This is a genomic window from Peribacillus sp. SIMBA_075 (genome assembly GCF_046534585.1).
This window is the reverse complement of the sequence record NZ_JAWRYN010000010.1, coordinates 1-115343: the sequence shown is the minus strand read 5'-3', so window position 1 is coordinate 115343 and position 115343 is coordinate 1. Positions and strand designations below refer to the sequence as shown.

At 40.1% G+C, this 115343-nt stretch carries 104 protein-coding genes, 7 pseudogenes and 2 riboswitches (1 of these 113 running past the window's edge); of the genes and pseudogenes, 83 read left to right on the top strand and 28 right to left on the bottom strand.

The annotated features are described in order from the left end of the window. From SB775_RS10610 to SB775_RS10560, 11 genes and pseudogenes are all read left to right on the top strand, one after another. Nucleotides 1-138, top strand: the 3' end of a protein-coding gene (locus SB775_RS10610) for an amidohydrolase family protein (protein ID WP_410861563.1). It extends 1377 nt beyond the left edge of the window; only the last 138 of its 1515 coding nucleotides appear in the window; the start codon falls outside the window, past its left edge; it ends in the stop codon at nt 136-138. Continuing rightward, the gene (locus tag SB775_RS10605; protein ID WP_410861562.1) at nt 135-1634 is read left to right on the top strand and encodes an amidohydrolase family protein; all 1500 of its coding nucleotides are present in this window, start codon (nt 135-137) and stop codon (nt 1632-1634) included. The genes SB775_RS10610 and SB775_RS10605 overlap by 4 nt, the downstream gene beginning before the upstream one ends. A gap of 100 nt (nt 1635-1734) precedes the next feature. Continuing rightward, nucleotides 1735-3300, top strand: coding sequence for a glutathione ABC transporter substrate-binding protein (locus SB775_RS10600; RefSeq protein WP_410861561.1), 1566 nt, complete (start codon nt 1735-1737; stop codon nt 3298-3300). 167 nt (nt 3301-3467) lie between these two features. Next, nucleotides 3468-4715, top strand: a complete 1248-nt coding sequence (locus SB775_RS10595) for an amidohydrolase family protein (protein WP_410861560.1) — start codon at nt 3468-3470, stop codon at nt 4713-4715. A 26-nt stretch (nt 4716-4741) separates the two neighbouring features. After that, a pseudogene (locus tag SB775_RS10590) lies at nt 4742-5991 on the top strand (amidohydrolase). Between the two features lie 28 nt (nt 5992-6019). Beyond that, nucleotides 6020-7267, top strand: a complete 1248-nt coding sequence (locus SB775_RS10585; protein ID WP_410861559.1) for an amidohydrolase — start codon at nt 6020-6022, stop codon at nt 7265-7267. A gap of 493 nt (nt 7268-7760) precedes the next feature. Further along, a complete protein-coding gene (locus SB775_RS10580; protein WP_089364229.1) occupies nt 7761-9056 on the top strand; it encodes a uracil/xanthine transporter in 1296 nt (431 codons plus the stop codon). Nucleotides 9057-9427: 371 nt separating this feature from the next. Beyond that, on the top strand, nt 9428-9679 hold the full coding sequence (locus SB775_RS10575) for a heterocycloanthracin/sonorensin family bacteriocin (RefSeq protein WP_410861558.1): 252 nt from the start codon (nt 9428-9430) through the stop codon (nt 9677-9679). A 156-nt stretch (nt 9680-9835) separates the two neighbouring features. Then, nucleotides 9836-11782, top strand: coding sequence for a putative thiazole-containing bacteriocin maturation protein (locus SB775_RS10570; RefSeq protein WP_410861557.1), 1947 nt, complete (start codon nt 9836-9838; stop codon nt 11780-11782). Continuing rightward, nucleotides 11779-13722 carry a TOMM precursor leader peptide-binding protein gene (locus tag SB775_RS10565; protein ID WP_410861556.1) on the top strand — a complete coding sequence of 648 codons (1944 nt, stop codon included), beginning with the start codon at nt 11779-11781 and terminating at the stop codon, nt 13720-13722. Before SB775_RS10570 ends, SB775_RS10565 begins: the two co-directional genes overlap by 4 nt. A gap of 23 nt (nt 13723-13745) precedes the next feature. Further along, entirely contained in the window at nt 13746-15317 is a 1572-nt protein-coding gene (locus SB775_RS10560) for a SagB family peptide dehydrogenase (RefSeq protein ID WP_410861555.1), read from the top strand. A gap of 153 nt (nt 15318-15470) precedes the next feature. Here the strand turns inward: SB775_RS10560 and SB775_RS10555 are convergent. Continuing rightward, nucleotides 15471-16333, bottom strand: a pseudogene (locus tag SB775_RS10555) (transposase); the annotation flags it as partial. Nucleotides 16334-16865: 532 nt separating this feature from the next. Between SB775_RS10555 and pdxR the strand changes: the two are divergent. The 4 genes from pdxR (at nt 16866) to SB775_RS10535 (ending at nt 20404) form a co-directional block, all read left to right on the top strand. Beyond that, nucleotides 16866-18296: a MocR-like pyridoxine biosynthesis transcription factor PdxR gene (gene pdxR / locus SB775_RS10550; protein ID WP_410861554.1), complete on the top strand. Its 1431-nt coding sequence runs from the start codon at nt 16866-16868 to the stop codon at nt 18294-18296. 224 nt (nt 18297-18520) lie between these two features. Further along, on the top strand, nt 18521-19036 hold the full coding sequence (locus SB775_RS10545) for a hypothetical protein (RefSeq protein WP_410861553.1): 516 nt from the start codon (nt 18521-18523) through the stop codon (nt 19034-19036). A 402-nt stretch (nt 19037-19438) separates the two neighbouring features. Further along, nucleotides 19439-19633 (top strand): hypothetical protein, encoded by a 195-nt coding sequence (locus tag SB775_RS10540; RefSeq protein WP_061464872.1) that lies wholly within the window; start codon nt 19439-19441, stop codon nt 19631-19633. 321 nt (nt 19634-19954) lie between these two features. Continuing rightward, nucleotides 19955-20404 (top strand): YfmQ family protein, encoded by a 450-nt coding sequence (locus tag SB775_RS10535; protein ID WP_410861552.1) that lies wholly within the window; start codon nt 19955-19957, stop codon nt 20402-20404. 274 nt (nt 20405-20678) lie between these two features. Here SB775_RS10535 and SB775_RS10530 read toward each other — a convergent pair whose 3' ends face one another. The 3 genes from SB775_RS10530 to SB775_RS10520 form a co-directional block, all read right to left on the bottom strand. After that, on the bottom strand, nt 20679-21557 hold the full coding sequence (locus SB775_RS10530) for a MurR/RpiR family transcriptional regulator (protein ID WP_286140850.1): 879 nt from the start codon (nt 21555-21557) through the stop codon (nt 20679-20681). Between the two features lie 105 nt (nt 21558-21662). Next, nucleotides 21663-22355 carry an N-acetylmannosamine-6-phosphate 2-epimerase gene (locus tag SB775_RS10525; RefSeq protein WP_089363034.1) on the bottom strand — a complete coding sequence of 231 codons (693 nt, stop codon included), beginning with the start codon at nt 22353-22355 and terminating at the stop codon, nt 21663-21665. 31 nt (nt 22356-22386) lie between these two features. Beyond that, nucleotides 22387-23922: a maltose/glucose-specific PTS transporter subunit IIC gene (locus SB775_RS10520; RefSeq protein WP_410861551.1), complete on the bottom strand. Its 1536-nt coding sequence runs from the start codon at nt 23920-23922 to the stop codon at nt 22387-22389. A gap of 619 nt (nt 23923-24541) precedes the next feature. Between SB775_RS10520 and SB775_RS10515 the strand changes: the two genes are divergently transcribed. Beyond that, the gene (locus SB775_RS10515) at nt 24542-25606 is read left to right on the top strand and encodes an ABC transporter ATP-binding protein (protein WP_410861550.1); all 1065 of its coding nucleotides are present in this window, start codon (nt 24542-24544) and stop codon (nt 25604-25606) included. Between the two features lie 970 nt (nt 25607-26576). Beyond that, nucleotides 26577-28481: an endonuclease MutS2 gene (locus SB775_RS10510; RefSeq protein ID WP_410861549.1), complete on the top strand. Its 1905-nt coding sequence runs from the start codon at nt 26577-26579 to the stop codon at nt 28479-28481. 111 nt (nt 28482-28592) lie between these two features. Here the strand turns inward: SB775_RS10510 and SB775_RS10505 are convergent, their stop codons facing one another. Both SB775_RS10505 and SB775_RS10500 read right to left on the bottom strand, forming a co-directional pair. Further along, nucleotides 28593-28736 carry a YrzO family protein gene (locus SB775_RS10505; protein WP_410861548.1) on the bottom strand — a complete coding sequence of 48 codons (144 nt, stop codon included), beginning with the start codon at nt 28734-28736 and terminating at the stop codon, nt 28593-28595. A 33-nt stretch (nt 28737-28769) separates the two neighbouring features. Next, nucleotides 28770-29735: a DMT family transporter gene (locus SB775_RS10500; protein WP_410861547.1), complete on the bottom strand. Its 966-nt coding sequence runs from the start codon at nt 29733-29735 to the stop codon at nt 28770-28772. 138 nt (nt 29736-29873) lie between these two features. On the opposite strand from SB775_RS10500, the gene SB775_RS10495 reads away from it, so the two are divergent. After that, nucleotides 29874-30764 carry a LysR family transcriptional regulator gene (locus SB775_RS10495; protein WP_089363029.1) on the top strand — a complete coding sequence of 297 codons (891 nt, stop codon included), beginning with the start codon at nt 29874-29876 and terminating at the stop codon, nt 30762-30764. A 213-nt stretch (nt 30765-30977) separates the two neighbouring features. Continuing rightward, nucleotides 30978-31133, top strand: coding sequence for a DUF1540 domain-containing protein (locus SB775_RS10490; protein WP_065310844.1), 156 nt, complete (start codon nt 30978-30980; stop codon nt 31131-31133). A gap of 685 nt (nt 31134-31818) precedes the next feature. On the opposite strand, the pseudogene SB775_RS10485 reads toward SB775_RS10490, so the two are convergent. Further along, a pseudogene (locus SB775_RS10485) lies at nt 31819-32010 on the bottom strand (O-methyltransferase); the annotation flags it as partial. A gap of 498 nt (nt 32011-32508) precedes the next feature. On the opposite strand from SB775_RS10485, the gene SB775_RS10480 reads away from it, so the two are divergent. Genes SB775_RS10480 through SB775_RS10470 form a run of 3 tightly spaced genes read left to right on the top strand, consistent with a single transcriptional unit; the run spans nt 32509 to nt 34454 of the window. Further along, nucleotides 32509-32934: a TetR/AcrR family transcriptional regulator gene (locus SB775_RS10480; RefSeq protein ID WP_410861546.1), complete on the top strand. Its 426-nt coding sequence runs from the start codon at nt 32509-32511 to the stop codon at nt 32932-32934. Nucleotides 32935-32951: 17 nt separating this feature from the next. Next, nucleotides 32952-33062, top strand: a complete 111-nt coding sequence (locus SB775_RS10475) for a hypothetical protein (protein ID WP_410861589.1) — start codon at nt 32952-32954, stop codon at nt 33060-33062. Between the two features lie 36 nt (nt 33063-33098). Continuing rightward, nucleotides 33099-34454, top strand: a complete 1356-nt coding sequence (locus SB775_RS10470; protein ID WP_410861588.1) for a DHA2 family efflux MFS transporter permease subunit — start codon at nt 33099-33101, stop codon at nt 34452-34454. Between the two features lie 43 nt (nt 34455-34497). Here SB775_RS10470 and SB775_RS10465 read toward each other — a convergent pair whose 3' ends face one another. Both SB775_RS10465 and SB775_RS10460 read right to left on the bottom strand, forming a co-directional pair. Beyond that, entirely contained in the window at nt 34498-34941 is a 444-nt protein-coding gene (locus tag SB775_RS10465) for a MarR family winged helix-turn-helix transcriptional regulator (protein WP_410861545.1), read from the bottom strand. A gap of 89 nt (nt 34942-35030) precedes the next feature. Further along, nucleotides 35031-36122, bottom strand: coding sequence for a low temperature requirement protein A (locus tag SB775_RS10460; RefSeq protein WP_410861544.1), 1092 nt, complete (start codon nt 36120-36122; stop codon nt 35031-35033). Between the two features lie 215 nt (nt 36123-36337). On the opposite strand from SB775_RS10460, the pseudogene SB775_RS10455 reads away from it, so the two are divergent. The 15 genes and pseudogenes from SB775_RS10455 to SB775_RS10385 all read left to right on the top strand — a co-directional run. Beyond that, nucleotides 36338-36803 (top strand): annotated as a pseudogene (locus SB775_RS10455) (isochorismatase family protein); the annotation flags it as partial. 329 nt (nt 36804-37132) lie between these two features. Beyond that, nucleotides 37133-39196, top strand: a complete 2064-nt coding sequence (locus tag SB775_RS10450) for a BglG family transcription antiterminator (protein ID WP_410861543.1) — start codon at nt 37133-37135, stop codon at nt 39194-39196. Continuing rightward, the gene (locus tag SB775_RS10445; protein ID WP_410861542.1) at nt 39193-39459 is read left to right on the top strand and encodes a PTS sugar transporter subunit IIB; all 267 of its coding nucleotides are present in this window, start codon (nt 39193-39195) and stop codon (nt 39457-39459) included. The genes SB775_RS10450 and SB775_RS10445 overlap by 4 nt, the downstream gene beginning before the upstream one ends. 16 nt (nt 39460-39475) lie before the next feature. Further along, nucleotides 39476-39742: a PTS sugar transporter subunit IIB gene (locus tag SB775_RS10440; protein WP_053347686.1), complete on the top strand. Its 267-nt coding sequence runs from the start codon at nt 39476-39478 to the stop codon at nt 39740-39742. Nucleotides 39743-39775: 33 nt separating this feature from the next. After that, complete coding sequence (gene ulaA, locus SB775_RS10435) at nt 39776-41044, top strand: PTS ascorbate transporter subunit IIC (RefSeq protein WP_284469731.1); 1269 nt, start codon at nt 39776-39778, stop codon at nt 41042-41044. Between the two features lie 120 nt (nt 41045-41164). Further along, nucleotides 41165-42010, top strand: a complete 846-nt coding sequence (locus tag SB775_RS10430) for an HAD family hydrolase (protein ID WP_317777525.1) — start codon at nt 41165-41167, stop codon at nt 42008-42010. A 407-nt stretch (nt 42011-42417) separates the two neighbouring features. Then, nucleotides 42418-43716 (top strand): helix-turn-helix domain-containing protein, encoded by a 1299-nt coding sequence (locus tag SB775_RS10425; protein ID WP_410861541.1) that lies wholly within the window; start codon nt 42418-42420, stop codon nt 43714-43716. A gap of 230 nt (nt 43717-43946) precedes the next feature. Then, the gene (locus tag SB775_RS10420) at nt 43947-45119 is read left to right on the top strand and encodes a M20 family metallopeptidase (protein ID WP_410861587.1); all 1173 of its coding nucleotides are present in this window, start codon (nt 43947-43949) and stop codon (nt 45117-45119) included. A 12-nt stretch (nt 45120-45131) separates the two neighbouring features. Next, on the top strand, nt 45132-45332 hold the full coding sequence (locus SB775_RS10415) for a DUF3311 domain-containing protein (RefSeq protein WP_061464834.1): 201 nt from the start codon (nt 45132-45134) through the stop codon (nt 45330-45332). Next, a complete protein-coding gene (locus SB775_RS10410) occupies nt 45329-46852 on the top strand; it encodes a sodium:solute symporter family protein (RefSeq protein ID WP_317777524.1) in 1524 nt (507 codons plus the stop codon). Before SB775_RS10415 ends, SB775_RS10410 begins: the two co-directional genes overlap by 4 nt. A 167-nt stretch (nt 46853-47019) precedes the next feature. Then, on the top strand, nt 47020-47424 hold the full coding sequence (locus tag SB775_RS10405) for a DUF1259 domain-containing protein (RefSeq protein ID WP_410861540.1): 405 nt from the start codon (nt 47020-47022) through the stop codon (nt 47422-47424). 333 nt (nt 47425-47757) lie between these two features. Next, on the top strand, nt 47758-48747 hold the full coding sequence (locus SB775_RS10400; protein WP_410861539.1) for a zinc-dependent alcohol dehydrogenase family protein: 990 nt from the start codon (nt 47758-47760) through the stop codon (nt 48745-48747). Nucleotides 48748-48981: 234 nt separating this feature from the next. Beyond that, nucleotides 48982-50292: an amidohydrolase family protein gene (locus tag SB775_RS10395; protein ID WP_125160500.1), complete on the top strand. Its 1311-nt coding sequence runs from the start codon at nt 48982-48984 to the stop codon at nt 50290-50292. A gap of 419 nt (nt 50293-50711) precedes the next feature. Further along, nucleotides 50712-50951 carry a hypothetical protein gene (locus SB775_RS10390; RefSeq protein ID WP_410861538.1) on the top strand — a complete coding sequence of 80 codons (240 nt, stop codon included), beginning with the start codon at nt 50712-50714 and terminating at the stop codon, nt 50949-50951. Then, nucleotides 50941-51309 (top strand): nuclear transport factor 2 family protein, encoded by a 369-nt coding sequence (locus SB775_RS10385; protein ID WP_410861537.1) that lies wholly within the window; start codon nt 50941-50943, stop codon nt 51307-51309. Before SB775_RS10390 ends, SB775_RS10385 begins: the two co-directional genes overlap by 11 nt. Before the next feature lie 177 nt (nt 51310-51486). Here the strand turns inward: SB775_RS10385 and SB775_RS10380 are convergent, their stop codons facing one another. After that, nucleotides 51487-52077 carry a hypothetical protein gene (locus SB775_RS10380; protein WP_410861536.1) on the bottom strand — a complete coding sequence of 197 codons (591 nt, stop codon included), beginning with the start codon at nt 52075-52077 and terminating at the stop codon, nt 51487-51489. Between the two features lie 53 nt (nt 52078-52130). Next, entirely contained in the window at nt 52131-52658 is a 528-nt protein-coding gene (locus tag SB775_RS10375) for a hypothetical protein (protein WP_410861535.1), read from the bottom strand. A 365-nt stretch (nt 52659-53023) separates the two neighbouring features. Next, nucleotides 53024-53135, top strand: a riboswitch (SAM riboswitch). A 318-nt stretch (nt 53136-53453) separates the two neighbouring features. On the opposite strand from SB775_RS10375, the gene SB775_RS10370 reads away from it, so the two are divergent. The 6 genes from SB775_RS10370 to SB775_RS10345 all read left to right on the top strand — a co-directional run bounded on the left by SB775_RS10370 (nt 53454) and on the right by SB775_RS10345 (nt 58090). Then, nucleotides 53454-54476, top strand: a complete 1023-nt coding sequence (locus tag SB775_RS10370) for a methionine ABC transporter ATP-binding protein (RefSeq protein ID WP_410861534.1) — start codon at nt 53454-53456, stop codon at nt 54474-54476. A 13-nt stretch (nt 54477-54489) separates the two neighbouring features. After that, nucleotides 54490-55140 carry a methionine ABC transporter permease gene (locus SB775_RS10365; protein WP_410861586.1) on the top strand — a complete coding sequence of 217 codons (651 nt, stop codon included), beginning with the start codon at nt 54490-54492 and terminating at the stop codon, nt 55138-55140. A 21-nt stretch (nt 55141-55161) separates the two neighbouring features. Beyond that, nucleotides 55162-56034 (top strand): MetQ/NlpA family ABC transporter substrate-binding protein, encoded by an 873-nt coding sequence (locus SB775_RS10360; RefSeq protein WP_410861533.1) that lies wholly within the window; start codon nt 55162-55164, stop codon nt 56032-56034. Nucleotides 56035-56122: 88 nt separating this feature from the next. Then, nucleotides 56123-57331: a M20 family metallopeptidase gene (locus SB775_RS10355; protein WP_410861532.1), complete on the top strand. Its 1209-nt coding sequence runs from the start codon at nt 56123-56125 to the stop codon at nt 57329-57331. A gap of 279 nt (nt 57332-57610) precedes the next feature. Continuing rightward, complete coding sequence (locus SB775_RS10350; protein ID WP_410861531.1) at nt 57611-57814, top strand: Fur-regulated basic protein FbpA; 204 nt, start codon at nt 57611-57613, stop codon at nt 57812-57814. An 81-nt stretch (nt 57815-57895) separates the two neighbouring features. Next, complete coding sequence (locus tag SB775_RS10345) at nt 57896-58090, top strand: hypothetical protein (protein WP_089363010.1); 195 nt, start codon at nt 57896-57898, stop codon at nt 58088-58090. A gap of 22 nt (nt 58091-58112) precedes the next feature. Here SB775_RS10345 and SB775_RS10340 read toward each other — a convergent pair whose 3' ends face one another. Next, nucleotides 58113-58706, bottom strand: coding sequence for a dienelactone hydrolase family protein (locus tag SB775_RS10340; protein WP_377387106.1), 594 nt, complete (start codon nt 58704-58706; stop codon nt 58113-58115). A gap of 513 nt (nt 58707-59219) precedes the next feature. Between SB775_RS10340 and SB775_RS10335 the strand changes: the two genes are divergently transcribed. The 3 genes from SB775_RS10335 (at nt 59220) to SB775_RS10325 (ending at nt 60858) form a co-directional block, all read left to right on the top strand. Continuing rightward, nucleotides 59220-59834, top strand: a complete 615-nt coding sequence (locus SB775_RS10335; RefSeq protein WP_410861530.1) for an undecaprenyl-diphosphatase — start codon at nt 59220-59222, stop codon at nt 59832-59834. A 140-nt stretch (nt 59835-59974) separates the two neighbouring features. Then, nucleotides 59975-60400 carry a 3-hydroxyacyl-ACP dehydratase FabZ gene (fabZ, locus tag SB775_RS10330; RefSeq protein ID WP_061464803.1) on the top strand — a complete coding sequence of 142 codons (426 nt, stop codon included), beginning with the start codon at nt 59975-59977 and terminating at the stop codon, nt 60398-60400. A gap of 155 nt (nt 60401-60555) precedes the next feature. Then, the gene (locus tag SB775_RS10325) at nt 60556-60858 is read left to right on the top strand and encodes an NUDIX domain-containing protein (RefSeq protein WP_410861529.1); all 303 of its coding nucleotides are present in this window, start codon (nt 60556-60558) and stop codon (nt 60856-60858) included. A 149-nt stretch (nt 60859-61007) separates the two neighbouring features. Here the strand turns inward: SB775_RS10325 and SB775_RS10320 are convergent, their stop codons facing one another. After that, on the bottom strand, nt 61008-61589 hold the full coding sequence (locus SB775_RS10320) for an LOG family protein (protein WP_410861528.1): 582 nt from the start codon (nt 61587-61589) through the stop codon (nt 61008-61010). A 97-nt stretch (nt 61590-61686) separates the two neighbouring features. Here SB775_RS10320 and SB775_RS10315 point away from each other — a divergent pair, with 97 nt between their 5' ends. The 3 genes from SB775_RS10315 (at nt 61687) to SB775_RS10305 (ending at nt 65823) form a co-directional block, all read left to right on the top strand. Next, nucleotides 61687-62007: a MazG nucleotide pyrophosphohydrolase domain-containing protein gene (locus tag SB775_RS10315; protein WP_410861585.1), complete on the top strand. Its 321-nt coding sequence runs from the start codon at nt 61687-61689 to the stop codon at nt 62005-62007. 285 nt (nt 62008-62292) lie between these two features. Then, nucleotides 62293-62628 carry a TetR family transcriptional regulator C-terminal domain-containing protein gene (locus SB775_RS10310; RefSeq protein ID WP_410861527.1) on the top strand — a complete coding sequence of 112 codons (336 nt, stop codon included), beginning with the start codon at nt 62293-62295 and terminating at the stop codon, nt 62626-62628. A gap of 24 nt (nt 62629-62652) precedes the next feature. Further along, nucleotides 62653-65823: a bifunctional cytochrome P450/NADPH--P450 reductase gene (locus tag SB775_RS10305; protein WP_410861526.1), complete on the top strand. Its 3171-nt coding sequence runs from the start codon at nt 62653-62655 to the stop codon at nt 65821-65823. Nucleotides 65824-66184: 361 nt separating this feature from the next. Here the strand turns inward: SB775_RS10305 and SB775_RS10300 are convergent, their stop codons facing one another. The 3 genes from SB775_RS10300 to SB775_RS10290 form a co-directional block, all read right to left on the bottom strand. After that, a complete protein-coding gene (locus SB775_RS10300; RefSeq protein ID WP_410861525.1) occupies nt 66185-66358 on the bottom strand; it encodes a hypothetical protein in 174 nt (57 codons plus the stop codon). A 37-nt stretch (nt 66359-66395) separates the two neighbouring features. Next, a complete protein-coding gene (locus SB775_RS10295) occupies nt 66396-66563 on the bottom strand; it encodes a hypothetical protein (protein ID WP_410861524.1) in 168 nt (55 codons plus the stop codon). 116 nt (nt 66564-66679) lie between these two features. Beyond that, entirely contained in the window at nt 66680-67054 is a 375-nt protein-coding gene (locus SB775_RS10290) for a hypothetical protein (RefSeq protein WP_410861523.1), read from the bottom strand. A 289-nt stretch (nt 67055-67343) separates the two neighbouring features. Here SB775_RS10290 and SB775_RS10285 point away from each other — a divergent pair, with 289 nt between their 5' ends. The 9 genes and pseudogenes from SB775_RS10285 (at nt 67344) to SB775_RS10245 (ending at nt 75586) form a co-directional block, all read left to right on the top strand. Then, a complete protein-coding gene (locus SB775_RS10285) occupies nt 67344-67799 on the top strand; it encodes an NUDIX hydrolase (RefSeq protein WP_410861522.1) in 456 nt (151 codons plus the stop codon). Nucleotides 67800-68017: 218 nt separating this feature from the next. After that, nucleotides 68018-68248, top strand: coding sequence for a DUF3953 domain-containing protein (locus SB775_RS10280; protein WP_410861521.1), 231 nt, complete (start codon nt 68018-68020; stop codon nt 68246-68248). A gap of 169 nt (nt 68249-68417) precedes the next feature. Beyond that, a pseudogene (locus SB775_RS10275) lies at nt 68418-68690 on the top strand (EamA family transporter); the annotation flags it as partial. Nucleotides 68691-68857: 167 nt separating this feature from the next. Further along, nucleotides 68858-69739 (top strand): PhzF family phenazine biosynthesis protein, encoded by an 882-nt coding sequence (locus tag SB775_RS10270; protein ID WP_410861520.1) that lies wholly within the window; start codon nt 68858-68860, stop codon nt 69737-69739. Between the two features lie 182 nt (nt 69740-69921). After that, complete coding sequence (locus SB775_RS10265) at nt 69922-70623, top strand: response regulator transcription factor (RefSeq protein ID WP_061464792.1); 702 nt, start codon at nt 69922-69924, stop codon at nt 70621-70623. Beyond that, nucleotides 70620-71987 (top strand): sensor histidine kinase, encoded by a 1368-nt coding sequence (locus tag SB775_RS10260; protein ID WP_410861519.1) that lies wholly within the window; start codon nt 70620-70622, stop codon nt 71985-71987. The genes SB775_RS10265 and SB775_RS10260 overlap by 4 nt, the downstream gene beginning before the upstream one ends. A gap of 127 nt (nt 71988-72114) precedes the next feature. Next, entirely contained in the window at nt 72115-72858 is a 744-nt protein-coding gene (locus SB775_RS10255) for a PepSY domain-containing protein (protein ID WP_410861518.1), read from the top strand. A gap of 360 nt (nt 72859-73218) precedes the next feature. Further along, nucleotides 73219-73797 (top strand): beta-class carbonic anhydrase, encoded by a 579-nt coding sequence (locus SB775_RS10250; RefSeq protein ID WP_089362999.1) that lies wholly within the window; start codon nt 73219-73221, stop codon nt 73795-73797. 31 nt (nt 73798-73828) lie between these two features. Continuing rightward, nucleotides 73829-75586, top strand: a complete 1758-nt coding sequence (locus tag SB775_RS10245) for a SulP family inorganic anion transporter (RefSeq protein ID WP_410861517.1) — start codon at nt 73829-73831, stop codon at nt 75584-75586. A 410-nt stretch (nt 75587-75996) separates the two neighbouring features. Here the strand turns inward: SB775_RS10245 and SB775_RS10240 are convergent, their stop codons facing one another. Beyond that, nucleotides 75997-76590, bottom strand: coding sequence for a DUF1796 family putative cysteine peptidase (locus SB775_RS10240; RefSeq protein ID WP_410861516.1), 594 nt, complete (start codon nt 76588-76590; stop codon nt 75997-75999). A gap of 228 nt (nt 76591-76818) precedes the next feature. Further along, nucleotides 76819-77610 carry a class D beta-lactamase gene (gene blaOXA, locus SB775_RS10235; protein ID WP_410861515.1) on the bottom strand — a complete coding sequence of 264 codons (792 nt, stop codon included), beginning with the start codon at nt 77608-77610 and terminating at the stop codon, nt 76819-76821. A gap of 225 nt (nt 77611-77835) precedes the next feature. Here blaOXA and SB775_RS10230 point away from each other — a divergent pair, with 225 nt between their 5' ends. From SB775_RS10230 to SB775_RS10215, 4 genes are all read left to right on the top strand, one after another. Then, nucleotides 77836-78483, top strand: a complete 648-nt coding sequence (locus tag SB775_RS10230; protein ID WP_410861514.1) for an alpha/beta hydrolase — start codon at nt 77836-77838, stop codon at nt 78481-78483. A 134-nt stretch (nt 78484-78617) separates the two neighbouring features. Continuing rightward, the gene (locus SB775_RS10225) at nt 78618-79043 is read left to right on the top strand and encodes an iron chaperone (protein WP_410861513.1); all 426 of its coding nucleotides are present in this window, start codon (nt 78618-78620) and stop codon (nt 79041-79043) included. Nucleotides 79044-79104: 61 nt separating this feature from the next. Next, entirely contained in the window at nt 79105-79596 is a 492-nt protein-coding gene (locus tag SB775_RS10220) for a PTS sugar transporter subunit IIA (protein WP_317778255.1), read from the top strand. Between the two features lie 251 nt (nt 79597-79847). Continuing rightward, nucleotides 79848-80264, top strand: coding sequence for a VOC family protein (locus SB775_RS10215; RefSeq protein WP_089362993.1), 417 nt, complete (start codon nt 79848-79850; stop codon nt 80262-80264). A gap of 347 nt (nt 80265-80611) precedes the next feature. Here the strand turns inward: SB775_RS10215 and SB775_RS10210 are convergent, their stop codons facing one another. After that, nucleotides 80612-81127 carry a GNAT family N-acetyltransferase gene (locus SB775_RS10210; protein ID WP_410861512.1) on the bottom strand — a complete coding sequence of 172 codons (516 nt, stop codon included), beginning with the start codon at nt 81125-81127 and terminating at the stop codon, nt 80612-80614. 39 nt (nt 81128-81166) lie between these two features. Continuing rightward, nucleotides 81167-81946 carry a VOC family protein gene (locus tag SB775_RS10205; RefSeq protein WP_410861511.1) on the bottom strand — a complete coding sequence of 260 codons (780 nt, stop codon included), beginning with the start codon at nt 81944-81946 and terminating at the stop codon, nt 81167-81169. Between the two features lie 188 nt (nt 81947-82134). Here SB775_RS10205 and SB775_RS10200 point away from each other — a divergent pair, with 188 nt between their 5' ends. From SB775_RS10200 to SB775_RS10190, 3 genes are all read left to right on the top strand, one after another. Further along, entirely contained in the window at nt 82135-82572 is a 438-nt protein-coding gene (locus SB775_RS10200) for an ATP-dependent metallopeptidase FtsH/Yme1/Tma family protein (RefSeq protein WP_410861510.1), read from the top strand. A gap of 219 nt (nt 82573-82791) precedes the next feature. Continuing rightward, nucleotides 82792-82870, top strand: a riboswitch (ZMP/ZTP riboswitch). A gap of 142 nt (nt 82871-83012) precedes the next feature. Beyond that, nucleotides 83013-84212 (top strand): phosphoglycerate dehydrogenase, encoded by a 1200-nt coding sequence (locus SB775_RS10195; protein ID WP_089362989.1) that lies wholly within the window; start codon nt 83013-83015, stop codon nt 84210-84212. Between the two features lie 293 nt (nt 84213-84505). Beyond that, nucleotides 84506-85408, top strand: a complete 903-nt coding sequence (locus SB775_RS10190; RefSeq protein WP_410861509.1) for a DUF4405 domain-containing protein — start codon at nt 84506-84508, stop codon at nt 85406-85408. A 457-nt stretch (nt 85409-85865) separates the two neighbouring features. Here SB775_RS10190 and SB775_RS10185 read toward each other — a convergent pair whose 3' ends face one another. Next, a complete protein-coding gene (locus SB775_RS10185; protein ID WP_061464763.1) occupies nt 85866-86336 on the bottom strand; it encodes a FixH family protein in 471 nt (156 codons plus the stop codon). 27 nt (nt 86337-86363) lie between these two features. Next, nucleotides 86364-87707: a PepSY-associated TM helix domain-containing protein gene (locus SB775_RS10180; RefSeq protein ID WP_410861508.1), complete on the bottom strand. Its 1344-nt coding sequence runs from the start codon at nt 87705-87707 to the stop codon at nt 86364-86366. Between the two features lie 378 nt (nt 87708-88085). Here SB775_RS10180 and SB775_RS10175 point away from each other — a divergent pair, with 378 nt between their 5' ends. The 9 genes from SB775_RS10175 to SB775_RS10135 all read left to right on the top strand — a co-directional run bounded on the left by SB775_RS10175 (nt 88086) and on the right by SB775_RS10135 (nt 97631). Beyond that, entirely contained in the window at nt 88086-89144 is a 1059-nt protein-coding gene (locus SB775_RS10175; protein ID WP_410861507.1) for a M4 family metallopeptidase, read from the top strand. A 32-nt stretch (nt 89145-89176) separates the two neighbouring features. Beyond that, nucleotides 89177-89494, top strand: a complete 318-nt coding sequence (locus SB775_RS10170) for a protealysin inhibitor emfourin (RefSeq protein WP_061464759.1) — start codon at nt 89177-89179, stop codon at nt 89492-89494. 343 nt (nt 89495-89837) lie between these two features. Continuing rightward, entirely contained in the window at nt 89838-90944 is a 1107-nt protein-coding gene (locus SB775_RS10165) for a DNA sulfur modification protein DndB (RefSeq protein ID WP_410861506.1), read from the top strand. Continuing rightward, nucleotides 90931-91962 carry a DNA sulfur modification protein DndB gene (locus SB775_RS10160; protein WP_410861505.1) on the top strand — a complete coding sequence of 344 codons (1032 nt, stop codon included), beginning with the start codon at nt 90931-90933 and terminating at the stop codon, nt 91960-91962. The genes SB775_RS10165 and SB775_RS10160 overlap by 14 nt, the downstream gene beginning before the upstream one ends. 154 nt (nt 91963-92116) lie before the next feature. Further along, on the top strand, nt 92117-92674 hold the full coding sequence (locus SB775_RS10155; protein WP_061464751.1) for a competence protein ComK: 558 nt from the start codon (nt 92117-92119) through the stop codon (nt 92672-92674). Nucleotides 92675-93067: 393 nt separating this feature from the next. Next, entirely contained in the window at nt 93068-94816 is a 1749-nt protein-coding gene (locus SB775_RS10150) for a LytS/YhcK type 5TM receptor domain-containing protein (protein WP_410861584.1), read from the top strand. A 4-nt stretch (nt 94817-94820) separates the two neighbouring features. Continuing rightward, nucleotides 94821-95552: a LytR/AlgR family response regulator transcription factor gene (locus tag SB775_RS10145; RefSeq protein WP_410861504.1), complete on the top strand. Its 732-nt coding sequence runs from the start codon at nt 94821-94823 to the stop codon at nt 95550-95552. Between the two features lie 150 nt (nt 95553-95702). After that, complete coding sequence (locus SB775_RS10140; RefSeq protein ID WP_061464749.1) at nt 95703-97154, top strand: carbon starvation CstA family protein; 1452 nt, start codon at nt 95703-95705, stop codon at nt 97152-97154. Between the two features lie 207 nt (nt 97155-97361). Beyond that, nucleotides 97362-97631 carry an excalibur calcium-binding domain-containing protein gene (locus SB775_RS10135; RefSeq protein WP_089362980.1) on the top strand — a complete coding sequence of 90 codons (270 nt, stop codon included), beginning with the start codon at nt 97362-97364 and terminating at the stop codon, nt 97629-97631. A gap of 482 nt (nt 97632-98113) precedes the next feature. Here the strand turns inward: SB775_RS10135 and SB775_RS10130 are convergent, their stop codons facing one another. The 3 genes and pseudogenes from SB775_RS10130 to SB775_RS10120 all read right to left on the bottom strand — a co-directional run. Next, nucleotides 98114-98929, bottom strand: a complete 816-nt coding sequence (locus tag SB775_RS10130; RefSeq protein ID WP_410861503.1) for a hypothetical protein — start codon at nt 98927-98929, stop codon at nt 98114-98116. 425 nt (nt 98930-99354) lie between these two features. Then, nucleotides 99355-100125 (bottom strand): DUF1835 domain-containing protein, encoded by a 771-nt coding sequence (locus tag SB775_RS10125; RefSeq protein WP_410861502.1) that lies wholly within the window; start codon nt 100123-100125, stop codon nt 99355-99357. A gap of 216 nt (nt 100126-100341) precedes the next feature. Next, nucleotides 100342-100455, bottom strand: a pseudogene (locus tag SB775_RS10120) (NAD(P)H-dependent oxidoreductase); the annotation flags it as partial. Nucleotide 100456: 1 nt separating this feature from the next. Here SB775_RS10120 and SB775_RS10115 point away from each other — a divergent pair. Then, nucleotides 100457-100654, top strand: a pseudogene (locus tag SB775_RS10115) (winged helix-turn-helix transcriptional regulator); the annotation flags it as partial. Between the two features lie 59 nt (nt 100655-100713). Here SB775_RS10115 and SB775_RS10110 read toward each other — a convergent pair. Next, nucleotides 100714-101025, bottom strand: coding sequence for a hypothetical protein (locus tag SB775_RS10110; RefSeq protein WP_410861501.1), 312 nt, complete (start codon nt 101023-101025; stop codon nt 100714-100716). Nucleotides 101026-101476: 451 nt separating this feature from the next. On the opposite strand from SB775_RS10110, the gene SB775_RS10105 reads away from it, so the two are divergent. From SB775_RS10105 to SB775_RS10090, 4 genes are all read left to right on the top strand, one after another. Further along, entirely contained in the window at nt 101477-102790 is a 1314-nt protein-coding gene (locus SB775_RS10105) for an Nramp family divalent metal transporter (protein ID WP_410861500.1), read from the top strand. Between the two features lie 95 nt (nt 102791-102885). Next, the gene (locus tag SB775_RS10100) at nt 102886-103863 is read left to right on the top strand and encodes a 2-hydroxyacid dehydrogenase (RefSeq protein ID WP_410861583.1); all 978 of its coding nucleotides are present in this window, start codon (nt 102886-102888) and stop codon (nt 103861-103863) included. 380 nt (nt 103864-104243) lie between these two features. Continuing rightward, a complete protein-coding gene (helD, locus tag SB775_RS10095) occupies nt 104244-106580 on the top strand; it encodes an RNA polymerase recycling motor HelD (RefSeq protein ID WP_410861499.1) in 2337 nt (778 codons plus the stop codon). A 77-nt stretch (nt 106581-106657) separates the two neighbouring features. Next, entirely contained in the window at nt 106658-106873 is a 216-nt protein-coding gene (locus tag SB775_RS10090) for a hypothetical protein (RefSeq protein ID WP_410861498.1), read from the top strand. Nucleotides 106874-107468: 595 nt separating this feature from the next. On the opposite strand, the gene SB775_RS10085 is transcribed toward SB775_RS10090, so the two are convergent. Further along, complete coding sequence (locus SB775_RS10085; RefSeq protein ID WP_410861497.1) at nt 107469-108740, bottom strand: cation:dicarboxylate symporter family transporter; 1272 nt, start codon at nt 108738-108740, stop codon at nt 107469-107471. A gap of 200 nt (nt 108741-108940) precedes the next feature. On the opposite strand from SB775_RS10085, the gene SB775_RS10080 reads away from it, so the two are divergent. Both SB775_RS10080 and SB775_RS10075 read left to right on the top strand, forming a co-directional pair. Further along, nucleotides 108941-110212: a sensor histidine kinase gene (locus SB775_RS10080; RefSeq protein ID WP_410861496.1), complete on the top strand. Its 1272-nt coding sequence runs from the start codon at nt 108941-108943 to the stop codon at nt 110210-110212. Continuing rightward, nucleotides 110209-111126: a response regulator gene (locus tag SB775_RS10075; RefSeq protein WP_410861495.1), complete on the top strand. Its 918-nt coding sequence runs from the start codon at nt 110209-110211 to the stop codon at nt 111124-111126. Before SB775_RS10080 ends, SB775_RS10075 begins: the two co-directional genes overlap by 4 nt. 105 nt (nt 111127-111231) lie before the next feature. On the opposite strand, the gene SB775_RS10070 is transcribed toward SB775_RS10075, so the two are convergent. Further along, complete coding sequence (locus SB775_RS10070) at nt 111232-111447, bottom strand: DUF3951 domain-containing protein (protein ID WP_410861494.1); 216 nt, start codon at nt 111445-111447, stop codon at nt 111232-111234. Nucleotides 111448-111653: 206 nt separating this feature from the next. Here SB775_RS10070 and sspL point away from each other — a divergent pair, with 206 nt between their 5' ends. Next, nucleotides 111654-111785, top strand: a complete 132-nt coding sequence (gene sspL, locus SB775_RS10065) for a small, acid-soluble spore protein L (protein ID WP_061464729.1) — start codon at nt 111654-111656, stop codon at nt 111783-111785. Between the two features lie 272 nt (nt 111786-112057). Further along, on the top strand, nt 112058-115228 hold the full coding sequence (locus tag SB775_RS10060) for an ATP-binding cassette domain-containing protein (RefSeq protein WP_410861493.1): 3171 nt from the start codon (nt 112058-112060) through the stop codon (nt 115226-115228). The last annotated feature ends 115 nt before the right edge of the window (nt 115229-115343 follow it).

Below are 115343 nucleotides of genomic sequence, written 5' to 3'. Positions count from 1 at the left end.
ACGATAAAGCGTGCCGGGCTCGAAAAGTATATGCAACCGACGAAATATTTCTGGGGACACGCCAGGGCATATGTAGATGAAAAGCGATATGACGAACGAGAAGACGCTGCCGGCCATGCGGAAAGGGGAATAAGATGAAAACCAAGCTTAAAGGAAGATATGTAATTGGGTATGATGGGTGCGATCATGTCATTTTGGAAAACGCAGAGATCGTTTATGAAAAAGACACGATACTGTATGTAGGGAAAAATTACAATGAAGAAGTGGACGAGGTAATGGATGCCGGTAACGCCATTATCAGTCCTGGGTTCATAGATTTAAATGCATTAGGGGACATTGACCATGATATTTTACATTTTGAAGCCAGTACCAACAGACAGAAAAACCTTCTCTGGTCAGAGAATCATATACAAAGCGGACATCCCGAATTAATGACCGAGGAAGAAGAATCCTTTAAATCTTTATATGCTTATTCACAACTCATTCTTTATGGTGTGACGACGGCCATGCCTATCACTTCCGTTTTTTATAAAAGCTGGGCCGAAACCTATGAAGAATTGGCAGCTGCGGCAAAACATGCAGCTGAATTGGGGTTAAGGATTTACCTGGGCCCGAGTTTCCAATCAGGAATGAGAGTCGTCCAGCCTAACGGAAATATAAAACTGCATTGGGATGAAAAAGCCGGTAAAGCGGGATTGCAAAAAGCGGTGGAGTTTGTAGAAAAATTCGATGGAGCCCATGGAGGTATGGTCAGAGGGATGCTCGCTCCAGAACGCATAGAGTCCCAAACGGCAGAGCAATTAAAACAGATCAAATATTACAGCGAAAAATTGGATGTCCCGATTAAGCTCCATGCCGCACAAGGAAGTTTTGAATTCAACACCATCTGGGAGGCCCATCATGTTACACCGATCAGATATTTGTACGACCTTGGTTTTCTCGGTCCAAGAACAGGGATCCCGCATGCCCACTTTGTTTCAGGATACAGTGGAGCGAAATATGGACAGGGTGATGACTTGGCGCTACTAAGAGAAACGAATACAACGGTGATTCATTGCCCCCTGATTATCGGGAGGCATGGGGAAGCGTTAGAATCATTCGCTAAATATAAAAGGGCTGGGATCAATATAGCCCTTGGAACGGACACCTTCCCTCCGGATATGTTCCAGAACGTAAGGATAGGGAGCATGCTCTCACGGATGGTGGAAGGAGAAACGGATGGCTCTGTCTATGCCGATTTCTTTCGGTCAGCCACACTTGATGCGGCTGCTTTTCTTGGCAGGAACGATCTTGGCCGCATTGCAGCAGGGGCAAAAGCTGATATCATTGCGATTGATTTGGACAGATATCATATGGGCGTTATCGATGATCCCATTCGGACCATGTTCGTGAGTGGGTCTGGGAGGGACGTTAAATTATCCATCATAAATGGAAAAGTAGTCATGAAGGATCAAAAAATCCCCAATCTTGATTTAAAAGAAATCAAATATAAGGGGCAAAAGTATTTTGATAAGATGAGAAGGGGATATCTGGAAAGAGATTATCAGAAGCTTCCCGAGAAAGAATTGTTTAAGCCATCATTTAAGATCGTGGAATCGATAAGCGATGCAAAAGCCATTTGTGAAAACAAGTAAAGAAAATGAAAAACATAGTAAAGATTTTCAAAATAAATAGTCAGAATATTTCCTATAATTAGATAAGTGTTCAAAAAATGAAATTTGGAGGTCGAAGTCCATGGGATTGAAGCGTGGGGCAGGAAAGCTTTTCCTAGTCATGTTCATGGTTATCATCATTACTGGCTGTTCTTCTAACAATGACGTAAGCACAACGGAAAATGAGCAAAACATTGCATCAAAAGAAGGGGGTACACTGGTCATTGCCCGTTTATCCGACGCTGAGAATTTGGATCAGCAGTTCATGTCCACGATTAATGCCGCGAGTGTCACCCACCATAAAATCTATGAAGGTCTTGTCCAGCGAGATGAGAATAGTGAGATACAGCCTATGCTGGCCGAAAAATGGAAGCAAATAAATGACACGACCTGGGAGTTCAAGCTTAGGCATGATGTAACGTTTCATGATGGCACTCCATTTAATTCAGCTGCAGTAAAAAAGACGTTTGATCGACTATTGGATCCGTTGGTCGCTTCTCCTAGAGCGGTAGTATTCGATATGGTAAAAGAAGTGAAACCGGTTGATGAATATACCGTGCAATTCATTCTGAAGGAACCTTTTTCCCCGCTGCTTTCCATCTTGGCGAATCACGAAGGCGGAATCATCAGTCCAAAAACGATTGAAAAGTACGGAAAAAAAATTATCCAAGAACCGAATGGAACAGGTCCTTTCGTTTTTGATTCATGGTCACCAGGCCAAGAAATTACCTTGATGAAAAACAAAAATTATTGGGGAGACAAGCCAAAGGTGGACAAAGTTATCTTCAAGGTCGTCCCTGAAGATTCCACGAGGATATCGATGATAGAAACGGGAGAAGCACATATTGCAGAACCTCTTCCTGTAGCTGTCATGGACCAGGTAGAATCCTCAGCGGCTATGGATGTTTACCGCAATGAAGGGTATGGTACCGAATATATAGGATTTAATGTAAATAAAGAACCGTTTAATGATGTCCGTGTTCGTAAAGCCATAGCCCATGCCATTGAAATGGATTCCATTATTAAGGGTGTCTTTAATAATGTAGGTGTAAAGGCAAATTCCTTAATGGGATCTAAGGTATTCGGGTACGACGCTGATCTGAAAACCTATGATTACAATCTTAAAGAAGCAAAGAAATTGATGGCTGAAGCTGGTTATTCTAAAGGTCTTGATGCAACCATTCTAACAATGGATAGTAAAGAAAGAGTTAATTTGGCGGAAGTACTTCAATCACAGTTAAAAGGTATCGGAATCCATTTGAAGGTTCAGGTCATGGAGTACGGTTCGTTCGTTGAACAAGTAAATAAAGGGCAATCGGAAATGTTCATCATCAGTTGGAGAAACGCGACAGGGGATGCCGATTATAATCAATATAATCTATTTCATACGGAATCACAGGGAGCGGCTGGAAATACCTTCTTTTACAGCAATCCAAAGGTTGATAATTTAATAGATGCCGCCCGTAAAGAAAAAGACGACGAGAAACGCAAAGATCTATACGCAGAAGCACAAGAGATTGAGATGAGTGATACCCCATATATTCCTGTAAGGGTCATTGAAAATGTTGCCGCAGTCTCGAAAGGTGTAAAAGGGTTTTCAATCAGTCCTTCAGGCTATCTGGAAATAAATGAAGTAACGATAAAGTGATGGGGAGATAAGAAGAAAGGGTTCATCCATTAGGGTGAGCCCTTTTTTCTTTGGCACAATAAGTAAAAATAACATAAAAAAGAGTAAAAATTCTGAAATTATTAGATGACCTTTAGAATTATAATGAAAGGGACGCATGTTCAATCTGGAATGGAAGGGTGAGTTTAATGTCAGAATCGTATTGGTTGACGAATGTACGCTTGGAAAATGGTTTTACTTATGATGAAAATGAAACGATTACCGGTACTGAAACGGGAAATTACCACATTAAGATTGAAAATGGAATAATATCATCCATTTTATTAGCGAAGGAATCGATAACAGATCAGGACCCACAGCATGATGTTCACGGTCTCCTGATGGTCCCTTCATTTAAAGAAATGCATATTCACATTGATAAAACGTACTATGGCGGACCTTGGAAGGCTTGCATGCCTGCCATTAATGGCGTGAAAACCCGGATAGAGGAAGAGCAGGTCTTACTGCCTGAGTTATTGCCTACCGCTAAAGTAAGAGCAGAAAAAATGCTGGATTTATTATTGGACTTCGGATCTACCCATATACGCACCCATTGTAACATTGACCCCGTGATAGGCCTGAAAAATTTAGAGGCCACCATTCAAGCGTTAGAAGGGTATAAGGATAAATTGACGTATGAAATCGTCGCATTCCCACAGCATGGACTATTACGTTCCAATTCCGCAGGATTACTACGGGAGGCCATGAAGTATGGGGCGAATCTTGTAGGAGGCGTGGATCCCGCCACAATTGATGAAAATATAGAGCGGTCCCTTGAAACGATCATGGATATCGCGGTTGAATCTAATTCCGATATCGATGTCCATTTACATGATCCGGATCAGCTTGGACTCTTTACGATGCAACGTCTCGCTTCCATGACGGAAGACGCAGGCTGGCAAGGAAGGGTAACGGTTAGCCACGCCAGCGGTTTGGCAGATCTTTCAGTTCCAGAAGCAACGAGTATAGCCGAAAGGTTTTCGGAAACAGGAATATCTATTACATCCACAGTGCCTATCTTCAGGACGATCCCCATCCCCCTGCTCCATGAAAAAGGGGTGAAAGTCGAACTGGGTAATGACAGCATCACTGACCATTGGACACCCTTTGGCATTGGGGACAATCTGGAAAAGGTCGGCCGCCTTGCAGAGAGGTTTCGCATGATTGACGAACGCTCATTAGCTAAAAGCCTGCAATTCATAACGGGAGGAACTACCCCATTAAACCAAGACGGGATCAAGGCATGGCCTAATGTCGGGGATGTGGCGAATATCGTTTTGCTTGAAGCAAGCTGTTCAGCGGAAGCGGTGGCCCGAAGATCAAAGCGTGCCGCTGTCATCTTCAGGGGCAATGTTGTTAGCGGATCTATTTCATCTTTCGAGACGACAGGTGTTTAATCTTCCATTAAAGAGAGTGAAATTTGATGAATAAAGCATACTGGCTTACAAACGTTACACTTGATAGTGGATTTGTTTTTGAGAATGAAAGAATTGTTCGAACAAAGACAGCTCCATACAACATGTATATAAAAGATGGGATCATAGAGGAATTGCAATTGGCTTCAAGTATGCCTTTGAAAACGGATATGCCCGTTCAAGACGCGAAAAAGCTGCTTGCACTTCCTCCTTTTAAAGAGATGCATAACCATCTGGACAAGACCTATTTAGGACTGCCCTGGAAATCATGCACTCCGGTTCCGAATTTAATGGAACGCTTAAAACTAGAAGCGGAAGAGCTTGCTGAACTTGCTGAAACTGGGCGACTCCGGGCTGAACGGATGCTTGAACTATTGTTAAGCGGCGGTGCGACGCATATAAGGACGCATGTTAACATTGACCCATACATCGGTATGAAAAATTTGGGAGAAATTCAAAAGGCGCTAAGTAGTTTCAAAGGAAAAATGACATATGAGATCGTGGCTTTCCCCCAGCATGGACTGCTAAGGACGAATTCAAAAGGGTTAATGAGACAAGCGATGAAAGAAGGGGCGGCTTTGGTGGGAGGCTTGGATCCTGGTGGAGTGGATAATAATATTGAAGCTTCCCTATATGAAATGGTGGATCTAGCCGTTGAGTTTGATGAAGATATTGATATCCATATACATGATCCAGGTCATCTTGGATTTTATACGATCAAGAAACTGGCTTCTTTAATCGAGGAAGCTGGATGGAAAAATAGGGCGGCTGTCAGTCATGCCTTTGCACTTGGGGATGTCCCTATTGAAGAATCACATGAACTGGCCAGTATTTTATCAAACCTAGGAATAGCCATCATGTCTACTGTTCCGATAAACCGGGTAATTCCCCCCATTGATTTACTTCATGAAAAGGGTGTCCATGTTGCTCTAGGATGTGATGGTTTTTATGACTCCTGGTCTCCATTCGGTACAGGAGATATGCTGGAAAAGGCAGGAAGATTGGCTGAGAGGTACAACTGGAAGGACGAGTATGGATTGTCTCAATCGCTCCAATTCATTACGGGCGGGGTCAAGACACTGGACCCTGAAGGAAATCGTGTATGGCCGAATGTGGGAAATACGCAAGTATGGTATTTGTGGATGCATCAAGTGCTGCCGAGGCAGTTGCCAGGAGATCGACGCGCGCAGCAGTCATGGTCAATGGAAATCTTGTTTACGGTGGACTCGACTGTGAATCCGCCTTGAAGGCGAATTGAATGTCTATTTCAAGAAGGGATGAAGGGCATGAATACAATCTATTTGTTAAAGAATGTTCGTTTGGAATGTGGTTACCGGAAAGAGAATGAAAGAGTTACAGGAACGATAACCGGGCTATTTCATCTGTTGGTGAAGGATGGAAAAATCACGAAGATTATCAAGGATGGGGAAGCCATACCTACTGATTCACCAGTGGAAGATGCAAAAGGATTGCTGGCATTACCCTCCTTCATTGAAAAGCATGTCCATCTTGATAAAACACTGATGGGGGATGCTTGGAGAGCATGCACTCCTTCTTCGAGTGTCATTGAACGCTTTGAAAATGAGAAAAAGGTTTTGCCTTCGATTGCAACTAGCACATGTAAACGTGCAGAGTCTTTACTGGAAATACTTTTAGCTTCTGGCTCCACACATGTACGGACTCATGTTGATATCTACCCGGAAGTGAGATTGCAAAACTTAGAGCAAGTACAACAGGCGCTTGCCGGCTATTCTAGTAGACTCAGTTCAGAAATCGTCGCATTTGCCCAGCACGGATTGTTGCGGTCGGGTTCTGCCAAGCTTGTCAGGGAGGCATTGCGAAACGGAGCAGGAATCGTCGGGGCAGTCGATCCAGCATCAGTCGATAACAATATTGAAGCTTCGCTTGTACAATTAATGGATCTAGCAGTGGAAGCGGACGCTGATGTCGACTTGCATTTACATGATCCCGGGCACCTGGGCACGTTCACCATGAAACGTTTGGCAGCTCTGACCAAGCAAGCAGGCTGGGAAGGCAGGGTAGCATTAAGCCATGCGTTCGGTATAGGGGACGTATCCAAGGAAGAAGCCTATGAGCTGGCTGACATTCTTAGGGATGCGGGGATTTCCATCGTCACCAGCGTCCCCATTAACAGACAGATGCCCCCTGTCGATTTATTACATGAAACAGGGGTTGAAGTATCAGTAGGTAATGATAATATCTTTGATGTATGGTCACCTCTAGGGAATGGCGACATCTTAGAGAGAGCCGGCAGGCTGGCGGAACGCTTCAAATGGATTGATGAAGTCTCCCTATCTCGAACACTTGGGTATATAACGGGCGGAAAAACTCCATTAGATGAAAATGGTAACCGAATATGGCCGAAAGCTGGGGATGCTGCAAGCTTAGTATTGATTGATGCGAGCTGTTCTGCAGAAGCAGTTGCGAGGCGTTCTGAACGTAAAGCGGTCATTTACAAGGGGAATTTAGTTTCCGGTTCAATGTATAAACAAAAGCAGTCAATAGAGTTGTAAGGCTAACCTAAGGATCTCTGGATACTTCCGGATTTCCTTTTTATTTGGGTTTTGAAAGTCTAGCAAAACAGGCTGGCTGCCGTGTCTGCTCCCGTGTACTTTTTACTTACTGGCGTTATTTGTTGAGGAAGTAATTATTTTGCTATCATTTGTTAAGGATCTCCCTCCCATGTCATTATCGTTATTGCCCAATATACTAAATGGAGAATTCGATTCAAAAAAGGACTGGTTAACAATGCTCCTTTTATAAAGGGTTTGGCTTCCGCTTGTCCGTAATCGAGTCCAGCCAACAAATTAGCAGGGAGCTGCAGCGTTTGTTATATTAATGGTAAGCTCTGATATTTTGTGTGGAATCTGGACCTTTATTCCGGCATGATGGACGGCAGTCATTAACATGGGTGTTGTCCTTTCGCCTTTTTTCAAGGGAAAGGCAATCGAACCATGCATTCACCATGATCTTTAAAAAGTATCATGTTCAAAGGAGATGGAATCTATGAAAAGTTGGAGATCTTCTGTGACTCTATTTTCTTCTTTTCAATGGTTGTTTTTTATTTTTGCAAATACGGTAGTAGTACCAATATCGATTGGCGCAGCTTTTGATCTTCCCCCAAATGTTACGGAAATGACCATGAGAAGCTCGCTCATTTTCACTGGGATCGCTTGCGTGATTCAGGGGTGGAAGGGACATAAGTATCCAATTATGGAAGGGCACTCCGGACTACTGTGGGGAGTGATGTTGAATTTAGGGTTATCTGCACCATCCATAGGGCTCGGTTATGCTGAAATAGGAGGGGGAATAGCGACTGGTCTCATTGCAGCTGGTGTAGTGACCATCATTATTTCTGCCTTCAACCTGATTTCTTATGTCCAGAAGATTTTCACTCCCATGGTCATGACCGTTTACTTATTCCTTCTGACGTTCCAGCTCATTTTTGTCTTTTTTAAGGGGATGCTCGGGATCACGGAGGATGGGGGAATTAACATCCCGGTCAGTATCCTGTCATTGGGGATTGTCTTTTTAGTAAGTATATTAAAGATAAAAGGACCAAGGACCATTAGCAATTTCTCCATTTTGATCGGGATAATAGTGGGGTGGATTTTTTACTCGCTGCTATTTCCAGAGGCTGGGGGAGAAATGGGGCCGGCGAGTGCCTCTTTTTCATTTTTCCCATTAGGTGTTCCAAACCTGGAATTCGGGATAATAGCGATTTCTTTTTTTGCAGGATTACTGAATTTGTGTAATACGTTCGCTTCCATTCAAGCTGCATCCGAGTTAATGGGGGATGAAGCTGACCACAAGCAGTATCGAAATTCTTTATTCATGACTGGCGGTTTTACCATTTTCGCTCCTGTGCTTGGCCTTGTTCCGTATACACCTTTTACTTCATCCATTGGATTTTTGCAAAGTACTCAAATCTATGAGCGGAGGCCGTTCTTATTTGGAGGCATGCTGTTGACCATAATCGGACTCATTCCTCCTTTTATCTCTTTCCTGGCCACCATGCCCATAACAGTCGGGAATGCTGTATTGTTCGTCGCTTACCTTCAACTGTTTGGCACGGCTTTCAACAGCGTCAAGGGTCAGCATTTTACTTCAGACACGATATTCAGGCTTGCCGTACCAGTATTGGTCGGAGTGAGTTTGATGAATATCTTGCCTAATGCATTTTCGGGCGTTCCCACGCTTTTACAGCCCTTTTTGACCAATGGGCTCATAATGGGTGTATTGATATCTATCGTGCTGGAGAAATCAGTAAACTGGAAGCGTTATGAACAACTGCAGAATTAAGGTGACTTTCCATTTAAGCATATCATGACGACCGATCGATATGGCTATACATAAATGATCCTCCATTGAAATAAGGAAGAGGAAAAGGCAAGTGACTTGTAAGAACCTTAATTTAAAGAGGTGTGCATGAAAGCCGGAAGGATGTAACCTTCTGGTTTTCTGTTTTTTCATTTGTCTTTTAATGGTGATCAGGCATTCGTCGTGAATGGGTATTTGGTGAAAATAGGCTTTTTCTTCAGTAGCAATACCCACTCCCCTTACATATTTTGTTGAAGGGAGTACTTGATGTGGTGTGGGTTCTTAGATTATCTTGATCCTATTTCCTTTTCTGTAATAAGTATTCCCTCAATGAATATATGGAGGTTATATAAATGTATGAGTTTCAAAATCAACTTCAAATGTTGAATGTAGACGATTTTCAGGTAAGCCAGCCAATTCCTTGGGATCAAGGCCAGCAAGGGTATTCTGACGATTCCCGACTCATTGGTTTCGGTTTTGGTTGTTTTGGTTGCCTTGGTTGCTTTATTGGGGGCTGTGGGTTCGGTCGTTGTGGAGGTTGTGGAGGTTGTGGAGGCTGTGGTCGTTGCGGAGGTTGCGGTCGCTGCGGTCGTTGCTTCCGTTAAGAGTCTAGGTTTTAAAAAGAGGAGGAGATGTCCCTGCATTGATGCTGCAGGGACTTTTCTTTGAGGTATTAGACATAAGAGACAAATTGTCATACATAGGATTAAAGTGAAGTGCTGAAGCAGAGCCAAGAAAAGCTTCGGGTTAGGAGGACCGGAATGGAAAATATGACCCCTTCTATGCGTCTGAAAGTGAAAAGGGACACGTTTTTTCTCCCTGAACCAAACAGAGGTGTGTACTTCAGGAATAACATAAGTTCGTTCCGTATGGAGGGCAGTTCAATTGTTCAGTGGGTTGAAAAGCTATTACCGATGTTCAATGGGCACCATACATTAAGTGAATTAACGAATGGATTGCCTGACCCATATCGGAATCGTGTGATGGAAATTGCCGAGGTTTTGTACGCGAATGGGTTTGCTAGGGATGTGAGTCAGGATATTCCTCATCAATTAAGGGATCAGGTTGTTGATAGGTATGCTTCCCAAATCGAGTTCCTGGACAGTTGCGGCGATTCCGGGGCTCACCGTTTTCAAACTTATCGAAAGGGAAAGGCGTTGGCTATAGGATCTGGCCCATTGTTCCTTTCATTGGTGTCCTCGCTGGTCGAATCCGGATTGCCCACATTCCATATCCTCATTACGGACACGGTACCGACCAATAGACGAAGATTGAAGGAAATCGTTGAACATGCGCGTGAAAGGGACGAAGAGGTAGCCATAGAGGAGGTCGTGCTTGAGAAGGGAGCGGGGAATGAATGGCAGGAGATCACGCGGCCTTTTGACTCGATATTATATGTGTCACAGGAGGGTGATATAGGGGAATTAAGAGAACTTCATTCGGTGTGCAGGCAAGGGAAAAAGGTTCTGTTCCCTGCATTGGTCATCAATCAAGTAGGCATGGCTGGTCCGCTTGTCCATCCTGATTCCAAGGGGTGTTGGGAGTCAGCGTGGCATCGTTTACATCAAACTGTGCTGGAAAAGAATCAGGCGTCTGCTTCTTTTTCCTCCACAGCCGGAGCGATGTTAGCCAATATAATGGTATTCGAGTGGTTTAAAGAGGCTACAGGTGTTACTACAGCAGAACAAGCCAATCAATTCTATCTGTTGGATATGGAAACATTGGAGGGAAAATGGCATCCATTTCTTCCACATCCGGGGGTGACGGGAAAAGGAGCCGCTAAATGGATTGAAGATTTTGATCAGCGGCTCGAACAGAAATCGGGCAGGGGTGAGCCTGGGAAAGTGTTTATGCATTTCAGCCGGTTGACATCGGCGGAATCCGGAATCTTTCATAGTTGGGAGGAGGGAGATTTAAAACAGCTGCCGTTGGCTCAATGCCGCGTTCAGGTTGTTGATCCGTTGTCGTCCGGCCCGGCCGAACTTCTGCCAGATATTATCCGTTCAGATCTGACGCATGAGGAAGCGAGGAGGGAAACCGGCCTGGCGGGGGTTGAAGCATATGTATCCCGAACACTCAGCCAGCTCGTACCGACTCTATCTCCGCTTAAAGGATCAGGCGAAATAAAGGAATCCATCGGTGTCGGAGCAGGGGAAACATTTGCTGAATGTGCTTGCCGCGGGTTGCAAAGCAGTTTGGATACAGAGTTTGGAAATAAGGAGTTCAACCAGGAGAATCTTGTGGCAGTCCAGTTGGCAGAGGTGGATGATGAACGCTGCCGGTATTATTTACAAGCGTTGACCCGGCTGCAAGGAGAGCCGATCATCGCGTTGGGTGAGGATGTGTCCGGTTTCCCTGTAGTTTGGGCAGGAACGAGCGATGGCTGGTCAGGCGCTGTCGGTTTGAATGTAACGATCGCATTACGGAACGCGTTGCAAAAGGCGGTTATGAAAGTCCAAAATCAGACCGTTTGCCTCACAGCTCCAGATTTAGTGGCATCGCCTGTTCTTAAAGAAGAAATGCCCTTGAATCTTGTGATTCCTTCGTGCGGGGTGACGGGGAATTCCGAGATATTAAAGTCCGCCATTCAAGTCTTGGAGAAAAATAAGAAGCGAATCTTCGTTTTCGAATTAGAACTGGAACCTTTCTTGAAGGAAGAATTGGTAGGTGTGTTTGGGGTGTTTTTGCGAGAGGAGGAATCACGGTGAGAACTGACGTATTGGTTGTCGGGGAAGGAGTGTTGGCCGACCATGTTCAAGGGGATCTGTCCGGCCAATATCAAGTCAATCGCCAAACCGATTTCGAATCAGGAATACCGCAAACGACGGCTATGGTCCTTGTGCTGCAAGATGCTTGGAATCCCGCTGCCCATCAAATGGCGGAAGAGGTGATAAGGGCAGCGGGCATTCCATGGCTGCGGGGGTTCGTATCATTTGGAGAGGGAGTGGTAGGTCCGCTGGTACGCCCGGGCATTCCGGGCTGCTCACAGTGTGCAGACCAAAGGCATCTCATGGCTGGGCGTGATCGTAAGGAAATGTGGGGAATCCGCAAGCAACTGCAAGATAATGGGGGGATACAGCGTGATGCGGCTGCATCCCGCACAGGCCTTTTGCAGATGGCACACCTGATTGGGGCAGAGGTAAAGAAGGTGATGAATGGAGAGCACGCCCGTTCGGAAGGACGTGTATCAATAATCAACATGAAGACCCTGAATGGTTCGTGGCACTCGTTTTTACCTGATCCATTGTGTATGGTTTGCAGCCGATTACCTGATGACTCGAAGGATCGTGCAAGGATTACGTTACAGCCAAGTCCGAAAGTCAGTCCCGACAGCTACCGAACCCGTTCAATGGAGGATCTGAATGAAGTTCTGGCAAAGGATTACTTGGACCACCGCATAGGATTCTTGAATAATAAAATGATAGACCTTGTGCCGCCTTTTGCCGATGTAAGTGTTAATTTGCCTTTGTTCATTGGAGATGAAGGGGCGGCAGGCCGGACTCTCTCATATGCCGCCAGTGAGATGACTGCCATATTGGAGGGCTTGGAAAGATACTGCGGATTGGAGCCCCGCGGCAAACGGACAGTCATGCATGGAAGCTATAGCAACCTGAAAGAGCATGCGCTCGATCCCATCAAGATAGGAGTACACTCGAAGGAACATTATGCACAGCGGGATTTCCCGTTTCAACCGTTTGATCCTGACCGCTCGATTGATTGGGTATGGGGCCATTCATTTTTGCAAGAGCGACCGATCTTGGTTCCGGAATTGCTCTCTTATTACAGTTTGGGCTGCGGAGATGGATTTGTTTATGAAACTTCCAATGGCTGTGCTTTAGGGGGAAGTTTGGAGGAGGCCATTTTCTACGGCATTATGGAAGTGGTGGAACGTGATTCGTTTTTGCTGACCTGGTATGCGCAGTTGCCTCTCACACGTCTTGACCCTTATTCTGCAAATGACAAAGAACTGGAATTGATGATTGAGAGGGCAAGGGCGGCAGGTGGATATGATATCCACTTGTTTAATTCGACCATGGAACACGGTATACCAAGCATATGGGCACTGGCAAAAAACAGGAAACAAAAAGGATTGAATATCATATGTGCGGCAGGGGCTCATCTGGACCCGGTCCGGGCGGTAAAAAGCGCGGTCTTCGAGTTAGCAGGCATGATGCTGACCCTTGACGATAAATTGGAAGAGAACCAGGGGGAGTTTGAGAAAATGCTATATGATTCCTCACTGGTACGGCAAATGGAGGACCATGGCATGCTGTACGGTTTGCCGGAAGCGGAAGAGCGACTGCAGTTTCTGCTGGATGATGACCGTCCAATGCGGACGTTTGATGAAGAATTCAAGCAAATGCCGAAGCATGCGGACTTGACCGATGATCTGCAGGACATTCTCCAGGAGTTTCGACGGTTGAAACTCGAGGTGATCGTGGTGGATCAGACGGCACCGGAAATTGAACGGAATGGATTACATTGCGTGAAAGTGCTGATCCCGGGGATGCTGCCGATGACATTCGGGCATCATCTTACACGGATAACAGGAATTGAAAGAGTACTGAAGGTTCCGATGGAACTTGGATATGCTGACCGGCCGCTTGAATTCGAACAGCTCAATCCGCATCCGCATCCTTTTCCATAAGCGGTGACTTAGGAGGTAGGAGGATGAGTCTAGAGGCATTTCTGTACAATTTGCATTTTGATATCGAAAAGGCAAGCCCGCCGGATTGGGAAGTGGATTGGGATGATGCACCGCTAAAGTATAAGCTTTATCGTGACTTGCCTGTTTTTCCACTATCGCTGGAGGTGCCGCTGTCGCTTGAGGGGTGCAACGGGCCTTCCAAGCAGGACCTCGAAGGAATCGGTCATTTTCTCTGGTATGCATATGGCCTGACCCAAGTTAGTCAGTCACTGATATCCTTAGAGTCTGGGGACCTCATGCAGTCATTCCGGCGTTTTCCGCCATCAGGGGGAGCTTTGTATCCAAGTGAATTGTACGTGTACTTGAAGATGGATGAATTGCCTGCTGGCATATACCATTATGATGTGGCACACCACCGGTTGGTATTGTTGCGGGAAGGGGATTTTGATTCATATTTAACAAAGGCTCTTGGTGGAAAATTTGATATGTCTGCAAGTTTTGGAACGGTTTTTGTATCGACGATGTTTTGGAAAAACTTCTACAAATATAATAATTTTTCATACCGTCTGCAAGGGCTTGATGCGGGCGTGCTCATTGGACAGTTGCTCGAAGTGGCGAAACGGTTTGGAATCGCAGCTGGGGTGTGCTTCCAATTCCTTGATCGGGCCATCAATCACCTTCTTGGGCTTTCGGATGAGGAAGAGAGCACATATGCGGTGATCCCCTTATCGGCAGACACCAAATTTTGGTGTGCTGATGAAAGTAATGGTAACGGACCTGTCACTTCGACAGAATTATGCAGGGAATTGACGGGCATTCAGCCTGAACACTATGTTCGGTCGCAGAGAATCAGAGAATTTCCGATGTTAACTAAACTGAATGAAGCATCCATGATTGAGTCCACCCAATCATTCCGGCCAATCAAGCCAAAGGATGGGGCTGAATGCGAAGGAAAAGTGATAGCCCTTCCTATCGTGAAGCGGTTGTCCTATGATTTAGCATCAGTTTGCCGAAATCGATTTTCCCCTGAAATGGACTTCGTTCTAGGGAAGGTCAGTCAACTGCAACTGGCGGCACTCCTGCAGGAGGCAAGCGCTTCGTTCTCCTATCGAAATGATTTGGATGGAACAAATGAGAATAACGAACATCGCGTTTCCCTATACGCTTGTTTGTATAATGTGGAAGACATTCAAGATGGTGCTTACCATTATGACAGCATGACACATTCATTACGACAGATACAACCAGGAGATCATCGGCTCCGATTGCAGTACGGAATGTCCTTGGATACCATGAATTTTCAGCAAGTGCCAATTTGCATACATGTAGTTGGAGATCGGGATCATTCCAAAACGCAACTTGGATATAGAGGATATCGCATCCAGCACATGGAGGCGGGGATGCTCGTCCAGAGATTACTAATAGCGTCGTCAGCCCTTGGAATGAACGGGCACCCGCTGCTCGGCTTTGATGTGAAAATGTGTGATGAACTTTACAAGATCGGTGGTGGCCCCCAAGGAAAAACGAGTCTGATCCAAATCCCGATCGGCCATTATCGGAATCGTCCCTGGCTGATCGGAAGTTTGAATAATTAAAAAATGTAACTATGGCCTTCATTCCTTTTAAAGAATGGAGGCCGCAGTTTGTCGACAAAAGGGGTTCGGAATGTATTAATTCCGAACCCCTTTTGATATTTTCTTGGAATTTTGCTCAAGATTAAGAGCTTGGGTCTCTACGAGCCCACTATGTTAGGCCATTTTTGGACCTTGCCATGTCCAATTGACCATCTTCTTTACATTCATGGCAGCGAAAGTAAGCATCGCCTGCATCGACAATTTTTTAAGTCCCCTTAAAGTAGTCCAACGCATACCATGCTTTTCTTTTGCATCTGCGAATACACGCTCAATCGTTTCCTTGCGTTTCGCATAGATAGGTTTTACATCTTGATGATGACGCAGGTGATCTGCTTCTTCCATATTTTCTTGCCAGATATGGCGTGTCACTACTTTTTGATGGTCTTTGCTTTCTGTACACTGTGATAAAAATGAACATGTCTTACAAATGTGTTTGGGAGATTTGTACTCACGATATCCCTCTTTATTTGTTGTTGAGTACTTTAAAATCTCGCCCGATGGGCAAAGGTAACAGTCAAAATGTTCATCGTAAACATACTTATGTTTGCGGAAGAATCCTTCTTTTGTTCGTGGCCGTGTATAGGGTAAAGCCGGTGTGCTTTCTTTGTCAAAGAGGTAGCTTGTAATGGCTGGTGTTTTATAAGCTGCATCTGCGGCAACAGCTTCTGGTTTTCCAACTTTCTCAATCACTTGTTATTAACCAGAGGCTCTAAGATATGACTATCATGCGTATTTCCGTGTGTTACTTATTTTCCCCAACACAAATCCATTGCGGTCCGCTGCCGTATGAAACGAATAGGCAAACTGTTTTGTTCGTTCATCTTACACATAGTAGCCACTCTCAAGATCAGTTGAACTTTTTTTAACCTCCTTGTTTCTTCCTTGATAAACTTATCTGGTGGAAAAGGCTTCTTTCCACTGTTTTCACGATCTTGATTAATTTCTTTTTGCCGCTTATTCGTACTGGCTTTCACATGTGGGAAAGAAAACATCCTTATCACCTCAAGTTTTAATCCTTCTATTTTAAAAACAAAAAAGCCTGTAGGTAATAGGAGTTCTATCTAAATGTTAAAACAAAGTTGATTGGAACGGAAGGTACGAGACTCCTGCGGGAAAAGCGCGTCCAAGGGAGACCCCGCAGGCGCAAAGGCGCCGAGGAGGCTCCCGGGACCGCCCGCGGAAAGCGAGTGCCTGGAGCGGAAATCAACGGTCATATTTTAAAAACCTAAAAAAAATTGTAGACAATCTCCATTACTATCGAGTTTGTCTACAGTCTAAGGCCTTCATTCCTTTTAAAGAATGGAGGCCGTTTCTATTTATTGAGGAAAAACCAATTATAATAAAAACTGGAACTTTAAAAACGTTACAGCTTCCATCCTAAGTGTGCAATAATCCCGGCCGAGGATTATACTGATATAAAAGGTTTCCCATTTAAGGGAACGAATAAATAGATAATAAAGTTAATAATTTGGAACGCTTTTAACAAAACCAATTTAAAGGATGTAGCTTATGGAATGGAGAACGGATAGAAAATCCAAGGAGCCTTTATATAAACAAATAGCAGGTTATATTGAGAGCGGTATTGCTGATGGAGCATTTTTACTAGATAAGCCGTTACCTTCTGAGCGCTTCTTGGCACATGAACTGGGGGTTAACAGAAGTACGGTTGTAGCAGCTTATGATGAATTGGAGGCAAATGGGTTAGTTGAACGAAAAAAAGGGAGCGGAACGATGATCAGCAAGGATATATGGGGAATCAACAGAAAACGTATGCCTAGTTGGAATAGATATATCGAAGCTGGTTCATTTTTACCCAATTTGCCGGTAACCCAAAGAATCCGGAAAGAAACGGAAGGGAATAATCTTATAAACTTAGCTAGTGGGGAGGTATCAGAAGACTTATTTCCGGTCCAATCCTTACGTGAAATCATTTCGAATAGGTCCTTTATTGGTAGTTTAGGTTATGATCATCCTCAGGGCAATGCGGTTTTAAGGGACACAATTACTAATCATGTGAAACAGTATAGAAAAATCGATACCCATCCATCTTCCATACTGATTACCTCTGGTGCACAACAAGCCATTCACCTCGTTATCCAATGCTTGTTGAAGCCAGGCGATGCCGTTGCATTGGAAGATCCATCATACAGTTACAACCTTCCCATTTTTCAATCCGCAGGACTAAGAACTTTTCTTTTACCAGTTGATAAGGATGGTATCAACCCAGAGGATTTACTGGCACTACATAAAAAACATCGTATCAGGATGATATTTTTGAATCCTGTTTTTCAAAACCCAACAGGAACGGTGCTTCATATTAACCGGCGTAAAAGGATTCTAGAGCTTTCATCCGAATATGGAATACCGGTTGTAGAAGACGATCCTTATAGTTTAACTTCTTTTTCCGGGGAAAAAATCAATACTCTTAAGTCGATGGACAACAACGGAAATGTTCTATATATAAGCTCTTTATCAAAAATTGTTGCTTCTGGCTTAAGAATTGGCTGGATAATAGGACCGAAACCAGTTATAGAGCGGCTGTCTGATGCAAAGCAACAGGTTGACTTCGGCCATGGCTCATTCACTCAATGGATAGCAAACGATTTTCTTGAATCAGAGCATTTCCCCACTCATATTACCTATTTAAGAGAGCAGCTAGAAAAAAGAAGGGATGCAATAGTTTCGAGTCTTAACGAATTCCTTCATAAAGAAGTTGAGTATTTTTCGCCAAATGGTGGAATTCATTTGTGGTGTAAGCTGAAGGTGCCTTTGAACGAAATAAAATTACTGGAGGAATCCATCAAAAGAGGAGTCATATACGTTCCTGGTTCAACATTAGGTACTAATAAGGAATATGTACGCTTCACCTTTGCAAGGGAAAATGAGGAGTCCATTCACGAAGGCATCAAAAGGTTTGCAGAGGCTGTAAAAAGTTTATAAGGATTTTCTCAGAATGTAGACAAACTAGATGAAAATCGAGTTTGTCTGCATTCTTTTTATGGCTTGTACAACTTAGCTTTCCGGGAGCAGTATAGTTTACTGGATATACTCCTAACCCCTTATAAAAATGAAAACTTCAAATTATTATCGTTACTGTAAAAAAATGTTATGATGAATTTGTATATTTTCCGGGGAGTATTATTAAGATATCAGGAGGTTTTCAATTGAAATTTCTATTTAATCGATGTTTGATTATGAGCGTTTTTTTAACTTTTTCTATACTGCTTATAGGGTGTTCTAATACCGCCAGTAGTAAAGTAACGATTACTAAAGAAATGGATCAAATCGTTTCAGATACCATAATGGAACAGAATAAAGATGAATTAGCCCCAACAGAAAAGCAATTTGAGGTACATAAAATATATGGTGCAGATGAAAAGGACGGCGTGATTACCATCTATTTATACGCCATATATGAAGGGTACAACAAATCAACTGGGACAGAAGTTCAATCTGGACATTCATATTCTGCACGTATTAAGTTAGCAAAAGATGAAAATGGATATGTATTAAAAGAATATAAAACACCAGAAGAAGGTGGAGAATTCATGGACTCACTTGAAGAGTTGTTTCCTCGTAAATATTCAAAACAGGTATTGAAAGATAACGGAAATGGTGCTGATTTAGATGAACAAATGCAGAAAAAGGTTGAAAATTGGTTAAGTAAAACAAACAAATAACTATCCCCTTTTTTATAACCACTATCTAATAGGTAGTGTTTTTTTTCATAGGCTAAAACTCAAAGGGAATTTCATAAGGGGTGGGAATTTTTAAAACAGAACAACTATTGTCTTTTTCGGGGAAGCAGTCTGGAGTTACCGAAGATGTGGTATCTTAGCCCTTCCTTCAGAGGCGTTATGCATTTTTCTTTGTATATTAACGAAAGGATTCAACAAGTGGATGGTGGAAATTTCACTTGATTGGATGGTCCTAAAATTGGCTGTTCTTTTATTATAGAGATATAGGCTTTTTCTAATATATTTACTCAGTAAACACGAAGAGCGATCTACCTGACCATTTTAAAAAGCGGAATAATTTGAAATGGTTCAAGGAAATGTATAAATATTGGGAGGCGTTGAATCATGACGATAAGTGTAATATTAGTAGTAGCCATTAGTTTAGTTGCTCTGGTTGGTACCCTTTCGTTAACGGGGAAGAGTGATAGTGATTATTCTGCAGCAACGAGAGGGAATTTGTTGAACCTTAGTTATATATATATTGGTCTTGCCCTAGTATTAACTGTAGGCATCATCTACTTCGTAATAAAATTAGCCTAAGATACCACGTGATTATAAATAAAATTGTATAAAGGTCATGTTTTGTTACGAGTGATTTACAAGACATATCTCTATTTGTGGGAAATTGTGAATTTGTTCACATATGTGGCAAAAATGTGAACGAAAAGAAGCTGAAAGATACTACCTTTGTAAGCTGAGTGAACAATCAAATGAGGCTTTTGCCATTTATGGATAAATTAAAACAATAAAATATATTGATAGAGTCTGATTATGTTTTGTGCCCTCCTTTAAGTACAACTTTTCACCAAAAATGAAACGGTCCCTTCAAAGAAATTTATAACGTAGCGGAGATGATGAAATATGACATTGCCTGTTTTGATTTTGACAATTCTTTTAGGCTTGTTAAAACTATTAGTTACCTGTCTTCCAACCGATACAGTGAATTGGATTATCAGCAAATTTAAACTTCATTCAGAACTTAGTGACGCGAATGCCATCATAACCATTGGCGGAAAACGCTTGGAAGGTGAAGACAAAATTCAAGTTATTAATTATTTCAACAAAGCGATATTTTTGAAAAAGAATCATATATTCCCAGGGAACGAGCATTTGTTTTTAAATCCAGAGAACAGTGGGACTCCATTAGTCATTGATACTAAAAGAGGCAAAAAGGATGTTAGGTTATTTGTGTACATTTACAACGACCACGTAGATGTAGTCAAACAGTACAAAAAGAAAATAGTTTCGTATAGTCTGCTTTCCGAGAGCCTCCAAGAACGTTCTATGCCGGTAATAAGGAAATTAGTTTAAAAGGAACATAAAAAAAGACTGTTTCTAAAATGAACTGCACCCCAATTGTTAGACACGGTCTAACAATTGGAGGTCCAGTTTTTTTATATGATGAATAACGAAAATGGCTTTCGGTCAGGCTGTAGATGTACGGGCGCTGTGGGGGAGTCGCTTTATAAGAATATAATAAGGGTTAATCCATATTTTGGTTGATTATAACTGTATGTAGTCGAAAAATGGATTTTGTATAATTCGTGTATGGGTAAGTCAATGTACTTTTTAACGCGGCCAAAAGTCAGTCCTTCTTGGTTAATACCTTTAAAGTCTTTTCCCTGATGCTTATCCTGTTTTTATAATCTTTAGCAACCAACTCTGTGTATATTAAATCAAAAAGTAATAGCAGCGGAAGCAATGGAGAGATGTTTTGTCCCATATGCATGCTGTTCTTGCTTGTGACCAATAGCGATATATCGCCAAGCTGTGAGAGCTCGGAATTCTTATCCCCAGTAAAGACCAAGATGCGTGAACCTTGCTTCTTTGCGATTTTAACTGCAGAAATCACTTCTTTCGTTGTTCCGGAAATGGAAATGCCGATGACAACACTATTCTCGTTACTTAAAGCTGCATCCATCATTGACTGATGGGGATCTGAAATAGCTTCAACAGTTAAGCCGATTCGGAAAAACTTTGACTTGAACTCCTGGGCCGCTATACCTGAACTCCCTATTCCATATACATGGATCCTATTTGCCTGTGTAAGGAAAGATACGGCTTTTTGGATATTGTCATATGTGGTTATGTGAAAGGTATTATCAATGATGCCTAAGTGATCTTGATACAGTTTAGCGAAATAATCCACCTGCTTGATGTTCTTCATATTTTTCGGTGTATTTCGGAGATCCACGAACCTTTTTAACTCATGCCTGAACTCATTGAACCCAGAAAAGGCTAATTTCTGGCAAAAACGCGTAATGGTTGCAGGTGAAATATGAAGCTTTTTAGCTATTTGACTTATGGTAAACTGACTTACTTCTTCAGGGCGCTGCAGAATATAATTGGCCAATTCTTCTTCTGTTTTGGTGAATTTGTCCATGCTGCACTCAATGCCATATATGAGGTTTTCTGCTAGATATTCCATTTGATCACCCATTTCAAATTTCTTATATGTATTCATAGTTTAATGTATCCAATAGGGACGTCAATAACCTGAGGAAGTATGAATAAAAAAAAGACCCAAACCGTTGCCAGTCTGGGTCTTTTCATTACTATGTGCAATGTTCTATTTTTGGATAGCATCCACGAACCTTTTAGTGATTTGCTGCGGTCTGGTAATGGCCCCGCCCACTACTACAGCATGGACATTCATATCCAAAACAGAGCGGGCGATTTCTGGTGTTATGACGTTTCCTTCAGCGATCACTTTTGCTTTTTTCACTGCTTTTACGATCTCTTTGAGCAGAGCATAGTCATCCTGATATATTTTCTCGCCGATCGTTTCGTCCGTATAGCCGTATAAAGTGGGCGCTACAATATCAAATCCTAAATCGTCAGCGAATATGGCTTCCTCAATGGTGGATACATCCGCCATTAGTAAAACATCCGGATATTTTGCTCTTATTTCACCATAAAACTGCTTTAACGTTTTACCGTCCGGTCTTACCCGGGCTGTAGCATCCGTCGCAATGATTTCCGCTTTAGTTTCCATCAATGCATCAATTTCGGCCATGGTAGGAGTAATATAGACATCGTTTTGTCCATACACCTGTTTAATGATCCCTATGACTGGAAGGTCCACATTTTTCTTGATTTCCATTATGTCAGCTACAGAGTTTGCGCGAATGCACTTCGCACCGCCTTCTTTGGCGGCAATGGCCATGCGCCCCATAATAAAAGAGCTGTGCAGCGGCTCATTCTCCAATGCTTGACATGATACAATTAAGCCTTTGTGAATTTTATCCAGCACCTGTTGCATGTTTAACACGTCCTTATCGTTATCTATGTTCTCAATGACCCAAGTATTCTTCCACTTCATTTTTGATTATCGTTACTTGGGGACCGTAAACTATTTGAATGCCATTCCCTTTTTTTACGACGCCTTTTGAACCGGTTTGTTTAATGACGTCCTCTTTCACCAATGATTCATCCTTTACCGTGACACGCAGACGAGTCGCACAGCAATCGACTATATCGATATTTTCCTGTCCGCCTAATCCATCAACGATGGTCTGGGTTCTCTCTGATGCCGTTACTTGGGTAACAGCGGCCTGTTCATCATCTTCACGGCCAACCACTTTTAAATTCTTCATCCTGATCAAGAATTTAAAAGTGAAGTAGTATAGGAAAAACCACGGAATGCCGACGAGAAGTACATAAACCCAGTTTGTTTTACTGATACCCTGGAGTATCCCGAATAAAGTAAAATCAATAAATCCTCCAGAAAAGGTTTGACCGATCGTTATATTGAATATATCTGCCATCATGAAGGCAAGTCCGTCAAAGAAGGCATGAAAAACATAAAGGATCGGGGCGACAAATAAGAAACTGAATTCAAGCGGTTCGGTGATGCCTGTTAAGAAAGATGTTAAGGCAGCTGAAAGAAGCAAGCCGGCCACGACTTTCTTATTTTTAGGTTTAGCGCAGTGATAAATGGCCAATGCCGCGCCGGGTAAACCAAACATCATCGTGATGAACCGTCCGGACATGAAACGGGAAACACCCTCATAGTACTTGACGGTAGTTGGGTCGGCCAATTGCGCGAAGAAGATATTCTGGGTCCCGCTGACAATCTGCCCTTTAATCTCCATCGTTCCGCCTAAAGCTGTTTGCCAGAAGGGAAGGTAAAAAATATGGTGCAACCCTAACGGCCCGAGCATCCGTAATATGAATCCGTAAAAGAAAGTCCCAATCGTACCTGTGCTCGTTACCAGCGCACCTAATTGGTTTATGAAAAGTTGGAAATAAGGCCATACGATAAACAGCACGGCTCCAACCAAGATGGACGCGAAGGAAACGATGATGGGAATGAAACGGGAACCACCGAAAAATCCTAACACTTGCGGAAGCTGAATTTTATTATATTTATTGTGCAAAAGTGCGGCAACGATACCTACTACGATACCGCCAAACACACCGGTCTCCAGTGTTTGGATCCCGACCGCCATTCCCTGTCCGGCACCTGCCAAATTCTCTTTGGCAAGTTCCCCATTTATTTGAAGCAGTGCACTTATTGAACTGTTCATGACGAAATAGCCGATCATGGCTGCCAGTGCAGCGGTCCCTTTATCCGAACGTGCCAATCCTACTGCAACACCTACCGCAAAAATGACCGGCAAGTTGCCGAATACGATGCTTCCTGCAGAACTCATGATTGTGAAAATGGCCTGCAGCCAAGCAAAGTCTAAAAAAGGATAGGCCTCAACAGTATTTGGATTAGAAAGAGCACCGCCAATTCCCAGCAATAAACCGGCCGCTGGCAAAACGGCAATCGGGAGCATAAAAGATTTACCGAACTGCTGCGCTTTCTCAAAAGCCTTCTTCATAATAATTCCTCCCTCATTTAACGAGCCTTTGATACTCTCTATTTTTAATCGCTCTATACTAGCTATATTAAATCCCTATGAGAGCGTTTTCAATGCGATGTAAGGTTATATCAACTGTTTTCAATCTTGCGCTTATTTCTCTGAAAAAGTTTTCAAAACAGGAAATCGCTTCGGAATCTGTTGCACTGTTACTGGGAGTGCCGGCTGCCTATGCATTAAGCCGGTTCGATTTCAAAGGAAAAAGCATTAATGCATTTTGAATTGTGCTAGGGTTCCGTTTTTACGTTATATCTTGAGGGCTTATCAGCTTCCGATTTATGGAACCTATTTGCAGGACATACTATTACCATCCTGCCGTTCATCATCCGTGTGACTTTTCAAGCGGATCATTGAAGAAGCTGCGGAGAGCCTTGGAGCCAGTAACTTGGGCACTTTCTTTAAAGTAGCCCTCCCGAATATAAAATCAGGAATTCTGGGCAGCAATGACCGCCTTCTTGGAGGATCGAAGTAGTTATCTATATTCGTCAGCATCTGCATCGGAAACGTATTTACCCCAGCGCTGCCAGAACGGCTCATGGGCTTGTCTTATTTCACAAAACGATAAAGGAGGTAATGATGGATGGCTTTGTTCACTTTACAAGATATATCTGTAGCTTATAACAAACAGAATATATTAAAGGATTTCAATCTTGAGATTGAAAAAGGGAAATTAGTATCCCTTCTTGGCCCGAGCGGCTGTGGGAAAACGACGACCCTGCGTTTAATTGCCGGGCTTTTAAAAGCAAACGAAGGGAAGTTTTTATTTAAGGAAAAGGACTATACGAAAGTGCCTGTTAACAAGCGGAATATTGGCTTTGTGTTCCAAAACTATGCATTATTTCCGCATTTGCCGATATTCGAAAATATTGCATTCGGACTTCGTCTGAGAAAGAATTCCAAAAGTGAAATTGAAAATAAAGTAATGAATGTGCTCGAAATCGTCAATTTAAAAGGATTTGAAAAGAGATATCCCAAAGAGCTTTCAGGAGGGCAAAAGCAGCGGGTTGCGATTGCCAGGGCGCTGGTGATTGAACCGGACATCCTATTATTTGACGAGCCATTGAGTAATCTTGATGCGAACTTAAGGGTGAATATGAGAGGCGAGATTCGCCGCATCCAACAAGAGCTGGGGATTACAACGGTTTATGTTTCCCATGACCAGGAAGAATGCTTTTCGATATCCGACCAGGTAGCGATCATGAATAAAGGGATCATCGAGCAGCTTAGTGATCCTGCGACCATTTACAAATATCCTGAAACCAAATTTGTAGCAGACTTCATCGGCTTCAAGAACTTCATTGAATTCGATAAGCGTACGGATCATATAGATAAAATCGAACTGAACAAGCAAGGCTACTCATTTGTGCTGCACAAGGATGCACAGATGACCAATTCATCTGGAAAAATAGGTGCTATCAGGCCGGACAATCTGATGATCAGGGAAAAAGCTAATGCTGGAGCGGTTCTGGAAAATAGTTTAACTGGCCGAGTCAAGGTGAGTACGTATCTGGGAAAAAGCTATCAATATGTCATTGAAACCGTGATAGGGGATTTCACTGTGAACAAGGAAATGACGGAATCCTACCGGACGGGTCAGGAAATCATCCTAGAAATTCCGAAAAACCAGATGGTGCTTATTGACTAGCTTAGGAGGGTAGGTTATGCGAATGTTCAAGTATTCGATCACTTCTTAAGTCATGGACTGATCAACGTGAATGAAAGGAAAATGGTCCCTCTCATAATGAGTGATGACGCTTAATCCCGTATTCTTACGGATGCTATTCAATAGAAATTTGAGCTTATTAAAATGGTCTATTGCAGGAAGCCTTTTCGTCAAATGTCAGCTGCACTTTTAACTAGGGTAGAAGGGGAGAATACGGCCTTTTTTTATTAGTGTTTTATTTGAACGTAATTACGATTGTTGGAAACATATGATAGGAAAGAAGGGCGACTGAGGATAGAGTGGCAGGTCACAGTTTTGCTTTTCCATCTAATTTTAGACATTTTTTATTGAACTTAATTACAGATATGGGTAAAGAGATATTTGTTGCTGTAGCAACCAGTCTGATCCTGTCTGTGTTCTCCTAGAAACGGAAAAAGAACCACTCATCCTCCCAAGATGGCAATGGTTCTTCTTCTGACGATTAATTAAGTTAAAAAAGAATTGACTCTTTTTTACTGATATGGTATGTTAATTCCAATCTAAGAAAAGGTGTGGTGTTTTATGTCGGGAGTAGGTATCAACTAATTTAGTTGAATAAGGTATTTAATCACTGATTGGTCAGTGGATTAAGTATGCCTTTTTCCACAGTGCAATTCTGCATTGTTGGATACCTACCTTAAGACTGCTTCCTTTTCCATAAATCGTGTAACATGTAGGTGTTACGACGAAAAGCATGGTGGGATTTGTCCTATCATGCTTTTTTGTGTACGCGGTTCTATTCGAGCTGCCCAATTTGTTATCGATTGTAGGTCCTTATCTATAGATAAGGCCGATGCCCGCAGGAGCTTTCTACTCAAATGGCTTGTTCATTTGTAAAGGTAGGGGGACTTTTGCGGGCATTTTTTGGATTCTGGGAATTTTAATCACTCACTCATTCAAGGGGGATCATTAGATGAATAAAATGACTTATGAAAAATTACAATATATCCAACTCAAGGAAAAGGTGAAAAACCATTGCGTAAGCGGATTGGGAAAAGCGTTATTGGATCAGCTTAAGCCGAGCAGCCATTTGAATGTCGTTAAAAATCGTTTAAACGAGACCACGGAGGCAAGGAATTTACTGAATGCGGAAAGTCATATTCCCTTAAAAGGCATTTCACATGTTGGCTACCATATCGACAAATTGGAAAAGGGAATGATATTGGAGCCATCAGAGTTAGTGGCGATAGCAGACTTCTTAAGAGGCTGCAGGAATATCAAGAAATTCATGACCGATAAAGAGTTCTTTGCACCAACACTTCATTCATACGCCCGCTCGATGACTGAATTCAGGAGCATTGAAGAAGAAATCCAATTCACCATCAAAGGAAATGCTGTTGTTTCCGAAGCAAGCAGGGATCTGAAACGCATCAGGAACCAAATCATCAAGACAGAAAGTAAAATAGAGGAACGGCTGAATAAGTTCTTGAAGAGCGGAGCCAATAAGGAGTTCATTCAGGAATTCTTCATAAGTAAAAAGGATGACCGCTATACCATCCCGATTAAAGCCTCCTATAAAAATCAGGTGGCAGGAACGATCGTGGAAGTATCTGCAAAAGGGGCTACCGTGTTCATTGAACCTGCCTCTGTGACGAAATTGAATGTAGAATTGGCAAGTTTAAAAGCGGAGGAGTCGATGGAAGAGTATCAACTTTTGGCCACATTATCCGGAACGGTTTTCGAGCAATTGAAACCGATCAAGATAAACATCGAGTTAATCAGTCAATATGACATGATCTTCGCAAAAGCCAAGTTCAGTAAAAGTATGGATGCGATCGAACCGAAAATCAATGATCATGGTTATATTAAGTTAAAAGGCTGTAAACATCCCCTTTTGCCACAAAACAGTGTACCTTTGGATTTTGAAATCGGTAATGATTATCGCAGCTTGATCATTACAGGCCCTAATGCCGGTGGAAAGACTGTCGTCCTGAAAACGATCGGCATCCTAACGTTGGCTGTCATGTCAGGACTGCATGTTGCCGGGAAAGAAGGGACGGAGATTGCCGTCTTCGATCAAGTATTTGTCGACATCGGTGATAACCAAAGCATTGAAAATGCACTGAGCACGTTTTCATCGCATATGAAAAACATCTCGGAAATCATGGGGGTATTAACCAATAACACATTGCTGCTGTTCGATGAAATCGGGAGCGGAACGGAACCGAATGAAGGCGCCGCTTTAGCGATTGCCATCCTTGAGGAATTTTATCAGAGGGGCTGCATAACCGTTGCGACGACCCATTATGGTGAAATCAAGCGCTATTCGGAAATACACAGTGATTTCATGAATGCGGCCATGCAATTCAACAGTGAAACACTTGAGCCAAAATACAAGCTGTTGATTGGTCAATCCGGGGAAAGCAATGCCCTCTGGATAGCAAAAAAAATGAATGTCCGTGAAAAGGTTTTGCAAAGGGCAAAGCTTTATATCGGCAATAAAGACTATGATTTGGAGCGTGTCCAGGAAGGTAAAATCAAGAAAGCGAAGGTATCGGCGGTTCCAAAGGAAGCATTGTATGAATTTGAAGTCGGCGACAAGGTGAAGGTTAGCGAACTGGATGATTATGCGATCGTTTATAAGAAAAAGGACTCATATAATAATGTCGTCGTACTTTTCGGAGATACCTTCATGGAGGTTCATGCCAATAGGCTCGAGCTTGAAATAAAAGCCGTCGATTTATATCCGGAAGGCTATGATCTGAGTTCTTTATTTGTCAGTTATAAAGAAAGGAAATTGAACAGGGACCTTGAAAGGGGATCAAAAAAGGCTTTAAAGAATGTAGCGGCGGATATCCGGAAGAAACTTGGTGAATAGTACGGTCATGTGGCAGTAAAATATCGAAGCAAAGTGCAAAAAAAGCCTCAAATAAAGAGGCTTTTTTGCACATAGTTTTGCTTACAGGCACTGTTGTGCCAAAAGTCCATTTTACTGATTTCTTTTACTTCTTTCATTATATAGATTAATTAATTCTGCATTTTGCTCATTCATTTTTTTCACATTCTTATTAATCGTTGCCAATTCCCATAGTATAGCCAATCCAAAAATTATTATAATTGTTAAGTAATCCATTATTGTCCTCCCATTGATGTTTTGTACCATAAATTAACTGACTCTTTTTTCTTTCATTGGATTCAATTCTTCAACATGGGAAGGCAAGTTTTTTCTTTGATAATAATTGTTTTGAATTAAAGCATATATCACTAAAAAAGTTCCCAGTAATTCGAATGATGTAAGTGATCCCCCTTGGATAAAAACAATGGCTAACGTGGTTATTGGAACTAAATTGATAAATAGAATGCCATTAATGGGCGTTAAAAGTTTAATACCTAAATTCCAGCTTAAAAGTGCAATGGCACCCGGGAAAATAATCATGAAAATCATCTCGCCATAAATGGATTCAATAACCTCTGCTGTGGGGAAAGGCAGGCCAATTAAAGTTGCAAGGAATGTTATGATTGCAGATACTGTTGTTCCCAAAATACACGTTAAAGTCGAATAGCGGAGTGTTGACCACCCATTAAATTGGTCGCCGCCCATCGTATATATAACCCATCCTATAACCCCAAAAAGAATGAAAAGAATAGGGATGATGCTATCCTTCAATAAAAATAGGAATGATAAATTGCCATTGGTAATCACAAGAATAGCCCCTATTAAGGCAAGGGACATACTTGCGATGGTATATTTCCTAGGTCTGGCATTTTTGAAAACCCACATTATCATAATTGAAATCATAGGCATTAATGATTCCATGATGGAAGCAACGATTACCCCGTTATGGCCCAGTAAGTCTTGACCTGCGAAAATGAGAAAGTTGTATACTGTAAACGCCATCGTTCCAAAAAACAATAAGTACTTTCCTTTCCCTTCCAAGCGAAAAGACTTCGTTCCCTCTTTAACTAAAAGCAATATCCCTAAAATTATGCTAACAGCTAAATATCGCAGAAAAGAGAAATAAAAAGGATCTATATACATGAGTGCCCTTTCTGCAACCGGAAACATGGCTCCCCAAGAAATGCTGGCTGTCAAACATAAAAGTGCACCGATTAAAGCTTGATTCTTTTTCATTTAAAGCTTCCCCTCAAAAAAAATAATGATTGATTAAATTCCTATACACACTTTATGATAAAGTCATTATCATGTAAAATGACTTAAAGTGAATGTAACCATCATTATTAATGATATTTAGGAAAGGGGGTCACTTTTATGGAAATTCGGGATTTGCAAATATTCCAGTGCGTCGCAAAATATGGAAGCATAAGTAAGGCTGCTGTTGAGTTGAATTATGTCCAATCCAATGTAACGGCGAGGATTAAGCATTTGGAGCATGAGTTACGGACGCCTTTATTCAATAGGCATAAACGTGGTATGTCTTTAACCGCAGAGGCACGAAAGATGCTGGTGTATGTAAACAAAATTTTGCTTGATATGGAAGAACTCAAACAAGTATTCCTGGATAGTGAAACACCTACGGGGATATTGAACATCGGTACTGTTGAAACGGTCAGCGGCCTTCCTAAGATTCTAGCCTCTTATCATAAACAGTATCCAAATGTCGATTTATCCATAAAGGCGGGGTTAACGGAGGATTTAATTAAAGATGTTATTGAACATAGGCTGGATGGCGCTTTTGTTACAGGACCGATTAAACATCCACTCATTCAGCAATACGATGTGTGTACAGAAAAACTTGTTTTAGTTACAAGGAATGAAACATTAAACCTTGAAGAATTTTTAACAGAACCAATTTTAGTATTCAGTCAGGGTTGTGGATATCGATCTAAACTGGAGCAATGGTTGAAAGAGGAAGAAGTGATGCCTAAAAGGATTATGGAGTTCAATGTATTGGAAACCATCTTAACCAGCGTAACACTCGGCCTTGGCATTACCCTCGTACCACAATCAGCGGTAAATCACCTTGCAGCCAATGAAAACGTGCATGTTCATGCAATTCCGGAAGAGTACGGCAATATTTCGACTGTCTTCATTCATCGTAAAGATGCTTATATGACAAACTCCATGCAAAGCTTCTTACAAACAATCGAAGCCAATCATGAATGTACGGTCAATCCGATATCAAGCCTGAACCATTCCTGAGCCAATATGAATCTTTACATAGAAGAACGCTGAAACTTGGGCCTGTCCCGAACATGCTTTGACAAACTGGCGTCCTTTTTCTGCCGGTCCTTCGATTCCGTGAATCTTTCGAGCAATTCCGTTTTCATTAAAAACAAGGCACCCGAACCTGAAAAAGGAAAGTATCAAGAACCCCAACTTTGTTAATGATAGCAAATGAGGAGGTGTGATACGATGGCAAAGGATGTTCTATGTGAAGTGAATAATTGTAAATACTGGGATTCTGGAAACAAATGCAGTGCAGATGCTATTTATGTTGTCAGCCATAAAGGGAATCAAGCATCAAATAGCAAAGAAACGGATTGCAAAACATTTGATCCAGAAATTTAAATCATCGAGGGTAACCATCAAACTTGGTTACCCTCTTCCATTTTATTATTGATAATAAAAATCATTTTCATTCAAGATTATAGAAATTCCGTTATTTTTTCTTCATGAAAAGGATATTTGGGCGATATACTCGCGAGTTTGATCGATGATATCGAAAGTTTGGGCGATATAATTGAGGGTTTGGGCACTTTTACTCGAGAGTTAGAGCTATAAACTCGAGTTTGATCGATATAATCGAGAGCTTGATCGATAAATTTGGACATTTTAGCAATTTACTCGTGAGTTTGAGAAGTTAACTCGTGAATTTTGCCGTTTTACTCGTGAATTTGCAGTTTACTCGGAATTTGCGCTTTACTCGAGAGTTTGGGCGATAAACACGAGAGCTTGATCGATAAATTCGGACATTTTAGCAATTTACTCGTGAATTTGAGCAGTTTACCCGTGAATTTAGCAGTTTTACTCGTGAATTTGCAGTTTACTCGGAATTTGCGCTTTACACGAGAGTTTGGGCGATAAACACCAGAGCTTGATCGATAAATTCGTGAATTTGTGCGATAAATTCGGACATTTTAGCACTTTACTCGTGATTTTGAGCAGTTTACTCGTGAATTTAGCCGTTTTACTCGTGAATTTGAGCAATTTACTCGTGGATTTAGCCGTTTTACTCGTGAATTTGCGCTTTACACGTGAATTTTCCTTCGCTGCCGAATCCTTTGGCAAGGCAAATCCCGCTATAGCCCCCAAGAGCGCCTATCTCCAAAACATTTTTAGCCCTTAAAATGGATATAAGCACGATATGGACGGCATTCCGTTTTCTTGGTATGGACGTAATGACTACATCAAAGCACTGAATCGATATAATTGTAATTTGTTTCATTCATTTCAATTCCTTTCCCGCCATTATTGAATTAAAAGGTTGCCTTTGCTTCACTTTCTTGTATTTCAAATAATTGAATGAATTCGTTGATTAACACATTAATGGCTTTTAATTCACCGACTAAGATTTGATTATGGATTGAAATTCTGGTTTATCTAACTGTTCCTTAATGGTGTAACGTCAAAGATCCATCATTTCTAAAGAAAGCAATTGCCGCCCTCGGCGAAAGGTTTTCGGGCCAGGACCTTTTCCACTGTAATGCTCACCATGGTGATGTCCATCTTTATTAAAATCCCTGAATTTTTCATTTCGAAACCCCCTCCTTTGTATACAACTGTCAAAAATCCCCCAATTTAAATTAATTAAAATGCAATTTCAAAAAGTTTGTCTAAATTGTGAATTCGTTATTTAGAGAGCAAAAAAGTACTTACATCCAAAGAATTTTTTTTGTTATAGTAACAAATAGACCGGTTGGTATGGTGGGGGTGTGCTACGGAAATGGATACTAAATCGTTGATAATCGACCATGCAACGATTCTTTTCCAACAAAAAGGATATAAAGGTGTTGGACTGAGCGAAATCTTAAAAGTATGTCATGTTACGAAAGGTTCGCTTTATCACCATTTTCCTAATGGAAAAGAGGAATTATTAATCGCTTGCCTTCATTCTTTGAATGAAGTAATTACGATGGATATCGTGGAGATTTTTGAACGATATCCGACAACATTAGAAGCGACTAATTCAATGATTGAAAAGCTAATCGTCAATTTAGAAAGAGAAGGGACGATTACGGGTTACACATTTAGCAGCATGGTAAGTGAAATGGCCACATTAAGTGATCCTGTTCGAAAGGCTTGCGCCGAACTTTATGCGAAAATTCAAGGGATTTATTTTAAAAAGCTAATGGAAGATGGATATAGTTAGCTTCCAATATCGCATTGATGATGACAGCCTCCATCGAAGGGGCAATGATGCTTTGTTTGGCTGAAACATCAGCAAAGCCGCTAAAAGTAATTTCGCAATTGTTACCCAATATATTGAAGGAGTTTTAACAAGTGGATAATAAAAATATTAAAACAGGACCGATAATGGCTGCTCTCTTGGTAGCAGGCTTTGTCGGGCTATTTAGTGAAACCGCATTGAACATCGCCTTAGGTGAATTGAGCCACATTTTTGGCGTGGATGCGACGACAATACAGTGGCTTGCAACTGGGTACTTTTTAACGCTTGGTATTTTAGTGCCGGTAACAGGAATTTTAATGCAAAAATTCACAACACGCCAAATGTTCATGGCGTCTTTATTTTTTTCAATCATCGGAACGGTCATCGCTGCAGCAGCACCGGCTTTTAGTGTGTTATTGACGGCCCGTGTCATTCAGGCAGCTGGACTGGCGATCATTTTGCCATTGACGCAAAATGTCATTTTCACGATTTTCCCACCGAATAAACGCGGCTGGGCAATGGGTGTGATGGGCTTAGTCATCTTGGCGGGTCCAGCATTCGGTCCTACATTGGCAGGGATGATTTTAGATACGTTATCATGGCCTTGGATATTCTGGTTTACGATTCCGTTCTTGTTATTCTCCCTTATCTTCGGCTATATCTATATTCCGAATGTCAATGAAAATCGGCAAGTATCAATCGATATCGTGTCAGTTGTGTTATCGACGATTGGCTTTGGTGGAGTTGTATACGGTGTAAGTGTAGGCGGGGATCATGGTTGGACGAGTATGACGGTAATTGGCACGATCATCGTTGGAGTGATCGCCCTAATCCTGTTTGCAATCCGTCAAACGAAGATGGAAAACCCGATGTTGAATTTAAAAGCATTCAAGTACCCACTATTTGTACTGGGTCTTGCGATGAACGTGATTACATTTCTTAACATGTTATCGATGCTGGTTGTGTTGCCAATGTATATGCAAATGGCGTTATTGGTGTCTGCGTTCGCTACTGGGCTGATCATGCTGCCTGGCAGTCTATTAAACTGCGTTTTTGCCCCGATCATCGGTCGGCTTTTCGATAAATATGGACCTCGTGCCGTAATTACACCAGGAACGATTCTGGTTGTCATTGGCTACGGGCTATATGCAATGTATGGAACAGACACAGCACTATGGATCATGGTTGTTACGCATATCGTGATGATGCTTGGCATTGGCATGGTACTCGCTTCAGTACAAACGAATACATTGAATGCATTGCCAAAACAATTCTATCCGGATGGCATCGCGATCACGCAAACATCACAGCAAGTATCAGGAGCAATTGGCATAGCGGTCATGGTTTCACTATTCTCTGCGAAGCAAAATGGCTACTTGACTGATGTGGTAAATGATTTACCGGCAGCTGCTGCCTCAGGTTCATCACTTGTATTTAAAATTAGTTTGATTTTCGCGATCGTGAATGTGGTGCTTTCATTGTTCATGAAAAAACCGAAGTAACAAAGAAAAAAAACAGATCACCATTCTTGCAGGTGATCTGTTTTTATTTTTGAACTTTACTAAGTAGACCTAAAAGCTGTTGTTTTTCCGTCTCATTCAAGTTGGCAAACTGTGATGCCTGAAAATGCTCTTGTTTTGGAACAACTTCATGAAAAAACTCTTTTCCTTCCTCAGTCAACGAAAGGTATTTTGTTTTCCATTCCTGTTCCCGTTTAATCAATCCCAATTCTTCCATTTTCCTTAATAGTTGAGTGATATTGCCTTTCGTCACAAAAAGCTTGTTTGCAAGTTCTTGCTGAGACAATCGTTCATGGGAACCCACTTGAACCAAGATATCGAATTGGGCTGCCGATAGATTCCATTTCTTTAAATGTTGGTTGGATTCCCGAATACTTTGGTTATATATTCGTGTTATTCGGAACCATAACATTAAACCCAGTCGTTCCTCGTTGTTAGATGTGGAGGGATTCGTTGTGTTTTCTTTCATGAATGTCACCTCATTCTTCTTTGTCACAATCAGTCTATGAATAAACTTATTTGATGTCAAATGCAAAAACTTCCATCATGATTCCTATATTATGTAGTCGTTAGTTTGGCAAAGATGATAAAAAACAGTGTTAATTCGGCTATTATCACGATATTTGGTACCGGGACAATCAAATTAAAAATAAAAAAGACGGCTAAAATCCCTAAAAATAACGCTAAATGATATATTTGCAAGCGCTGGTGCTTATGTCGATATTGGTGGAAAACAAAAGTGGTTGATATGAAATAGAGCAATACGGAACCAAAAACAAAATATAAGATAAATGAATAATGGACTTCCTGTAAAAACAATAATCTGATGGCCGCTGCAATCATGCTTATAGACATTAAAATAAACAGATGGCCGTAAATGATGCGCTGGCCGGAAGATTGTACAGACTTGTCGACTTTCTTCTCCATGTTATCGAAATATTGCCACCACATAGATATTATCAGGACAAATGAAATGATAGAAAAGGCTATCGAATCCCAATTTCCTTGTTTAGGTTGGATTACCGCAAGAGTGCTCACAAGAGCTTCCCCAAAGAGAATGATGGTAAATAGACCGAATCGCTCTAACAAGTGGGCCGTATTTGTAGGAACCTTTTCTAAACACTTCCTTCCAAGGATCGGGATAATGATATCGATCAGGATGCCCAAATATAACACAGCATATCGAAGCCAGGAATCAAAAAGGACGGAAAATAATGAAATGACGATTCCAATCCAAAAATACCTTCCCAAAAAGAGTGCTGCATTTTTTCGAAATCCCTCTTCTATCCGCTGTACAACAAGATATTGGATAGCCGTCACGGCTCTTAAGCCAATATAACCAGTTAAAAAAGAAAGATAATAAGGATCAAAATCAACTGATAAGCTTGAGGTCATAATTAGGACAAAAAACATTTGCAATATCAAAAATAGCCGTTGATGAAATAAATCCTTTCCAAACCGGTTAATAAATATGGTTTGCCCTACCCAAGCCCACCAGATAGGAATAAAAATCAATACGAACTTCAATAAATACTCTGGATGGATATATCCATCTTCAACCTGTAGTAAAACATGAGTTGCGCCCGCAACGGCCGCCACAAATAACAAATCATAAAAGAGCTCTAACCATGTAACTTTCTTTTCATCCATTTCTGCACTCCTCCCAATTCCCTTATAGCTTATAGTATGTTGTAAACATTCAGAAAATGGAAGGGGTTCAATATAACCAAAACCATTTACATTATCTTGGAGTGTGGAATTTAGAATTCATGATCAATTATGGGAAGTTCTTTTTACCAAACTATAAACTTATTGAAACCAACGAAGGGGTTTGGGGGAATTTCCCTACAAACGAACTTTCTTCGCTCGTGCAAGAATTGGAAGAACTCTTTCCTAACGCGCCAAAAATAGCTCGGCCTGGACAAATTAACGCATGGGATAATGAAGATTTTGTTAAAGTAATCGAACGAACTGGAAAAAAACACCTATTATTTCGGGCGTGGTTACTGATGTCTGCGTTGCTTTCCCAGCACTTTCCGCTTTGAACGCAGGTTATGAAGTATTCGCTGTCACTGATGCTTCTGGAACAGTCAGCAAACAGGTAGCTGATGCTGCTTTAGCGCGTATGGCCCATGGCGGTGTGCAGCTTATGAATTGGTTTAGCGCAGCATGTGAATTACAGCGTGATTGGCGCAACGATGTCGAAGGTTTTGGTGCATTCCTGGTTATCAAAATATAATCGGAAGCTATAGGGGAGCACAGCGCGATCAGCAAGCAGATTTAAAGATAACACACTGGGAGGGGACATTTGTCCCCTCTTATTTTTTATGAACATCTGCATTTGTTTTCACCCTAGCTTCACCCCGAACTCCTTTTATTGCTCGGTCTCATGACCTTACTGGCCTCCACACTAAAAAACATAAGTTCTTTAACATGCATTCTAATATGTATGAAAAAGCCTACATAGTATCTTTTTCTACATATAGACTGCATTGAAAGTGGATTACTGAACGAATATTGTCTTAAGCAAGGATGCAGTATTGTGCACAAATGTTTAAAGAGTATATTATTGTGCAGTACCTATGACAACATTCGGACTTAGAAATGCTACATTTTTAATAAGAAGTGAGATATCGTAGAAGCAGGGAGAGGGATTGAGAATGTTTTTAGATGAAAGAAGCGCCAATTTACTAAAACTATTACAGCATTCGCCCATTTCAAAAATGAAAGAACTTGAAGCCCAAACAGGTCTGACGAGAAGGCAAATACAATATGGTCTGAGCAAAGCGAATGACTGGCTCCATTTTCATGGATATCAACCGATTCAATATAATCGTGAAATGGGCTACTCCTTTTCTGAAACAATCAGGGATGAAGAATTGAATGTAAAACTGACAAAACGCAATTATATATTTTCAGAGACAGATAGGGAAAAAGTCTTTTACCTCATGATCTTGTTAAGCCAAGAAGAATTGTCCGTCTATCATTTCCAGACGGTCACCGGGCTTTCAAGAAATACGGTGTTGAAGGATTTGAAAAGACTTAAAGAGAAAAACAAGGACATATCACTCAAAATCCAGTATTCCAAACAAGATGGCTACGTGGTGATTGGGGAAAGCCGAGTAAAGAGATATATCATTGAACGTCTCGTGCATGGTGTACTGAATAGTCCCAATAGTGAATTAATCATGGAGTGCATATGGGGAAATCATGAAAAGCAAATCAGCTCGATCCGGTTACAGCTTGAAAGGATCGAACGTAATTTAGGCATCACCTTTACGGATGAACGGCTTCATGAACTGAGCTATTTATTTTTATGTACAGATCAGCTCATAGAAAAAGGGGAAGAGTTACAGGCCGACCAGAGCTGGGCTCCGTTTGTTGCGACAGAAGAATATAAAATGGTTGAGGAAATGACGAGAACGAATGCCTTTCAATCAGTATGGAGCGAAACGGAAAACTTATACGCAACCTTACATTTATTGAGCATGAACCGAACGAAGGATATTTCCCCGCTTAAGGATGATGAAGTCATTCAACACCTTTTGCAGGAAATCGTGGAAGAGTTCGAGAGGCTGGCATTTGTTCACCTGAAAGACAAAGAACAGCTATGCCAACAATTATACGTACATTTTAAACCGGCATATCATCGCCTAAGGTATGGTCTCCCGCAACTTAACCCGATGACCGGACGGGTGCAGAAGGTCTATCCTGAACTGCATCATTTGACAAAAAAATCTCTGTGGGTGTTGGAGAAAGAGATTGGCTGTCCCGTATCCGAAGAGGAAGTCGCATACTTCACGATCTATTTTGGCGGATGGCTGCGCAGGCAAGGGACGACATTGGATGATCGAAAACGGGCGATTGTCGTATGCCCGAATGGTATTGGCATCAGCAATATCCTCATTTATACATTGAGGGAATTATTTCCGGATATTTTGTTCCTGGATGTTCTTTCCGTTAGAAATGCGACTGAATCCCCACTGTCGTACGATCTTGTTTTTTCAACGGTGCATATGAGAACAAAAGCGGCATTATTCGTTGTACCGCCCATTTTGGAAATGCAGGACAAACATAAATTGCGCCAGCAAGTCATGCAGGAATTGTATGGATATACGACGGAAAGTGTAGATGTTTCAGCATTAGTAAAAGTCATTTCCAAGTATGCAACCATCCATGAACAGGATCAGCTTGAAAAGGCTTTGAAGTCGAATGTGTATACACATCAAAAAATAACCCAATTTTCTTTAAAGGAGGCAGAGAAGCCTGTGTTAGAAGAACTGCTCAATTTGCAAACGATTCAATTACAGCAGCATGTTTCCGATTGGAAAGAAGGCATTCAAGTCGCGGCCAAGCCTCTCGTGGACTTAGGAACAGTCGAAGAACGATATGTGGATGCCATGATTGAAGCGATAGAAACGAATGGACCATATGTAGTGATAACGCCTGGAGTCGCTATTCCCCATGCACGTCCAGAGCAGGGGGTCAGGTCTTTATCCATGAGTTTGCTGAAATTGGATGAAGCCGTGGACTTTGCGCCGGATAAACCAGTTCGCCTGATTATCATTTTGGCGGCCGTAGATAACGATTCGCATCTGCGGGCATTGATCCAGCTCACTCAATTATTGAATGAACCAGCCAATATAGAAGAAATCCTACGCACTTCAGATAAATCGGTCCTTATGGAGTACGTTCATAAATATTCGAAGGAGGAAGCGGAATGAAAATCATGGTAGTATGCGGGAACGGATTGGGAAGCAGCTTCATCATGGAGATGAATGTGAAGAAAGCGTTGAAGGAAATGGGTAAGGTGGCCGAGGTGGATCATACGGATCTTGCATCTGCAAAAACGGTTCAGGCGGATATTTTCCTGGGAGCGGCGGATATTGTCGGTCAGCTGGATGATGGAACCCGGACGATCGTCACACTGGAGAACATGATGAGCATCCCTGAAATCAAATCTAAATTGGAAATGCATGTAGGATAAAAAAGGAGAGATTGATATGAAGAAAATCATGGTAGTATGCGGAAACGGATTGGGAAGCAGCTTCATCATGGAGATGAATGTGAAGAAAGCGTTGACGGAAATGGGTAAGACAGCCGAGGTGGATCATACGGATCTTACCTCCGCAAAAACAGTTCAGGCGGATATTTTCCTGGGAGCGGCGGATATTGTCGGTCAGCTGGATGATGGAACCCGGACGATCGTCACGCTGGAAAACATGATGAGCATTCCCGAAATCACATCGAAATTAGCTTCACATCTATAACAAGAAACAAATAGAAGAGGGGGGAGAGAGGCAATGCTGGAACTTATCATGAATGACATCTTGGGTACACCTTCCATACTTGTGGGACTGTTTGCCCTCATTGGACTGCTGTTACAGCGGAAATCCAGTGCGGATGTCGTATCTGGAACGCTAAAAACCGTCATGGGCTTCATTATTATTGGAGCGGGAGCGGCAGTGCTCATTGGCGCCCTTGATATATTCAGTAAAATGTTCGATCATGCATTCAATGTACAAGGAGTCATACCAAATAACGAAGCCATTGTCGCAGCTGCCCAAAGTGATTTTGGGACTTCGACTGCACTTATCATGGTTTTTGGTATGGTTGTCAATGTTTTGCTGGCTCGTTTCACGCCATTTAAATATATATTCTTAACGGGACACCATACCTTATTCATGGCTTGTTTACTTGCAGTCACCCTATCGGTCGGCGGACTTAACGGTTTTCCGCTCATCTTGGTCGGTTCCATTCTATTAGGGGTATGTATGGTGATGTTCCCTGCCCTCCTTCAGCCATATGTACGGAAGATTACCGGAAGCGATGATTTTGCCATCGGCCATTTCGGGACAATCGGATATTTTGTATCCGCGACTGTTGGAAAATGGTTTGGAAATAAGGAAAAAACGACAGAGCAAATCAAGGTTCCTAAATCTTTAGGATTCCTGAGGGATACATCAGTCGCTGTATCGCTTACGATGACGATGTTCTTCGTGATCGTCGCATTGTTTGCCGGACAGAACTATATTGAAAGGGAATTATCCGGCGGTTCGAACTTCATCGTATTTTCTTTCATCCAGGCGATAACATTTGCTGCAGGAGTCTACATCATCCTTGCAGGGGTACGGATGTTAATTGCTGAAATCGTCCCTGCCTTCAAAGGGATTGCCGATAAAGTCGCTCCTGATACGAAGCCTGCGCTAGATTGTCCGACCATCTTTCCATTCGCTCCAAATGCAGTGATCATCGGGTTCCTATTCAGTTTCTTGGCTGGACTATTATCCATGTTCCTCCTTCCGGTACTTGGATTGAAGGTCATCGTTCCGGGGCTTGTACCGCATTTCTTCACCGGAGCTGCAGCAGGTGTATTTGGAAATGCCACAGGCGGCAGACGCGGAGCGATGCTCGGTTCCTTTGCCAACGGACTCATCATTAGTTTCCTGCCGGCGATACTCCTTGTTTTCTTGGGGGATGTAGGGTTTGAAGGTACCACATTTGGTGATTCGGACTTCGGTGTGGTCGGTCTCCTAATTCTAAGCGTCATGAAACTTTTAGGATTATCCTAAACTGTTATACTGGTAAGGTAAAGTAACAAAAATAAATGAATGAAAACAACAGCCTAAGATCTTTATAGATAATGGGCTGTTGGCATTTACATTATCATTCGGATTTTTGAGGTGATTTGCATGACCAATAAAGCAATTGTGCTCGATTTGGATGGCACGACATTGAACGAAAGAAATACTGTGAGTGAAACGCTGGAACAGTACATAGGGGAACTTAGGGAAAGCGGAAAGCTGATTTTCATTGCAACAGGAAGAACGCTGGAAGAAGCGAGGGACGTATTGCCGTCCGGCATGGAAGTCGATGGAATGGTGACTGCCAATGGAATGTCCGTCTTCATCGGAAAGAAACAGATCGTCGAAAATGCCCTGCCGCCGGAACTTGTGGAAGAATTGGTCGCCAAAGCAGGAGCGGGCGAGATTTTTTACGAAGTACATCCGAATGAAGGAACACGGATGGCATTACTTAAAGATAAAGGCTATATGGTTAAACAAGGTTTGGTGCCAAAGCCCGAGACAGTCGATGAAAATGAATGGCTATCAAGGCAGGATGCAGTGGAAGACAAAATAAGATGGTCAGAACAACTGGATATAAGCAGCGTAGCCAAAATCTACTTTTTCAGTAATGAAATGGATACCATCCGAAAATGGAAAGCGGATTTGGGAGAAATCAAGCAGTACAATGCCTTCACAACAGCTTCCTCCACTCATCACAATGTAGAAGTGACCGTGGAAGGCGTCTCAAAAGCAACAGGCGTTCAACTATTACTGAAGCATTTCCAGCTAGGACCGGAAAATATCCTGGCAGTGGGCGATGGCGAAAATGACCTCCCGCTATTTAAACTCGCTGGGCATTCCGTTGCCATGAAAAATGCCACAGACCTGGTCAAAGAACAAGCCGATGAAGTGACGGAGCATTCATATAGAGAAGATGGACTTTATCGCTTTTTGAAGGGTATGTTTCAATGACCAATAAAAAAAGGAAAATTTATAACTTTCTTTAGAAATCAGAGGTGCAAGTTCAGGCTAATTCTAGTTTAGAAGAACCTATTGAAAATATGAAAAAACCACCTAAAGAGGTGGTTTTTTAGCTTAACTAGAAAATTGGTTATGTCATGTCAAAAAGCAAAAAGAACTCTTGGAAAACACAAAGATAATGGATGATTATCTAAGAAGTATAACAAAGCTGTCATGAAAACCTAACATGAATAACGTATACAACGTATTTTTCCTTCATGTCGCATGATAAAATAGGACAAAAGGTAAAAAGAACTGAGCAGAAAATTTAAATTTACGATAGCATGACTTACGTTAAACTAGGATATTTACAAAGAACATTGATTATATTACTGATGATAAAGGAAGTAGAATACAGGATGTATAAAATCGGACTAGTCGGACTAAAAACTTCTGTAGAACAGATTTTAGACTTGGCAGAAGAATATAAACATGAATTGGAATTCATCTCTTTGCCCTATGTAAAGACTGAAGAGGTAGAGAATATTGTAAAAGAACATCATTCTCATGTACATGCATGGCTTTTTTCCGGTCCACTTCCCTATGAAATTGCGAAAAAAACACTAGGCACAGATAAAATAATGGTCCATGTTCCTGCTACGGAATCAGGTTTTTATAAATCTTTTTTAGAGTTGATTTACGAACAAGGGAAAATTATTGAGAGGCTTAGTATCGATACTATGTCTTCAAACAATATCAGTGAAGAAGCTTTGTCACAGTTGAATATTAAAACCCCAAAGATCTATACGAAAGTGTTTGAGTCAGATGTCGACACTAATGAATTGTTTCATTTTCACTTGGATTTATGGAATAAGGGAAGGACAGAAGGCGCTTTATCTTGTTTTCCGTCCGTGTGTGAAGCTTTAAGGGAGTATGGAATTCCAGCTTACCGGATGTCGATGAGTAAAATGGAAATCCGGCAAACGCTTCGGATTCTTTCTGAAAAAGTAAAGACTTCCTACTTTAAAGATACACAAATTGGTGTTGAAATCATTGAAGTTGAATATTTTAACAGAGTGGCAGAGGAAATGAAAACTCCTTATCATTTACAGTACTTGGAGCTTCGGCTTAAAGAAATGTTAATTCAACTTGGTGAAAAAATAAATGGTTCCTTTTCAGAGAAAGGGAATGGAAGATACATGATTTTTAGTTCTCGCGGCGCAATTGAACGGGAAATTATTACGCTTGAGGATACCATTCAAAAATTGGCTTTTGAAGCAGATACAACCGTTGCCGTTGGAATTGGCTTCGGCGAAACTGCCTATTCGGCGGAAATCAATGCTTTTCGGGCTATTCAACATTCAAAAGAGATGAAGAAGCGTGAAATTGTAATTATTCAAGATGATGGAAAGATTATTGAATCACCAGGCAAAAAGAAAGAATTACAATATGCTACCCGGTCCCACAATGAACTCCTTATCGAAAAGTTAAAAAAGGGGAATATCAGTGTAAAAACATATAAAAAGATATCAGCCCTTGTACAAAGAATGGGCTGGGGTAAATTTACAACAAAGGAATTAGCGAAACATCTTGAGATGACAGAACGTAATGTACGGCGTATTATTGCGGATATGTGCGAAGTTGATTTGGCACAATGCGTTGGTGAAGAGGCTCACGCCACACGTGGAAGGCCGAGTAAAATTTATCGATTATTATAAGCACCCAAAATTGGGTGCTTTTTTATTTTGATGTAAAAGCACTAAAAGGAGAACTTCCACTATTAAATCTAGTAATCAAATAAAATGGTTTAGAATTTTCAAAAAACATTGAAATAAAGAACATGGGATATTATACTCTATTTAAGGAATTTATTCCTTAAACTAACCGAAAATAAAGATTACTATGTAAATTGAATGAAAAGGGGATGTATTGGGTGTCTCAAACGATAATGATTCATGATTTAATCGAGGCTGTTAAAGATGAAGTGATTGGATGGCGAAGATATTTACATATGTATCCGGAGCTGTCTTTTGAAGAAGTAAAAACAGCACAATTTGTTTATGAAACGCTACAAACTTTTGGTGATCTGGAAATTTCACGTCCGACAAAGACGAGTATAATGGCTCGTTTGATTGGCCAGCAGCCTGGGAAGGTTATTGCACTGCGGGCAGATATGGATGCGCTTCCAATTGAAGAAGAGAATGTTTTTGACTTTGTGTCACAGAATTCAGGCGCGATGCATGCATGCGGACATGACGGGCATACGGCGATGCTGCTTGGTGCGGCGAAGATTCTTACACAGTTAAAGGAGCATATTAAAGGGGAGGTGCGCTTTTTATTTCAACACGCCGAGGAACTGCCGCCCGGTGGAGCCCAAGAGATGGTGAAAGCCGGTGTGCTTGATGGAGTGGATATGATCATTGGCACCCATCTCTTGTCGACTCTTCCTTTAGGAAAAATTGGTTTGGGTTACGGTCCGGTGATGGCTGGAGCTGATACTTTTAACATTACCGTGGTCGGTAAAGGGGGGCACGCCTCACAGCCTGAACTTACCGTCGATCCCATTGCAATTGGAACTCAGGTTGTATCAAATCTCCAACACATTGTTTCGAGATATCGAGATGCCCAGGAAGCTCTTGTGATTTCAGTGACTCAGTTCCATGCGGGAAGTGCGATTAATGTTATTCCAAGTAAGGTAAGCATTGGCGGTTCCGTTCGAAGCTTTAAACCGGAGTTAAGGGAAAAAATACCGAATTTTATCGAACGCATTATAAAAGGAATTACTGAAGCGCATGGAGCTACTTACGAATTCGATTATCAGTTCGGTTATGCTCCGACCATTAATGATGAAGAAGTTACCCGATTGATGGACGAAACCGTCTGTGAAGTATTTGGTGAAGAAAGCCGAGAGATTTTAAAGCCGATTATGGGAAGTGAGGACTTCTCTGCTTTTCAAAAAGTAGTTCCGGGATCTTATATTGTAATAGGGGCCCGTAATGAAGAAAAAGGGATTATATATCCTCATCATCATCCGAAATTCACGATCGATGAACAGGCTTTACAAAATGGGGTGAAGTTATTTGTTCACGCGACTTTTAAAATGTTAAATCTAACTTACTAGGGGGCTAAGAGTATGAAAAAAATATATTGGCTCGGAATAATCCCGTTTCTTGGCATTATTGTAGGTGCTTTGTTTACAAATAAAGTGACTCCCTATGTTCTGGGAATGCCATTTTTTCACTTTTGGATTGTACTCTGGTCTGTGCTAACCACATGTATTATGGGGATTATCTATCTACTGGATCCAGCTAATCAGAAGGGAGATTCAAGATGAATATTGCCGTGTTATTCATCCTGTTTTTTTTCGTCATTTCCGTAGTGATTGGTATCCAGGCTAAAAAAGGGAAGGAAATGAACTTAGAACAATGGTCAGTCGGGGGACGCGGAATGGGAGCCCTTTTGATTTTCCTCTTGTCCGCAGGTGAAATGTATACGACCTTCACCTTTTTAGGTGCAAGTGGCTCGGCTTATGGGGAAGGAGGTTCCATCTTTAGTATCGTATCATACGGCTGTCTGGCAACAGTCATCTCCTACTGGACATTTCCTGCTATCTGGAGGTATGCAAAGAAACACCAATTAGTTTCCCAATCAGATTTTTTTGTGAAAAAATATCAAAGTCCTTATCTTGGTGTGCTTGTTGCTGTAATTGGTGTTATAGCTTGTACTTGCTACTTAGTACTGCAATTGAAGGGGTTAGGATATATCGTTTCTGCAACATCCTATGGGGCCATTTCTTCTACAGCTGCCATTTGGGTTGGAGCAATTGGTGTAACCATTTTCGTAATGGTTTCCGGTATTCACGGTTCTGCCAGGACAGCTATTTTGAAGGATATTCTGATTCTTGGCATTGTCGTATTTTTAGGGGTTTATTTCCCTCTTCATTATTATGACGGCCTTCAACCCATGTTTGAGGCCATTGAAAATGCAAAGCCGAACTATACCATACTTCCGGATCAAGGAATGGGCGTTTCGTGGTATATATCGACCGTTATACTAAGCTCCATTGGATTTTATATGTGGCCGCACGGGTTTTCTCCTATTTATGCTGCCTCTAGCGAAAAAGCTTTACGAAAAAATGCAATCCTAATGCCAATGTACCAATTGATTTTGTTGTTTGCCTTTTTTGTCGGATTTGCAGCTATCTTGCAGACGCCTGGATTAAAAGGCAGCGAAGCCGATCTTATCTTGCTGCAGCTTTCTAAACAGGATTTTGATCCATGGTTTGTGGGCTTAATAGGTGGCACTGGCGTGTTAGCCGCTTTAGTACCAAGTTCCATGCTGTTGATGTCAATATCAACATTGCTTGCAAAAAATGTATATAAGGTATTCACTCCATCGGCAACTGAAAATCAGATTGCAAAATTGGTAAAATACTTGGTTCCCCTTATTTCTCTCGTAGGGATTTACTTGACCTTTAAAGGTGGAAATTCCCTCTTTAGTCTTGCTTTAATCGCCTATAATTTTATCACACAACTAGCTCCTGCCTTTTTCGCAAGCTTGATGAGAAAGAATTTTATAACCAAACATGGAGCATTTGCCGGAATTATAACAGGGGGCGTGCTAGTCTCAATTATGGAACTAGGGAACATAAAAATTGGTCATCTATTTCCTTATCTTCCTCAAGCAATTAAAGACTTGAATGTAGGAATTATCGCTCTATTTGTGAATATCGTAGTTTTAGTGGTTGTCAGTGTGATGACAAAAAACATTACTAATACTCATAAAGATAATGATGTTTTGGAGACAACAACAGTAGAGAACAAGCTTCTAATACAAAAAGAATCAAATAGCTAACAACATGAAAATTTGCTGCTCCAAGTAATTCATTCCGATAAGATTATATTAATACGAATGCCCTCCAGTTAAATGATCTGGAGGGTATTTTTTCCTTCCTCTATTTTATGATTCATCATTAATTAGGATTAAACAACATAATATCCCAATTAAAAGGAGGCTTAATTATGAATGACTATAACTCTCTTTGTGAACAATTTGCCAAAATTCTAAATGGGAAAAGCGACATGAATAAAGGTGTTTGTTCTGTATCCTTGCATCGCAATATTGAAGTGTTTGTCCAAGGGCGTCCGAGCAACTCAGTTGTACCAGTAGGGGTTTTATTTGAATCATTGGATCAAAACGGTATTGCACTAAATTTGGGTGAAATAGCAATTTTACAAGAAGAAATTCCAGGATTTATGCAATCAGTTGTCCAACAGGGGATTATTGTTAGTGCCTTGCATAATCATTGGTTATATATGAAACCTTCGATTTTGTATATTCATATTCAATCAGTCGAACCCCCATTAGATTTCGCGAAAAAATTGGCGCATTCTTTTTCAACTTTAAGCAGCTATCCAGTTCGATAAATTGATATTTGTTCGTATAAACAAGGCGTTAGCGGTAAATTTTACTGGATTAAATTGAGGGATTTATAAAAGGTTTTAAGTATTTTTTATTGAATTCTTATTTAACAAAAGGATGTTTTACTAAAACCAGGGGGTGCTGCGGCAGCCTTTTTCTTATGGAACGAAGGGGCAGATCAATTGAAGATGAAAAAACAGAAGAAAAGTGAAAAGCTCTTTCCGTTTTTAAGATTTGCTGTTTAAAAGGTGAGTGACAACTCTTGTAAAAATACAGGATAGGCTGGTTCTGTATAAATGATAAAATAGTTAGAACTATATTAAAGGAGACTTACTATTTTGGAAGCTAAATGTGTTAAATTTTATGAGTTTGGGCATCCACAAAAAGTTATAAAAGTGGAAAATAAATTCATTCAAATGCCTGTGGACGGGGAAGTCCTTGTACGGATGACTGCACGTCCTATCAATCCATCTGACTTGCTGCCCATTCGGGGCGCATATTCCCACCGAATTCCCTTGCCTTCCATTCCTGGTTATGAAGGCGTCGGCATAGTGGAAGCGGTGGGTCCTTCGGTTTCGCAAGAGCTGATTGGCAAGCGTGTTCTGCCTTTGCGCGGTGAAGGTACCTGGCAGGATTATGTTAAAACATCTGCGGATTTGGCAATCGTCATTCCTGATTCCATTGAGGACCATATAGCAGCGCAATTATATATAAATCCGATAACCGCTTGGTTAACAATCACAGAAGTATTGGCATTGAAACCTGATGATGTATTACTCGTGAATGCTTGCGGATCTTCCATTGGCCGCATCTTCACCCAGTTATCCAAGATTCTTGGATTTAAGCTGATTGCTGTAACCAGAAACAATACCTATACGGAAGAACTGCTTAAACTTGGTGCTGCATATGTAATCGATACGTCTGAATCATCATTGCCTGATACCGTGATGGAGTGGACGAATGGACGCGGAGCGAACGCGGCCATAGATTCGGTGGGAGGTACAGATGGTTCCGAGTTAGCCTTTTGTGTTCGGCCTAATGGCATATTATTAACAATTGGTCTTTTATCAGGAAAGTCTGTAAATTGGGCGAAAATTTCACAAAGGACAAAAGTAAATGTTAAAATGTTTCATCTACGGCATTGGAATCAACAGGCGTCCGTTCAGACTTGGCAAGAAACGTTTAACCTTTTGATGGGATTCATTAACGATAAAAGGCTGAGTTTCATGATGCCGGATTCTTACTACGGCCTTGGGGATGTACAAGAAGCCATTCGTGTCATGGAAACTCCTATGAGCAATAGGGGGAAGATTTTTTTAAGCAACTGATTTTGCATTCTTCATCAATTCGTTAAATTTGCAATGGGCATCATCGGTGTGGTTTGCTGATAAAATGAAACAAGATTATTCCGTTCACTCTTCCAATAGGTTCCTAAGGTAAATGGAAATGCTCCCTGATAATATGGAATTACTTGATTATCTGTAAGAGGCTAGTTTAGAATGCGGAATAGTAACATGACATGTTGTTAAATGATACGAAAAGACTTTGGAGGAAATAATTACATGAAAACGATATATATGAATGGTACCTTTTTTACGATGGACAAGGAAAATCAAATCTTTGAAAAAGGGATGATGATTGTACAAGATCAAACCATATCCTACATCGGCCAGCATTCTGAAGAACAATTGGCAGATGCCGATCAAGTGGTCGACCTTGGAGGAAAATGGATTATGCCAGGTCTAGTGAATGCCCATTCGCATATTGTGATGACCCTTTTACGCGGAATCGGGGACGATATGCTGCTGAAGCCATGGCTTGAAACGAAAATATGGCCGATTGAAAGCCAGTTTACAACGGAAATCGCCTCTGTAAGTTCTCAGCTTGGCATTATGGAAATGCTGAAATCAGGAACAACGACATTTTCGGATATGTTTAATCCTAATGGAATAGATGCAGGTGCTGTCATGGAGACGATAGGCGAAACAGGAATGCGCGGAGCCTTTTCCTACACGATTTTCAGCTTAGGTACGGAAAAAGAACAAAAAGCGAACCTCATGGGGGCTGAGCAGTTTTCAAAAAACTATAAGACGTTTGCCGATGGCCGCCTGACTACCATGGTAGCTCCACACAGCCCTTATGCTTGTACACCTGAAGCGATTATGGAAAGTGCACGGATTGCAAAAGAGAATGATTTGATGGTGCACATTCACGTTTCGGAAACGGACTTTGAAATCCTTGACATCGAAAAGCGTTTTGGATTCCGTCCTGTCGAGCACCTTCGCCGTTTAGGTCTTTTTGATCAGCCTACCGTGATGGCCCATGGTGTCGTACTCAATGATGAAGAGCGGGCGATACTAAAACAGCATGATGTTCGGGTTGCTCATAATCCAATCAGTAATCTGAAGCTGGGATCGGGAATTGCTGATATCGTCAGCCTTCTTGATGCAGGCATTAAAGTTGGGGTTGCAACAGATGGTGTTGCATCCAACAACAACTTCGATATGTTCGAGGAAATGAGGACGGCGGCATTATTGCAAAAAGGCATCTATAAGGATGCCACTAAATTCCCTGCTCAAACGGCACTGGCCATGGCCACGAGAATGGGTGCCGAAGCAATCGGCATGGGTCATACGGGATCACTTGAAGCTGGTAAAAAAGCAGATTTCATCACCATTTACCCTTATAACAAAGAGCATCTGCAGCCGCTGAGTGAAGCGTATTCGCATTTGCTTTATGCCGCACGCGGAAATGATGTATCTGATGTATACATTGACGGCAAGATGATTGTGAAAAATGGCGAATGCTTAACGATCGATGAAGAAAAAGTAATTGCCGAAACGAATCGTCTGCAGGGCACACTATCACGATAAATACGACACGAAACTTGCAGCTTCTTTCAGACTGAAGGCAAACTCGATAAAAATGGAGTTTGTCTTCAGTTTTTTTAGGTTTTAAATTTTGACCGTTCCAATCCACTCTGCATGAAAACGAAGATCAAACCCAATTTGCCCACCGTTTTGGAGGGTTTGTACTACAACCGTTCCAATCCACTGCAGGCGTTCGCTTCGACCAAATTTAAATTAATTCGACCTCCAGTTTCGACCTAGTCCTGTATAATTCGGCCAACCAAGATCTAAAACCACTGGATCATAGTAAAAAGACTGTAGGCATTAACAACTTAACGTAAAGTATTCTAATCCCTTTTTAGTTTGAGGTCTGTCTCCAGTCCAGTTTCTTGGAAATAGAGAAGCAAAGTAACCCTGTTAAAAATAACAAGAGAAATATAGGTATGGCAAAGATGGTTAAAAAAGAAAAAATGAAAAAAATGCTGCTGACCGCAAATATAAGCCAGCTGATAATTAACAATGAACTGGATAAAAAATCTTTGATAGCAGCGATCATTAATTTCACCACCATCTGGGATATATTGTTAGTATGTATTATATATGATTTTACAAGTAGCTTGGGAAGTAGTTCACTAGTTCATGCACATATAAGTGTAAAAGGGGATGGAATGAATGGAAAATGAATGGTCTTCGTTAAAAGCGCATGTGCAGCAGCTGGAGAAGAAATTATTAAAATCTGAAATCCGTACATCTCCAGAAGAGCTTTCATCATTATTGAAAGATGATTTCTTTGAGTTCGGCAGTTCGGGTCGAATATGGACTAAAAGTGATTGTATCGGAGAAGAAGGAATAGGTGAGGTGACCATGATCTTAAGCAATTTTGACATGCACGAATTGTCCGAAGATACCGTATTAACGACATATCGGATTTTTGATGAAGGTAGAGGGGAGCATACCTTAAGAAGTTCAATCTGGAAATATGCGAATGGCAGATGGCAAATGTTTTTTCATCAAGGAACGAAAACGAAAGGGCCTCTTTAAGCCTACCCATGACATCCTATTTATCATAAATAGGTAAAAAAAAGGCTCCAGAATAACTGGAGCAAGGGGATGTCAACGTAGTAATTAACAAATGGGGATTAACAACTAAATTCTGATGATCTCTGCATGTAATACTTCAATTTATTAGCTTATGTAATTCATTAGGGCCTATGAGTATTAGTTTTTAGTTGTATCATCTATATGAGTAGAATTTGAAGTATCAGGATCAAAGGTATTAAAACCATTTAAATCAATAAAATGAGCAATTGCATCCTTATCTTTGTCAGCTATTATAAGGTTAAAGCCAGATAAGTTATTTTTTATTTTCTCTAATTCTTTTGTCGTTAAATCGATGCTTATTTTGAATTGAGTTTGATATTTAGTTTTATAGCCTTTAGGTTGCTCTGCTAACAATAATTCACTATTTTTATTATGAAAAATATCGTACACTGCTTCAGGGTACTCAAGTGAAAAGTAAATTTTTTGAGTGTTTTCTTGTAAGATTTCGTATATGTCTACATCGATTTCGTAATTCATAAGAAAAGTTAATTCCTTATTCTTAGGAATATAATTCATTTCGAAATTTGTTATGCTAAATTTAGGGGGGCGCAACTTGTTTTCTAATGATTTGTTTTTCTGAATAGATGAATTATTCTGTTCAGATTCAATTGGATTATTGGCACTTCTTTCACTTGTCTTTTCTGAAGAATTACACCCCATTAGAAGGGACATACAAAAGATAAAAGGACAAATATATTTTAGAAGCATATTTTAACACCTCTGTTTATTAGTAAAAAAAATCTTTAAATCTCGAAATATCATTATTGTTTAACTTTTTCGCTCCATGTTGCATAAGTATAATTAGCAGTTGTAGTAGTTCCGTTTGTTAAATTACAAGGTGCAACAACTTTATAACGAGTTCCTGTGGCTTTTACCCATTTACTTCCTGCAGTTAATTTCCATTTTCCCTTCGGAATAGACCAAGTTGTAGAAAGAGTTTTTGTACTATTATATCCATACCCGACATTAGCTGTTATTTTTGCCCCTGTTTGTAGTACTTTAAATGATGCTTCTCCTCCTATACTTACTGTAGCAGCATAAGAAATTTGAACAGATCTAGTAACACTATCAGTAACACTACTATTATTTGTTGCATAATGTGTAAATTCAGTTTTTGTTGAAGTTGTTTTAGATTTATAAGATGTTGTGTAAGTCCCTACTTCTGTACAAGCAAATGGTTCTATTGCAATAGGGTCTTTACTTGTTTCTGCTTTTGCCTCTGATAATGAAAAACCTGAAAATAACGTGAAGCATAGACTTGTTGATAATAATATTTTTGAAAATCCCAAGAATCCCACCTCATTTTATGTATTTAACTTCTTTGTTAATGATATTTTGAATTATATGAATAATCAATATTTAATTAACATTTTTTTCATAATTAGTTAATTAAAGTTGAGGCCCTCCAGAGATATTATCCCCTCTAAGTAGACAGTGTAAAAGGCTACAGATAATCTGTAGCTGTTATAACTGAGCGACTTCTATGTTGTGGAGAATGAGCAAATCATTATAAAATAGAGAAAGAATTATATTTATATAATAAAAAAAACCGTCAATTGACTATACTGTGAAAATGTTTAGAATGATGGAAAATATGGTTGACTTTAGGGAAATTAGAATATATAGTGAAGGACATAATTAAATATAACGTTAATTCTTATCAAGAGATGTGGAGGGACTTGGCCCTATGATACCTCGGCAGCGGGTTTTTACTTTTGTAAAAATACTGTGCTAATTCCAACGGACGAAAGTTTGAAAGATAAGAAGGAGCTTTTCTTAGATAATTAATTTAAGAGTTTACTCTTTTTTATGTCTAAAAGAGGCCTCTTCTGTCTGATGACGGAGGAGGCCTCTTTTGTTTATTCAGAATGTATATGGTTATTTGGAGAATTGGTGCATTAACTCGTAAGTTTCGATCATTAATCATGAGTTGTGAGTATTTACTCGTGAGTTTCATGCATTTACTCGTGAGTTTCGTGCATTTACTCGTGAGTTTCGAAAATTTAACCCGATCATTATGAAACTTTGCAAAGCTCTTCTCTGATAATGAATTTGTACAAATAAACAGCATGGGGGGAGATTGGATGATAGAGTTTCAAAATGTTAAAAAGGTTTATCAAACAAAGAAACAGACTGTCGAGGCTTTGAAGGGCATTAATTTGACAGTGGAAAAGGGGGATATATTCGGTGTAGTCGGTTATAGCGGAGCCGGGAAGAGTACATTGATCAGGTTGGTCAATTTGCTGGAACACCCTTCAGATGGTCAGGTGATTGTTGGCGGCAAGGATTTAACCAAATTGAACCCAAAGGAATTACGGGCTGAAAAGAAAAAAATCGGGATGATCTTTCAGCATTTCAATTTGCTTAACTCAAAGACCGTTTTTGATAATATCGCCATGCCGCTCGTTTTGTCCGGAACCCCTGGTAAAGAAATCAAAAAGCGGGTAGGCGAGCTGTTAGAGTTCGTTGGCTTATCAAGCAAGTCAAAGAGTTATCCGGAACAATTATCCGGCGGTCAAAAGCAGCGGATCGGAATTGCGAGGGCATTGGCTACCAATCCATCGATCTTATTGTGTGATGAAGCTACATCTGCATTAGATCCACAAACAACGAGTGCAGTACTGCAGCTCTTAAAAAAAATTAATAAAGAATACAATATTACCATTCTGCTAATCACTCATGAAATGTCTGTCATCAGGGAAATTTGCAATAAGGTAGCGGTCATGGAGGGCGGATGCGTCGTTGAACAAGGTTCGGTTTTCGAAGTTTTTGCGAAGCCGCAAACGGATATTTCAAAAAACTTCGTGAGAACGGTCATACATGACGAGATTCCACAAAGTTTCCTGAAAAGTATAGGGTCCCATATCCCGATTATTTGGAAAATTAATTTTATTGGGACTACTTCGGGTACTCCTTTACTTTCAACCATCTCGAAGAAATATGATGTTCATTTAAGTGTATTATCAGCCAATATTTCTGAAATTCAAGAAACGCCTTTTGGGAATTTGATCATCGAAGTGACAGGTGACAAAAAAGAGGTGGGCAAGGCTTATCAATATATTAAAGATGAGGGGATTCTCGTCCAGGAGGTGCAGGTAAATGGGTAATACGCTTTGGGGAATGGAAATAACGGCAGAGCAGCTGTCGACCGCTTTCGGTGACACACTTTATATGGTAGCCATCTCATTGGTATTTTCCGGATTGATTGGGCTCCCGCTAGGTATCCTGCTTGTCATTACTAGAAAGGGTCATATCCTGGAGAATAAATGGATCTTTAATGTATTGAATCCGATCATCAATATATTGCGGTCGGTTCCTTTCATCATCTTGCTTGTAGCACTGATTCCGTTTACTAGAATGATTGTAGGCAGTGCGATCGGAACGAATGCAGCCATTGTTCCGCTTATCTTTTACGCGGCTCCTTATATTGCCCGGCTTGTGGAGAACTCCCTGTTGGAAGTGGACAAAGGGATCATCGAGGCAGCTCAGGCAATGGGGGCGACGACATGGCAAATCATTTATCGCTTTTTGATTCCCGAGGGACTTAGTTCGTTGATCCTTACATTTACAACAGCGACAATCGGGCTGGTTGGTTCTACAGCCATGGCAGGTGCTGTCGGTGCAGGCGGGGTAGGAGATTTAGCCTTGGCTTACGGTTATCAAAGGTTCGATACGATGACGATGGTCGTCACAGTGGCGGCGCTCGTGATCATCGTTCAATTATTGCAAACCACCGGGAATTTCGTTTCAAAAAAAATCAGAAGAAGATAAAAATAACAGGAGGTTGGGGAAATGAAGAAAATCTTATTAACGATCATAGTATTGGCATTGGCCATCGTGTCAGCAGCATGTGGGAACGAAGAGGGTGCATCAGGCAGTTCGGATGATGTGAAAACAGTGAAAGTGGGTGTCAGCAACGGGGATACGAGAACGTGGGAATACATTGTCAGCTTAGCGAAAAAGAAGGGGCTGAATATCGAACTGGTCACGTTTAATGATTATATCCAACCGAACCTTGCGTTAAGTGAAGGTGAAATTGATGCGAATTCATTCCAAACGGTCGCCTACTTCGATGAATTCATCCAAGATCAAAATTTGAAATTAGAGGCCATCGGGTCGACTGTAATTGCACCAATGGGCCTTTATTCGAAAAAACATAAAAGTCTTAAAAGTCTTCCAGATGGCGCGACTATAGCCGTTCCTAATGAAGCAACAAACTTTGGCCGTTCCTTACTCCTTCTTCAAGAAGCTGGATTGATTACATTGAAAGAGGAATTCAATGGATCGGGCTCTTTGGAAGTCATTAAGGATAATCCGAAAAAATTGAAAATCCAACCTGTTGCTGCCGGCAATACACCGCGTCTTTTGGATGATGCCGATGCTTCAGCCATTAATAATAACTTTGCCGTCGAAGCAGGACTTACATTAAAAGATTCTTTATTCCATGAAAGTAAAACGGCGAAACCATATATTAATATCATTGCAGTTAAAAAGGGAAATGCCGATCGTCCTGAGCTGAAAAAATTAGTGGAACTTTATCACTCGAAAGAAGTGGAGGCATTCATTAAAAAAACGTTTAAAGGAAACACCATTCCTGCATATGTTTCTGTAGATGAATTATTGAATTACCAGGATGCTTGGACAAAACCAGCCATTGAAAAATGATGATGAGGACAAAGTGAAGGGATGCCGGATGGATTGAAGGATGCCTATCCGGCTCTTTAAACCAATAAATGAAAAGGGAGATAAGAATATGGCGAGAGAATTAGTACGGGAGCAGCATCAGAAAATCATTGAAGATCACATCGACCTTCATTCCGAATTATATATCGGAACGAGTCAAGCCATTCATTCCAAACCCGAAATTGGGAATCAGGAGTTCTTCGCTTCCGACACGTTAACCGGAATACTCCAACATGAAGGATTTGAAGTGACTCGCAATATAGCTGGACATGAAACAGGATTCATCGCCAAAAAAACCTCTTCAAAGGAAGGACCCACAATTGCCTTTTTAGCCGAGTATGATGCATTGCCGGGTTTAGGTCATGCTTGCGGTCATAATATCATCGGCACAACGAGTGTTGCAGCAGGCATTTCCCTGGCTCAAGTGCTGGAGGAAACAGGCGGAGAGGTGATTGTTTTCGGTACACCGGCTGAAGAGGGAGGACCGAATGGAAGCGCAAAAGGCAGCTTTGTGAAGCACGGTCTATTTGATGGTGTGGATGCAGCCATCATCATCCATCCTGCAGGAAAAACGGGTATAACCAGTCCATTTTTGGCTGTCGATCCCCTTGATTTTCATTTTTACGGAAAATCAGCACATGCAGCTGCTGCTCCTGAACAAGGCGTGAATGCGCTTGACGGGGTGATTCAGCTGTTCAATGGCATTAATGCTTTGCGTCAGCAGCTTCCAAGCGAGGTCAAAATCCACGGAATCATCACCAATGGCGGGGAAGCGCCTAACATCATTCCTGAATATGCATCTGCCAGATTTTACATTAGAGCAACAACTTGGAAACTATGCCAAGAGGTATCCCGTAAAATACGTACTGTTGCTGAAGGGGCAGCACTTGCCACAGGAAGCACGGTTAAAGTCGAACGTTTCCAAAATGAAGTACTTGATTTTGTCATTAATCCAGTCCTGGATGAATTGTTAAAAGAAGAACTGGCTCAATTGGGGGAAACGGTGGCTCCACGAAAAGAGAGTGGTTTTGGCTCGACGGATGCGGGTAATGTAAGCCATGTAGTGCCGACAGCCCATCCTTATATAAAAATTGGACCGGATGAGTTGATTGCCCATACGAATGAATTCCGCAACTGTGCTAAGTCTCAAGCTGGGGACAAAGCCATCCTGACTGGTGCAAAAGCACTTGCGCTTACAGGTTATCGATTGATTTCGGATAAAGATCTGTTGGATAAGGTGAAAACTGCTTTTGATGAAGCGAAACAAACAGAAAAATAAAAAAGTGCTTACCCAAAAGCAGAATCAAAAAATATTAAATTCAAGAAAATCAAAACTTTGTGTTGACTACGGAGCACAGAGTTTGTAGTATAGGTAACAACAATACTTAGTAATTCAATAGGAATTATAGGTTAATTGACCGGAAAACCGGAGACTTTTCTTTAATGTAAAGAGATGTCACCGGTTTTTTTGTGAATGAGCCAGCCGGCAAATTCCGATTGAACTTATTTCAAGGCTGTTCCAATCCGTAGAAGTTCATATAATAAAGGAGGATTTATTATGGGGATTTTATTACGTAATGCAATTGAGAAGAAAAGAGACTTCCTAATCAACAAGTTGATTAACGAGGGTGTCTATAAAAAGAATGACATACATCTATTTGAATTAACCTTAACCGATTTAGAGAAGGAATATATTAAAATACGTAAAATTGAAGAGAAGGAATCCTCTTCCGATGACAGTTCCCCCTGTCTAAAGATATAAATCATTTCAGTTAACTTCAGAAAATGCGGGTGAGGCGGTTATTCCTCTAATACCATCAAATAATTAAAAGGAGAGGGTGAAATGAGGAAAGGTGTGGAAGAAAGACGGAAGGAATTAATCCATAAGCTTATGGTCCATCATGTAAATATGACTGTGGAAAAGCTTATGAAGTTATCCTTGAAAGAATTGGAAATAGAGTACAAAAAGGTTCAAACGGACTGTCATCCCCATAGTGATGCTGGTTCGATACATTGGATCAATACAAAACGATGTTAGGTTGAACGTTCAGTTCATTCATTTACTGTTCCAGAATAAATTTCATCATTTTACTAAATGCCTTATGCGCTGATTCTACATGATATTTTGAACTGTAAGGGTCACTGAATCCATGTTTTCCGTTGAATTTATGCACTTCGATATTCTTTATTTCTAAAGCTGAAATTAACTCGTCCACATCAAACGATGGCTCGTCTTGCGGAAAGAATAGCAGTGCAGGGCATTGTGGCGTTAATTCTACATAATTCCTAATACGGGAACCGTAGTATCCAACTATTCCATCGACGCATTCTTCCTCACTGCACAGCCAAGCTACAGTTGCCCCTGCACTAAATCCAATGATGAATATTTTTTTGTATTCATCTTTAACATCCGATATTATATCCCTTATTTTATGTAAAGCTTCTTTAAAACCTACGTTCTCCATAAAATGACGATATGCAGCTTCCTCTTGGGAATAATCAAAAGGCGTTTCGCGACCTAACAAATTCGGACAGATGACATCAAAGTCCTGTTTTGATAATGCCTCACAAAAGCCCTGCATATGTTCGTTCAATCCATAAATTTCGTGAATGACCATGATTACAGTATCTGAATTGTTCTCTATGTGCAGCATTTTTTACCCCCGTATACAAGTGTGCTAGAGTTTTCAATATATCACATCTCTCATTGGGAATCCTATCGCGCAAGGCACTAACGTAAGATAACCATCTTCTCCATCAGAAGCTGTCGCTACAACAAAGCCCTCTTTTGTTAGAAAGCTTTTTACTTTAACATATATTTACACACGTAATTATTCCCCCAAGATAGATTTTATAGGAAAAAGAGGTGGAATCTCTTTTTTCTGGTACAAAGGATAAGTAAAATCCTAACCTCCAAAAATCTTTGATAAAAGGGGGTGCTTGCCGGCAGCTCTTTTTTGTATGAAGAAAAGAAGTCAGATTTAAGAAGTTAATACAGACTTAATATGGATCATGGGATAATTTTTACAGTTTTCGAAATTCTTGATCTTCTAGTGCGACCACGTGACAATATTGTAAGATGACAGCTTAAACTGTTAGGGAAATCGATGGAGATTTACCCCCTTTCTCTTTTAATATGAAAGAAAAAGAGGAAAGGCGGGTATGAGATGAGTTTTTTTGAACTGAATATTCATGTATTTAGAATGATAAATGACTTAGGGAAACAATACACTTATTTAAATCCTTCTGCCATTTTCATTGCCGAGTACATGGTATTTTTTTTGGCTTTAGGAGTCATCGTAATTTGGTTCACTCGAAATGAACAGAGTAGAATGATGGTTGTTTGTGGGATGATTACGTTTGTAATTGCTGAAGTGATTGGGAAAATGGCAGGGGGATTGCATTCGAATAATCAACCATTCGCTGAGCTGGCAAATGTTAATAAGTTAATTGAAAAAGCAGTGGATAATTCATTTCCAAGTGATCATACCATTTTGTTTTTCTCGTTTTGTGTATCCTTTTGGCTTTTCAAAAGAGGATGGTGGTTGTTATGGATCATGCTGGCTTTCATTGTTGGCATTTCCCGTATTTGGGTAGGTGTCCACTTTCCGGCGGATGTGCTGGCAGGAGCTATTATAAGTACCATTTCAGGCTTGATGGTTTACCTTGTTGTTCCGAAAATAAGCTTGATTCATAAATTTTTAGGTGGTTATGAAAGGTATGAACAATTGGTTCTATCCCCGTTAACTAAATCGAAGGAAAAAAAATCAAAGGATTTGTAAGAGAAATCAACAAACAGGGTTGCTCAGGCAGCCTTTTTTTTGTTGAACGAAGTGCAGTGTAATAGATACAAAAATATCCATATGATGATACAGATGGTAAAATAAAGTGAAAAAAATTCATCGCAATGGGGGACTTACTATTGATTGATATACAAAAAATCAAAGATATTATCATGCATCGCTATCCATTTCTTTTAGTTGATAGGGTTTTGGAATTGGAAGAAGGAAAGAGAGCGGTGGCCATTAAAAATGTAACAGCAAATGAAGAGTTTTTTAATGGGCATTTTCCAAATCACCCAGTGATGCCAGGTGTATTGATCGTTGAGGCTTTAGCACAAGTAAGTGCTGTTATTATGCTTACAAAAGAAGAAAATCAAGGGCGTATGGGGCTATTGGCTGGGATTGATAATTGTCGCTTTAAAAGGCAAGTAAGACCAGGGGACCAATTACGTTTAGAAGTGGAGATTACTCGCTTAAAAGGTCCTATCGGCAAAGGAAAAGGAAGGGCAACTGTTGATGGAGAAACTGTATGCGAGACAGAGCTCATATTTGCTTTTGGCGATTGATCTCTCAATAGGGTTCATATCAACAACGGGGGAATGAAAGTGATACCGATAAGAAAAGCCTACGGGTATGTGACAAGGACCATTAATGGAGAAACACAGGTATTGGTTTTTCAACATCCCATTAGTGAAGCGGGATACAGATACCCAAAGGTACAGTGGAGCCTCATGAAAATACATATCAAGCAGTGGTAAGGGAAATGAAAGAAGAAACAGGTCTTGAGAATTTTAATGTGGAGGATTTAATTGCAGAAGATTTTTGGGAGAACGCTGATGGTGCCATACATAACAGATTTTTTTATAAAATTTGTGCATCGAATGTTCCTGATGAATGGGACTATCAGCCAACAGGTGGGAGGGATGAAGAAGGGCTGACATTCCATTTCTTCTGGATTTCTTCTGAACATGAAGTTCAACTTATTAAGGGGCATGGTGATTATTTAAACCTAATTTTTACCTAATCGAGCAGTGAAAGTGCTGTGACGATCACATGCGAAAAGGGCGGCGCTTCAAGAAACAGTGAATATGAGGCGTGAAAGTAAATATTAGGTTTGAAGCTGGTCAGAAAAGCCAAGGTCACTATTGACCTTGGCCTGTTGCTTTTGAACGATCAGGTCTGTTTTTCAGTAATGAAGGTTTTTATGGTTGGCGGTTCATATGTATTGAATTGATCAAGGAGTCCATTTGGTTCAACATCTACCAGCGCCATGGAACGGAATTTTTCATGAAGGAACTTTTCGTCGGACATATGATTGAATAAAGCGACCAAAGGATCATAATAATGATTAATATTTAAGAGCCCGCAAGGTTTTTGATGAAGTCCAAGCTGAGCCCAAGTGAAGATCTCAAAGAATTCTTCTAATGTTCCTGGTCCGCCTGGCAAAGCCATAAACCCATCTGCAAGCTCAGCCATTTTTGCTTTTCTTTCATGCATGGATTCCACGACAATCAGTTCGGTCAGGCTCTTATGCGCTATTTCTTTTTTTTCTAGAAAATCTGGCATGACTCCAATTACATTTCCGCCTGCTTCCAAAACGGAATCTGCAACTGCACCCATGATTCCTACACTTGAGCCCCCATAAACAAGGGTAATATTACGTTTTGCCAGTTCCGCACCCAGGTTTTTAGCCTCTTCTACATAGACAGCAGATGCACCAATGCTTGATCCACAAAATACAGCTAGACTTTTCAAAATATCACAGCTCCCATTCAGTAATCTTCCTTTCTTATCATACAAAATTCAGGGGGATTTGTTAAACTTGAATCATCTGAATGAAAGGTGGATGAATATGGACGTCACTGAATTTCAACAATGGGTAAAAGATTATTATGAAGCACGAGGATGGTCAGAATTGGACATCTTCATTCGCATTGGCTTTTTGGCAGAAGAAACTGGCGAGGTTGCACGCGCCATTCGCTCCCTTGAGATTGGCAGGGATAGACCTGATGAAGTAAGCGGTACGTTTGAAGAGAATAAACAGGAGTTAACAGAAGAATTGGGAGATGTACTAGGTAACTTGATTGTGATTGCGAATAAGTACGATATCCCATTGGAAGAAGTGTTTAATGCACATAAAAAGAAACTATCTGAACGCTATAATCATGCGTAAGCTCTTTTCATTTAATGGGTAAACATGAAGTTTAACTTAATAAAGGGCATGAGCCTTACTTTAGCTAACCAGTACAAGAGCTGTGACGATCAGCTCTTTTTTTCATGAGTCAAAAGATGTTGTTTAGGGCGGTTTAACTCGTTGAAATAAGATGAATAGGTCTTTTGTCTCTGTTTGTTTATAAAGAATTCACAAAATATGGGTACTATGCGCGATTGAGATGGAATTTTAATGAGTATACACTTACATTAACAGAAATGAACATTCATTCCGCATCTAAAAAGGGTGAATCATGATGATTCGATTCCCAATCAGTTCCACCATATTTTCAAATCAATGGTTCATTCTACGACAGGGCAGGATCTAGCTCTTTATTTTATAAAGATTCATAGTGGAGCCCATTTTTTGAATATATTTAAAACTTTCTTTGATTCAGGAAAAGAGAAAAAAGAAATTACGGAGAATTTTCTTGAGCTTGCGCAGCTTGTTCGCATTGGGGAGCTAGAACCTGAATCAAAACTTTTGGCAGATGTGGAAGAAAGTTTTTGGGATTTCTGTCCGGTTGCACGTTTGAGACATTTTCAACAATTAAGCGGAATGAACGTTCATTTCGCATTTTAACCTAATAAAAGAGGTGCTAATAATATGGAAAATACAACTCAGTTTCCACAGCCAAAGTCATACGGCCCCCTAGGCAGCCTGCCTATAATAGATAAGGATAAACCGCTTCAGTCATATATGAAGCTGGCACGAGAACTTGGACCGATTTTTCAATTCCAATTTCCTGGTCGCATCTCTACATTCGTATCCAGTGCTGCCCTCGCTAAAGAAATTTGTGATGAAACAAGGTTTGATAAGAAAGTCGGTCCTTCACTGCAAAAAGTGCGAGCATTTGGTGGCGATGGTCTCTTCACAAGTGAAACGGCCGAGCCGAATTGGAAAAAGGCCCATAACATCCTGCTGCCCAGCTTTAGCCAGCAGGCAATGAAGGGGTATCATGCTAAAATGGTGGATCTTGCAACCCAACTCATTCAGAAATGGGCTCGCGTGAATCCGGCTGATGTGATTGATGTTCCTGAAGATATGACACGTTTGACCTTGGATACGATCGGTCTCTGCGGGTTCAATTACCGCTTTAACAGTTTTTATCGGGAGACCACCCATCCTTTTGTCACCAGTATGGTGCGTGCATTGGATGAAGCAATGAGCCAAACGCAGCGACTTGGCATTCAAGATAAACTGATGGTCAAGTCTAAAAAACAATTCAGGGAAGACATTCAATATATGTTCTCTCTAGTGGATGAAATGATTGCTGAACGAAAACAAAATGGTGATCAGGGAGAAGATGACCTTCTTTCACATATGTTGAAAGGAGTCGATCCTGAAACAGGCGTATCACTGGATGATGAAAATATCCGTTTTCAAATTATTACCTTTTTAATAGCTGGACATGAAACGACGAGCGGCCTCCTATCGTTCGCCATCTATTTCCTCATGAATAACAGAGACAAGTTAAAAAAAGCACAGCAGGAAGTCGATGAAGTGCTGGGTGACGATGTTCCTGATTACAAACAAGTGAAAAAGCTGAAATATGTCCGTATGGTGCTGAATGAAGTGCTTCGTCTGTGGCCGACAGCTCCGGCGTTTTCCGTTTATGCGAAAGAAGATACCATTTTGGACGAAAAATACAATGTGAAGAAAGGGGATGTGTTCACGCTGCTTATTCCTGAGCTTCACCGTGATCCATCCGTTTGGGGTGATGACGTTGAATCATTCATTCCTGAGCGGTTCGAGAATTTAGATTCCATCCCTTATCATGCTTATAAACCGTTTGGAAACGGGCAGCGAGCCTGTATCGGACAGCAGTTTGCCCTTCATGAAGCGACATTGGTGCTCGGAATGGTTTTACAGCACTTTGACTTGATTGATCATGAAGATTATCAATTGGATGTTAAAGAAACCTTGACTCTCAAACCGGACGGATTGACCATGCGCGTTTCACCTAGAAAGCGGGCGATGTCGTTTACCGTTGCTTCTCCAGAACCAAAGTCTGCGGACAAAGGAGCCACGGCATCTTCCATCGAATCTGCGCATGGCACACCATTACTCGTCCTGTTTGGATCAAACATGGGAACAGCTGAAGGGATTGCTCGTGATCTTGCTGAAACAGGGAAGCTACAAGGCTTCAATGCCAGGGTTGCCCCTTTGAATGATTACACCAATCGACTTCCTCAAGAAGGGGCCGTTCTCATAGTTTCGGCATCTTATAATGGAAATCCCACGGATAATGCGGATGACTTTGTTTCATGGCTGAAGGAAAGTCATGATGCCACTTTGGATGGTGTTCACTATGCGGTCTTTGGCTGCGGAGACCGCAATTGGGCCAATACGTACCAACGCATTCCGATTTTCATTGATGAACGGCTGGAACAAAAAGGAGCAGTGAGGCTGTCAGAAACAGGCTATGGAGATGCAAGCGATGATTTTGAAGGGGATTACGAGAAATGGACAGAAGCACTTTGGCCAAATCTTGCCGAAACCCTGAACATCGAAGTGAATATGAATGATCGGGTAGTCAGCTCGATTACGATGAACTTCGTAAGTAATGTGAGCGGCACGCCACTCGCCCGCACCCATCATGCATTTACATCGATTGTAAAAAGGAATCTCGAATTACAACATGTAGAAAGCGGAAGAAGTACACGGCATATAGAGCTAACTGTGCCAGAGGGCATTCACTATCAGGAAGGTGACCATCTCGGGGTTCTTCCTCAAAATCCATCTGAACTTGTCGAGCGAGTGCTCAGTCGATTCAACCTGAATGGCCAGGATTATGTCAATCTGACTGGGGATTCGGGAAAAGCTGCCCATCTTCCTACAGGAAAACCTATAAAACTCGAGGAGTTACTATCCAATCATGTGGAGTTCCAAGAACCAGCCACCCGGTCTCAGATTCGGGCGCTTGCCACTCACACGGTATGTCCTCCACATGTAAAAGAACTTGAAAATCTTCTTGAGGACAACAGTACCTATAAACGAGAAATCCTGAACAAGCGCATGACCATGCTTGATCTGACAGAAAAGTACCTTGCATGTGAAATCCCATTTGAACGTTTCCTGGCTTTACTGCCACCTTTAAAAGCAAGATACTACTCTATTTCAAGCTCACCGCTCCACAAGGAAGGAGAAGCAAGCATCACGGTCAGCGTCGTCCGTGGGAATGCTTTAAGCGGCAACGGGGAATACAAAGGAATTGCATCGAATTATTTGGCAGAACGCTCCGAGGGCGACAAGGTAGCCTGCTTTATCAATACGCCGCAATCCAATTTTCAGCTTCCGGAGCAAACAGAGAAACCAATCATCATGATTGGCCCAGGAACAGGAATTGCACCATTCAGAGGCTTCATTCAGGCCCGTCGCGCTCTTAAGAAAAAAGGTGAAACCCTAGGGGCGGCCCACCTTTACTTTGGATGCCGTAATCCTGAACACGATTTCCTCTATCAAGAAGAACTCGTGGAAGCCGAACAAGAGGGACTTGTAACACTGCACACCGCTTTCTCAAGATGTCCCGGTCAAGAAAAAACATATGTCCAAAACCGGTTAGCGGAAAACGCTCAAGACATTCTTCCTTTATTAAAAGAAGGAGGACACCTATACATCTGCGGAGACGGAAGCAAAATGGCACCCGATGTTGAACGAACATTAATCGACAGCTATATGCATTTCTATCAAACAACTAAAGAAGAAGCCACTGAATGGCTGAAATCCTTAGAGGAGAATGGCAGATATGCCAAGGATGTTTGGGCAGGAGCATAAATAACAGGGAGCAGCGATTCCAAGAGGATCGCTGCTTTTTTTGCACAAGTAATGATTAAGATACGAATTCACGAGTAAAGTGCATATTTCATGAGTAAAGCACGAATTCACGAGTAAAACAGCAAAACTCACGAGTAAAGAGCGGAAACTCACGAGTAAACAGCAAATTTCATGAGTAAAGCACGAATTCACGAGTAAAGTGCGGAAACTCACGAGTAAAACAGAAAAACTCACGAGTAAAGTGCGGAAACTCACGAGTAAAACAGCAAAATTCATGAGTAAAGAGCGGAAATTCACGAGTAAACAGCAAGTTTCATGAGTAATTCACGAGTAAAACAACAAAACTCACGAGTAAACAGCATTAATTCACGAGTAAAACAACAAAACTCACGAGTAAAGAGCAGAAATTCACGAGTAAACAGCAAATTTCATGAGTAAAGCACGAATTCACGAGTAAAACAGCAAAACTCACGAGTAAAGAGCGGAAATTCACGAGTAAAACAGCAAACCTCACGAGTAAAGAGCGGAAATTCACGAGTAAACAACGAAATACAGGAGTAAAGAGCATTAATTCACGAGTAAACAGCAAAACTCACGAGTAAAGAGCGGAAACTCACGAGTAAAACAACAAAACTCAAGAGTAAACAGCAAAATTCATGAGTAAAGTACGAATTCACGAGTAAAACAGCAAAACTCACGAGTAAACAGCGGAAACTCACGAGTAAAACAGCAAAATTCACGAGTAAAGCACGAATCCACGAGTAAAACAGCAAAATTCACGAGAAAACAGCAAAATTCATGAGTAAAACAACAAAACTCAAGAGTAAACAGCAAATTTCATGAGTAAAGCACGAATTCACGAGTAAAGCACGAATTCATGAGTAAAACAGCCAAACTCACGAGTAAAGAACGGAAACTCACGAGTAAAGTGCATTAATTCACGAGTAAAACAGCAAAATTCATGAGTAAAGCACGAATTCATGAGTAAAACAGCAAAATTCACGAGTAAACAGCGGAAACTCACGAGTAAAACAGCAAAACTCACGAGTAAAGTGCGGAAATTCACGAGTAAAACAACAAAATTCACGAGTAAACAGCAAATTTCATGAGTAAAGCACGAATTCACGAGTAAAACAGCAAAATTCACGAGTAAACAGCGGAAACTCACGAGTAAAACAGCAAAACTCACGAGTAAACAGCAGAAATTCACGAGTAAAGAGCGGAATTTCACGAGTAAACAGCATTAATTCACGAGTAAACAGCAAGTTTCATGAATAAATAGCGCAACCTCACCAGTAAACAGCGAAATATAGGATTAAATAGCAAAATATACGAGTTAAATAACTATTTTGCGCAAAAATAGAAGCTATGAAACTTATATCTAATGGGGGAGTTCATTCATTCTTCGACGCAGGACGTTTACGGATTCTTTTTTCATTGTTAAAATTTGAGAGTGTGTTGGAGGCAGATGACAAGCCAATGTTTTAATGAAACTAACGGTAAAGGGGTCACTTTATAAAATGTTTAAGTATACAGTTTGTTTTGTAAAGAAAAATAATGAAATACTTATGCTTAATCGGGAGAAAGCTCCAATTATGGGTGTTTGGAACGGAGTGGGGGGCAAAATCGAGAAAGGTGAAACCCCTGATATAGGTGCACTGCGTGAGGTATTGGAGGAAACGGGCATAGAGTTAAAGACCTTTTTTTCTAAAGGAACGGTAACATGGGAGACCCCGGAAGGTGAACTGGATGGAATATATGTATATTTGTATGAAGCGGATGAACATTTAATATATGAAACACCGAAAAAAACGCGGGAAGGTATTCTGGAATGGAAATCGATTGATTGGATACTCCATCCACATAACCTTGGAATTGCTGAAATGGTTGCACAGTACTTGCCGGTTTTATTGAAAAAAGAAGGAAACTACACATTCACTTACAAAAATGGGCAAACGTATAATTCATGTTTTTGATCTGACAATTGAATGTTGATTGAATCGAAAAATTAAAACTCGAACGCGAACATCGAAAACGTAAGCGAAGTAATGACATAGGTTGGCGGAATAATATTGACCGCAATCGCACCTAAGGTCAATTGGGTGAACAGATAAAATGTAACTAACAAAAAAGTCTAAAAGCAACTTTATACAAAATGGTATAATTAGTGGATTAGGATAAGGGGGAATATTTCTTGAAAATAGTTAGAATCATCTTAGGGATCATTGTTATTGCTTTATCAGCAACTCAGTTAATTACTGGGATTTCTGAGTTATTACCGTATACCATGTTGTTCATGGGGTTAATGATGCTGGTGATAGGATTTATCGAACTTCAAAAGGATCGAAAAGGATTTGGGGGGTATATGTGTCTTGCTGTCTCGTTATTTGTTTTCTATGTCGCCGCCCAAGGTTTCTTAATATAGAATTCTATGGTTTTTTATGAAATTTTTATATGGTCTTTATTCATCATTGGGGATTTAGAATTAACAAGGGAGTTGCTCTGGCAGCTCTCTTTCTTATGCGCTTAAATATTATGGTGAAAGATAGATAAAATGGTTGTCAAGAGGATGTTCCTTAGTTTCATCAACATATGCTGTGATTTATTTAGGTCTATTTCCAACGGTGATTCCGTATTTTGCCCTTGCTTATATTACTTCAAAAGTTGGGGCATCGGAAGCGACAAGTTCGCTGTATTTGACACCTGCTGTAGCACTTATTATTTCATGGCTTTTGTTAGGGGAATTTCCAACCATGCTAGCTTTAGGAGGAGGGGGATTAACTTTAGTTGGTGTGAGTTTATCGAACCTAAATATAAAATCAAAAACGAATGTGAAAAATAAAAGACAGGATTATGTTGATTTATAAGAGTAATATTGTACTAAAAGTATATAGGGCTTTTAACATGAGAGTTGCTCTGGCAGCTCTTTTTTTTATGGAGCTAACTGGGTAAATAGCGTCTTCTTTTTTAAAATTTTACATGCAATAATTTGTACATTCGTTAAAATAACTAAAATGTAAACGAGGGGAAGTTTATGGAGAGAGTTAATTATTCTATTGTTGATGTGTTTTCTAATGGAAAATATACAGGAAATCAACTCGCTGTTTTTAAGAACGCTGGAAATATTCCGGAAAATGAAATGCAACAAATAGCCAAAGAAATTAATTTTTCCGAAACTACCTTTATCTTGTCTGATTCAAAAAATGATGGCGGCTATGATGTTCGGATTTTTACACCTAATGAAGAGGTTCCCTTTGCTGGACATCCGACTTTAGGAACTGCATATATCATTCAAAACGAAGTATTAGAAGCAACATTGGCAAACATTATCTTAAACTTTAAAGGTGGACAGATAACAGTAATATTCAATAATCAAGAAGAGCTTCTATGGATGAAACAAAATGAACCAACTTTTGGCCGGATTTTAGATACAGATAAAATTTCTGAAATTTTAAATATACATAAAAAAAACATAGATGATAGATTTCCCATTCAAGAAGTTTCGACGGGACTTCCAGTGCTTGTTGTCCCATTAAAATCATTGGAAGCTGTTAAAAAAGTAAAGATTAATAAAGAAAAATATTTTGAGTTAATCGAACATACGGATGCAAAAGCCATTATGGTTTTTTCTCCAGAAACGTATGATTCGAAAAATGATTTGAATGTTCGCGACTTTGCGGACTATTATGGTATTCCCGAAGATGCAGCAACTGGCAGTTCTAATGGATGTTTAGCTGCTTACTTAGTTAAATACCGGTATTTTGAAAAAAGTGAAATAGACATTCGCGTAGAACAAGGATGCGAAATCGAAAGACCTTCTTTATTGTTTTTAAAAGCAGGTGATGTTAACGGGGAAATCGACGTTCATGTAGGAGGTAAAGTAGTGAAAATTGCTCAAGGTGAATGGTTTCTTTAATAACCTGACCTTTTCAACTGACAAGTGCTTTACTTCAAAACAAGTAAGGTTGCTGAGGCAGCCTTTTTCTTCTTGAACTTCGCTTCCCTATCAATCTCGTGATCAGGAAAAAAAACAATGTTTTGAATGAATTTTCCTGACAGGATACCACAAAAAAATCCCCACAAAAGGAGGCATTCCAAATGAATAAAGAATCAATATTAATAGTGGAAGACGAAGAGAAAATTTTGAGATTGCTTGAATTAGAGCTCGAAATCGAAGGCTATCAAACCGGAAGGGCAATGGACGGATATGAAGCCCTTGAAGCATTTCAATCAAAAAAGTGGGAATTGATCTTATTGGATGTCATGCTTCCAGGCATAAGCGGAATCGAGCTGCTTCGTAAAATTCGTACGAAAAACACCGTCACTCCTGTCATCCTGTTAACGGCAAAGGGTTCGGTTGAAGATAAGGTTTCCGGTCTTGATCTCGGCGCGAATGACTACATCACAAAACCCTTCCAAATTGAAGAATTGCTTGCTCGAATTCGTGCGGTTTTAAGAATGCGAACTGGCGCACCTTCAAGGGAAAATGAAGATGGTGAATGGCTAAATACTGCTGATTTAAAGGTAAATGTCAAAACGCGCGAAGTCATTAGAGGAGAAAATGAAATTGACCTAACCCCGAAGGAGTATGATTTACTTCTATATTTACTGAAGAATAAGCGTCAAGTGCTAAACCGGGATCAAATTCTGGAAGCAGTTTGGGGGTACGATTTCTATGGAGAAACAAACGTAGTGGATGTGTATATCCGATATGTTCGAAAAAAGCTCGAATATGGCTTTGATACGCCACTCATTCATACTGTAAGAGGCGTTGGCTACGTCATGAAGGAAGCAAAATGAGACTTCGAAAGAAAATAAATTTATATACAACGGTGTTATTCATTTTCCTGCTGCTTTTGATGAATGTTTCCATTTATTTTGTTTTCAATAACCTGATAATGGTGAATGAACTTAATCATGCAAAAGCGGAGACAGAGAAAATTGCATTTGATGTTAGTAAAAACGTTAATCAAATTTCACCAAATGATTTACTTCGTGCATATCTGCCTATAGATGGCATGGTTGGTATTGTAAAAGAGGATCAAAGAAAAGAAACATTTGTTACATCCAATTCCGAAAAGCAGTTAAGCAATCGAAATAGCAGGTTTTACCCAGGTGAGAGGAGCGTGATCATCACTTTTCATCAGAAAAAGTATGTGTTCGTTTCAAACCCGATCGTTTGGGGGGATGGAAGTGTTGTTAATCTTCAAATCACCAAAAGCATTCAAGCAACAGAAGAAATGCTCTCTGTTCTTCGCATTGTATTAATTGCCGTAACTGTCATTGCCATGATACCTGTTCTGATATCAAGCAGTATTCTTAGTAACTTCATCGCTCGTCCGATTCGATCGATGATTGATACGATGAAGGAGATTCAAACAAGTGGCCAATTTAAGCGACTTAGCCTAGAAGAAGAATCAAAAGATGAACTTGTGGAAATGGGGAAAACCTTTAACCACATGATCGATTTGCTGCAGGCTAACTTCGAAAAACAGGAGCAATTCGTATCAAATGCTTCACATGAATTAAAAACACCGCTAACTGTCATCGAAAGCTATGCAAGTCTTTTGAAAAGAAGAGGGATGAAGCGTCCTGATTTGTTTGATGAATCAATAGAGGCCATTCATTCGGAAGCCATTAGAATGAGAGAGATGACAGAGCAATTGCTCCTGCTTGCAAAGCATCAGGAAAAATGGAATATAGAGAAGGAAAACGTAAATCTGACCGATATCGTAACAGAGTTAGCAAAAGTGTATAAAAATGCGTATCAACGAACAGTGGAGATTTATAGTCGCGATGAAACTGAAGCATTAACGGACGTTCAAAAGTTAAAACAGCTTTTGTTTATTTTTTTGGACAATGCAAGAAAGTATAGTGACGGGCCTATCTCAGTCTACATAGGAAAATCAAGTAATGAAGCATATATCCGCATCGAGGACAGTGGGGATGGAATCCCAAAGGCTGAATTGCCAAAAGTGTTCGATCGCTTTTATCGTGTAGATGAAGCAAGAAGCCGAAATCAAGGCGGATCAGGATTAGGGCTTTCCATGGCAAAGGAAATTGCTGATGCAATTGATGTACGGATTGAAATGGATAGTCTTGAAGGCAGGGGAACAATAGTTACTCTTTTATTTACTCAAGTCTCTAAAAGAATGCTGCTTTAAACATAAAAAGAGACGTTTAAATAAAAGTAACCGGTGAGTTGCCGATTGATCCCAGTATCAAAGGTAAATTCTTATCGGGTTCTGCCAAGATATTATAAAGACAGAATGACGTTGGATGGGTGATACGATGAAGAAGCATAGAAAATGGCTGGTACCAGCTGGATTAACTCTTGTTTTTGGTCTGCTTTTATTTGTCGGATTTCAATGGTGGGCTCCATCATTATCCGCGGAAAGCTTAACTATAGAAGAAGTGAACCAGACGGCAAAGGATAAATATCCTGGAACCATTATAAAGACAACGAAAAATGAAGGTGAAGAATATCAGATTGAAATGCAGCTTGAAACTGGGGTATATCAAATTAGGATTGATGCAAAAAGCGGTGAAGTTAATTCGATAAAAAGGCGAAAAGTGACTAAAGAAACTTCAGATAATACAACTGAAGATTCGACGGAAAAAACACCCCAAAAGCAACTGACCCAAAAAGAAATAAAGGAGCGTATTTCCTCCCAAGGTGATCTGGAACAAATTGATTTTGTGAAGGAAATAGACAACTCCGATTATTATAAAGCAGTTGTCAATAAGAATAACGAGAAAATCACATTAATACTCGACGCATATACAGGAACCATTATTGACTCAACAAAGGTAGCGGATAGTATCATTACAGAAAGCGAAGCAATTGCGATTGCGGAAAAACATGTAAAAGGAACAGGTGATGATACAGAATTTTATCAACCCTCTGGTCAGACACCCTACTATTTGGTCGAAGTTGAATTAGAAGACGATAGGGACGCAGTTGTTCAAGTGGACGGTTATACAAAGGAAGTAAAAACAGTCACATGGGAAGATGATGAGGATGACTCTGAATAGATGTTTTCCATCAAATTTTAATGTTTCTTTCCTCAAAAAAAAGGGTGATGCATATTAGATATCTAATATGCATCACCCTTTTTTTGTTTATTGATCTTAATGAGTAAGGAAAATGCAAAAAGAAAGAGAAGAAATTGTAATAATTCTCACTGATTTCTAATCCTTCTATCATTTAACTCTAATTTAATAACTCTAACATGGAATTAGCTTAAAAAAAGGTTTTATCCATGGATTCGCCTTAAATCATTGGTGAAGGCACCAAATGATAAAAAGGAGGCAAATAAGTTGGATGAAAGGCATCTGGATTATTGTACATAGAACATTTCCAACATATTTCAACATGAGAAGGGAGAATAAGTAATGTCTATCATTTCTAGAATTCTGGATTATAACAAGAAGTTTGTCGATCAAAATAAATATGAAGAGTTTCAAACCACAAAGTATCCAAATAAAAAGATCGTCATCATTACGTGCATGGATACCCGTCTGTTGGAGCTGCTTCCAAAAGCGATGGGTTTAAAAAATGGTGATGCGAAAATCATTAAAAACGCTGGAGCTATTGTTTCGCACCCTTTTGGCAGCATTATGCGCAGTATTCTTGTCGCTATTTATGAGCTGAAAGTGGAGGAAGTGTGTGTGATCGGACATCACGGCTGCGGTATGGTGGGGCTTCAATCATCTTCACTTCTTGATGCCGCAAAGCAGAAGAAAGTCAGTCAGGAGCAAATTGATGTCCTTACAAACTCTGGTATTGATCTATCAAAGTGGCTGTCGGGATTTCAATGTGTTGAGGAGAGTGTAACAAATAGTGTCCAGTTGATCAAAAATCACCCATTATTACCAGATTCCATTGCCGTTCACGGTATGGTCATCCATCCCGAAACGGGTAAATTAGAGCGAATCATAGATGGATATAGCAAGGTTGCAAGCAACGACTAAATACACATTTAATAAAAGAAGGAGTGATAGAATGATTCGTTCTAGCAGGCTTGAAGGATACAACTTAGGCCATCTTCAAAAAGACCTGGTTGCCGGGGTGGTAGTTGGGATTGTAGCAATTCCTTTAGCGATGGCTTTTGCCATTGCTTCAGGAGTAAGACCAGAATACGGACTTTACACATCAATTATTGCTGGAATTATGGTCTCCCTTTTGGGAGGGTCCAAATATCAAATTGCAGGACCGACTGGAGCCTTTGTCCCGATCTTGTTGGGAGTGGTGATGCAATACGGATATGAAAAACTGTTAATCGCCGGTTTCTTGGCAGGCATCATGATTTTTCTTTTAGGTGTGTTCAAATTGGGAAGATTCATCAAGTTTATTCCCCGTCCAGTTACCATCGGCTTTACTGCTGGAATTGCTGTAATTATCTTCTCTGGCCAGATTGCCAATTTCTTTGGACTCAGTAACTTAAAAAAGGAAGAATCATTTCTTTTAAATATGAAAGAAATCATATTGAATTTTAATACAGTGAACATCTACAGTGTACTGGTGGCTATCATCAGTTTAGCACTCGTCATATTAACTCCAAAGTATATACCAAAAATCCCTGGAGCATTGCTGGGATTGATGGTATCAACTCTAGTCGCTGCCTTTTTCTTTCCTGATCAGGTAGCGACCATTGGATCGACCTATGGTGCCATTCCTAATGAATTGCCCCATTTTCAGTTTCCCCAGATCACCGGCAGCCTAGTGATTGAACTCCTGCCGGCTGCTTTAGTCATTGCCATGCTTGGAGGAGTTGAATCACTATTATCTGCTGTAGTGGCAGACGGCATGACCGGCAGTAAACATAACAGTAATAAAGAGCTAATTGGGCAAGGATTGACCAATATGATTACGCCTTTATTTGGAGGCATTCCGGCTACAGGTGCCATCGCGCGTACCGCAACGAATATTAAAAACGGTGCAGTTTCCCCTATATCTGGTGTGGTACATGGGTTGGTGGTATTACTGGTGCTAGTTAGTTTAGCTCCTTATGCTTCGGCCATTCCATTGGCCAGTATGGCCCCCATTCTTATGTTTGTCGCATGGAACATGAGTGAACGCAAAGAATTTTCGCATATCTTAAAAGCAAAAACCATGGACTCGGTCGTATTAATCGTGACCTTCTTGTTAACGGTTTTGATTGACCTGACAACAGGTGTTGGGATCGGTTTACTATTAGCTATTCTATCTTTTGTTAAACTAATGAGCGGTACATTGAAATTATCAAGGGTTTTACCAGATCCAACTGATAAACTAGTTAAACCGGAAATGGTTCAACACGGTTCAAATTGTCCACAGATTCACATTTATACAATAGAAGGACCTTTATTCTTTGGTTCAATCGAAAGGCTGCAAGAAGAAATCGAACAAATCATGCGTTCTAAACCAAAAGTCCTCCTATTAAGAATGAGCAATGTGTCATTTATTGATACATCGGGAGAAGCACTTCTCACCGACATTGTGAAGCAATTCAAGTTTCACCAACTACAAGTGTTGATTTCCGGGATTCAACAGGAACCTAAAGAAATGCTCGAAAAAACAGGTTTTAATAAACTAGTAGGTGAGGAACAGTTCTTTTCCAGTACGGGTGATGCCATTAATAAAGCTTTATCAAAACTAGATGTTAACCGTTGTATAGGGTGTAAACAATTTTCTTTTGATGAATGTACGGCACTCTCCCAGCAGGCTCCAAAGCCTGCGGTATTAAAACAGAAAAGAAAACAAGAGATGGGATTAACATGACTCCTGTCAACAAGATAAAGATAAGGCATCTGCTTTTGGCAGATGCCTTTCTCTTAAACCTTTAATACACCAATTCCCTTTTGAAGAATTTTCACAAGCAGTTCGTATATCCAAGAATATAACAAAAAATAATTATTACTGCCTTTAAGGGGAATGAATGTGATATATGATAGCCTAAATTAGTCTTAAGACTGTCAAACAAGTTGACTTACTTGAACGAAAAAAAGAAAGAAGCGCAAAAGCGTTGATTATTTTTGGCTTGATAAAAAACCTAAAACAATAACTAAAATCGTCAAAATTGAAATCATTAACATATAAGCATGGTTTGCACGGCGATTAATCAAGACAGAAGTTAATTTAATTGTATGCCACTATAAGCATGATTCCAAATGGCCTCATCTTCAATCTGGTTAGGAACTTTTAAAACAAAAAACATTTTCTAGGTTCCATTCCAATTCGGAAATACTTGTTGCATCATCCGAGGGGATTAATATTAATACATTAAAATTTTTTTCTTTTAACATGTCTTGCATAGCTTGTTGAAACAAATAGGCATGGTCATAAATTGTTGACCATCTAACAAATAGGATTGAATCACTATTGTTAATTGTTTCATTGAATCTTGCTATTTTTTTATTTAAATTTTCTTTGAAATCAGGATATGTTTCAAACCACTTTTTATTAGGGAGGATGGGGAAATCGTGAACTGAAGTAACTTTATAATGGTTATCTCTGATCAAATAGGTATTTACAGCATTTATAACTATGTCATCATCAAAATAAGTAGCTGATCCTTCCACTAAAGTAAGATTCCTCAATTCCATATATTCTTTGAACTGATTTCTATATAGATTAGCCACTTCTGCAAATGACTCAGTATAGACCCAGTCAAGAGGCAAAGAAAATTTTCTTAAACCAAGTCTTCTTAGGTGCAAAGTGGGAGAGCAAGCGCTGCCACAAGGAATGATTACATCATAAGTTTTCTTGATTTCGTTTAATTTCAATATTAATCCCCCTATCTACTAAATTATCAATACTAGATGAGAATTTTCTTATTTTGATTGGACAATCCCAAAAAAGGCTTCAGAGTCTTGGTGAACAGGAAATAGCCAAGGCTATCTATCTTTCAATGCACGTTGAGAACTACCTTTTTAAAAGATATGTGAAAACGGATGATATCCTCTTTAAGACAAAGCAAAACGCATGCCCAAGTTTGAGGCATGCGTGAACTATTATTCTTTTATGATATCCAGGTCTTTCAGGACATCCAGTGTAATCGCCTTGGCTTTGCTGCCGCTAGCGTCCGTGTTCGTTGCGAAAGCCCATTTCCCTTTGTCCGTTTCAATGTAACCCACATACCAGCCCAATCCCATATCGGAAAGGCGTGTACCTGTTTTTCCATGGAGGATATATGAGTCTGCTTCTTCGTTAATCATGATTCTCTTTACGGTTCTCATATGTTGCTTATCGATAGGCAGTGTTTCCTCTACAAGGTTTTCGATGAATTGTACTTGTTCCCGGGCAGATATTTTTATGCTGCTGTCCAGCCAGAAATGATCGATTCCACCGGATATATCGCGATTGCCGTAGTCGATCAGGTTTATATATTGCTGCATTTTTTCAGCCCCTATGTCGCGGGCCATTTCTTGATAATACCAGATCACTGAATGCCTCATGCCTGAAGCCAGAGTATGATCCCTGTTCCAATCTTCAAATTCCCTGATTACACCATCCCATCGCTTCACTTCATATTCATCGCTCACCGCTTTTGTCTGTAAGCCAATTAATGCATTCGCGACTTTAAATGTCGATTCTGGAGTGTAGCGTACGTTACTTCTCTGTTTGTTATAGATATATACTTTATCATTTTTTAAGTTTTGGATGACCGTCGTGCCTTCCACACCAGCGAAAGATTCCCCGATATGCAGTTCTTTCACCTTTTGATCGTTTGCACTTGCATCAATCGTGCTCATAGAACCAGTGACTAGCAGGACAAGAATGAAACATAACGTTTTAATTTTCATTACACACTCTCCTTTAAGGCATGGATTGATCGATCATATGAAATACAGGTCTTCATCATTTCCATAAAATAGGTTAATAGTTAAAGTATACATATTTCCGGTTAGAAACAAAACCTTATTTGGGGATTCAGTAAATGTACAAAACTAGATCATATCAATCAAGGAGGATTGCAGCGGGTAGCTAATGAATATATATAGCAAACGATTCAATGGGGGGAGTCTATCATGAAGGTTAATCAAAGAAAAATAAATAATAATGAGAAAGAAGTTTCATACACACATATTGAAAATGGAAGTCGGGCCGTTTGTTTTATGTTTTCAGGTGCGGGTTACACGTATGAGAAGCCGTTATTTTATTATTCGACAATGCTCATGCTTCAAAATCAGTTTGATGTCGTGCATATTCATTACTCTTACGACCAGGATATATTCAAGCATCCTTTGGTGGATATCACAAAAGTGATCGTTAATGATATGAATCCCGTCCTTACTGAAATACTTCAAAATAATGAATATCAAGAAACTGTGTTTCTGGGCAAATCACTTGGCACCATTCCGATCATCAACGGAATTATGAAAAGTGAGCGGTTCATGAATTCCAAAATGATTTTGCTTACGCCGCTATTGAAGTTCGATTCTATTGTTGAAGGGCTATTGAGCAGCAATCATTCAGTACATATAGTAATAGGAGAAAAAGATCATCATTATATTCCAGGTAAAATTCAAATGATAGAAAATAAAACGAATATAAGCATGGATCAAGTCCCTAATGCTAATCATTCTTTGGATATTGAACCTTTGCATGCTTCAAGGTCGATTACGATGCTAGAAGATGTAATGAAAAGAATAGAAGAGTTCTTAAAGATAGGATAGAACTAACGAACTTGAGCGGATAGCCAGTTATGTTGAATCTGAATGCATGGTTTTGATCATTCATTAAGCCTGCAATCAACTCACGGGTGCCCGGCCTTAGCAGGGAGTTCTTTTTTAAAGAGTGAAGGGGGATAATGATAACTAATCATGAATTTATGAAAGGAGAAATCATGGAGGGAACCCATAGATTTAATTCAATTGATGAGTACATTATACAATTTCCCGAAGAAGTTCAGGAGATACTAAAAACGATAAGAACAGTCATAAAGAATGCAGCACCGGATGCAGAAGAAAAGATAAGCTATCAAATGCCTACTTTTGCTTTATACGGAAATCTGGTACATTTCGCTGCCTATAAGAAACATATAGGACTTTATCCAACTTCAAGCGCGATCTCTGCTTTTGAATATGCTTTATCCGATTATAAACGTTCAAAAGGGGCCGTTCAGTTTCCACTGAACAAGCCAATTCCTTATGAATTAATAACCGAAATCGTTACATTTAGAGTGGAAGAGAATAAAAAGAAGAAAGCGGAAGGGAAATTGAAAAAGAAAAAATAACAAAAACTATTATCTATGTAACATTGTGAGATTCAAAAAGATAGAGAAGGGTGGAAATAGTATGTTCAAAAAATTATTCGGTAAAAAAGAAAATGTGGAACATCTGCTTGCTCCTATAAATGGACAAGTTATAAATATTGAAAATGTTCCCGATCCAGTGTTTTCCGGGAAGTTAATGGGGGATGGAATAGCGATTCTTCCTGAGGAGGGGGTGGTTGTATCTCCTATTGATGCAGAAGTGATCCAGGTTTTTCCTACCAAACATGCTTTAGGCCTCCGCACAAAGCATGGCATAGAATTGTTAATTCATATAGGTTTAGATACAGTTAACCTTAAAGGTGAGGGATTTGAAGTCCATGTCGCAGAAGGGAAAAGTGTAAAAGCAGGAGACAGGCTTGTTACATTTGATATAGAATTTCTAAAATCCAAAGTTCCCAGTATCATAACTCCGATTATTATCATGAATGGCGAGCTAGTTGAAAAACTGGAAAAAACAAATATCAGCCAAGCAAATAGTAACGAAACAACGATTATGAGTGTTCATTTGAAGTAAGGTAATAGGTGCCTAATGTAGAATCGGATTCTTTTGAGAATGATAAGGCATTAAACCCCGGTTCATTCATTGATTCTACAAGTTTAGCCGGCGGAGTCATTAGCCCCATGGGTGTTTACGGTCGGCGATGGTTCTTGAATTGGTTTTGCTATGCATACATCCATTCTTTTTTTGTTGCGGGCAGGATTATCGGAAAATGGAGCGAATAGTAGGTGAATGAACATAAAATAAATCAAGTGAGGGTGAATTTGATGGGAGTTCAAGCAGAGAAGATCTTTGTAAACTTGCCTGTTAAAGATTTGGATGCCTCAATAGAATTTTTCACGAAGGTGGGCTTTAAGTTTAACGAGCAAATGACCAATGAAAATGCAACATGCATGGTTATCAGTGAGTCTATATATGTCATGTTATTGGTTGAAGATTACTTTAAAACGTTTACCAAGAAGGAAATCCCGGATCCAGCAGCAAGTACGGAAGCCATCGTGGCCCTATCGGTTAAAAGTAAGGAAGATGTGGATGAGGTCGTGAATAGGGCACTCGATGCTGGCGGAAAGCCTTTTAATGAAGCCATCGATCATGGGTTCATGTACGGGTGGAGTTTTCTGGATATCGATGGGCATTCTTGGGAAGTTTTTTACATGGATGAAAGCGGATTTAATCAAAATTAAATCAAACGCAAGGCACACTCCTCACTTAAGGGCTGTGTCTTTTTTTGAAGTCAACATGAATGCCTGTTAGAAATAGGAACCCGGTAGTTGGAGTGTAAAACATCACATTTAACAAGTAAGACAAAGCAGGGGAAGGTGAGAAGAACTGAAGTTCCCAACAAAAATCGGCACTGATATGAAGGATAACAATATAAAAACCCTTCCCACATAGAAGGGTTTTCCAGTTTATGGACGCAAAACTTTGAACTATTATTCTATCGGTTTAATTCGAGAAGGATGACATAGAAAACTGCTAGAAATAAAAGGACCCTTCGCATCCAGCAGCATTCATCTTAAATGAAGTTTAATCATAACAATACAGGGCTAATATCTTTCCACTCATAAACCAATAGATTTAATTCAGCATCAGACATTTTGATTTTTTCGGTTTTAAGCAATTCAGCACCAAAAGCCTCATAGAAAAATCGAGAGTTATTATCTTCAAGCACCTCAACAAAAATTGTATGGAAGCCCAGTTTTTTAAATATAAAAAATAATTCTTTGATGAGTTTCTTTCCTATTCCCATTCTTTGAAAATCTTCGAGGATATATATCGCAGTTAGATCACCCGAATCTTCAACTTCATTCGTTTCCCTTTTTCCTCCGCTTATAAATCCGACTATTTTTCCCTCGTTATTTTCTGCTACATAAACCTGGTTTCCATCTTTAGATATATTCTCTATCCATACGTCTTTCCTTTTCCCATAAGACAGTTTATCTAAAAAATCACTTGGCATTATATTTTTATATGTGGTACGCCAGCAATCGACATGGACTATTGCTATACCTTCAGCATCAGCAACGTTTGCCTTTCTTATTAACAAATTGATTTCCCCCTTTACAGGTTAAATGAAAAACGCGGTTCAAATAGGTAAATTCAAATTTTTCACCATTGACGCACTGAATTCGGGAGTATGTTCCATATAAAAAGGATAACTATCACTAAGTATAAATAGTTTCTTAGAGTCATCTAAAAAAGTGTGATCCATTTGTTTTGTCAGTTCATCAATAAACCTTTTATCGGGTGTACCGAACGTCACCGCCATTTTTGGCGGTAAGGCCTTCATGGCAATAGGGATCCAAGGCCTTTGTTTTGAAACCACTATTGCATGTGCTGTTCCGCTAATTACGAAATTAAATATATCTTGATCTTGTTCCGTTTTCATACCAAGGTTACTTTTCAGCCAATCGCGTAAGCTTGGTACCGAATCAACAGGGAAGCCAATCTCTCTTAAATAAAGTGTTCTTAACATTCCGGATGCCTTCAGTTCATCTTCATTTACATAATCATGGGCAATGATTTCGAGAAGGTGGCCATCTCCATCACGAAAATATAGATTTTTTCTTCCGTTCGTTTCGTCGATATACTGACCATGTTCTTGTCTTAGGACCAATAATCCGGATTGTTGGATAAATGATGCCGCTTCATCAAATTGAGAATATGGGACTTGAAATGCAAAGTGTGCTGGAGAAATGGGCTCAAACGCTTCTTTAAAACTCAAAGTAGTAAAGGGCGTCAGCTGAAACTGAATGAACTCTTTAGATTCTGATAGAATGGGGAGCTGCAGGCGGTTAGCGTAGCATTGCTTTACACCTTCAATAGATACTGTCAGTAATTCTAAATCTGCGAAATGAGTAATCAAAATTTTCACCCCTTATCTTCAAGTTTGCTATACCTCCATTTTTTACTAATATTATCCATTTTGCAACTAACCTGCCCGAGTCCAAGAAATCAACAGGGCCTTCTTTTTAAATGAACATGGAATAATTGTTAATGATTACTATTATATGATACTATTGACCTAGTTTGTTTCGTGGGGGAAGGTGTAGGATGAAGCGGATTTTCCGTAATAAAATATTTTATTTACTAATCTTCTTGGTTACCTTGGGGATTGTGTTTATTTTTAATAATGACAATGAACCGACTGAGGAATTAACTGAAGATGAATTTTTCACAACTTTAGAGGATGGCAAAGTAACATATGTGGAGTTGGAGCCCCAAAAAAGAGTTTTTGAAATAAGCGGGCGGCTGAAAGGTTATGAAAAGGATCAATATTTTATCGCCACTGTCCCAAATAGTGAAATTTCGATGAATAGAATGAATGACGCTGCAGAAGAACATGATATAGAAAAAATTGTGGTCATGCCACAAGACACAGAGACAAGCGCATGGGTAAATTTTTTTACAACGTCCATCTCGGTCATGATCATTTTCACTCTATTTTCCGTTATTTTACTATTGGTCAAAAGAATGAACCATTCTAAATGATGAAAAAACTTGCTTTTCCAATTGGATGGTTTGAAATGAAAGGGAAATCATTAGAGGAAATTGAAGAATACTGGCGTGAGCATGATTTAGCAAAGGCTATTAAACCTGCTTAAGTTGGCCATTCGCAAGCGGTCATGCTGAGTGTTGACTTCTTCCATATAAAACCTTTAAATTGATATTGAAATTTGCTGAATAATTTGATAGAATAAAATCAATCAAAAGACTATGTGCAACTGGCGAAACACGGATAACCGTGAGGGAACACATAGTGTCGTAGCCGTTCGCCTGGGCAGAGGTAAGGGATTTTATCCCTTGCCTCTTTCTGTTTACTAACAGAGGATAGTGAAGTTTTAAAGAATGCAGATTTTCATGGGCAAAAAATATTGTCAATATTTCGAAATTTGAAAAAAAACTATCATAACCAAAAGGGGACAAACAAGATGAGCACAATTCTTTTAGAAAAAGTGAAAACGATCAAAACATTAAATAATATTGCTGAAAGCGGACTAAATGTATTTAATAAAGGCGAATTTACGGTCGACAATGACAGTGAAAACCCTGATGCGATCGTTGTACGCAGCTTTAACATGCATACAACGGAATTCGGAGATCAATTAAAAGCAATCGCAAGGGCAGGGGCGGGAGTCAATAATATTCCGGTCGACAAATGTACCGAACAAGGAATCGTTGTTTTTAATACACCTGGTGCTAACGCTAACGCTGTAAAAGAAATGGTACTGACATCATTAATGGCTTCATCTCGTAACCTTTTTGCCGGTGTGGCATGGACAAAGACATTAGAAGGCGAAGGAGAACAAATTCCGAAGCTTGTAGAAGCAGGAAAGAAACAATTCGTTGGAAAAGAAATCAAGGGAAAAACTCTGGGTGTAATAGGCTTAGGTGCGATCGGTGCGCTTGTGGCGAATGATGCCCTGGATTTAGACATGGATGTAATTGGATTTGACCCGTTCATCTCTGTCGATACAGCTTGGAATTTATCTCGCAATGTACAGCGCGCCATGACGATTGAAGAATTGTTTGCAGAATCTGATTACATTACTGTACATGTTCCATTAACGGATGACACAAGAGGGATGTTTAACCAAGAAACATTTGGCATCATGAAACCAGGCGTTCATATTTTGAACTTCTCACGCGGTGAGCTAGTGAATGAAAATGATATGGAAGCTGCACTTGAAAGCGGGAAAGTTGGCAAGTTCATTACAGACTTCCCGAATGAAAACGTGCTGAAAATGAAAAATGTCGTTCCAATTCCGCATCTTGGTGCCTCTACGCAAGAATCAGAGGAAAACTGTGCCATCATGGCAGCACGTCAGGTGAAAGGATTTTTAGAAACAGGGAACATCAAGAACTCAGTGAATTTCCCAAATACTTCCCTTCCTTTTACAGGAAATCGTCGTGTGGCAACATTCCATGAAAACGTTCCGAACATGGTTGGGCAAATCACACTGGCTGTATCAGGCTTTAATTTGAACATCGCTGACATGGTTAACAGAAGCCGTGGGGGATATGCGTATACGATCATCGACATTGACGGTGAAGTAAACGGCGATATCATTCCTAGCTTGGAAGAAAAAATCAAACAAATCGAAGGCATCGTTACAACCCGTATTATTTAATTGGAACAGGAAGAAAGCATGAAGGAACGCCCTGATGCTTTCTTGCCCAAATGATAAATAGCAATGCAAGCCTCAATTCCTTTAAGGAGTTGAGGCTTTTTAATTTGCATGGGTTTAGCGTTATAAAGGAATTGTTGGTAAGTTCATTGTCTTCAAGATGCAATTCCTCCAGTTAATTCTCCTTAAACTCCCTTAATAAAAAATTAAGAAAAACTATTCATAATAAGTTTCACCAATATGAATAGGGAGTTAGTTAAAAAAATTCAAGGACAAACTACTTAGGAGGATAAGATATGAAAAAGCTGATGTTCGTGAAGCTTGGATTAGATATTTTAATGGCCGTTACGTTCGTATTATTTTTCAATAAACGAGTATTAGGAGGATTAACGTTTCATGAAATTGCCGGGTTAGTAATTGCCGTATTATTTTTCATCCATGTATTGCTCAATTGGCGATGGGTAAAAAAAGTCACGGTTAAATTGTTTGACCTTAATTTACCTCTTAAAACAAAATTTGGTTATTTTTTAAACGTAATGTTATTAATTACAATGACCTTTATTATGATCAGTGGTATTTTTATTTCAAGAGTTGTATTCCCAAATATCAACGTTGGTAATGAACAATGGTTTAAAATTTCTCATATATCCATTTCGTTTTTAGTGCTTATTTTAGTTGCAGCTCATATTGGATTACATTGGAAATGGGTAATGAATGTTTTTAAAAATATGATGAAGTTCAGAACCCCCAAACCATTCATAGGGATTTTAGCAAGAGCAGCAACAATTGCTTTATTAGTGTTTGGGGGCTATCAAATGTACTCAACAAATTTCATCATGCAGCTGCAAGGAGTTGCGAACGTGTTTAATTTTTCTTCCTCACAAATGCCAGAAGGCGGCTTCGAAAGGGGAGAAAAACCGAACTTTCAAGGGGATTTCAAAAGGGGAGAAAGACCAAATCCTCCGGAAGGCGGCTTCGAAGCGGGAGAAGGCCAATTTGAAAAACCAATGTCAGAAGGCAGCCTAAGAGGGGAAAAAGGCCAATTCGAGAATTCGAACGCTTTAGGTGTTATCATATCGTATTTTGGCATTATGTCTGTATTTATAATTATCATTTATTATATGGAAAAATTTATAATGAGAAATAAAAGTAAAAAGAAAAAAACTAACTCCAGTAATGGGGATTTAACGAGTGTATAAAAAGTAACTCTATAATGGGGATATTGGTTGAACCAGTATGTTCCCTTGATTTTTTAAATAGGCTTTGGAAAGGTGTATTTTACTTCTTGCTAATCCAGCTAGGTTTAGGGAGAAGTGAAATTTTTTCCTTTTTCTCAGGCAGGTTGAAACAAAGCGAAAGGTAATAACCAAGAAAAGCAGTATCCCCCAAAATTCTGACGATGCTTTTGATGTAGTATATTCGATGTTAAAAAGACTCCAACAGGAAGCAATTGCTCGGTATTGCCTTCATTCCAAAATCCATTAATCGCAATAGGTATACCATTCTCTCCAATCCATAAAATATTGGTTATTTATTAAAATAACAAAAATAAAAACTAAAATTCTTACCCTATTATTATCATTACCAACAAAAACGGGGTAGCAAATATCCATAGAAAATCCGGTCTTCAAATGAAAACCGGATTTTCGAAAAGATTTAATGATGGTGTTCATGACTTTCCTCTTGTTTATGCATACCTTTTTGCATGATTTTTAAATCACTTTTAGAAAGTTTTCCTACGATAAACTGTTTTTGAGGCATAATTATTGAACCATCGTTACTAGCATGTACTTTTATATAGTATAGACCATCACTATCAAAGTTTTTACTTAAACTATAAGTACCGTTTCCCTCTGCCTCAGCTTGTTCCATACTATATTTGAGAGATCCATCTTGTTTCCATATCTCAAAGTGAACAAAATCTGCGCTTCTAACCCTTTTACCACCTTGAGTAAGAACAACCTTTATCGTCTCCTGTTTATTAGCAGTAAAGGATTCTGGTATGATTATTTCTGATTCAAGAGGCGTCTCTTCTTTGTATTGATTAGCGGCATCCTTTTCAAGTGAACATGCACTTAGCAATAGGATGAAAATAAAGATTAAAAAAATACATATATTTTTTTTCACGGCAAAAGCCACCCTTTACATTTCGAATTATGCATTCATAACCTTCTTAACTGCAGATCTTCTTTTAATAATTAACCAGTCAATTAGCCACACAACAATAAGCGACAAACCAACCAAAGGAAACAAAATTCCTAGACCTATTAACAGAATTAGAAAGGATTTCATGTTCTTTATATGAGGAGCTTTTGGTGCACCTAATCCTTTTTTCGGCTTTCGCTTCCACCATAAATAAAAACCACTAACGGCAACAAGAATTATTCCTAAACAAATAAGAAGGCTGCTTATTTGATTAATCAAACCAAATTGGGTCCCTTTGTGCAATGTAATTCCCCATGCAACTATTTTTCCTATTAAACCGTAATGATCATAACGATAATCAGCTAGAACTGCACCGGAATATTGGTCGATATGCATAGTTGCTTCATCTTGTGCTTTCGGTGGAAAAGCTGATAATGTATAAACGCCATCTGTTTCATTTGGAATATTTATGCTATAACTTGGATGCATACCCTCACGATTCGCAATTGTAACTACATCATCAATGGACAGTGGGATAAAACCTTGAATACCTGAGATAGGTACATCTAAATTTTCTGCTGCCCAAGGAACATCTGCAATATCTTTTGTTTTAATTGAGGATGTTGGAGCACTTCCCGACCATATAGATGGAGGATACCCAGATCCAGAATTGGTAGCTAACGATTGAAAATTACTTCCCCAAAAACCTGACCAAGGCAATCCTGTCATAATTAAAAATAGCATACCTGCAGTTATCCAAAAGGCAGGTACTGCATGTAAATCTCTTCTGAAAATATTTTTTCCTTTATTTAATCTTGGAAAAAGTACACCAGAAAGACCTTGCTTCTTTTTTGGATACCATAAATAAAGACCGGAGACAATTAACACAACTGCCCAGCACGCAGCTAACTCTACAATTCTATCACCTAAGGTGCCAGCCATTAGTTCACCATGAATTTCCTCGATTTTATCCATGATTCTGTCTTCATCATTTAACTCTCCAATAGATTTACCAGTATACGGATCCATGAAAATCGTAAGAGACTCATTATTAGAAGTAATGCCTACTTCACTTGAACGAGAGGCACTTTCTCCGGGATGATATTTTGTCACCACTGCATCAGGGTAAAGTTTCTTCACTTGCTCAATCTGCTGGGATGCTGGTATTTTATCTTCTTGCGGAGTAACCTCGTTGAAGTCTTGATAAAGTACTTGTTCAATTTGTGGCTTAAATAAATAGATTGAGCCAGTGACTGCTAGAATAATAAGTAAGGGTGCGAAAATAATTCCAGCATAGAAATGCCATCTCCATACTGTTCTATACAGAGAAGTGTTTGGTTGTTTAGTTTCCATTTATTCAGGACCTCCGAGTCGTACTATTAATTTCACTATATAGATGATAAAAGAAAAATGTGAGAAAAATATGAAATTTATTAAAAAATTGGAAGTTTGTATTTGTTAAAGATGAATGGGCATATCGACTAAGAAGAATAACTGTAACTAAGGAGTGAATTTGCCGAGAAAGAGTTTGCAAGTAGAAGAGTGGAAGAAATGGAGGAAAATGGGGGTAGTCCGGCGAAAGTAATCTATAGAAATGTGTTGAATATAGGAAAAGCATCAAACACTTGTTGAACGGATAAGTACCATGAAGGATGTTGAGGACAGACGCGTTGGCATTATTGTATAACGAAAATGTAATGGATCGAAAAAAAACATGAAGGAGTGTTGAATATGCACAAAAGAGATTGTTCCAAAAAGTGTCAGTGTTTCATCGTACCTAACTATATTCTTGAGAATTTGGCACAAAATGATGTGGAAGAAGCACGGGTCAGTTTAGCGAAAAGCCGTCATATGCGCAGGCGCAGAATCTTGAAGGAATATGATATTGATGGTGTTGTCGCTTTAACTGATGCAGGAGCTGGTCCTCGTGGAGAATCTGCCCGTCATGTTTATGATTGCAAGGGAGGAACGAAACTCCGGGAGAATGAGGCCAGGAAAGAAGGGGATCGATCAAATGCAGACCCAGTAGTTAACGCTGCATATGATTATAGCGGAGTTGTGCGTGACTATTTCAAGGATGTCTTGCATCGTAATTCAATTGATAACAAAGGCCTTGATCTCATTCTGAACGTTCATTATGGGAATAAATTCACGAATGCCTATTGGGACGGGGATGAAATGGTATTTGGTGACGGCGATGGGGTCATCTTTAGCAATTTTGCCAATTCACTCGATGTTATTGGACACGAACTTACACATGGGGTTACGCAGTTCACAAGTGGATTGGAGTATGATGGTCAGTCTGGGGCCTTGAATGAACATCTTTCGGATGCGTTTGGAATTGCCATAAAACAATTTCATTTAAAGCAAACAGCGGGAGATGCAGATTGGCTAATTGGTGCTGATATAATGGGACCATCACTGAAAGGACAGGCGCTCCGTTCGATGAAAGCACCAGGTACTGCATTTGACAATAAGTTAATGGGGAAAGATTTGCAGCCTGATCACATGAGGAACTTCTATAAAGGAGATCGGGATAATCATGGTGTCCATATAAATAGCGGCATACCAAACAAGGCCTTTTATCTAGTATCGATGGAGATCGGAACGGACAAAGCGGCTTTGATCTGGTTCAATGCGATGCAGAATTTATTTGCAACGGCAAATTTCAATCAATTCGTACAGATTGTCATCAAGTCAGCGCAAAAACTAGTTGATAGTGGAGAAGTTCCGAAAACGGCTGTAGGGACAATTGAAAATGCTTTTAAAGCGGTTGGACTGCCTGAGTAGTCATAATCCATGAATAGGAGGCTTCATTTAACATGCATATCCAATTTAGCTGCATAGGGGGATTTGCCAACCTCGACTTGAACTTTAAGATAGACACAGATGAATTGCCAGAGGGAAAAAATGAGGAATTACTGAATTTATTGAAGACAGCTGACCTTCCTAATGCCCACCTAAGTAAAATGGCTGGAGCCAAAGCCCAAGGAGCGGACTCGTTTTCATACAAGCTGGATATAGCCGATGAAAAGCAGAAACAGTCCTTCTCATTTACTGACACAACAGCCCCGGAGGAAATACGGCCCTTATTGGATTACTTACGTAACTTAGCCATTGAAATAAAGATGGCAGAATAGATTAACTTTAATCAAATTTAGAAGAAAAAAGTCTATCATTCAGATAGACTTTTTTTACGTGTTCTTAAAACTTCACAAAAATGTCATTTCATTTCACTTTTTACATGGATTTTGGCAGTTTGTTCTTTAAATGGACACAAAATAACAAGGAAATATCGATATAGAGTAGCAGATTTGAAAAGGAAATTGGAAAGTATAGCTCTTTAATGAGAGCTTGTAAAGAGTTAGCCAGTCAAACAGGTAATTGAGTCACAATAGGGAACGAATTTTGATAGAGGAACAAACAGAGCGGTTTTACAAAAAATGCATAAAATAGGATAATGGTCACAGAGAGGTGAAGTGAATGACATATCAAGAAATGAAAGTGACGATACCCGGAAATAGCTGTACCCAATTCGGGAAGAGCATATTGATCTCGCAAATCCAATTCTCCACATTGGAGGCAATATTCGAAGTCGATGAGGCGGTTCAAAGAAAGCTTGATCTCAATAGAAGGACTGAAATCAGGGAGTTCATCATCGCTTCTGTATCGGAAGGGGACTTTTACTTTTCCCCGTTCATCTTCTCGAGCAGGGGAGCGATCAAGGAAGTGAACGATGGCGGAGAACTGCCGCCAGGAAGCAAAATATACATACTTGATGGTCAGCACAGGACCTATGCCCTAATTTCAGCCATCAGTCACTTAAGGGCGCGGAAGGAAGCGGAAGAAGAAATCGGTAACTTTAAGCAAGCGGAAAAGCTTCAAAATCAAATTGATAAGTTAAAGACCTACCCCGTCACCATTCAAATCTATTTAAATCTGGAAACGCATGAAGAAAGACAGCTATTCAATGATATTAATACGAAGCGAAAAGAGCCGCATATAGGATTGGTGATGAAGTACGATCAGCGGGATGAATATGCAGAACTGACACGGGACATTGCCAGGATATTAGAAAGTGAGATGGAGATAGAAGCCACCCTTTCGAGGATAACCGTGAACTGTACGGCGTTGACTTCGCTGACGATCATGAGGCGCTGCCTTATCGCTTTATTTGAAGGAAACGTCTCCGTGAAAACGGGCAAAGCCAATTATGGTGATGTAACCAAAGACGAAATCATCTGCATCGCAACCGCATTTTTCGAATCATGGCTGGAAATCTTTCCGAAGAAGATGGCAGACCGGAAAACATTCACATCCGGCTATTCCGGCATTCAAATAGCCCTTGCCCTAACAATCCACCAACTTCACAAACATCATGAAATCCCCTATGAAGAAGCAATCGATCACATGCTGCCATTGAAAGAAGCCTGCACATGGAAGCATGAGGATCCCTTGTTTTCACACATCTACGATCCCTTTAAAAAAAGAGTCAAAAACCATTCGACTACAAACGCCATCCAGAAAACGGCTCTCGTGTTCAAACGAAAAATAGAACAGGAAGGAGGATGGCTGCATGATTCTAGGTGAATTGGACCGGAAAAGAAGGAAAATGGTTTCCTACTCAATCATGGAACTGGTCCACATGTATCGCAATGGACAAATCGCCACTAGGGAAATCAACCAGCTGCGGGTCCGGTCGATCAAGAATTATCTGTTGGACAATGCTTTAACGAAAAATATCTATCTGCCACCACTCGTAGCCAACAGCAGGGAAGGAACCATCCTTAATGGAGAAGCGTTCGAACTATCGATCATCGATGGAACCCAACGAATTGCGGCCTTTGCACAATTGGAGGACAGTATCCTTAAAGCGTTAAAGAAGGATGAAGAAAAAGTGAAACAAGCTTACGAACTGGATTCACTCATGAAGGAAAGCTCGATTGCCATCCAAGTATTTGAAGGGCTTACACAAGCGGAAGAATCCCAGCTCTATCTGGATCTCAATCTAAAAGGCAAGAAAGTGGCCCTTTCCAAACGGATTTCATTCGACTCGCGAAACAACCTCAACGTCATTACCAATCAGGTGCTTCAAACTCATCAATCGTTAAAAACAGCCGGTGTCGAACTTGAAAAGCGTTCCATCAATCGACCAGGCAATAAAAACCTGCTATCGCTATCGCAATTGAGGCAGGTCATCGGCATCTTCATGACTGGGAAGGTACACGTAAACATCGAAGAGAAAGTTTCATCAAGTCCGCTTTCTAACAGTGAATACATCACACTCATTCATTTATATCTTAATGAACTATTCGACATATACCCGGCCGAACAGATGGGAGACTACACAAAATGCATGCTTGCCAGCTACCCTCTTTTCGTTGCCGTTGCGCTTTATGCCAATGACAATATGGAAAACCAGCATATCGAACAAAGACAACAGCTGATTTCCACGAGAATGTCAAAATTGAAAGAGGTGGACTGGAGCCCTGCCAATCCCATTTGGAAGGAGTTTAAAGGAACGTACAAAGGACGGCCGCCATTATTTCACCTAAGCAAAGATAAAAACAATATCGAAGAGCTGGTGCGTTGGCTGTATAGCTGTTGAGGAGGTGAGGAAAATGTGATTTTGAAAACAGTAAAAAACCCCTAGGTGAGTACGTCCGGTCAGACAATCACCTAAGGGCTTGCGAGCAGGAGTATACCTGCCTCTTTACCAGTATACTCCTAAAAAATGAATAGTGAAATGGGGAGTGAATGGAATGATGATACGAAAAAACTATTTATTGAATATGGAAACGGTGGGAATGATGGAGCGTTACGATTCAAATGGTGTCGAGATGACGACGGTAGTGGAGGGAGAGAACACATTCCATGTTGCACAACCGCGCCAGGAAATCCTGAATAACACGCTAAACCACTTTGGCTTGGATCTGGATGGCGGTCTTGCAGCAGCCAAATCCGTACTTGGCGGTAAATACAGGCTGCCCGTCTGCATAAATGCCCAGCTGGGAATGGTCTGGTTCTCCTCCCGCTCATTCCGGAAAAGAGGAGGGGTCTGGTTTTCCTACATTCACATTAGTGACCTCGAGGAAATGAACGAAAAAGAAACATTGGTCCACACAGACTATGGCCATTGCCTTCCTGTATCCTTAAGCAAAAATCAGCTTGCCTTCAAAAGGGACCAAGCATCCTATCTGCATACGACCTTCCATGGACGCTCTTTGGGCAAAAAAACCTTTTATTACGAGCCGGGAAGCGGAATCACCTTTTGCAAAGAACCTGGGGAGGTTCATTACAGGGTGAAAGGGAAGGGATAATAATTGTGATATAAGAGCATGGTTTCTTCTGAAATCATGCTTTTAAATGTGTCTACTACGATCAAACAGAAGGAACTCTTCCGTCAGCATAATGCAAATATTGGATCATTTCCTTTTTGTTTTGAACGGATTCTTTAAGGTTTCAATGTCTTCTCAGTTGATAGATTAAAGTCTTTCTTCAAGGGCATCAACATGTTATCATCCTTTTGACGATCTTAGCTTCATTCTAACTTGAACTTTTTATATATTGTTATAAAAATCACCCTGAATTCCAAGGTACATGTGAAAAGAGATGTGGAGAACAAATGCATCCAGAGTATAATAAAGAAGTGCATTGCGCAGAGTACAAGCTACCTGACAATAGAGTTATATAGAGTTATTGGGGGTGACATCATCTTTGAATTATTGATCATCATGACAGAGCGACTCGGTATTATCGTGACGATCGCTTTTATCGTGACACGTTTTCGCTTTTTTCGGCAAATGTTAAATGAAGATAATTTAAATAGAAAACAGCGTGTTAAGGCGATCCTGTTTTTTGGTGTATTTGGCATTATAGGCACCTATACAGGTCTAACAATAAACTTTGATTCACTTGAAACGGGTCGATGGGTCAATACGGTCGGGGAAGATGAAGCCATTGCCAATTCTCGTGTCATCGGTGTCGTTCTTGCCGGTTTATTCGGCGGCTGGCCCATTGGATTGGGGGCCGGTTTGGTGGCGGGTATCCACAGATTTATGTTAGGTGGATTCACGGCGTTAGCATGCGGGTTTGCAACAATCGTGGCGGGGCTGCTTGCTGGACTTTTCTTCAAAATAAATAAGCATGTCAAGCTTTTGACTGCTTTCATGATTGGGGCAGCGGCAGAGTCGATTCAGATGATCATTATCGTTCTAATGTCCAAGCCATTCGATAAGGCACTCTCCATTGTAGAGCATATTGGCATTCCGATGATCATTGCAAACGGCTTAGGCAGTGCTTTATTTTTATTAATCATAAAAAGTGTCGTAAACGAAGAGGAAAAGGCAGCCGCCCTGCAGGCACAGAAATCGTTGAGAATTGCGAGGAAAACACTCGGTTATATGCGCCAAGGAATGAATGAACAGTCTGCGACAGCCGTATGCAGGATTTTATTCGAAGAAGTGAAGGCAAGTGCGATTGCCATTACCAATGAAACGAAAATCCTCGCCCATATCGGGTTAGGGGGCGACCATCACTCTCCGGGGCGTCCGCTGCAGACAGAGATTACACGCCAAGTGATTGAAGGTGGGGACTTAATTGTTGTAGGTAAGCGGGATATTCATTGCCAAGTATCAAATTGTCCGCTTCAAGCTGTAATTATAGGGCCACTTAAACAAGGGAACAAGACAGTCGGTACATTAAAATTATATTTCCGTAATGAAAAAGAAATTAATAATGTAGATATAGAGCTAATGTCAGGACTTAGCATGCTGCTTAGTTATCAATTGGAAGTGTCACAGCTTGATGAAGCACATGAACTGGCACGGGAGGCCGAAATTAGGGCCCTTCAAGCTCAAATCAATCCGCATTTCCTTTTCAATGCCTTGAATACTGTCATATCATTAACGAGAATTGATCAGAACAAAGCCAGGAAAATGCTGCTGAGTTTATCTCAGTATTTCAGACAGAACCTTGCAGGAACAACGAAGGAATGGACTACATTATCAGAAGAGATTCAGCATGTCCAGTCTTATGCGAATATTGAAAAAATGCGGTTCGTCGATAAATTGCAGATTACGTATAGCGTTGATGAAGAAGTGTTATCGGCCAAAATTCCCCCACTTACGCTGCAGCCATTAATCGAAAATGCCATACACCATGGATTTAAGAACAAAACGGAAGATTGCTTGATTACTGTTAAAGCAAAAAATGAATCTGCTTCACATGTTCGGATTGTCATCAAAGATAATGGTACCGGAATCGATCCTGAACAATTACCGAAGCTAGGTCATGAAATGATTGTATCGAAAAGCGGTACAGGCATAGCGCTTTATAATGTTAATAAACGTCTTACGATGATGTTGGGTCAGGACTCCGCTTTACATATAAAAAGTGAGCATGAAAAGGGAACGGAAATATCCTTTATGATTCCAAAGGGAATAATGGAAGAAAGCAGGTGAGAATATGAATGCAGCCATTCGAACACTGGTCATCGATGATGAACGCTATAGCCGGGAGGAATTGATTCATCTATTGAAGCAACATCCGTCCATTGACGTAATTGGTGAGGGGGAATCGGGAGAACAAGCAATCCTAAAGACGATGCAAATGCAGCCGGACGCGATCTTCATCGATGTTGAAATGCCGATCATGAATGGCATGGATGCAGCGAAGGCTTTACGCGAATTGAAAAATGTCCCGAAACTAGTTTTTGCAACCGCATATCCTCAGTTTGGAGTAGAGGCTTTTCGGTTGGATGCAGTAGACTATTTATTAAAGCCTTATGATGAAGATCAACTAGCAGAAACGATAAGGCGTCTTGAGAAATTGTGTCTTAAGCCAGAGGATAACAAGCCGGTCAAATCAGCAGGGAGGCTGGCAGTCGAGGTGGAGGGAGAAATTCTATACATCCATCCAAATGACATCATTTACATTTCACGCGAAGATAAAGTTTCGAAAATCGTTACGACAGAACAAGAATATGAAGTGAAAACGACGGTTAAAGAACTTGAAGAAAGGTTGAGGGAATTTCCATTTTTCCGGATCCATAAAAGCCACTTGGTGCATTTAGACTATGTAAAGCGTCTTACTCCATGGTTTAACGGTGCTTACCAGCTGGAGCTGAATGGACGCGATGAGTTGCTTCCCGTAAGCCGAAACTATGCGAAAGCTTTCCGAGCTACATTAGAACTATAAGTAAATGTGACTAATTTGCGAACTTTTTACATCTTAATTAGCAAAATGAACATCTTAACTTACTAAATCGACATGATACAAAGAATTCGCTCTTTTCTGTCTATTCCTCCTTTATACTACTTGTAAGCGATTACAAAGGAGGTTATATAGATGTATACATTTATAGCCGGAGTCATTCTATTAATACTCGGATATTTCACATATGGTAAATTCATCGAAAAAATGTTTGGAGTCAAATCGGAAAGGCCAACACCGGCTTATGCGAATCAGGATGGTGTCGATTACTTGCCTATGAGCACAAGTAAAAATTCATTGATTCAATTATTGAACATCGCAGGCGTTGGACCAATCTTCGGTCCGATCATGGGTGCCTTATACGGTCCTGTCGCCTTTATCTGGATCGTAATTGGCTGTATCTTTGCTGGAGCGGTTCACGATTATCTTACAGGGATGATTTCCATCAGGAATCGTGGAGCACATTTACCAGAACTTGCAGGAAAGTTCTTAGGAAAAGTGATGAAGCACGTCGTAAATGCATTTGCTATTCTATTATTGATTCTGGTGGGTACAGTGTTCGTCACGTCACCAGCAGCATTGCTTCATAACTTAATGAACGGAACGGTCAGCTTAACGCTGATCACGGTTGCGATTTTCCTATATTATATTTTAGCGACACTATTGCCGATCGATAAAATCATCGGTAGATTTTATCCAATTTTCGGTGCCTTACTTTTAATCAGTTCAGTTGGAGTGGGCGGAGCCTTAATTTTTCAACAAGCACCAATTCCAGAACTAACATTATCCAACTTACATCCTGACAATATTCCCATCTTCCCACTATTATTTCTAACGATCTCATGTGGAGCACTATCGGGCTTCCATGCGACGCAATCGCCAATCATCTCACGTACGACCCAAAATGAACAACAAGGCCGGAAAATTTTCTATGGAATGATGATTGCTGAAGGAATCATCGCCATGATCTGGGCCGCGGCTGCCATGAGCTTATTTGATGGACCAGTTGGTCTGAACGAACTTCTTGCAACAGGCGGAACTGGACTGATCGTAAGTGAAGCAGCAACAGTAACACTTGGAGCCATTGTCGGAACCATTGCAGTACTTGGTGTTATCGTCCTGCCAATCACTTCAGGAGACACCGCTTTCCGAAGTGCGCGAATGATCATTGCCGATTATGTTAAATTCCCGCAACTGAAAATGAGCAGCCGCCTAATCATCGCCGTCCCGCTGTTCATCATCTCAATTGCCCTAACACAAATCGACTTCAATATCCTATGGCGCTACTTCTCATGGGCCAACCAATCAACAGCTGTCATAGCCCTATTCGTTGGAGCCATGTACCTATATATCGCCAAGAAAAACTACTGGGTATCCTTACTGCCAGGAATATTCATGCTCTACACAGTACTTGTCTACATCCTAAACGCACAAATCGGATTCAGACTATCGATGGATATCTCCTATATCATAGGAGCCATCATTAGCGCCGCACTAGTCGCCACCTTCTTCGTAGCAGCCAAGAAGCAACGGGCAGCGAATATCCCGCTTGAAGTAGATATAGGGCATTATAAGAAACCAGCTTAAGGGAGAAGCCACCGGGGGATCGGTGGCTTTTTCGTTTGGTCTGGCGGATGATATAGCTATGAACTTTAAAGCTGATGGAATAGCATCTGAAGTGAACTAGTACATACATAAAAATATAAAAAAATATGGAAACATTGGTATTGTAAAAAGTGGAATGATACATTATGATTAGGGAAAAGTTAATATTTAGGAAAGGGTGTATATATTTTGAAAAAATTATTTGCTATTTTACTATCTTTTGGACTAGTTTTGGGTCTCTCGTTTGGCGCGAATGATGTTGCCGGTGCCAAAACAAAGGTGAAGACGTATAAAAACTGTACGGAATTGAATAAAGACTACAAAGGAGGAGTAGCTCGTACATCTTCCGTTAAAAATAAAGGAGGAAAAACGAAATACAAACCTCACGTTTCAAAGGCCCTATATGATGCCAATAAAAAAAGCGATCGTGACAAAGACTTGATCGCTTGTGAAAAATAAAGCTTATACAAAGAGACCTTTTAAAAGAAAGGTCTCTTTGTATTTAGATTGCTACTTTACATAAAAGGTGCAGCAGCCATCACTGGTGAAGAAATCGGCGTTACAGGCGGGATATAATATATAATTTTGTTACTCATAGTATTCCCCCTCCCCAGGGATCTTGTGGGCACCAGCGGTCTTTTTCAATGGAGAAGGTAGAGAAACATTTTATCCATACCGTTTCATTTTCGCAACGGTAATATTCATTTTTTTCTTGCGCTTCATTTTAAAGACTTAGACAAACCCTTCTATTATCTTCTTTTTAACAGAATAGCTACTATTAATGACACTTGTAGGAAAATTATAATTAAAAAAGACAACATATAATCACTATCTAAAGATGCATTATAGCTAAGTATAAAAAATAAAATTACTGATATTACTAGAATAAAAATAAAATTAATAATGATTTGCCTCATAGCCCCTCCCATTCTAACAACAGATCAATAAGACAGAGTTAATGCATATGACCTAGTATCTGTAGTTTGAGTTGGTGTAATAGATAAACCGGCCGGATAAACTGACACAGAAGGTGTACCAGAAATTCTTTTATGACCATATTCTATTTTTATGTTTATTTTACCATTTTTGGATGTGGGAACATATACGTATTGTCCAATATACCCTTTATGCTTAGTTTTACTAGTAGAAGCTTTTAAATCATATGAACCAGCCACACCAGCACTTGGTTCCCAATTACTTGGAGAATACTTGATTGCATAATCAATCCAACGTCCATTTCCTTGTTGATCTTGAGAATATCTGTGTTGGTGTTGTGTTACTTTTCCTCCACTAGTTGGCAGATACAGTCCTGAACTTGAAGGGAAACCAATAGTCATTTTATCAACTAAATTATATGAAGGTGTTTTTAACCATTGAAAGTTACCGTACATATAAAATTTATCTTCTTTTGAACGATCACTAGTTACTTTATATACAGTTCCACCTAGTTTTATAGTTGTTGCAGCGATAGTGGCAAAAATACTAACTTGCCCTGGTTTAATAGATTCTGGTTCTATATCCATAATTTCTGATCCAGAATCTATAAGTTGAGCCTCCTCTTCAATTAATTGTCTTGCAACTTCAACAGGTAACTCCTCGGCTTCTTCTGGAGTATTGCCAACTTCATTTACAAGATAATCTAACTCTTCTTGGGTTAGTATTTCTTCACTAACGTTTGTACCATTTTCCTCAGCAAATCCTATTGTTGTAAAACTAAAAGAAAATAAAAATACTGATACTATTGATAGGTATCTCACTTTTTCCTCCCCCTTTAATACTATTATTCTACCATTAAATAGTACTATTTCCTCATGTTTTTGTATAAATTTATTTAAATTTATAATTTAAATAAATTTTGTCGATTAATGGAAAATTCCGAATGACCATTAAATAATAAAAATCGTTTCGCAAATTGTTAACTAATAGTGAATTCTGTAGAAAAGAAAAAATAAAAAAAGTGATAAAGTTTAATCCTAAACTTTTATCACTTTTTTACCTTGTTTTGAGTATGTTCAGCTTGGCGAAATGTCCCTGCCTGCCAAATTTCGAAGTGCAAGGGGAAAGGGGTGAAGATTTTTTGAGTGTTTTTCTCAAAAAATACTACCCGAACCTTGCGTGGAGAAAAGCCTTCTAGGAGAAATAGAAGGTAATATTAGTCGAATATCCATTCATCTAAAAAACGTCAAGACCGTAGTTTTATGCTATAGAATCTCATTGCTATAGGGACACCCTCTATGTCAAAAGTACCGTTATTTATTAGATGCCTAACTCGGTATTCAATAAATTCGTCTCCTAAATATTGTTCTAGATGACCCATTACTTCACCTACTAATCTTGCACTTTTCATAAAATCCTTATGCTTTTGCTGGCTGTGTAATTTACTTGCCTTGTTGATGATGAATGGATCATAAAAATCTTCATCAACGCCATGCACTTCACCATTTTCCCAAATACGCAATACATTTTGTGCCTCAGCTAAAGCCTCCCATTCTCGATGGAATTTTCTTCTATCCTCGATGGCAATAGGGTTGTTCGTTTTATTTTTCTCGTAGATCGACTTCAGTTTTTCCGGAGGAATTCCACCGGTAGTAAGAGGGGAGTATACTCTATTCGAATCCTTGAATTGTTCATGATAGGCTTTAGTCGTATTAATTAAAATAATCTTATTTCGCTTATTTTTCAATAAATACAAAACATATCTAACTCCTGTTTGTTCATGGGAACTATCTCCTGCCCAAAGAAAGATGGTGGCTTCTTCGGGAACATGACAAACTTTATCCTTAGTTTTATTAAAATCTTTCCCATAGTCCATTTCATAGTAATCATCTTCTGATAAATACCGTGTTCTGAACCAATCTATCCTTTGTTTCACTCCAAATTCATCATGTAATTTCCAGATAGGTCCGACTGAAAAGATGTCTGAAAAACATATCACCTGCTCTTCATTTTCCATACCTATTTCTCTTAGACTCATTTTCAACGAACCAGAAGTTGATGTCCAAAAACAATGTGTAAAACTTCACTCTTATTTATCACAGCACTTGCACCAACTTTTTATAAAAAGTTTAACTTATATACGGTAAATAATCTAATAAGTAAAGCATCCGTTCGTTAAGAACCTTTCAAGACATCCCGGAAATGAGCAGTCTTTTTCGACATAAGGATATGTTTACAAGAAATGGGAATTAATTGCATCTTCAACTTTCTTTAACATGCCTTTATATGCTTCTTCATCAAGGTATCCAATACTTCCGAATAGTAAATGATCCACAGGTTCAATTCCAGTACCAGGTATTTCAAAAGGAATATGACACGTCAGTTGAGAGAATTGGAAGAAGACCAAATGGTTCACAGAGAAGTATATAAAGAAGTCCCCCCCAAAGGTAGAATACTCGTTAACACCTATAGGGAAAAGCTTTATTCCGATACTGGCTAGTATGGGAGAGTGGGGAAAAAAATATGAAAAATTAATAAAAAGCTAAAGCCTATACAGGTCTTTAGCTTTTTCTCGCGGTTAATCTTCCACTAAAAGATATACTTTTTATCTTTGATACCGTCCAGTATGTGTATTTTCTCGATTTATTAGTGCATCACCAAGATTGATTCTGCTCATAAGTCTCTCATGATCCGAAGGAAAACGATCTCTAATGTTTGCAACTCCCTCTATTGTTGGGATATCACGATCAGGGCTAGGACGTTCTTCTCTTTGAAATCCTGGGTTCAAACCATCATCAATCATTACAGGTCTGTCAATTGTATCGTTGTCATCATTATTATTAGTGGGATTATTAGTTGGGTCTATATCAAGGTTCCCGTCATTATTAAATGGATCATTGTTATTTTCTTGTGGCATATATTTCACTCCTTCGCTTATATTATCCGCTTATGGCTTTAATCTATTCGCACGTCCTTATCCGTATGGTAATGATCCTGTTTTTTTCTAACCCGCAACAACGCCAATTCTCTTGATTTGTCATCTAGTACGAAGGGCCAAAAGGTTTTTTTATGAAAGGATATTAAAAAAACATATAAATATTATGATTGACTTACATTTTAATTTGTCTTACAATTTCAATGTAAATAGTCAAAACATTCAATTAAATGGAAGGGGAGCTTTTTTAACGAGCTGATTCACTTCAACATGAAGCATGACAACATACTGCAGCGTACACTTTATGTCAATTCGGAAATGACATAAAGTCTTGGCATAATTTCAATATCTGTATGGCTAGGGTTATCAAAGTATTAATGCATTAGAAAAAAATGAAAGCGAATACATTACTCGTTGGAATGGAGTGAATAACTTGAAAAATCAATCAAACCTTGCTGAATCCACTGTGATTGTTCCGGAGGCCGTCAGTAAGAAACCCAACTTCATCACGCAGTTTAAAACATCTTATGGTCCGGGGATACTTGCCGTGTTAACGTGGCTTGGAGCTGGAGATCTGGTGACTTCTTCTGTAGCCGGGGCAGATTATGGATATAGCTTAATGTGGATTTTAGCGCTGTCACTCATCCTTCGTTTTCTTATCGTTAATGTTATCGCCAGATTCCAGCTCTGTAACACAGAGGGGTTAACCATACTTGAAGGATATGGACGTATCCACCCATTCTTCGGTTACTTCATGTTTGGTTATGCATTAATAATGGGGCATCTTTTTAATGCATATATGATTAAGGGAGCGGGAGAGGTTTTATCGACCTTATTCCATGTTAACCAGCCATTCTTAGCTTCAATGGTAGTTGTAGGATTAGTTTTTATGCTTATTGGCAGAAATATTTATAATAGAATTGAAAGTGTAATGAAAGTGCTTTTAGCATTATTGACCATTGCCTTCTTGTTCCTGGCCATTCAAGCAACACCGGATGTGGGGCAAATCATTAAGGGAACTGTTGGTTTTAGCATTCCAAGTGATACTGGCGTTCATGGAGCTTTATTGGTAGCGATTTCAATTATCGGTGCAGTGGCAGGATCGATTTCGAACTTTGTACATCCATATTTCATGAAGGAAAAGGGCTGGACGAAGCCGAGTCATGTCAAGGTTCAAAGAAATGATTTGCTGTTTGCCATCGGAGTTTGCATCGTGATTAATTTAGCCATTTGGGTTGTTGGGGCAGAAATTTTAAAACCGAAGGGAATTCATGTGGAAACGATTGATGACTTGGCAATGGCATTACAAATGTCGTTAGGACAATTTGGCTGGTACATTTTTTATCTTGGTGTATTTGGCGTATTGTTCGCGAGTATAGTAGGGAAGTCAACTGGTTTTCCAAGATTGATAGTAGATGCCTTTTATGTAATAAATAAAAACCGACGCGAAAAGTACAAGGGTAAATATGAAAAAGATCCAATGTTTAAATGGATTATGATTTTTGTATTAGTTACGCCGCTTATTTGGTCCATTCCCGGCATGCCTGGTTTCATCGCATTGACAATTGGTGTAAATGCAATAAACATCATCGGTTTTCCGGTTATCGCTATTGGGATGCTGGTGCTATCAAATAAAAAAAGCTTGATGGGAAAATATAAAAACAATTGGTTCGAAAATATCATTCTATCTTTAGCTTCCATTTTAGCAGTTTGGTCCGCCATTCAATTAGCTACAACCTTTTTTTAAATAATGGTAGATTATAGGTAGAGGTATTTCAAAATACATGTGTCTGTATTTGATCCCGATGGGGTCCTACTTTATTGGAAGTGAGGGTACTAATGATGAAACCGAAAGTAATCATCTATAAGAAAGTGGATCAAGAAGTATTGGATTATATTCAAAAGACTTGTGATGTCGTTTATTTTGAAGGTCTTGACTCACAAAATCACTCTGAATTCCTTCAAGAGCTGAAGAACGCACAAGGTATATTAGGGTCAGGATTAAAGGTGGATAAAGCTTTACTGGATCAAGCACCGCAATTAAAAATCGTCTGTAATTCGTCAGTTGGTTATGACAATTTGGATATAACGGAGCTGTCCAATCGCGGAATCATGGCTACGAACACGCCCGAGGTATTGAATGAAACAGTCGCAGATACAATTATGGGTTTGATGCTGTCCACAGCGAGAAGAATGCCAGAGATGGATCAAATGGTAAAGTCAGGGCAATGGACATCGAATATCGGAGAAAAATCGTTTGGGTTGGACGTCCATCATAAAGTATTAGGGATTATCGGGATGGGCGGAATAGGCTCGGCCGTTTCAAAAAGGGCCCGTTTTGGATTCGATATGAACATCCTCTATCACAACAGATCTAGAAACGAAGAAGCAGAACAAAAGTATGGAGCTACATACTGTTCTCTGGAAGATCTGTTAAAGCAATCTGATTTTGTCTGCTTGATGACACCGCTGACTCCCCAAACTGAAAAGATGATGGGGGAACAAGAATTCAAGCTCATGAAAGAGACTGCCATCTTCATCAATTGTTCAAGAGGGAAAACCGTTGATGAAGAAGCCATGATCACTGCGCTAAAAACTGGTGAAATTCATGCGGCAGGACTGGATGTTTTTGTACAAGAGCCCGTCAAGGAGGACAATCCATTGCTTTCCATGAAGAATGTCGTCACTTTGCCTCATATCGGTTCCGCAACATATGAAACCCGCCTGAAAATGGCGATGCTGGCAGCAACCAACCTTGTAGCCGGATTACAGGGAGAAACTCCGCCTACCTTGATCAAATCTGGGGTAAAGGTAAAGTGATCTTTTAGACAGCATTTATAAATTAAGCTGGATAGCCTTATTTGGGGCTATCCATTTTTTTAGTTCCGGATTATTCATCGTTACAACGAATCAACCGTTGGTGTGAGTGTTGCAGCTATTATGAAAAACATGACTAACATGTATTTAGTCATAAAAAAATAACCAGTCAAGCTACTTGCTCAACTGGTTAATGACTTTAAAACGCCGATTCATTATGGAAACTGTTATGAAATATACATTGATATAATTCAGTAGTTATGATAAATTAGTATAGAAACACATTTAATTATACACGAAAACAGTTTATCCCTTACTATAAGTATAAGGTAAAGCTCACCTCTAGTCAACCCCTATTTTTATTTTTTGAAGGAGTGTCTGATATGAACGATGAAATTCGGCAGGAGCAAGAACGTTTGGACGGGGTGATAAAAACAATCACGAAACAAATCAGCAAAATTGAAGGAGAAACTTCAAAGCGTAAAAAAGAAGTTGTTAATATCCGTAAACATTTCTGGGATGACCTCAAGGTTAATATCGATACTTTCGATGATTACCTCGAGACCATCATTGGCTTAAGGCAGCAGGCTCAAGACTTGTCACAAAGCGAAGGCGCACATAGATATTCCTACAAGAGGCTATCTACACTGCGCCGCATGCAGGAAGTTCCTTATTTCGGCCGGATCGATATCACTGAAGAAGGGTCCGAACTTACGGAACAAATTTATATTGGGACCTCCACTCTTACTGATACAACAGGAGAAAACTTCATTATCTACGATTGGAGGGCTCCGATTTCGAGTGTTTATTATGACTATCCTCCCGGCCCCGTACAATACTCTACTCCCGGAGGCGTGATATCTGGGATGTTGGAGAAAAAGTGGCAATATATCATCAAGGGAGGCGTTATCGTATCAATGTTCGATACGAGTCTCACCATTGGAGATGAGATCCTGCAGCAGGTGCTTGGCAAGGGAACAGATAAGCATATGCACAGTATTGTTGCCACCATTCAACGGGAGCAAAATAGGATCATCCGGAACGATCGCGGACGTCTGCTCATTGTTCAAGGTGCCGCTGGCAGCGGCAAGACATCAGCTGCCCTCCAACGGATCGCTTACTTGCTCTACAAGAATCGGGAATGGCTAAAAGCCGACCAAATCATTCTATTCTCCCCTAACTCAATGTTTAATAACTACGTATCAAATGTGTTGCCCGAACTTGGCGAAGAGAATATGCAGCAGGTAACATTCCAGGAATACTTGGATCATCGTCTGACTGACTCGTTTCAAGTTGAGGATCCTTATGAGCAATTAGAATTTTTGTTGACTGCAGCGGATGATCCTTCCTATAGCACCAGGACAGCGAGTATCCAATTTAAGGCATCGATTCGCTTCTTTGAGATAATCAAAACATACAGACAATCACTAGAACTTTCTGGAATGATCTTTAGAGGGTTAAAGTTTCGGGGGGAAACGCTCGTCTCCGCCAAACAAATCTTAGAAAGATTTTATAACACAGACACCACACTAAGGTTTCACAATAGGGTTGAAAAGTTGAAAGACTGGTTATGTGAGTTACTTGATGAAACGGAAAAGTCTGAGTTGAAAAAACCTTGGGTCCAGGAGGAAATCGAGTACCTAAGCAAAGAAGACTATCAAAAGGTATACACCTACCTAGAGAAAAAACGCGGCCTAAATGAAGATTCCTTTGACGATTATGAGAAAGAACATAAAATTCTCACGCGTATGATTGTTCGCAAGAAATTGAAGACGTTACGCAAACGGGTAGAAGCCCTTCATTTTATCAATATTAAGGGAATATACAAGCAACTCTTTGACGAACAAATACGGAGTGAACTGTGGAATGAGGGTGAAACAGCTGTCGAAAGGGAAATATGTATATCAACGCAAAAAATGCTGGACGAAGGTAAACTGCATTACGAAGACGCGACTCCATTTTTGCTGCTGAAGGAGCTAATTGTAGGATTTCAGACGAATTCCTCAATAAAATACGTGCTTGTAGACGAAGCACAAGATTATTCTCCATTTCAATTCGAGTTTTTGAAACGGTTGTTTCCTTCTGCAAGGATGACTGTGCTCGGTGACTTTAACCAGGCGATATTTGCACATGCTAGCGAACGGGTGGATTTCCAGACTCTTACCAGTTTATACGGAGTAAGTGAAACCGAGAGTATAACCTTGGATCAAAGCTACAGATCCACTAAGCAGATTATAGAATTTACACGTGAACTAGTTCCAGAAGGCCATCGAATTAAGGCATTCGAACGTGAAGGTGAGAAGCCTGTACTGACTCAAGTGTCAAACCGTGATGAATTGCACCACAATATCGTGTCTAAAGTCAAAGACTTACAAAGCCGTGAATATAATACCATCGCAATAATATGTAAATCCGCTGCCGAAAGTGCCGCTGCATACGATGCCCTTAGTATCATTGGTGAAATTAAACTCGTACAGAAAGGCACAAATGAATATGAACAGGGTGTTGTTGTTATTCCGGCTTATTTGGCCAAGGGCATCGAGTTTGATGCTGTCATCATTTATGATGCATCTGTGCAAACATACGGTGATGAGAGCCTGCGAAGATTATTCTACACCGCATGCACCAGGGCTATGCATGACTTACAAATATATACGGTTGGCGAACCCAGTCCTTTCTTGCAAAACGATGCAACGAAGCATTTACTTCTGACATATTAGCGCTTCCTTTTTTTTCTTTAATTTTATTGTTCTTTTATCAAATACTATAAAGAATCTTTAGAAAAGGAGGAGATGAATTGACTAACGGTAAAGAACAGGTGGAAACGAGAGGAAACCAGGTGACTGGTGAATCAACAACTCAATCAGTTAATGATGGACATTATCATTATCCAGGACCCATGGAAGAAGGCTATAGCGGAAATACAGGAAGAGCGGTACAGCCTGCCGGGAAAAAAGATCCGGATGTTCCTCAAAACAAAGACACATTTAATTACACTCGCGCTTTAAAGTAGATTCTCCAACTTAGTAGGGTGTTTAAGGTAATTACATTATAGGATTATTGGTTTATGGTTATACAATATGGAAAACGGCTTTTTTGAAACCTGTGTAGACTTTGGTTCTATGCAGGTTTTTTTCGTGATCTTGATAAGTTCCTGGTATGAAGGACGGGCTCTTCAGGCTGTAGACAAACTCGATAATCGATTTTAGTTTTTTTGAGGGTTTGTAAAGTTAGAACGTTCTTTCCAAACCAGGCACTCGCTTTCCGCGGGCGGTCCGGGAGCCTTCTTTGCGCTCTTTGCGCCTGTGGGGTCTCCCTTGGACGCGCTTTTCCCGCAGGAGTCTCGCACCTTATGTTCCAATCACTATTGTTTAAAATTTAGAAGCCCTCTCTATAAAGGAGGTTTTTATATCAATTTCCCAGACTCCTGTTATTCATCAACCATATCTGCCATCAAAATCGGAAATTACGATCTATCAAACAGCTCAGCCCCAGAAATACCGGGTTTGTCATCTAGTAAGGATTTAAAATAAGATCAAGCTCTTCCTCTGTTAACACATCATACTGCAGGCATAGTTCACGTACTGATTTTTCTTTTAAAATGTAGTTTATGCTACGTCTGATTGTTTAATTGAATCAACGTAATGGTTTGCTTTTTCCTGGTCAAATTCACCTTCCGCCTTCGATATGACAATCGCCGCCAATGAGTTCCCCACGACATTTACCGCTGATCTTCCCATATCCAAAATACGATCGATACCGGCAATGAACGCAACACCTTCCACCGGCAGTCCCATAGAGCCGAGTGTCGTTAAAATAACAACAAATGACGCACCCGGAACGCCAGCTATTCCTTTTGACGTTAACATCAATACTAGTAACAACGTAATCTGTTGTGTAATGGACAGATCAATCCCATACATTTGTGCCACGAAAAGCGAAGCAAGTGCTTGATAAATCGATGAGCCGTCCAAATTAAATGTATAGCCTGTTGGAATAACAAATGATGTAATGGATTTCGGGCAGCCAAACCTCTCCATTTTGTCCATAAGCCTTGGCAATACCGACTCTGAGCTTGCTGTTGTAAATGCCAAAATCAGTTCATCCTTTAATACTTTCAGGATAACAAAAATGCTTGTCCCGGACATTTTCGCAATAATTCCAAGAACGACGAACACAAAGAAAACCATCGTCACATAAACAGCAACTACTAAATTCCCTAAAGGGACCAATGTTGCAATACCAAATTTAGCAACAGTTACACCAATCAGCGCAAATACACCAAAGGGGGCAAATTTCATGACTAGATTCGTCACCCAAAACATGACTTCTAATACACCTTCAAAGAATCCAAGAATAGGCTTTCCTTTTTCTCCTATCGCAGCCACACCTAAGCCGAATAACACAGAAAAGAAGATGATCGGTAATAAATCGGCTTGAGCCATTGATTCAAATACATTTTGAGGAACAATATGAGAAATTGTTTCCCCAAAGCCACCGCTTCCAGCCGTCTTTGTTGTTTCTTCATATTTTGAAATATCACTTTTTTCAAGCTTGCTTGTATCTAAACCAGACCCCGGGTGGAACAAGTTTGCCGACAATATTCCAATAACAATGGCAATTGTGGTGACAATCTCAAAATAAAGAAGAGTCTTCCCACCCAATTTCCCTAGTTTTTTAATATCGCCCACTCCCGCTATTGAGACTACTAATGCAGCCATGACGATCGGGATGACAATCATTTTAATTAAATGAATGAAAATATCGCCAATCGGCTGCATGATGGACATGGCTGTTTCATTGCCATGGAATAAAGCACCGACACCGATACCCAGTACAAGTGCAACAAAAATTTGTGTAGCTAAGCCAAACCTTTTCATTTAAATTCCCCCTATGTAATTGTTTGTTAACGCTTTCAATATTTAGATTATTCTAAGTTTATAATCGACCTACTGAAAACTACTGGAACCTACTGATACTTACAAGTGCCGGAAAAAATAAAAATTTCAGTCAAAACCCATCTCTCTTTTTTACCAGTTCATGTGTTATCTTTTTATAAAGTGACTGGGGAGGTACCATATTGAAAGAGAGAATAAGGATATTACTATTGATTATGATTGCAGTGCCTCTTGCGGGTGAATTCAAGTTTTATCCATTCGACGATACATTCAGAGTCAGTTTGGGAACCCCCGTTTTTTTCTTGTTTTTGCTGTGGGGGAGGGGAATCAACCCGAATATTGCAGGCTTTTTAACGGGGATGAGTGTGTTTGTTTTTCGTTTTTCACTGGCAGTTGGAATACGGGACATATCTGTTGGGGAAGCGATGTATCTTCATTTTCCCGCCTTTTTCTATTACTTCATCTACGCGTTTGCCTTTCATAGGACGAAAATGAACGACCGGCACGACCAGCCGTTTGTGATCGGGATTTTAGGGGTATTGATCGAGCTTTCTGCAGGTGTATCGGAATTGGTGATCCGTTCCTTCTTGGCCAATCAGGACACACCATCGCTAGATATTGACCAACTCGTGTTAATCGCCTTCATTCGAAGCTTTTTCGTTCTCGGTTTTTTTAATATATTAAAGCTGAGAGAAGCAAAATTCGCAGAAAAAGAGCAGCGCATGCAAAAAGAACAAATGCTGCTTTTCATTTCAAGTTTGTATGAAGAAACGGTTCAACTGAAGAAAACGATGCAAGCTGCGGAAGAAATCACCCGCACATGTTATGATTTTTATCGTCGGTTAAAATCAGACGAGACGAACGGCCGGGATGCGCAAACGGCGCTGCAGATTGCCGGTCTTGTACATGAAATCAAAAAAGATAACCAGCGGATTTATGCGGGGTTATCGGAACTCATGTCTACCGAAAACCTGCAGGAATATATGAATATCGAACAGCTTTGTAACATAATGGTCGTGTCCAATAGACGATATGCAGAGTCCCTTCACAAAGATATTTCATTTTCCTTGCATATAGATGGGGATCATCCTCCTTACCATGTATTTATGGTATTATCATTAATAAATAATTTGTTGGCCAATGCAGTGGAAGCCATTAAAGAAGAGGGAAACGTATCGCTTCATGTGAAAAGGAAAGATCAATCCGTGGAGTTTTGCATCAGTGACAATGGACCCGGCATTGCACCGAGGCAGAAGGAAGTCATTTTTACGGCAGGATATACAAAGAAATTCGATGAGGCGGGAAACCCTTCGACGGGTATCGGTTTATCATATGTGAAACAAACTGTTGAAAAATTTGGAGGACATATCAGGCTTATGGATAACTATAAAGAAACCGTATTCAGCGTGGAACTTCCGATTAATGCGATTATGGAGAAAGGGTTAACGAGATGAATTATTTCATTATAGATGATGATCCTGCCATTCGAGGAATGCTGACGGAGATGATTGAAGACGAAGACTTAGGAAAAGTGGTGGGTGAAGCAGAAGACGGATCGTTAGTGAATAATGGCTTGTTGTATTTAAAAAAAGCAGACGTTGTCCTAATTGATTTGCTCATGCCAATCAGGGACGGAATTGAAACGATCAGGGCTCTTGCTGATGGATTTCAAGGAAAGTTTGTGATGATTTCGCAAGTGGAGGCGAAGGACCTGATTGGAGAGGCGTATAAATTAGGGGCGGAATACTACATTACAAAACCGCTGAACCAAGTTGAAATTTCATGTATATTAAAAAAAGTAAACAAACGGGTACTGGTGGATCAATCAATCCAGGGCATTCAACAATCGTTGAACTTATTTACAGCCCCGAAGTCAACGTTCGTGTCCCCACCACATACAAAAAATATAATGGAAGCCGGACGTTCCTTAATTTCCGATTTAGGTATGATTGGCGAAGTGGGAAGCGAAGATTTACTAAACATTTTACGATTCCTTCAAAATGAAAAGCAAAGACTCGGTTCTGCCTACACGTTCCCATATTTAAAGGAAATTTTTGCAGGAATCGCTGTTGAAAAGCTGGGAGATCAAGCTGGAGAGGCCGAAATCCAGAAAGAAATGAAAGCCTCTGAGCAGCGTGTCCGCCGCGCTCTTCACCAGGCGCTCATCCATATCGCATCATTAGGATTGACGGATTATCTGAATCCAAAATTCGAAGCCTATTCTTCCACATTTTTTGATTTCTCGGAAGTCCGCAAGAAAATGCTGGAGCTAGAAGACAAAAGCAAAAAAGTAAGCAACCAGAGCCGCAATAACCTGAAAAAGTTTATCCAGGTGTTGTTTATGGAAGCGAGACAGATGGTAAAATAATAAACCCTAAATTAAACAACGAAAACGTGACCGAAACCCATAAACACAAGCTAAATAGATTGAAAATTTACAAAACAATTAATTGCTGGATAAAGACAAATTCGTTCAAATGTTTTTGTCTTTATCGCTTTTTTCTTCATATTCGATATAGTGTTTTGCATCTTGTTCATGGTAGTTTCTTTTAACATCATCTTTTTTCCCCATAATCATGTCATCGTAAGGTGTATACATGCTAGAAGGTGTTTTCTTTTTGAAAATCATCCTGTAGCCAATCAATCCGATAATGCCAACTACAACTATAGTAAATAGATACGAAACCATACAAGCACCTCCATAAAATTGAACTTATCTATGCAGTATTTAAGATAAGTATATAATTACCATATTATAACATATGATAAAGGGCCAATTTTACTCTATATCTTTTATGCATGAACAGATAAGGAGCAGTGGAATTACGGATTACAAAGAAGGACTCGTTTTTAATTTATAACAGTTCGGACATAATATACTTGGAGGTGAAGGAAATGAGTAAAAAGACAGGACGAGGTCGCATCGCACCAAGTGTTAACCCGCAGGGACATGGAAAAGATGTGGAATTCTCCACTGAGCCAAAAAGCGAGCTTGAAAACAAGGCAAAAAAGTCCAATACAAAATAAGCGCATTGGGCAAAAATATGGTCATACTTCGTAATGAATGCCCTTCTTTTAATCGAGAGGGGCTTTAATATTCTATAAAAAAGCTCAATCTGCAGAGAATTGTAAAAATATCCTACACTAAGCCCACGATTTTTGTCGATGAATCATACGTTTTTGGAGCAGGGAAATGTGAAAGAATAGCAGAATGGAGCTACCGTTAAAAAAACACCAAATACATTTGTCGCTGTGCTAATATGAAAGACTGAGCATTATAAAATAGAGAGGAGTTACAAATGAAAATAAATCGATTAATTGCGAACAATATAAACCATTTAGATGCAGCACTGCCAGACGATCAATCATTAGGAATTGCTGGTTTATCCGGTTCTGGGAAGACGACTTTTTGTCAAACCATTGGGGAAGAATCCAAGAAACGTCTCGTTTCCTTATTGCCCAAGTCTGAATATCAGTATTTATTTCCTAATATTATGGAAACCAACTTCAGCGCCATCAAGATGGAAGAAATGCCGTTGGTCCTTTTTCTCGGCAAATCATCCATTTCCGCCAATCCCCGTTCGACCATTGGCACACATACTGGTGTGTTTAAAGAGATTCGTGTTTGTCTTGCTGAAAAATTCAATCTTTCTCCAGAAGTTTTTTCCTTTAATAATGCCTTAGGCTGGTGCCCCACTTGTAAAGGACGCGGTACGACGAAAAATGTCGAATGTCCAAAGTGTGAGGGGAAGCGCTACAATCAAGAGGTCGAGCAATATACGATTGAATTATTAGATCGCCCGCATACTATTTCCGATATCAACAACTTAAGCATCGAAACGATCCTTTCACTTGCAGAGACATTACATATTAGTGAAGCTAAACAGCATATTCTCCAAAATATAATCAATATGAATATTGGCTATTTAGGCTTAAACCGTATTATGGGGACAGTATCAGGGGGAGAATTAACACGGCTTTACTTGGCCGAATTCATGGCAACAAGTAAAAATACCGTGATCATCATCGATGAAATCTCCGTCGGTCTTGATCATCAAACCCTTTTGAAAATTTTGGAGCAGATTAAGCAATTAGGTTATAAAAATCAAATTTGGCTCATTGATCACTCAGACACGGTGTTAGATAGCACTGATGAACAATTGTTCTTTGGACCTGGCAGCGGGAAATATGGCGGGAAAATCGTTGAGGAATCACCGCGGCCTAAACCAATCAACTGGGAACGAAATGAAGCAGCGCCAACGGAATACTATCAATTTCAGGATCTTTACTGCCGTAATATTCAAATGAAGGAAATCCGGATTCCCAAGAATAGGCTCATTACCTTTACGGGTGAGTCAGGCTGCGGTAAATCTACACTTGTCAATGAGTGTATCTCCAAGGATTTTCAGAAGCGATATCCAAAGGATAAGCTTGTAATGGTCGGGCAGGACCGAAACAAATCGATCACCAGCCGGTCAACCGTTGCGACGTTTCTTGATATTAAAAAGAAGCTAACCAAATACAGTGATGAAATTGATGATATTTTTCAGCGTTCAATCGAAGATATCATCGAGGAATTGCCATCTGAAGACATCGCACATAAACGCTTGAGTTTATTGATCAAACTTGGGCTTGGTTATTTGACGTTAGAAAGAAAAACACAAACACTATCGACGGGTGAATTTCAATGTGTCCACTTAGTTTCCGAGCTTTTTGCGAAGACAAGAAACCCGCACACGCTGTTCATTTTTGACGAGCCATCAAAAGGGTTATCGCAAAATATTTTAAACCAATTCATCGATAGTGTCAGGGTCATTCTGGAGGATGAATCGGTCTCCATCATCATGATTGAACATAATGGCTATATGCTGGATAGCTCGGATTATATCGTGGATTTTGGTAAAAGACAGCTTGAACCTGTCCAACATCTTGATGTTGTCAGTCATGATGATCATTATCGTCACAAAGAAAGTGGAAATCGAGTGGAGCCATTGCAAATCACTTCCACACTTCGCTCAAAAAATGGCATCAATTACTTACAAGAAAATCATCTGGACTATTTTAAAAACGCAGAGAACGTCTATAAGGGCGGCATTTTAAAAAGCTTATCACCAATCGCTCGCGTGATTTATGGGGAGTACGAGTCCGACACGATTGCACCTGTGATCGCCATCGATCTTGAACGGCATTTGTATAGTCAATATACGTTTCTTTATGAATTGGGCGGAATGATTAATCATATAGTGGCTGCACATCCGACCAATAAGGATACAAGAAGCTTCGATTTCTATTCTGCAGAAAATCATTGTCCAAGCTGTTCGGGACGCCGGGTCATTGAAAAATTCGATTTCGATGTCGTCATACAAGACAAAAACGTGCCATTCTGGGATGGTTTATTACATCCGGACGTGATGGAAGTATTAAAATATTATCAGCATCCAAAACTGCAATTCCTGTTTGATGAGATCAAGAATGAACTCGGTCACGACATTAGTAAAAGCTATAATGAGATGACAGATGCCGAAAAGCATACCTTCTTATATGGGTATTGGGAAAAGTCCTTTTATGATAAAGCAGGCAAGGCATCAAGAACATGGGAAGGATTCAATTTCATCATTGGCCGTTATATCTTCGTATCGAAATCAATCATTAAAGAGCAGATGAAAGAAACAAAAGAAATGATCGACTGTCCAGTCTGTCAAGGAACGGTTCTCAAACATCATAAAAAGCTGATGTTTGGTGATACGGACATTCGCGAGATCATCCAACAGCCAATTGATCAAGTCATCAAAATTGCAGGGAAGCTGCCGGAACTGGAAAAACTAAAAGCAATTGTGGGCGGCGATATCGCACTTACTGATGATGTCTCATTCCTTCCACGTGAAACAAAAGCGGCATTGAAAATGCTAGAGCTCGAACTAGCAAGCTTTGTCGGCTATGAAGTGGTTCTTCAAAATACCCAACCATTCTGGGACAGCATTAAAGGCAATATTGAAGCAATCAGCAGCAAAAACCAGATCACCATCTGTGACTTTGCCAATATTAACGAAACAAGAGAAACCATTATTGATAAATACTTCACCAATGGCAAATACAAAAAACTAACCTATGTCTATGAAGCATTTGGCTACAAAAAAATCGTTACCCAAATCAATAAAATTAAAGCAATTCATAAATGTCCATTCTGTAATGGGAAGAAAGTCATTACAGAAGATAACATCCATGACGGTGTGTATAAATTAACGATCCCTTGTGTGAGCTGTCATGCCAGTGGCATCGATGATGAAGGGCGCAAAGCAATCGTAGATAGCATCGACGTGCAAACCTGGCTGACAGGGAAAGTAAGCGATGCCGTGGCTGAAAGTGAACGTACCGAGGCCGTTGCCGATATCCCCATTTTCGCCCGAATTCGTGAATTGAACAAACGAGATATGATGGCGGTTTATCAATGCCTTGAACAGAATAAATAAATTTGACAGCACTCAATTGAAAAAAAGTCCGCCGTTAATGAACTATACCCCGGATAACGGACACACATAAAAAAGTGTCCCTTATCCGGGTTTTTTTATGTTTCAATAGATGTAA

Excerpts from the sequence above, each read along its gene's own strand:
- SB775_RS10605 (WP_410861562.1), top strand. The coding sequence starts at position 135 with ATGAAAACCAAGCTTAAAGGAAGATATGTAATTGGGTATGATGGGTGC.
- SB775_RS10600 (WP_410861561.1), top strand. The coding sequence starts at position 1,735 with ATGGGATTGAAGCGTGGGGCAGGAAAGCTTTTCCTAGTCATGTTCATG.
- SB775_RS10595 (WP_410861560.1), top strand. The coding sequence starts at position 3,468 with ATGTCAGAATCGTATTGGTTGACGAATGTACGCTTGGAAAATGGTTTT.
- SB775_RS10585 (WP_410861559.1), top strand. The coding sequence starts at position 6,020 with ATGAATACAATCTATTTGTTAAAGAATGTTCGTTTGGAATGTGGTTAC.
- SB775_RS10580 (WP_089364229.1), top strand. The coding sequence starts at position 7,761 with ATGAAAAGTTGGAGATCTTCTGTGACTCTATTTTCTTCTTTTCAATGG.
- SB775_RS10575 (WP_410861558.1), top strand. The coding sequence starts at position 9,428 with ATGTATGAGTTTCAAAATCAACTTCAAATGTTGAATGTAGACGATTTT.
- SB775_RS10570 (WP_410861557.1), top strand. The coding sequence starts at position 9,836 with ATGGAAAATATGACCCCTTCTATGCGTCTGAAAGTGAAAAGGGACACG.
- SB775_RS10560 (WP_410861555.1), top strand. The coding sequence starts at position 13,746 with ATGAGTCTAGAGGCATTTCTGTACAATTTGCATTTTGATATCGAAAAG.
- pdxR (WP_410861554.1), top strand. The coding sequence starts at position 16,866 with ATGGAATGGAGAACGGATAGAAAATCCAAGGAGCCTTTATATAAACAA.
- SB775_RS10540 (WP_061464872.1), top strand. The coding sequence starts at position 19,439 with ATGACGATAAGTGTAATATTAGTAGTAGCCATTAGTTTAGTTGCTCTG.
- SB775_RS10535 (WP_410861552.1), top strand. The coding sequence starts at position 19,955 with ATGACATTGCCTGTTTTGATTTTGACAATTCTTTTAGGCTTGTTAAAA.
- SB775_RS10530 (WP_286140850.1), bottom strand. The coding sequence starts at position 21,557 with ATGAATACATATAAGAAATTTGAAATGGGTGATCAAATGGAATATCTA.
- SB775_RS10525 (WP_089363034.1), bottom strand. The coding sequence starts at position 22,355 with ATGCAACAGGTGCTGGATAAAATTCACAAAGGCTTAATTGTATCATGT.
- SB775_RS10520 (WP_410861551.1), bottom strand. The coding sequence starts at position 23,922 with ATGAAGAAGGCTTTTGAGAAAGCGCAGCAGTTCGGTAAATCTTTTATG.
- SB775_RS10515 (WP_410861550.1), top strand. The coding sequence starts at position 24,542 with ATGGCTTTGTTCACTTTACAAGATATATCTGTAGCTTATAACAAACAG.
- SB775_RS10510 (WP_410861549.1), top strand. The coding sequence starts at position 26,577 with ATGAATAAAATGACTTATGAAAAATTACAATATATCCAACTCAAGGAA.
- SB775_RS10505 (WP_410861548.1), bottom strand. The coding sequence starts at position 28,736 with ATGGATTACTTAACAATTATAATAATTTTTGGATTGGCTATACTATGG.
- SB775_RS10500 (WP_410861547.1), bottom strand. The coding sequence starts at position 29,735 with ATGAAAAAGAATCAAGCTTTAATCGGTGCACTTTTATGTTTGACAGCC.
- SB775_RS10495 (WP_089363029.1), top strand. The coding sequence starts at position 29,874 with ATGGAAATTCGGGATTTGCAAATATTCCAGTGCGTCGCAAAATATGGA.
- SB775_RS10490 (WP_065310844.1), top strand. The coding sequence starts at position 30,978 with ATGGCAAAGGATGTTCTATGTGAAGTGAATAATTGTAAATACTGGGAT.
- SB775_RS10480 (WP_410861546.1), top strand. The coding sequence starts at position 32,509 with ATGGATACTAAATCGTTGATAATCGACCATGCAACGATTCTTTTCCAA.
- SB775_RS10475 (WP_410861589.1), top strand. The coding sequence starts at position 32,952 with ATGATGACAGCCTCCATCGAAGGGGCAATGATGCTTTGTTTGGCTGAA.
- SB775_RS10470 (WP_410861588.1), top strand. The coding sequence starts at position 33,099 with ATGGCTGCTCTCTTGGTAGCAGGCTTTGTCGGGCTATTTAGTGAAACC.
- SB775_RS10465 (WP_410861545.1), bottom strand. The coding sequence starts at position 34,941 with ATGAAAGAAAACACAACGAATCCCTCCACATCTAACAACGAGGAACGA.
- SB775_RS10460 (WP_410861544.1), bottom strand. The coding sequence starts at position 36,122 with ATGGATGAAAAGAAAGTTACATGGTTAGAGCTCTTTTATGATTTGTTA.
- SB775_RS10450 (WP_410861543.1), top strand. The coding sequence starts at position 37,133 with ATGTTTTTAGATGAAAGAAGCGCCAATTTACTAAAACTATTACAGCAT.
- SB775_RS10445 (WP_410861542.1), top strand. The coding sequence starts at position 39,193 with ATGAAAATCATGGTAGTATGCGGGAACGGATTGGGAAGCAGCTTCATC.
- SB775_RS10440 (WP_053347686.1), top strand. The coding sequence starts at position 39,476 with ATGAAGAAAATCATGGTAGTATGCGGAAACGGATTGGGAAGCAGCTTC.
- ulaA (WP_284469731.1), top strand. The coding sequence starts at position 39,776 with ATGCTGGAACTTATCATGAATGACATCTTGGGTACACCTTCCATACTT.
- SB775_RS10430 (WP_317777525.1), top strand. The coding sequence starts at position 41,165 with ATGACCAATAAAGCAATTGTGCTCGATTTGGATGGCACGACATTGAAC.
- SB775_RS10425 (WP_410861541.1), top strand. The coding sequence starts at position 42,418 with ATGTATAAAATCGGACTAGTCGGACTAAAAACTTCTGTAGAACAGATT.
- SB775_RS10420 (WP_410861587.1), top strand. The coding sequence starts at position 43,947 with ATGATTCATGATTTAATCGAGGCTGTTAAAGATGAAGTGATTGGATGG.
- SB775_RS10415 (WP_061464834.1), top strand. The coding sequence starts at position 45,132 with ATGAAAAAAATATATTGGCTCGGAATAATCCCGTTTCTTGGCATTATT.
- SB775_RS10410 (WP_317777524.1), top strand. The coding sequence starts at position 45,329 with ATGAATATTGCCGTGTTATTCATCCTGTTTTTTTTCGTCATTTCCGTA.
- SB775_RS10405 (WP_410861540.1), top strand. The coding sequence starts at position 47,020 with ATGAATGACTATAACTCTCTTTGTGAACAATTTGCCAAAATTCTAAAT.
- SB775_RS10395 (WP_125160500.1), top strand. The coding sequence starts at position 48,982 with ATGAAAACGATATATATGAATGGTACCTTTTTTACGATGGACAAGGAA.
- SB775_RS10390 (WP_410861538.1), top strand. The coding sequence starts at position 50,712 with ATGGCAAAGATGGTTAAAAAAGAAAAAATGAAAAAAATGCTGCTGACC.
- SB775_RS10385 (WP_410861537.1), top strand. The coding sequence starts at position 50,941 with ATGGAAAATGAATGGTCTTCGTTAAAAGCGCATGTGCAGCAGCTGGAG.
- SB775_RS10380 (WP_410861536.1), bottom strand. The coding sequence starts at position 52,077 with ATGCTTCTAAAATATATTTGTCCTTTTATCTTTTGTATGTCCCTTCTA.
- SB775_RS10370 (WP_410861534.1), top strand. The coding sequence starts at position 53,454 with ATGATAGAGTTTCAAAATGTTAAAAAGGTTTATCAAACAAAGAAACAG.
- SB775_RS10365 (WP_410861586.1), top strand. The coding sequence starts at position 54,490 with ATGGAAATAACGGCAGAGCAGCTGTCGACCGCTTTCGGTGACACACTT.
- SB775_RS10360 (WP_410861533.1), top strand. The coding sequence starts at position 55,162 with ATGAAGAAAATCTTATTAACGATCATAGTATTGGCATTGGCCATCGTG.
- SB775_RS10355 (WP_410861532.1), top strand. The coding sequence starts at position 56,123 with ATGGCGAGAGAATTAGTACGGGAGCAGCATCAGAAAATCATTGAAGAT.
- SB775_RS10350 (WP_410861531.1), top strand. The coding sequence starts at position 57,611 with ATGGGGATTTTATTACGTAATGCAATTGAGAAGAAAAGAGACTTCCTA.
- SB775_RS10345 (WP_089363010.1), top strand. The coding sequence starts at position 57,896 with ATGAGGAAAGGTGTGGAAGAAAGACGGAAGGAATTAATCCATAAGCTT.
- SB775_RS10340 (WP_377387106.1), bottom strand. The coding sequence starts at position 58,706 with ATGCTGCACATAGAGAACAATTCAGATACTGTAATCATGGTCATTCAC.
- SB775_RS10335 (WP_410861530.1), top strand. The coding sequence starts at position 59,220 with ATGAGTTTTTTTGAACTGAATATTCATGTATTTAGAATGATAAATGAC.
- SB775_RS10315 (WP_410861585.1), top strand. The coding sequence starts at position 61,687 with ATGGACGTCACTGAATTTCAACAATGGGTAAAAGATTATTATGAAGCA.
- SB775_RS10305 (WP_410861526.1), top strand. The coding sequence starts at position 62,653 with ATGGAAAATACAACTCAGTTTCCACAGCCAAAGTCATACGGCCCCCTA.
- SB775_RS10285 (WP_410861522.1), top strand. The coding sequence starts at position 67,344 with ATGTTTAAGTATACAGTTTGTTTTGTAAAGAAAAATAATGAAATACTT.
- SB775_RS10270 (WP_410861520.1), top strand. The coding sequence starts at position 68,858 with ATGGAGAGAGTTAATTATTCTATTGTTGATGTGTTTTCTAATGGAAAA.
- SB775_RS10265 (WP_061464792.1), top strand. The coding sequence starts at position 69,922 with ATGAATAAAGAATCAATATTAATAGTGGAAGACGAAGAGAAAATTTTG.
- SB775_RS10260 (WP_410861519.1), top strand. The coding sequence starts at position 70,620 with ATGAGACTTCGAAAGAAAATAAATTTATATACAACGGTGTTATTCATT.
- SB775_RS10255 (WP_410861518.1), top strand. The coding sequence starts at position 72,115 with ATGAAGAAGCATAGAAAATGGCTGGTACCAGCTGGATTAACTCTTGTT.
- SB775_RS10250 (WP_089362999.1), top strand. The coding sequence starts at position 73,219 with ATGTCTATCATTTCTAGAATTCTGGATTATAACAAGAAGTTTGTCGAT.
- SB775_RS10245 (WP_410861517.1), top strand. The coding sequence starts at position 73,829 with ATGATTCGTTCTAGCAGGCTTGAAGGATACAACTTAGGCCATCTTCAA.
- blaOXA (WP_410861515.1), bottom strand. The coding sequence starts at position 77,610 with ATGAAAATTAAAACGTTATGTTTCATTCTTGTCCTGCTAGTCACTGGT.
- SB775_RS10230 (WP_410861514.1), top strand. The coding sequence starts at position 77,836 with ATGAAGGTTAATCAAAGAAAAATAAATAATAATGAGAAAGAAGTTTCA.
- SB775_RS10225 (WP_410861513.1), top strand. The coding sequence starts at position 78,618 with ATGATAACTAATCATGAATTTATGAAAGGAGAAATCATGGAGGGAACC.
- SB775_RS10220 (WP_317778255.1), top strand. The coding sequence starts at position 79,105 with ATGTTCAAAAAATTATTCGGTAAAAAAGAAAATGTGGAACATCTGCTT.
- SB775_RS10215 (WP_089362993.1), top strand. The coding sequence starts at position 79,848 with ATGGGAGTTCAAGCAGAGAAGATCTTTGTAAACTTGCCTGTTAAAGAT.
- SB775_RS10200 (WP_410861510.1), top strand. The coding sequence starts at position 82,135 with ATGAAGCGGATTTTCCGTAATAAAATATTTTATTTACTAATCTTCTTG.
- SB775_RS10195 (WP_089362989.1), top strand. The coding sequence starts at position 83,013 with ATGAGCACAATTCTTTTAGAAAAAGTGAAAACGATCAAAACATTAAAT.
- SB775_RS10190 (WP_410861509.1), top strand. The coding sequence starts at position 84,506 with ATGAAAAAGCTGATGTTCGTGAAGCTTGGATTAGATATTTTAATGGCC.
- SB775_RS10180 (WP_410861508.1), bottom strand. The coding sequence starts at position 87,707 with ATGGAAACTAAACAACCAAACACTTCTCTGTATAGAACAGTATGGAGA.
- SB775_RS10175 (WP_410861507.1), top strand. The coding sequence starts at position 88,086 with ATGCACAAAAGAGATTGTTCCAAAAAGTGTCAGTGTTTCATCGTACCT.
- SB775_RS10170 (WP_061464759.1), top strand. The coding sequence starts at position 89,177 with ATGCATATCCAATTTAGCTGCATAGGGGGATTTGCCAACCTCGACTTG.
- SB775_RS10165 (WP_410861506.1), top strand. The coding sequence starts at position 89,838 with ATGACATATCAAGAAATGAAAGTGACGATACCCGGAAATAGCTGTACC.
- SB775_RS10160 (WP_410861505.1), top strand. The coding sequence starts at position 90,931 with ATGATTCTAGGTGAATTGGACCGGAAAAGAAGGAAAATGGTTTCCTAC.
- SB775_RS10155 (WP_061464751.1), top strand. The coding sequence starts at position 92,117 with ATGATGATACGAAAAAACTATTTATTGAATATGGAAACGGTGGGAATG.
- SB775_RS10145 (WP_410861504.1), top strand. The coding sequence starts at position 94,821 with ATGAATGCAGCCATTCGAACACTGGTCATCGATGATGAACGCTATAGC.
- SB775_RS10140 (WP_061464749.1), top strand. The coding sequence starts at position 95,703 with ATGTATACATTTATAGCCGGAGTCATTCTATTAATACTCGGATATTTC.
- SB775_RS10125 (WP_410861502.1), bottom strand. The coding sequence starts at position 100,125 with ATGGAAAATGAAGAGCAGGTGATATGTTTTTCAGACATCTTTTCAGTC.
- SB775_RS10110 (WP_410861501.1), bottom strand. The coding sequence starts at position 101,025 with ATGCCACAAGAAAATAACAATGATCCATTTAATAATGACGGGAACCTT.
- SB775_RS10100 (WP_410861583.1), top strand. The coding sequence starts at position 102,886 with ATGAAACCGAAAGTAATCATCTATAAGAAAGTGGATCAAGAAGTATTG.
- helD (WP_410861499.1), top strand. The coding sequence starts at position 104,244 with ATGAACGATGAAATTCGGCAGGAGCAAGAACGTTTGGACGGGGTGATA.
- SB775_RS10085 (WP_410861497.1), bottom strand. The coding sequence starts at position 108,740 with ATGAAAAGGTTTGGCTTAGCTACACAAATTTTTGTTGCACTTGTACTG.
- SB775_RS10075 (WP_410861495.1), top strand. The coding sequence starts at position 110,209 with ATGAATTATTTCATTATAGATGATGATCCTGCCATTCGAGGAATGCTG.
- SB775_RS10070 (WP_410861494.1), bottom strand. The coding sequence starts at position 111,447 with ATGGTTTCGTATCTATTTACTATAGTTGTAGTTGGCATTATCGGATTG.
- sspL (WP_061464729.1), top strand. The coding sequence starts at position 111,654 with ATGAGTAAAAAGACAGGACGAGGTCGCATCGCACCAAGTGTTAACCCG.
- SB775_RS10060 (WP_410861493.1), top strand. The coding sequence starts at position 112,058 with ATGAAAATAAATCGATTAATTGCGAACAATATAAACCATTTAGATGCA.